Genomic DNA, 101860 nt, shown 5'->3' with positions numbered 1-101860 from the left:
CACAAACAGGCCGAACACATGGCTGCTCCGACCAATGCTGCAAGTGAAGATTCTTCTTGCCAACCCGGAGCCGTCCACACATGACCCATCTGGGGCATGGTCCGACCGGAGTTCAGGAATTCCGTTACTGGGGCCCAAGGAGGACATCCAGATGTCGGCTACGTGACACTCATCACATCCTGCAATCTCGGCGTCGGGTATCCCATCGGCTACGGGCTGAGGTTGGTCTTCATCGAGAGATTAAAGGGAACGACGATGCGCGATATTCGTGATCGGAATTCAATCAAACTGAATGACGAGAAGCGCGAGCTGACAATTGCAGAGCTCGACAGGATCGCTGGTGCTGGCGGCTACAGCGAGGCCGACCAAGCACTGTCCTCCCTGATAAAGAGCCTTCACGACGCCAGAAACTCCAATATCGGAAAGATCTGAGAAGAAGGGATTTCCGCGTTGAGACCGGCTCAGTTGGCCTCTCTCATTTCGAAATGTCGCTTATTGGCCCATCGGCGAAGGTTGCGGCGGGCACGTCAGCAGTTGAGGCAGGACCGCAAATGTCGGAGACAAGCCAAAAGCGACGCGACTGACCCTGAACGGACATCGAAGAAACCGTAGGGCTTCTAGGAGAGCCCCTTCGCAGATTTGCAGTAAACATAAACCCTCGAAGCGGGCGAGCGCTTGCATCGGTCCAAGACCTGCGCAGGATCCAGGACCGATGCTGTTCTGCGCGCTCGTTTTGAGGCGAGTCAGTTGGGCGGGTTGACGCTCCAGGTATGCGCCTTGATGCGCAGGGCGGAGCCTTCCTTCTCGGCAACGAGCAGGAAGTTGCCGCTGATGTCCATCGTCTCCTTCGCGTCGGGCACGTTGATGTTGCCGGTCCAGGTGCCCTGCTCCCAAACCACGTCTCCTTCGGTCGAGCAGCTTCCTCCGTCGTGAATCTCGAGGTGGTTCCAGATCTTCATCGCGCCCTCGGCCCATGTCTCGATGCCCGCGCGTCCGGTCACGCTCGGTTCTCCGGCGGGAATGAGAACGGCATCTTCGGAAAACAAGGCCGCCCAGCGATGGGGGTCATGGCCGTTGACGGTCTCGGTAAACCTGGCGTTCAAGTCGGTAAATGCTCCGGAAAAACTCATAGTCGCCTCCTGTGTTGAGATTTGCTGGTGATTAGGCGCGCGCGGCGATTGCCTCCGGAGGCGCGGTTTCGAACAGCGCCGCCTTGTCGAACGCGGCCAGGATCCGGTCGAAGCGGCCGGCGATGACGTCGCGCAATTCCGGATGCGTCAGGATGTAGAGGTCGTTATCCGCGATCCCGGCCAACACGCGCTCGGCCACGAAGGCCGGATCGATTCCGGCGGCGACAAGGATAGCCATCTGAGGGTTGGCCGGCTCGTCGGACGGTCCGCCGAAACGCGATGGCCGGTTGCGGACACTTGTGGCGATGCGGGTTTGCACGAACGCCGTACACAGCACGCTGACCCCGATCTTGGTGCCGGCGAGCTCGGCCGCGAGGGTCTCCGTCACGGAGATCACGCCGGCTTTGGTCGCATTGTGCGGGCCCGTGCCGGGTTGAGCAAGCAGGCCAGCCAAGGACGCGGTGTTCACGATGTGCCCCCCTTCGCCATGCGCCTTGATGTGTGGCAGGAACGCCTGGATGCCATGGACCGAGCCCATGAGGTTGACGGCCGTGAGCCAATTCCAGTCCGTCTCGACGATGGCCTCGATGGGACCGCCGATACCGGCACCGGCGTTGTTGCAGACGACGTGGACCTTGCCGAACGCGGCGAAGGTCTCATCCGCCGCCTTCATCACGGAGATGGGGTCGGACACGTCGCAGGCGACGGCCCGTGCATTTGCTCCGGAATCCCTGAGGTCGCGCAGGGCCGCGTCGAGCGCGCCTTCTTCGATGTCGGCGAGCATTACCTTCACGCCCTTCGAGGCAAGGGCGCGGGCCAAGGCGAGGCCGATGCCACTGGCGGCGCCGGTGACGAAAGCCGTTTTTCCGTCGAAGCTCTCGATCATTTCCCTTCTCCTCTCCGTGCTTGCTTTCTCCATCTGGTTCATCGGATTCAGGCGGACCACCACCATCCGCCGACCATGATGCGGTTCCTGAGCTCCACGGTTCGCGGAGCGCGCGGCGGAAGCGTCGCGACGAGTGCGAGCGCGCGTTTGAGGTGCGCCGCCGCCTCGACATTGTTACTGGCCGCGGTGGCACGGCCCGAGGCCGCGATGTAGAGCTCCGCCGCCTTCTCGGTCTGGCCCGCTTCGGCGCAATGACGGGCCAGCGTCTCCGGCTGGCGCTTCGGGACTTCCGGGAAGTCAGTTTCGAGCACCGCGGCGATGCGCCCATGCAACCGCTGACGCCGATCGCGCAGCATCGTGGCGTAGGCGGCGTCCTGCACCAGCGCATGCTTGAAAGTGTATTCGGCGTCGGGCGGCGCGCCGCGCCGGAAGATTAATTCGGCGCTCTCGAGCCGCTCCAGCGAGCGCTCTAGCAGCGCTGGCGGCAGTTCCGAGACGGCGGCGATCAGCTCATAGGAGAATTGCCGGCCGAGCGCCGCGCCCAGTTGGGCGAGATCGCGCGTCTCCGGCATTCGGTCGAGACGGGCGAGCAGCGAGGCGAGCAGCGTCTCCGGAATCGCCGTCCGTCCGATCAGGGCAGTCGCGATATAGGCGTTGCCGGCCTTCCTGACCAAGCCGCTCTTGAGAACGGTCTTGGTCAGTTCCTCGACGAACAACGGAACGCCGTCGGTGCGGTCCAGGATCTGGCCGGCGATCTCTCGTGGCAGCAGCCTACCGCCTGTGAGGTGGGATATGATCGCAACGCACTGGTCGGGCGCCAGCCGGCCGAGGCTGAGCAGATCCACGTGAGTGCGGTCGCGCCATGCCGGAACGAATTCCGGGCGGAACGTGATGACGAGGAGGACCCGCAGGACCGCGAGCCGGTCGACGAGGATGTCGAGCAGCGCACGCGTGGTCGGATCGCTCCAGTGAGCGTCCTCGAATATCATGAGCACGGGCCGCCGCGCGGCAAGTCCCTCGGCCAGCGTCAGCGGCGCTTCGAGAGTCTTCGCCCTACGCGCTGCGGGCGTCAGGTCGAGCGGCGGATAGCGGTCGCCGATGGGGATGCCCAAGAGATCGGCCAAGAGCGGAGCGGTCTCGGCGACCCGGTCGGTCGCCTCCGCGATGATGTCTTCGAGCTTGGCGAGGCGTTCGCCGTCGGTGTCGGTCCGGCGGATGCCGGCCGCATGATTCAACTGCGCTATCAGCGGGTGGAGCGCGCTGTCCTGATGATGCGGGGAGCAGAAGTAGCGCAATCGCGCATGCGGCTCCTGGGCGGAGCATTCAAGTAGTACCTGCGTCATGCGCGACTTGCCGACGCCGGCCTCTCCCGACAGCAGCACAACGCGGCCCTCTCCCGCTTTCGCCTGCTCCCAGCGGCCCAGGAGCAGCGCGGTCTCGTCGTCGCGACCGACGAGCGGCGTACTGGCGGCACGCAGTGCCTCGAAGCGGCTTTCGGCCGCGTCGCTGCTCAGCACCTGCCAGGCTCGCATGTCGCGGTCGAATCCCTTAAGCGCGACCGTGCCGAGATCACGGTATTCGAATAGCCCGCCGGTCAGGTCGCGAGTGCCGGACGCGATGACCACAGTGCCCGGCTTGGCCAGCGCCTGCAGCCTGGCGGCGAGGTTCGGGGTCTCGCCGACGACCGCCTGCTCCTGTGCCGCGCCAGTGCCGAGCAGGTCGCCGACGACCACCAGCCCGGTGGCGATCCCGACCCGGACCCCGAGCGGCGCGTTGGCGGGGGTCTCGAGACCCGGTACGGCCTCAACCAAGGCAAGGCCGGCCTGGACCGCGCGCTCGGCATCGTGCTCGCTCGCCTGCGGATAACCGAAATAGGCCAGCACGCCGTCGCCCATGTATTTGGCGATGAAGCCACCTTCGCCTTCGATGATCTCCGCGCAGCACCGGTGATAAGCGGCGACGACGGCACGCAGGTCCTCGACGTCCAGCCTGGTCGACAGCGCTGTCGATCCGACGAGATCGCAGAACATGATGGACAGATGACGGCGCTGGGCGTCGTCGCGCGGCGCTGGTGCCATCGTCTTCGGACGGGCGCTCGACGTGACCGGCAGTTCGGCAATGTTCGCCAGCAGCTTGCGCCGGTGACCGAGCGAGACGCCTAGCTCCTTCAGGTCGCGATCTGTGAGATGGCAGAGGACGGAGAGGTCGATGTCGTGATCGGCGAACCGCGTCGCGTATTCGGGCATCCCTATGGCCGTCAACCATTCGGCAATGGAAGCTGGTTGGGACATCTCGACCCCGCCCATGCGTGCCCGGTTAGCGCGTCAGTTTAACAAAACCCTCAAAAATAGCTACATGTCCGCCGGACGGTGCGTTCCCCCAACTACCGTTCGTGTACTTCTTGGCCGACTGGTTCGCCCAGCCAAGCTCTACCCGGTGATTGCTCGTCCCATCCACTTTACGAAGCCCGTTCTTGCGGCCGCGCTGTGGATGACCTTCACAGGGAGGTGTCACGATTAGATTGCACCAACTGAGACAGCAAGGATGACCATCCACGTCGGTCCCGCATTCGTTTCAATGTCGCCTTTTGACACCGGAACGGACTCGTTGCGCGCTTCTATTCCGGCAGGCCGGCCACACGAAGCGCTTCCGCCAAGGGCTCGGCGATCGAGGGATGGAAGCCGGCGGCGGCGCGCATGCCACTGATGGTATAGCCCGGCTCCAGCTCCAGAACGCGCGCGGCGGCCGCCCGGGCCGCGTCGACCCGCCCAAGCTTCGCGTGTGTCGCCGCCAGCAGCATGTGCGCGTAGCTCCAGTTGGGGTTGGCCTGGAAGCACCTGCGCGCCGCCTCCGCGGCCCCCTCATACTCTGCGCGCTGGAAATGGCCGAACGCGATGGCGAATAGCGGGCCGAAGCTCATGGGGTCGAACGGGCTCAGACGGAGCGCTTGCTCGCCCCATTCAATGCCCCGATCCGCATCGCCGCCCGTGGCCATCACCACGCTGCCGAAGCCGTAGGCGAGCGAGCATGACGGGCTCAGCGCCAGCGCCACCTCGAACGCTCGAGACGCGGCTTCGCGGTCGTGCGCGACGAGGCCGAGGGCGAAGCCTCCGAGCGCCAGCGCGGTGGCGTCGTCGCGTCCATTGGCAATGGCCGCGTGGGCATGGCTCGCGGCGCCGAGCCGGTTCTCTTCGTGCGCGCCGCCGCGTACGAAAAGAATTTCATGGCACCATGCGGCAAAGCCGTGCGCGGCAGCGTAGTCCGGCTCGAGGTTGAGCGCGCTTTCAAGCAACGGCAGCGCCTTCGCGGCGCGACCCGGCATGGCCGGATAGACGTCGGGAATGGCGCGGAGCAGCAGATCGTAGGCATCGAGGTTGTCGGGCCGCTTTCGCTTGACACGTTCGACCTCCGCTTGGCGGAGACTTGGCTCGATGGCAGCGACCACACTTGTCGTAAGTTCGTCCTGGAGCGCAAAGATGTCATCAAGGGTGCGGTCGTAACGCTCCGCCCAGACGTGCCGGCCCGTCTCGGCCTCGACCACCTGACCAGTGACGCGCACGCGGTTCGACGCCTTGCGCACGCTCCCCTCAAGGACGTAGCGCACGCCCAGATCGCGCCCCACCTGCTTCACGTCCACGGATTTTCCCTTGTAGACGAAGCTCGAATTTCGCGCGATGACGAACATCCACTTGAGGCGCGAAAGGCCGGTAATGATGTCCTCGACCATGCCGTCGCAGAAATAGTCTTGCTCGGCATCGCCGCTCATGTTGGCGAATGGCAGCACTGCGATTGAAGGCCGATCAGGAAGTGCGAGCATCGCAGGCCCCGGGTTGCCTGAGGAGGCCGCATTGCCTGAGGAGGCCGTCTTGGGCTCGGAGCGCGTCTCGATCCGATAGACATGGACCGGTCGCGCGATGTTCTTGACGCTGTGCTCGCCCAGGTCGGCGAACCCGATGGGAAGCTTCTCACCGACGTGTTCGCGCACCGTGGCGCTGACGCAGATCTCGCCGGGCTCAGCGAGCGTCTCCAGCCGCGCCGCGACATTGACGCCGTCTCCGAAGATGTCGCCGTCTTCGACTATCACGTCGCCGACATTGATGCCTACGCGAAAGCGGATGCAATGGCTGTCGTCGAGGTTTGCGTTGCGATCTTTCATGCCCTGCTGCATCACCACCGCAAAGCGCACCGCATCGACGATGGATGCAAATTCGATGAGAAGGCCGTCCCCCGTCGTCTTTACGATGCGGCCCTGATGCTGTGCGATCAGGGGATCGATGAGTTCCTTGCGATGGCCTTTGAGCGCGGCCAGCGTGCCTTCCTCGTCGGCGCCCATGAGGCGCGAATATCCCACCACATCCGCGGCAAGGATTGCGGCGAGCCGCCGCGCAGTATGCGACTCTTCGCTCATGCGCCTGTCTCCAGCGCGACCCGTCAGCACCCCGTGCCGTGGGCCTGAAGGAACTATGCCTTGACGCCCGAACTGGCGCAATAACAAGGAGTTCCTCAGGAACGAAATTCGTGAGGGACGACGAAACCGGGTGGGAGCGCTCGTTATTCGCCTTTCCGCGGTTCCAACCACATAGGTCCATGCGGTGACCAAAACAGGCATGCATGAGTCCACACATGGCCCATCTCGGAAGTCGGGCACCGTCCGCTCTTTCGTTGCTGTTGGAATAGAAGCGGTCATCGGTCGGGCAATCGCCTGGGTGAGTACAAGCCGCAGCCTGGATTGCCTCGTCGCATCAGCGCAATCGCGAGCTCCTCGCAATGACGTGGCGAGAGCCGGGTCAAAGAAAAACGGCGGGCTGTTGGCCCGCCGTTTTCGTTCTGATTGAAGTTCGGATCAATTATCCAAGAAGCTCCGCAGCTTTCTCGACCGTGACGGATGCTTCAGCTTGCGCAGCGCCTTGGCTTCGATCTGGCGGATGCGCTCGCGCGTCACCGAGAACTGCTGGCCGACTTCTTCCAGCGTGTGGTCGGTGTTCATGCCGATGCCGAAGCGCATGCGCAAGACGCGCTCTTCGCGCGGGGTGAGGGAGGCGAGCACGCGCGTGGTGGTCTCGCGCAGGTTCGACTGGATCGCGGCGTCGATGGGCAGGATCGCGTTCTTGTCCTCGATGAAATCGCCGAGATGTGAATCCTCTTCGTCACCGACGGGGGTTTCGAGCGACAAGGGCTCCTTGGCGATCTTGAGGACCTTGCGGACCTTCTCCAAGGGCATGCCGAGCTTTTCGGCGAGCTCTTCCGGGGTCGGCTCGCGGCCGATCTCGTTGAGCATCTGCCTGGAGGTGCGCACGATCTTGTTGATGGTCTCGATCATGTGCACGGGGATGCGGATGGTGCGGGCCTGGTCCGCGATCGAGCGCGTGATCGCCTGCCGGATCCACCAGGTGGCGTAGGTCGAGAACTTGTAGCCGCGGCGGTATTCGAACTTATCGACCGCCTTCATCAGGCCGATATTGCCTTCCTGGATCAGGTCGAGGAATTGCAGGCCGCGGTTGGTGTATTTCTTGGCGATCGAGATCACCAGGCGGAGGTTGGCTTCCACCATCTCCTTCTTGGCCTGGCGTGCCTCGCGCTCGCCCTTCTGCACGGAGTGCACGATCTTGCGGAATTCGACGATCTCGAGGCCCGTCAGCGCGGCGAGTTGATGCACCTCGTGACGGAGGTCCTTGATGCGATCCTTCTCGTGATGGACGAAATTCTTCCAGCCCTTGGCCGAGAGCTTCGAGACACGGTTGAGCCAGCGCGGATCGAGCTCCGAGCCGGTGTAGTTGCGCAGGAAGTCCTCGCGGGCGACGCCATGGCTGTCGGCGAGGCGCATCAGGCGGCCCTCATGCGAGACGAGGCGCTTGTTGATGTCGTAGAGCTGCTCGACGAGCGAGTCGATACGGGCCTGGTTGAGGCGCAGCGACTTCACCTCGACGATGATCTCGTCCTTCAGCTTCTTGTACTTGCGCTCCTGGTGCGGCGAGAGCGACTCGTTCTGGAGCTGGTTCTGGATGTCCTGCTCCTGAAGCTTGCGCAGCTTCTTGTAGCTGTCGGCGATCTTGTCGAAGATCTCGACCACCTTCGGCTTGAGCTCGGCCTCGATGGCCGCAAGCGACATCTGGTTCTCGAACTCGTCGTCGTCCATGTCGGACTCGGCCGCAGCCTCGGCCGGATCCTTCTCCTCGCCGGCCTCTGCGCCAGCGGCGGGAGCGGCGCGGAACGGGGTCGGTGCCGGGGGCGCCGCGGGCGGCGCGACATGCGCGGGTGCGCCGGCGACGCTAGCCGCCGCCTCGCCTTCGGCCGGCGCCTCGCCGTTCTCGCCGGTGGGACCTGCGATCATCGCGGTGTTCATGCCGCCCTTGGCCTCGGGGCCGGCATAGGTCGCTTCGAGATCGATGATGTCGCGAAGGAAGATCTTGCCTTCGTTCAATTCATCGCGCCAGATGATGATGGCCTGGAAGGTCAGCGGGCTTTCGCAGAGGCCCGCGATCATCGCCTCGCGGCCGGCCTCGATGCGCTTGGCAATGGCGATTTCGCCTTCGCGGGAGAGCAGCTCGACCGTGCCCATCTCGCGCAGATACATGCGCACGGGATCGTCGGTGCGCTCGCCCGGTTCGCTCTTCTTGACCTCGGTGACGGCCTTCTGGGTGACCTCGACGAGCTCGTTATCGGTCTCGTCGTCGGCCTCGTCCTTCTCTTCCTCGCCTTCGCTATCCTCGGCTTCGGTGACATTGATGCCCATGTCGGAGAGCATGGACATGATGTCCTCGATCTGCTCCGGCGAGGTCTGGTCGGACGGCAACACTTCATTGAGCTGATCGAAGGTCACGAAGCCGCGCTTCTTGGCCTGCTTGATCATCTTCTTCACTGCCGCGTCGGACAGATCGAGCAAGGGCGACGGCGCGTCCTGGGAATCCTTCTCGGGAGCGTCCGCTGCCTTGTCGTCTTTTTCCTTGTCCTTCGCCTGCAGCGTCTTTGCCTTGGTGGCCATCCATTGCTCCTAAACGCGTTTCATGCAGACGTGCGCTGCGCCTGCGTGAAATCACTTGAACCTGTTGCTCGACGCTCTCGCTTCGTCAGATCTCGACACGGAAAGGGCGGCGCGCACACATCTCGCCACCCCGACCTTTCTCTCGCCGGATTTGCCTAACGCTTCGTGAGCCTCTTTGTCGCGGCGGATGCAGGTGAAGTGCCAACAGCTGTTGCGCGGATTCATTCCTGACGCGTCTGTTCTGCCTGCGGCCGCGGGGGCCAAAGTGCTACAAGACCGTTAAGCCTCGATTAACCCTGTTTTTGCCGCCAAACCTTGGATTTGGCGAGTCTTTTAGCGACACCTAACCCGGCCGTCCGCATGAATCTTTCATCACACGCTCTTCTGGAACCTGCCCGACAGCTCGCCAAAACCCTCGATCAGGGCCTCGGTACCGTCGACCTCTCCTATCCGAGCCTTGACGTCACGCAGCCACGCCAAATTGGCCTCGCTGGGGTCCTCCCCCAAGGCCAGCTCGGCGTCTTTCAGCTCTCTAAGTAGTGAATGCCATTGCCGATGCAAGGCAACGAGCTGGTGCCAGGTCGAGAGAACGTCGTCCCGTGCCGCCCCCTCGCGGGCGCCCCACACCGCCGCGGTGGTGATGGCGCCCTCAACCCGTTGAAGAACCTGAGATAATCCACCTTTTTCGAGGTCGCCGCGCATCTTCTCGGCCTGCTCCTCGGGGTCGGGGGAGTGGTAATGATCGTTGACGAAGGCGCTGATAATGGCGGCCCGGAGCTTGTGGGCCTCGGGATGGGCGATCTCCAGGGCTGCCACCTCCTCGAGATGGTCATGCAGCAGCCAGGGGTGGTTGATCAGGCACTGCAGAATCAGCGCCTCCCGCCGGGAGATGGCGCTGCGCTGGCCGCGCATGATCGGGCTCGCCGCCAGCTGCGGGCTCGCCGCCTGGTAGGGGCCCGATGGCAGCGGGGCCGGCCCGGGCGGGCCGCCGCGGCGGCCTCCTCCAAAGCCCTGCCCACCGAATCGATTCGCCTGACCGCCGCGGAGCTGGAAGGGGCGGCCGCCGCCCCCTTGGCGGAAACCGCCCCTGTTGCCAAAGCCGCCGCGCCCGCCGTCCGGCGAGAAGGTGCGCTGCAGCCGCTCGATGAACTCGTCGCGATAATAGCGCCTGACAACCTCGTCGCGGATGCCGTTCGACAATTCCCTGATGCGCGCTTCCAGCGCGGCGCGGCGCTCGGGCGTGGCAAAGTTGCCGCCTTCGAGCTCGCGCGACCACAGCATGTCGGCGAGCGGACGCGCCGCGCCGATCACCTCTTCCATCGCGCCGCGGCCACTGGTGCGCACGAGATCGTCGGGGTCCTGCCCCTCGGGGAGCAGCGCGAAGCGAAGACTCTTGCCGGGTGCGAGGAATGGCAGCGCGAGATCGGCGGCACGATAAGCCGCCTTCTGTCCGGCGCGGTCGCCGTCGAAGCAGAGGATCGGCTCGTCCGCCATCTTCCAGAGCAGGGCGAGCTGGCTTTCCGTGAGCGCGGTGCCGAGCGGCGCCACCGCGCCTGTAAAGCCCGCGGTGACCATGGCGATGACGTCGACATAGCCTTCGACCACGATCAGCGGGCTACCATCATGGGTGGCTTTGCGCGCGGTCTGGTGATTGTAGAGATTGTCGCCCTTGTGGAAGAGCGGTGTCTCCGGCGAGTTCAGGTACTTGGCCGGAACGTCCTTCTCCAGCGCGCGTCCGCCGAAGGCGATGACGCGGCCGCGCAGATCGGTGATGGGAAACATCACGCGATCGCGAAAGCGATCATAGGGCACGGGAATGTCGTCGCCGGCAACGAGCAGGCCGGTCTCGACCATGTCCTCGACGGACACGCCGAGCTTGCCGAGATGCTCCTTCAGCGCGAAGCGATCGGGCGAGGCATAGCCGAGGCGGAATTGCAATTGCGTCGTCGGCGAGATGGCGCGGTCGGCGAGATAGCCGCGCGCCTTCGCACCCAAGCGCGAGGCCAGCGTTTCCGCAAAATACTTTGCGGCGAGATCCATGACGTCATGCAGCGTGCGGCGCCGCTCCTCGTGCCGCGCCGCATCCGGCGTCACCGCCGGCAGCGGCAGCCCGGCCATGCCGGCGAGCCGCTCGACCGCCTCGCCGAACGGCACACCGTCGGTCTCCATCACGAAGGTGATGATGTCGCCGTGCTTGCCGGAGGAGAAGTCGTGGTAAAAACCCTTCTGGTCGTTGACGTAGAAGGACGGCGTCTTCTCCTGCTGGAACGGCGACAGCCCCTTCCACTCCCGCCCCGCCTTCTTCAGCTTGACGCGCTTGCCCACGACCTCGGAGACCGAAAGCCGGGCACGAAGCTCGTCGAGGAATTGGGGCGTGAAGCGCATGGCCATGGTGTAGCGCGAACCGGGGTGAGTCGGGCGAAGGATCTGGGATATAGGTGCGGGGCGGCCAGAAGTCAGGTTTACGCGGGATTATCCGGGTTATCCGACATATGCACAGGGCCGATCCGTCACCCTGAGGTGGCCGCTTCTTCAGCGGCCCTCGAAGGGCGACGGCCCGGCTGGCGGCTATATACGGGCCGATTCATCCTTCGAGGCTCACACTGCTTTGCAGTGTGAGCGCCTCAGGATGACGGGTCTGGCTTGGGAGCCCCACTTGAACCCCGCCCGGTTCCACGCTTCCATAGGCCATGTTCAGGACCTTTCGGGGTGGCCAGAGCGGGGGCTGGCGCGTGACTTCGATGTCGCCCGTGACGGGCGAGCCCCTGCCCTTCATGCCGGCGCTGTCGGTGACCGACGGCGAGGCCGTCGCGCTGCCGCTGGTGCCCTCGCGGAATGCCTGGCGCCTGGTCGGCGTGCCGAGCAGCCTGCGCTACACCGAGCGGGCCGAGAAGCAGCAACTCGTCGCCGTGCAGGCCAGCCTCGGCCGGCTGGAAGCGACGAGCGCGGCGCTGATCCCGATCCGCAAATCGGCCGCTTGGTGGGAGCTGACGCAAGAGGAGCGGCGCAAGATCTTCGAAGACAAGTCGCACCATATCGCCAGCAGCATGCGTTTCCTGCCCGCAATCGCGCGCCAGCTGTATCACTGCCGCGACCTCGGCGAGCCCTTCGATTTCCTGACCTGGTTCGAATTCGCGCCCGCGCATGCCTCGCTGTTCGAGGAGCTGGTCGGCATGCTCAGGCACACCGAGGAATGGAGCTATGTCGAGCGCGAGGTCGATGTGCGCCTGGTGAAGGAAGTGCTGTCGGCTTAACGCGCGATGAAATCGCGCTTTAAGTTTTTGTTTGAGCATGATCTTGTCGGAAAACCGCTGCGCACTTTTCCGGATCAGGCTCAGTGGTCAAGAAAGCGGCCGGACGCTATGTGCGGCAGGTCCGTCACCGGCCAGTTGTAGACGTAAGTCCAGGCCTTCTCCGCAACGCCATCCGCGCCTGATACCTCGATCAGCTGGCGCAGATATTCGGTCGGCTCCGGAAAGCCTTCGCCGCAGGCCTCGTACATGTCGAGTTCGCGCAACAGCTCCTCGCCGGCGCGCAAGGCGAACAGCTCGCCATGCACGACATCCGATGACACCTCGGACAGCAGCAATCCCGGATAATGCTTCACCAGCACGAGCCGGCCGCGGCAGGTGGCTTCACCGAGGAAATCCGCATGCTGCGAGAGCAGCCGCGCCATCGGATGGTCGAAGCCGCGCATCAGGGTGCCGTAGACGAAAAGACGGTCGGAGGTCATGGGGGTGTCTATAGCTGGCAATCACGGCGAGTGACAGGGCCGCTACGTCGTCCTGGCGAAAGCCTACACAACCTCGGCTTCCAGCGCCTCGCCGCGCGCCTCGGCCGCGACCACCTTGACGCTGACATCCATGACGTCGAACGCATCCTGGGTGCCGATATAGATGCCGTGCAGCGGGATGGCCTGGCGCGGGTCACGGGCGACGGCGACGCGGATGAGGTCGCGGGTGCCGACGATGCCGTTGGTCGGATCGAACTCGATCCAGCCCGCGCTCGGCAAGTAGACCTGCACCCAGGCATGGGTCGAGCCGCCGCCGAAATGGTGCTGCGCGATATCCTCGGGCACGAAGACGTAGCCGGAGACGAAGCGCGCGGCGATGCCGAGCCGGCGCAGCGCCTCGATCATGAACAGCGCGTAGTCGCGGCAGGTGCCGGTGCCCCGCAGCAAAGTCTCGCACGGGCTCTGCGTGCCCGGCGCGTGACGCCTTTGGTATGTAAACTGGTTGCGGATGGCGTGGGTGATGCGGCTGAGGATGTCGAAGGTTGGCGACGGCGCAGTCTCGTCGAGAAAGCCGCGCGCCCATGCCGCGATCCTGCCCTCGGGATCGGGATATTGCGCCGTGATGTACTGGACGAGATCGGGCAATTCCGCATCGTCATAGGCGAAGGGATAGAAATAAGCGGGATCGTCGGGCGTCAGCGCGAACTCGTCCACCGGATTGTGCTCGACGGTGACGTGCCAGTCGAACACCAGCCTGTCCGCGCGCGCGTCGAAATCGGCGATCGCGACCGAATTGCCGAACACATCGTGAATCCAGCGCAGCGACATCGGGTTCGGCGAGATATCGAGCCTGGAATCGAGCACGCGCAGATCATGGCCGTCGCTCGGACGCAGCATGAATCTGTGCTCGCCGAAGGCCACGGGACGATAGTAGCGATATTCGGTCTTGTGATGAATCGTCAGCAGCGGCATCGTCGGGAGATCATGGTGATGTTGGGCAGGCCCATTTGTTAATGTTTGCCCAATGTCCGGGGCGACTGCTTTTTCCACAGGCAATCAGGAATGGCTTTCAACACAGCCGAGGCGACGGATCAACTGCTGGGCGACGGCGATATTCCGCCAGTGCATGAGGTGAATGCAGAGGGCACATCACCCTTTTTGCTCACATCGGACCATTACGGCCGCATTCTGCCGCGCGCGCTCGGCGATCTCGGTGTATCGGAAGACGAGCTAACGAGGCACATCGCCTGGGACATCGGCATCGCCGGCGTCTCCGAGCGGCTGGCAAACATGCTTAACGCGCATCTGATCGCACAGCGCTATTCGCGGCTGGTAATCGACTGCAACCGTCCACCCGCTGTCGCGAGCTCGATCCCCGTGATATCGGAGGCGACCGCGATCCCGCGCAACGAAGGCATCTCGGACGGTGAGCGCGCGGCACGGCGACGCGAGATTTTTCAGCCCTATCATGATCGCATCGATGCGGTGATCGACGGCCGGAGCCGCGCGAAGCGGCCGACGGTGCTGGTGTCCTTGCACAGCTTCACGCCCGTCTATGCCGGCGTCGCCCGGCCCTGGCACATCGGCGCGCTGTACAATCACGACAAGGTGCTGCCGCAGCTGCTGCTGAAACACTTACGCAGCGAGGGCGATCTCGTCGTCGGCGACAACGAGCCCTATGCGGTGAGCGATCTCAGCGACTACACCATTCCCGTTCATGGCGAGGCGCGCGGTCTCGTCAACACCGGCATCGAGATCCGCCAGGATCTGATCGCGGATCAATCCGGCCAGCGGCAATGGGCGGAGCGGCTGGCAAGGATCTTTGCGGAGATCGAGGCGGAGCTGAGACCGGCGCTGCTGGTCGGCTAGCATCCTCATTTGGCCCGTATCAGCGCCAGCCAGATGCCGCCGCCGATCATGAAGCCGCCGGAGACGCGCGACGCCAGGCGGGTGCGGCGCGCCGAGAAGAAGCCGCGGACCTGGCCGGCAAGCAGTGCGTAGATGCCGTCGGTCAAGCCGGCCAGCACCATGAAGGTGATGCCGAGCACCAGGACCTGCGACAAATGATCCTTGCTCATGTCCATGAATTGCGGAATGAACGCACCGAAAAATACCAGCAGCTTCGGGTTCGACAAGGCGACGACGAAGCCCTGCAAGAGGAAGCCGCCGCGCGGCGGAGGCGGCGGCGCGTCGGCGTTGACGCCCTCGACTGGCGAGCGGATCAGCTTGATGCCGAGCCAAACCAGATAGGCCGCGCCCGCAAAGCGCACCCAGTTGAACCAATAGCCCATCGTCGCCATCAAGGTGGTGAGGCCGACCGCAAGGATGCCGATCACGATCAGCAGCCCCATCTGCACGCCCAGAATGTTGGTCAGCGCCGAGCGTGTGCCGTACCGCAGGCCGTTGGCGATGACGAGGGTCACGATCGGCCCCGGCAGCAGCGCCAGCGCAATGCAGGCGGCGATAAAGGCGAGATAGGCTTGCATGGACATCATGGGGGGACTCTGCGCGATGGCGTTTGCAGCTATTAATGCATGAGAAGAGCAGGAACGGAAGTCATCACTGTGTGACACAGAGGCCCTGCAATCAGGGGTGTCATCACCCGCGAAGGCGGGTGATCCAGTACGCCGAGACCTTCATGAGATACGGAGAGGCTGCGGAGTACTGGATACCCCGCCTTCGCGGGGTATGACAGCAGAGGTGGTGGAAGCACCACGCCGTATCGTCAATTCTTCGGCAGGCCGGCAACGGCGCGCGCAGGGCCGGTCAATTCGAGGATGTGCAGGCCGGTGTTGGCGCGATCGACGATGTAGATGTAGCCGCGGTCGTCGGTTTCGACATTGTTGGTCTGGATCGCGACCTTGCAGCGCTCGCCGCCCTCCACAGGAATGCAGCGCTTGTCGGTCGCGCCCGTGATCGCCGGGATGAAATAGCCGACTTCCCTTGGATGATAGGGATCGCGGACGTCGAGCGCGCGAACGCCGGCATTGAAGAAGGCGATGAAGGCCATCTTCTTGTAATAGACCGGCGCCATGCTCTCGTTCGAGGAATGCGAGCCGAAGCGGCCACCGCGCTGGCAGAACTTTCCGCTCGCCTCCGGCACGGTGTAGCTCGAGATCATCATCGGCCGCGTCTCGGTGGTGACGTCGGCGAACCACACCATCTGCCTCGCCTCGCCGCATTCGTTGAGAATCGCCTCATCCACGATCATGACGATGTCGCGGGTCTTGCCGTCCTTGTCCTCGGCAAATTCCGCCACGGGCATGTCGAGCATCGGGAACGTGGTGTGCGCGCCGTTGAAGGCGGACATCGGCAGCCGCGAGATCTCCGGAAAGCGCAGATTGTCCGGCGTCGGCTCCTTCGGCCCCGTCAGCAGCTTCTCGCGATCGACGATCTGCAGGATGCCGCCCTTGTTGGTGCCGTAACCGAAATAGACGCGGTTGCCGTCGGGCCCGGTCGAGATCGGTCCGTGCAATTCGGTCGGCACCGCGCCGGTCGAGCCGGGCTCCTGGCCGGGCAGGCCGAAATCGCGGATCTTCTGCGGATGAGTGGGATCGGAGAGATCGTAGACCTGCGTCATGCGCCGCGTGCGCCAGTCCGGCGCGCCCGAGACGAGATAGGCAATGCCGGTGTCGCATTCCCACCAGCTCTTGTGCGTGTCCTTCAAGCCGCCAAGGCGCGTGATCATCACGGGATTGGCGGGGTCAGCGACGTTCCAGATCTCGTGTGCCTGGCCGCCGAAGGTGCGCAGCATGTAGACCGCGTTGGGATCGCCCTTCGGCAAGGTCTTGCCGTCGCACACGCGCACCATCTGCGCGCCGCCGGATTCATATTTGCCCGCCTGTCCCGGCAGGTGCCTGAGATATTTGGGATGCGCGGGATCGGTGACGTCGACGATCGAGGTCCCGTTCGGCTCGGCATTGCCGGTCATCGGATTGACCGGAGCCGGCACGTCGTCGGTGCCGCCGTGGTGCCCGATATAGGCGATCCAGCGGTGACCCTGATGATGGATGGTCGGCTGATAGGCGCTACGGGCCTGAAGATCGTTGCTGCCGACCAGCTTCATGTTCGATGCCTCGGGCGGCGCACCGATGGTCTGCTTCTGGGCGTGAACAGAAGCGCTGCCGGCGAAAAGGACGAGGGCGGCAGCAGTCAGGACGCAACGGAACATCAAAGTCCTCCCAGGAACCAATCTGCGTTGGCTGAGCTTCAACGCTAGCACGGCCGCTCACACGCGCCAAAGACACGATCGCTTGCAGGTCATTCCGGAAACCGCGCTGCGGTTATCCGGAATCTCGAGATTGAGGTGCGCAAGCGCGCATCGTAGTTCGACGCTAATACGTCCCGGAATGACGTCGCTCTTGACATGCAACCATTTAGTTGCCTATTATCGCCGCCATGGATGAGGTCTTCAAGGCGCTCGCCGATGCGTCGCGACGGTCGCTGCTGGACCGGCTCCACGCCAGGAACGGCCAATCGCTGAACGAGCTTTGCGAGGGCTTGGCGATGACGCGCCAGGCGGTGACGAAGCACCTGGTCATCCTGGAAGAGGCCAATCTGGTTACGACCATCAAGCATGGCCGCGAGAAGCTGCACTATCTCAACCCGATGCCGATCCACCAGATCGGCGACCGTTGGATCGGGAAATTCGAGCGCGGCAAGCTCGCCGCACTCAGCGAGTTGAAACGCCAGCTGGAGAAGCGTGATGAGTAAGCCGCAATTCGTCTATGTCACCTCTATCCCGCGTGCAGCCCTCAACAAGGGATTTGATGCGAAATGAGCCTCGACCAGTTCCACCCCCTGACGGTCTACTCGATCTACATCGCCTCCACGCCGGAGAAGGTGTGGGAGGCGCTGACCTCAGCCGAGTTCAGCAGGCAATATTTCTTCGGCAATACCGTGGAGGTCGAGCCGCGGCTCGGCGGCGCCTTCATCCTGCGGACGCCCAACGGCGCCCTGCATATCAGCGGCGAGGTGCTCGCCTACGATCCGCCGCGCAAGCTTGCGGTGACCTTCAACGTCAACTGGCCCGAGCTGATCGAGAAGCTGGGGCCGACCCTCGTCACTTACGACATCGAGCAGGTCGGCGACGCTGTCCGGCTGACCATGAGCGAAGGCCACGATCGTCCGCTCAGCGACGACATCCTGTCAGGCGGACGCTCCGGCTGGCCCGCGATCCTGTCCAGCCTCAAGAGCTTGCTCGAGACCGGCAAGCCACTCGTGGTCAAGCTCGGTCCGCCACAGCGGATGCTGGATGCGCTGAAGGCGATGGGGATCAAGACGCCGTCGGCCTGACCTAGTCATTCCGGGGCGCGCGGAGCGCGAGCTACGGTGCGCAATTGCGCACCTGAGAATCCATCGCGCAGCAGAGTTGGTGGAACAATGGATTCCGGGTTCGCCCTGCGGGCGCCCCGGAATGACGGCTAGCCTGGCACTGGCACCACCAGGCGCCGGTAAAGATGCCATGTCGCATGCCCGAGCACCGGCAGCGTTACCACCAGGCCGAGGAAATACGGCAGCGCCGACACGATCAGCAGCATCACGATGACAGCGGCCCAGCCGACCATCGGCAGCGGACTGGTCACCACCGCACGCACGCTCGTCACCATGGCGGTGACGAAATCGACCTCGCGATCGAGCAGCAGCGGAAACGACACCACGGTCAGTGAAAACAGAATCAACGACAACGCCGCGCCGACCGCATTGCCGATCGCGAGGAACAGCAAACCCTCATTGGTGGTCAGCACCACCGTCATGAATTCCTGCAAGCTCGAGAACGAGGCGTGCAGGCCCAGCAACAATGCGATCAACAGCCGCACCTGGTACATCCAGATCACGAACACGAACAGCGTGACGAAGGCCATCCAGCCGATTTCGCTGCGCGAGCGTATCGCCGACCAGATCGCACCGAAAGAGACCGGCTGGCCGCGCTCGCGGCGGCGGCTCACCTCGTAGAGGCCGATGGCCACGAACGGCCCGATCAGCGCGAAACCGGCGGCCAAGGGATAGATGAGATAGACCATGCCGAAGGCGGTGAGGCAGAGCATGATGGTGATGCCGCCGGCGGCGTAGAGCGCGCCGAAGCAGAGCCCGTAAAGCGGCAGCGCCTGGAAATCGCGCAGGCCCTCCGCCAGCGCCTCGGCGATATCGGTCGCCACAACGGGACGCACCACCGGATCGACCTTGCCCGAGATGGACATCAGCTTCCTCCGCGCATCGGCGCGATCTTTTGTCGCGCGCAGGCCGCGATATTAGCGCCACTGCGCCCGGGCGCAACTTGACGCCGGATGGCGGGGCGATTGTAGCGTCGCCGCGATGCACGCGTGACAAAATCTTTAGCCTTCCGGGCAAATTTCGCGCCGATGCCTATGGACGGGGCCGACGATCGTGCCGCAAATTGTACCTCCAAACATATACACGCGAACAGCGGACCGGCCAATCGATGAGCCTGCGTACCCGGTTACTGATCCTCGTCATCGCGGCCATGCTGGTACCGGCGAGCCTCGTCGGCTTGCGCTTCGTGCAGAACCGCTCCAGCGAGATCAACGCTGCGCTGGCCAATCTCGTTGCCTCGGCCGATGACATCGCGAGTGATCTCGGCGAGAAGATCCAGGGCACGGCTCAGCTTCACTATGGCCTTGCTCGCGCCCGCGACCTCGACACAAGCGACAAGGCGGCATGCTCTGCCTTCCTGTCCGATGTGCGCGAAGAATATCCGCAGTTCACGGGAATCCTGACCATCAATCCGGACGGCAGCCTGTTCTGCGACTCGCTCCGGACCAACCGCAGGCTCGATCTAAATGACCGTGCCTATTTCAAGCAGGCCAAGGTCTCGCAAGGAGCCGTCGCGGTGGAGCCGGTGTTCGGCCGCCTGACCGGACTATCGGTCCTCCAGATTGCCTATCCGGTGCGCTCGGACGCCGGCGCGCTGAAATTCATCCTGCTTGCCTCGTTCAACTTGAACAAGTTCGCGGAGTTTCACGACAGGCGCTTGCTCGCCGAAAAGGAGATCCTGTTCCTCGACAGCAAGGGTACGGTGCTGGTGGCCCCCACGCGCGGCGGCTGGAGCGATCCGATCGGCGCGTCGATCGCTGGCTCTGATTTGTTCCGCTTTGCGGCAGCGCCCGACGGTGAACCTTCTCGCGAACTCACCGATCGTGACGGCCGCGCGCAGGTCTGGGCCGTCGCCCGGTCGCCGTCGATCCGCAAGGCCGGCCTCTATATTCTGGTCGGGCGCTCCAAGGACGGGCTGGTCGCCGCCGCCAACCGCCGGCTCTACGAGGATTTGGCGATCCTCACTGTGGCCTCGCTGCTGCTGCTCGCCGGTGTCTGGATCCTGGCGACCGTCAGCGTCGGGCGCCAGGTCGGCCGCCTCGCGGCGATGGCCAAGCGGCTCGGGCTCGGCGATCTCAGCGCACGGATTCCGCCGCCGCATCCGCGCGGGGAGCTTGGCGGATTGATGATGCTGCTCAACGGCACCGCCGAGTCGCTCGAGCAGCAGCGCGCCGCCATCGCCGATCTCAGCCACAAGCTCAGCCAGTCCCAGAAGATGGAGGCGATGGGCCAGCTCACCGGCGGCGTGGCGCACGACTTCAACAATCTCCTGACCGTCATCCTGGGCAACTCCGAGCATCTCGCCGACCGGCTGGCGGACAACAAGGAATTGCAGCGGATCGCCGGCGATATCGCGACCGCGGCCGAGCGCGGCTCCGACCTGACGCGCAGCCTGCTTGCCTTCGCGCGCAAACAACCGTTGCGGCCGCGCGAGATCGACATCGCCGAGCAGGTCGTCGGCATGGAGCAGTTGTTGCGGCGATCACTCGGCGAGCACATCGAATGCGGCTTTGCCTTTGGAGCAGATCTGTGGCGGGCCAGCGTCGATGCCGGCCAGCTCGCAACCGCCCTGCTCAACCTCGTGCTCAACGCGCGCGACGCGATGCCTGAGGGCGGCAAACTGACGGTCGAGGTGCGCAACATTTCGCTCGGTCCATCCGATCTCGACGTCAACGGCGAGCCGCGGCCGGGCGACTACGTCATGGTGGCTGTGACCGATACCGGCTGCGGCATGGCCGATGACGTCGTGAGCCGCGCGTTCGAGCCGTTCTTCACCACCAAGGAGGTCGGCAAGGGCACAGGCCTCGGCCTCAGCATGGTCTACGGATTTGCGCAACAGTCAGGAGGTCTGGTGCAGCTACAATCCGAACCGAAGCAAGGCAGCGTCGTCAGGCTATTCTTCCCGCGCATCGTTGCAGCACAGGACGAAGCCTCGGCTCCGGCAGAACCGATCGCGGTCCCCGACGGACGCGAAACTATTCTCGTCGTCGAGGATGACGACATGGTGCGCGCCTATGTCGAGAATGAGCTGCGAACGCTCGGCTACCGCGTCATCACGACGTCGAACGGGCCCGCGGCGCTGGAAGTGCTGCAAAAGCCCGGCGACGTCCATCTGCTGTTCACCGACGTCGTGATGCCCGGCGGCATGTTCGGGCCGGAGCTTGCGCGGCAGGCGACGGCGCTGCGGCCCGGTCTCAAGGTGCTGTTCACCTCCGGCTACAGCCAGAATCCGGTCAAGATGCCCGACGGCGTCGACGCCCGCATTCTGACCAAGCCGTTCAAGCGGCAGGATCTTGCCGCGATGCTGCGGTCTACACTGTCGGCGCCGCCGCGCTAAAATACGCTCTAACCTCTCGCCCGCAATTCGCGCCGCAGCACCTTTCCTGTCGCCGTCATCGGCAAGGTCTCGGCGAACTCCACGTAGCGCGGATATTCGTGGGCGGCGAGCTGCACCTTGACGAACTGCTGGATTTCGCGTGCGAGCGCATCACCCGCCGCGAACCCCGGGCGCAGCACGATCCAGGCCTTGATCGATTCGGTGCGGATCGGATCGGGAATGCCGACCACGGCGGCCATCGCCACCGACGGATGCTTCATCAGCGTATGCTCGATCTCGGACGGTCCGACGCGATAGCCGGCCGTGGTGATGACATCGTCCTCGCGGCTGACATACCAGAAATAGCCGTCTTCATCCTGCACGCCGAGATCGCCGGTCAACAGAAATTCGCCGGCATATTTCTTCGCTGTCGCGTCCGGGTTGCGCCAGTATTCGAGCATGGTGACGGGACATGGCTGGCGCACGCCGATGATGCCGCGCTGGCCGCGTGGCTGCTCCTCGCCTTTGTCGTTGACGATGCGGACGTCGAACCCTGGCGTCGCCTTGCCCATCGAGCCGGGCCGGATCGGAAACAGATTGGAGTTGCTGCCGATCACCAGATTGCACTCGGTCTGGCCGAACACTTCGTGCGCATCGATGCCGAAGGTGTCCCGCACCCAGCCGAGCAGTTCGCCGCCGAGCGATTCACCGCCGGTAAAGATGCTGCGCAGCTTGACGCTCGCGTGTTTCACACCCGCCTGTCGCATCAGCTTCAGCGCGGTCGGCGGCAGGAAGACGTTGCGGACGCCGAGATCGGCCATCATCTGCATCGCCGCCTGCGGCTCGAATTTTCGCGCGCGATGTCCAACCAGCGGAATGCCGTGATACCAGAACGAGAGCAGGCCGTTGATGAGACCACCGATCCAGGCCCAGTCCGCCGGCGTCCACATCAGATCGCCAGGGCGCGGCAGAAAGTTATGACACATCTCGACATTGGGAAGATGGCCGAGCACGACGCGATGCGCGTGTAGCGCGCCCTTGGGATTACCCGTGGTGCCCGAGGTATAGATGATCAGCGCGGGATCATCGGCGGATGTGTCGACGTCAGTAAAATCTTCGGACGCGGTTTCGATTGCCAACCAGAACGGTTTCGCGCCGGCGTGGACGGCACCGCTCGTGATGTAGATGTCCTGCAGATAAGGCAGCCGATCGCGGATCTTGGTGAGCTTCTCCCAGCCAGCCTCATCGGTGACGATCGCCTTCGCTTGTGAATTCGACAGGCGGAATTCCAGCGCGTCCTCGCCGAACAGCGCGAACAGGGGGATCGATATCAGCCCGGAGCGAAATGCCGCCATATGCGCGATCGGCAATTCCAGCGACTGCGACAGGAATACCGCGACGCGGTCGCCACGCGAAAGCCCATCCGCCTTCAGCACATTGGCGAAACGGCGCGACATCTCGGCGACTTCGTCGAACGAGGTGCGCGTGGTGGCACCGTTTTCGTCGACATAAACAAGCGCAAGCCGGCCGGTTCCGTCGGCATGGCGATCGCAGCACGCATCCGCGATGTTGAAGCGCGCCGGGATGTCCCAGCGGAAGTTGCGGTAGAGCTCGTCGTAGGTTGCGGCTTCGGTGAGCATGGGCCTGGCGTTTTCCCGGTGTCTTGTTGTTATGGCGCAGTCTAGAGCCGGGAATATTCAGGACAAGCCCCGCGGCGTCATTCCGGGGCGTCCGAAGGACGAACCCGGAATCCATCCAGCCGCAGAGAATGTCGCGCGATGGATTCCGGGTTCGATGCTTCGCATCGCCCCGGAATGACAGCGGGGGCTTACCGCACCGTCGCGAAGAATTTCCTGACATCGCGCACGTACAGCTCGGGCTGCTCGAAAGCGGCGAAATGCCCGCCCTGCTCCATCTCGCTCCAATGAGTGATGTTGGTGAAGTTCGGCTCCATCCAGCGCCGCACCGGCGTGATGATCTCCTTTGGGAACACGGCCACACCCGTTGGCACTTTCACGGCCGGCGTGGCGCGGCGTTTGCCAAAACTCTCCCAGTAGAGCCGTGCCGACGAGGTCGCCGTTTCCGTCGCCCAGTAGAGCATGACGTTGTCGAGCAGCTCGTCCTTGTCGAAAATGTTCTCGGGGTGGCCGTTGCAATCGGTCCAGGCCCAGAATTTTTCCAGGATCCACGCCGCCTGCCCGCTTGGCGAATCCGTCAGCCCATAGCCGAGCGTCTGCGGCCGGGTCGATTGCTGCTTAGAATAACCGGAGTCGAGATCGACGTAGTGCTTGAGGCCGGCGAGTGCGCGCTTTTCTTCCGGTGTCGGCTCGCCCTCGACCCGCGGCGCGGCGTTGAAGGCGAGCGTGATGTGGATGCCGGCACAATGCTCCGAGTCCTGCGCGCCCAGCGAGCTCGTCACTGCCGAGCCCCAGTCACCGCCTTGCGCGCCGTAGCGCGCATAGCCCAGCCGGTCCATCAGCTTCGCCCAGGTCGCGGCGATGCGATCGACGCCCCAGCCGGTGGTCGTTGGCTTGGCCGAGAAGCCGAAACCCGGCAGCGAGGGACAGATCACGTGAAAGGCGTCCGCGGGATTGCCACCGTGACCGGCAGGATCAGTGAGCGGCGCGATCACCTTCTGGAATTCGACGATCGAGCCGGGCCAGCCGTGGGTGATGATCAGCGGCAGCGCCCCCGCTTGCTTCGAACGAACATGCAGGAAGTGGATGTCGAGCCCGTCGATCTCGGTGGTGAACTGGTCGAAGCGGTTGAGTTTTGCCTCACGGGCACGCCAGTCGTAACCGTTGGCCCAGTAGCTGCACATCTCCTGGATCCATTTCAGCGGCGCGCCCTGGCTCCAGTCGTCGACCAGCTCCGCCTCCGGCCAGCGGGTGCGGGCGAGGCGTGATTTGAGATCGGCGAGGATGTCGTCGCTGATGGCGATGCGGAATGGTTTTATGGCGGACATCGGCGGCCTCCCCATTTTTCTTGCTGTCATTCCGGGGCGCGCCTCTTGGCGCGAGCCCGGAATCCATTTCGCAACAGAGCCGGAGGCACGATGGATTCCGGGTTCGACGCTTCGCGTCGCCCCGGAGTGACGGCCTAGCCCGACAGCGCCGCCTTCACCAGACCAGACGCCTTGCCGAAATCCATCTGTCCCGCGAACTTGGCGCGCAATACCGCGATCACCTTGCCCATGTCCTTCATGCCGGCAGCGCCGGTCTCGGCGATGGCATCGGAGATCGCCTTCTTCACGTCGTCCTCGGCCATCTGCTTCGGCAAGTAAGCCGAGATCACCGCGATCTCCTCGCGCTCCTGTGCGGCAAGCTCGGCACGGCCGCCCTTGTCGTAGAGCTCGACCGCCTCCTGGCGCTGCTTGATCATCTTCTGCAGCACGGCGAGCAGGTCGGCATCGGACAGCGGCGGCTTGCCCTGGCCGCGGGCGTCGATGTCGGCGTTCTTGATGGTCGAGTTGACCATGCGCAGCGTGGAGAGCTTGCGCTCGTCCTTGGCCTTCATGGCCTCCTTGACCGCATTGTTGATGTCGTCGCGCAGCATAATCGTATCCTCTTGATCTGTCCCCTTGATCTAAGCCGTTCGCGGGAAAGAGGCCAGTGCGGGCCTGTCACCGGGGGTTCATTGTTTCCCGCCTGACGGCCAAAACGGCGCAAAATTTCAGGCCCCACCCCAAGACCCGCCCTAAGTCCCTGAAGAGGCCTGTCAAATATGCAAAAACGCATGTGAATCCGCCGTTTCCCGCTTTGACGGGCGGGCGTGGGGGGCTTATGAAGCGGGCTCATGACACAACATGACAACGATCCCGCCTGGCCGGACCATAAACCGACCGCGCTCCTCGTGCTTGCCGATGGCACGGTGCTCGAAGGCTTTGGTCTCGGCGCCGAAGGCCAAGCCGTCGGCGAAGTCTGCTTCAACACCGCGATGACCGGCTATGAGGAGATCCTCACCGATCCCTCCTATGCCGGCCAGCTCATCACCTTCACCTTCCCGCATATCGGCAATGTCGGTACCAACGAGGAAGACATCGAGACGGTGAACATGGCCGCGACGCCGGGCGCGCGCGGCGTGATCCTGCGCACCGCGATCACCAATCCTTCGAACTACCGCGCCACCAGGCACCTCGACGCCTGGCTGAAGGCGCGCGGCATCATCGGCCTGTCCGGCATCGACACCCGCGCGCTGACCGCGCTGATCCGCAGCAAGGGCATGCCCAATGCCGTGATCGCGCACGCCAAGGACGGCGAGTTCGACCTGCATGGCCTGAAGGAAGAAGCGCGCGAATGGCCCGGCCTCGAGGGCATGGACCTCGTGCCGATGGTCACGTCAGGCCAGCGCTTCACCTGGGACGAGACACCCTGGCTGTGGAACAAGGGTTTTGGCCGTCAGGACCAGCCCGAGTTCAACGTGGTCGCGATCGACTACGGCATCAAGCGCAACATTCTGCGCCTGCTCGCCGGCGTCGGCTGCAAGGTGACGGTGGTGCCGGCGACGACCTCGTCCGAAGACATTCTGGCGATGAAGCCCGACGGCGTGTTCCTGTCGAACGGGCCGGGCGATCCGGCCGCCACAGGCAAATACGCGGTGCCAGTGATCCAGGACGTCATCAAGTCGGGCACGCCGACCTTCGGCATTTGCCTCGGCCACCAGATGCTGGGCCTTGCCGTCGGCGCGAAGACCAAGAAGATGCATCAGGGCCATCACGGCGCCAATCATCCGGTCAAGGACGAGACCACCGGCAAGGTCGAGATCACCTCGATGAATCACGGCTTTGCCGTGGACGAAAAGACGCTGCCCAAGGGCGCGACGCAGACCCACATTTCCTTGTTTGATGGGTCCAACTGCGGCATCCAGCTCGACGGCAAGCCGGTGTTCTCGGTGCAGTACCACCCGGAAGCCTCGCCCGGTCCGCGCGACTCACACTATCTGTTCCAGCGCTTTGCCGATCTGATGCGGCAGAAGAAAAGCGCGTAAGGCGGCTCCTCGTCCTCGTCATTCCGGGGCGCGCGTAGCGCGAGCTATGATGCGCAATTGCGCATCTGAGAATCCATCGGGCAACAGACTCTGCAGCGCGATGGATTCCGGGCTCGACGCTGCGCGTCGCCCCGGAATGACGGAGGAACACGCGTTCGCGCTCATCGTTAATTCCTGTGACCGTCGTGCAGGAGTTCTGTCATGTCCGTCGTTCGCGACTATGCCGAGCCGCTCGCCATCGTGTTCGAGGATGACGGGCTCGTGCCGAACAACATCCTTCCCTTCCTCATTTACCAGGGCGCGGTGACGCTCGATCCGAAGCAGCCCGAACAGACCATCGAAAACCTGTTCGAAACCAACGGATGGGGCGGCACGTGGCGCAACGGCGTCTACGACTATCTGCATTACCACGCGACCGTGCATGAGGTGCTCGGCGTCGCGCGCGGCCATGCCCGCGTTCGCTTCGGCGGCGATCACGGCCAGGAGCTGGAGATCAAGGCCGGCGACGTCGCGATTTTGCCTGCTGGCACCGGGCATCAATGCCTCACGGCGAGCGATGATTTCTGCGTGATCGGCGCTTATCCGCCGGGATCGAAGATGGAGATCACGCGGGCAACGCCGGAGAACCACGCCAAGGCGTTGCAGACGATCCCGAAGGTGCCGCTGCCGCCAGCCGATCCGGTGACGGGGAAGCACGGCGCGTTGATGCGGTTGTGGCGGTAGCGACACGGGCGGTGCCGTAGGGTGGGCAAAGGCGCGCTTTCGCGCGCCGTGCCCACCACATCTGTCGATCGCGAAAAATGCGTGGGCACGCTTGCGCTTTGCCTACCCTACGGCAGTGTGCCCTTACGCCTCGTTCGCGCCTTCCTGCCGTGTTGCCTCGAACAGGAACCACGTTCGTCGCTCGGTCTCGTCGATGAAGACCTCCAAGATGCTGGCGCTGGCGACGTCGCCGGCGTCGTCGCAGACCTCGTGCGCCTTGCGCATGCTGGCAGCGACATGCTTGTTGTCCTGCATCAGCTCGCGCAGCATCTCGCGCGGCGGGACGTAGTCCTCGTTGTTGTCCTTGATGGTCTGGAGCTTGGCAACCTGGCCGATCGACTTCAACGTGGTGCCGCCGATCTTGCGGACGCGCTCGGCGAGCTGGTCGGTGGTGGCGAAGATCTGCTCGGACTGCTCGTCGAGCAGCAGGTGATAGTCGCGAAAATGCCGGCCGCTGATGTGCCAGTGGAAATTCTTGGTCTTGAGGTACAGCGCGAACGCGTCGGCCAGAAGCACGTTGAGCGCCTCGGAGACCTTGTTGACCGCCTGGGGCTGCAGATCGGTGGGGGTATCGAGATCGGGCGAGACCTTGTTGGGGGCTTTGCTCACGGGAAACCTTCCTGTTAGGACGCGCACATTGACGGCGCGCCGTCGCACCCCTAACGCAAGGGGGGCAACGCGGTTCCTGGCCAGGAACCACTGGGCGGGATCTCATGGACGATTGGATCGACTATTACGACTCGACGCATACGATCTATGTCAGCAAATTGCATCGCGATTTGCACTTCCAGATCATCGCGCGGGACATCATCGGCTACATCACCTCGCCTGACGCGATCGTGCTCGACTATGCCTGTGGCGAGGCGCTTTCGGCGAGCCAGGTGGCGACCGCCTGCGGCCAGCTGATCCTGGCCGAGCCCGCGCCCGGTGTGCGCGGCCGCCTGATCGCCCGGTTTGCGCCCGACACCAAGATCCGCGTCCGCTCGCTCGACGACGTGCGCAAGATGCCGGACCAATCCATCGACCTCGTCGTGATGAACTCGGTCGCGCAATATATGACATCCGAGGAGCTCGATGCCGCGCTGCTCAATATCAGGCGGATCCTGAAGCCATCAGGCAAGCTGGTGCTGGGCGATATCCTTCAGCCGCATGTCGGCATGCTCAGGGACGTGGCGGCACTGCTGTCCTTCGGACTGCGTCACGGCTTTCTGAAAGATGCGCTGATCGGGCTCATCAGCACCGCGCTGTCGGACTACCGTCATTTGCGCTCGCGCATCGGATTGCAGCGCTACAGTGAGGACGAGATCACCGCCAAGCTGAAGGCGGCGGGTTTCGCCGGCCAGCGCGCCAACACCAATATCGGCCACAACCGCTGGCGCATGACCTTCATCGCCCGGCCACCCCTGGTGCGTTAAGCATAACCACCACCTGAGGTGGCTTGTCGCAGCCCGATCGGGCAATGATCGCCGCGGCCCGGTGGCGGAAGCGTCTACGCGAGAGCGGTGCATCGCTCTTCATCCTGGTTCAAATCCAGGCCGGGTCTCCAGCCTTCGCTGGCTTCGCCAGCTTCGGCTAGGCGAGCCCTGTCGTAGCGAAGGCTGCCTCGGCGAAGCCGGGCGTGGCGCAGCGCGCTACTTCGCCTCAACCACATCGCACTCCGCAACGAGCTGAAGCCTGTCCGCGTCCTTGGCCGCCGACTTGAGCACGGCATCGAGCAGGCCCGGAAAGCGCGCCTCGAGATCCTCGCGGCGCAGCCGCATGAAGCGGTTCGTGCCTGCCAGGCGGGTCTGCATCAGCCCGCAATCGCGCAGCTTTGCGAAGTGATAGGTGAGGTTCGACTTGCCAGAGAGACCGTTGAAGTCGCCGCAGCAGAGCTCGCTGCTGACACGTTCCTGCTGTGCGAGCTGATACACGATCGCCAATCGGATCGGATCGCTCAGACAATCCAGGACCAGCGGCAGCTCGATCTGCTCTCGCGTGGGATGAGGAGGGGTGCGGCTCATGATGTGAGGAATCATAGCGAGGCGGGCGCAATGTTCAATAGTTCTTGAACCAATTGACTCCCAAATCGACTTATTCGATAGTTCAATAAACATTGAACATAGGAATTCGAGCAATGAGCGTGGTCTGGCTGGCCCTGGGGGCCTTTGCGATCGGTACCGAAGGCTTTGTCATTGCTGGGCTTTTGCCGGCAATCGCCGGCGACCTGTCGATTTCGGTCTCGGCCGCCGGCCAATTGGTCACCGCCTACGCCCTCACCTACGCGGTCGGCTCGCCGATCCTGGCCGTGGCGCTGAACAACATCGACCGCCGCACGGTGCTGGCGCTGGCGCTGTCGACGTTCATCGCCGGCAACCTCGCGGCGATGGTGGCCTCCAACTACGCGCTGCTGCTGGCCTCGCGCATGCTGATGGCTCTGGGCTCCGGGCTGTGCATGCCGACGGCGCTCGCCGTATCGGTTGCTGTCGCCTCGCCCGAACGGCGTGGCCGCGCGGTTGCGCTGGTGACCTCGGGCCTCACGGTCGCGACCGTCATCGGCGTGCCCCTGGGTAATCTCGTTGGCAGCCTGCTCGGCTGGCGCGCGACGTTTGCCATGGTCGCCATCATCAGCGCGGTCGCGCTGGCCGGCCTGCTGCTCGGCCTGCCCCGCGGTCTGCCGCGGAACACCGCTTCGCTCAGCGAACGGCTGGCGGTGGCGCGCCACAGCAATGTCGTGATTGCACTCGCCATCACGATTTTATGGGCGCTGGGCGGCTTCACCGTGTTCACCTATTTCGCGGTGCCGCTGCGCGGCCTCGGCTTCGATGCCTCGCAAATCAGCCTTGCCCTGCTGGTGTTCGGTGGCGCTGCCGCGATCGGGAACATGCTCGGGGGCATCCTTGCTGACCGGCTGGGCACGATGACCACCGCCGCGCTCGGGCTTGCCGGCATGGCGAGCGCGCTCATTCTGCATTCGCTGGTCCTGAAGCTGCTGCCCGGACAGGCGCATTACGCGGTGCTCGGCGCGATCTTCCTCTGGGGCCTGTCGGGCTGGGCGTTCTATCCGGCCCAGATCGCCAGCATCGTCAGGATCGATCCGCAGGCCTCGATGATTGCGCTCTCACTCAATGCCTCCGCGATGTATCTCGGCTTCGCCATCGGTGGTGCCTTGGGCGGCGCCGTGCTGGCCACCCTCGCGCCCGATGACCTCGGCTGGATCGGCGGAACGAGCGTTGCGGCCTCGCTTCTGGTGCACCTCGCCCGCGGCTGGCAGGCCCGGCCGAAACCGGTCAAAATTGCTGGTTGATGGGCGTTTTTCGGGGTTTCGCCGCCCCGAAAACTGGTCTAAGACCCACCCGCGCGCGAGGGAGACCCCCGCGCTCTCGGCTTAGGGGACGCGCGGCAAGCGCGCCCTTTTTTTGTGCCCAAAATCCAGCCCGCGAGCGGTGATGCCTAAACGAACCGACATCTCGACCATCCTGATCATCGGCGCCGGTCCCATCGTGATCGGCCAGGCCTGCGAGTTCGACTATTCGGGCACGCAAGCGGTGAAGACGCTGAAGGAAGAGGGCTATCGCATCGTCCTCGTCAATTCCAATCCGGCCACGATCATGACCGACCCGGAATTGGCCGATGCCACCTACATCGAACCGATCACGCCCGAGATCGTCGCCAAGATCATCGAGAAGGAACGCCATGTCGTTCCCGGCGGCTTTGCGCTGCTGCCGACCATGGGCGGCCAGACCGCGCTGAACTGCGCGCTGTCGCTGCGCCGGCAGGGCACGCTGGAGAAATTCGACGTCGAGATGATCGGCGCGACCGCCGACGCGATCGACAAGGCGGAGGACCGCCAGCTCTTTCGCGAGGCCATGACCAAGATCGGGCTGGAGACGCCGAAGTCGCGGCTTGCCAACGCCTCCGAGCTGAAGAAGGCGTTCCGCGACAAGTACCACGCCGAACGCGAGAAGCTGTCGGGCGCGGCCCTCGAGGAGCTCGACCGGCAGTGGACGCTCGGCGAGAGCGATCGCCGCAAGCGCTACCAGGAATATGCGTTCGGCCAGGCCATGATGGCGCTGTCCGAGATCGGCCTGCCCGCGATCATCCGCCCCTCCTTCACCATGGGCGGCACCGGCGGCGGCATCGCCTACAACAAGGAAGAGTTCCTCGACATCATCGAGCGCGGTCTTGACGCGTCCCCCACCAACGAAGTCCTGATCGAGGAATCCGTTCTCGGCTGGAAAGAGTTCGAGATGGAGGTGGTGCGCGACAAGAAGGACAATTGCATCATCGTCTGCTCGATCGAGAATTTCGATCCGATGGGCGTGCACACCGGCGACTCCATCACGGTGGCGCCGGCGCTGACGCTGACGGACAAGGAATATCAGATCATGCGCGACGCCTCGCTGGCGGTGCTGCGCGAGATCGGTGTCGAGACCGGCGGCTCCAACGTGCAGTTCGGCGTCAATCCGGAAGACGGCCGGATGGTCGTGATCGAGATGAATCCGCGCGTGTCGCGCTCCTCTGCGCTGGCCTCGAAGGCGACAGGCTTCCCGATCGCCAAGGTCGCGGCCAAGCTCGCCGTTGGCTACACGCTCGACGAGATCGCCAACGACATCACCGGCGGCGCGACGCCGGCCTCGTTCGAGCCGACGATCGACTACGTGGTGACCAAGATCCCGCGTTTCGCCTTCGAGAAATTCCCCGGCGCCTCCTCGACGCTGACGACCTCGATGAAGTCGGTCGGCGAGGTCATGGCGATCGGCCGCACCTTCCAGGAGAGCCTGCAGAAGGCGCTGCGCGGGCTCGAGACCGGCCTCACCGGTCTCGACGAGATCGAGATCGAAGGCCTCGGCCAGGACGACGACAAGAACGCCATCCGCGCAGCGCTCGGCACGCCGACGCCGAACCGCCTGCTCCAGGTCGCACAGGCCATGCGGCTCGGCTGGTCGAACGAGGATATCTTCAACTCCTGCAAGATCGATCCGTGGTTCCTCGGCGAGATGCGCGGCATCGTCGACATGGAAGAGAAGGTCAGGAGGCACGGCCTGCCAAGCAACGCGTTCGGCATGCGCACGCTCAAGGCCATGGGCTTCTCGGATGCGCGCCTTGCGGTGCTCGCCCAGACGACCGAAGCCGACGTCACCGCCAAGCGCCACGCGCTGGGCGTCCGTCCGGTCTACAAGCGCATCGACACCTGCGCGGCCGAATTCGCCTCGCCCACCGCCTATATGTACTCGACCTACGAGGCGCCGTTTGCCGGCAGCGCCGCCGACGAGAGCACGCCGTCGGACAAGAAGAAGGTCATCATCCTCGGCGGCGGCCCGAACCGCATCGGCCAGGGCATCGAGTTCGATTATTGCTGCTGCCATGCCTGCTTCGCGCTGCATGACGCCGGCTATGAATCCATCATGGTCAACTGCAACCCGGAAACGGTGTCGACCGACTATGACACCGCGGACCGGCTTTATTTCGAGCCGCTCACCGCCGAGGACGTGCTGGAGATCATCGCCAAGGAGCGCAGCAACGGCACGTTGCACGGCGTGATCGTCCAGTTCGGCGGCCAGACCCCGCTGAAACTTGCCCGCGCGCTGGAAGCCGCCGAAGTGCCGATCCTCGGCACCTCGCCCGACGCCATCGACCTCGCCGAAGACCGCGACCGCTTCAAGCGGGTGCTCGACAAGCTCCGCCTCAAGCAGCCGAAGAACGGCATCGCCTATTCGGTCGAGCAGGCTCGCCTGGTCTCCGCCGATCTCGGCCTGCCGCTGGTGGTGCGCCCGTCCTACGTGCTCGGTGGCCGGGCGATGCAGATCATCCGCGAGGAGAACCAGCTCAACGACTATCTGCTCGGCACGCTGCCGGAGCTGGTGCCCGCCGACGTCAAGGCGCGCTATCCGAACGACAAGACCGGGCAGATCAACACCGTTCTCGGCAAGAACCCGCTGCTGTTCGACCGCTATTTGTCCGACGCCACCGAGATCGACGTCGACTGCCTCAGCGACGGCAAGGACACGTTCATCGTCGGCATCATGGAGCACATCGAGGAAGCCGGCATCCATTCCGGCGATAGCGCTTGCTCGCTGCCGCCGCACTCGCTCGACGCGAAGATGATCGCGGAGCTGGAGCGGCAGACCCGCGAGCTCGCGCTCGGCCTCGACGTCGTCGGCCTGATGAACGTGCAATATGCCATCAAGGACGGCGAGATCTACGTGCTCGAAGTCAATCCGCGCGCCTCGCGCACGGTGCCTTTCGTCGCCAAGGTGATCGGCACGCCGGTCGCCAAGATCGCCGCGCGCATCATGGCCGGCGAGAAGCTCGCCGACTTCAAGCTGAAGAAGGCAGATTTCAGGCATGTCGGCGTGAAGGAATCGGTGTTTCCATTCGCCCGCTTCCCCGGCGTCGACACGGTGCTGGGTCCGGAGATGCGCTCGACCGGCGAGGTCATGGGCATCGATCGCTCTTTCGCGGTTGCCTTTGCCAAGAGCCAGCTTGGCGGCGGCACAAGAGTACCGCGCAAGGGCACGGTGTTCGTCTCGGTACGCGAGAGCGACAAGGTTCGTATCGCCGAAGCCGTGCGCCAGCTGCATTCGCTTGGCTTCAAGGTGCTGGCGACATCAGGGACGGCGCGCTTCCTGACCGATCAGGGCATCCCGGCGGAGAAGGTGAACAAGGTGCTGGAGGGACGGCCGCATATCGTCGACGCCATCACCAATGGCGATGTCCAGCTCGTTCTCAACACCACCGAAGGTCCGCAGGCGCTCGCCGACAGCCGCTCGCTGCGGCGCGCGGCCCTCTTGCATAAAGTGCCATATTACACCACTCTTTCCGGGGCCGTGGCGGCCGCGCAGGGCATCCGCGCCTATCTGGGCGGGGACCTTGAGGTTCGGACCCTGCAGAGCTACTTTTCGGAAACCTGATCGTTAGCGAAAGGCCCGGCCCTGAGGGTTAAGCCTTGCGCTAAGTGATTGGCAATCAAGCCATAATGGCCGGAGGAACCGTCTGGCCACGTGGTTGTTTTGTTCCGGCGCCAGCCCACTTAACGTTCCGGTGGCCGTGTGCTCGGATCTGGAAAGCACTGACGAATCAGGGTTGCCGCGCCCTCCGTTTTCGGTGGGCGCGCGACTGGAAGACGAGAGAAAAGATGGAAAAGGTTCCGATGACTGCGAGCGGCTTTGCCGCGCTCGGGGAAGAATTGAAGAAGCGCCAGTCCGAGGACCGTCCGCGCATCATCGAGCATATCGCGGAAGCGCGCTCCCACGGCGACCTCTCCGAAAACGCGGAATACCATGCCGCGAAGGAAGAGCAGTCCCATAATGAGGGCCGCATCGCCGAGCTCGAGGACAAGCTCGCGCGGGCCGACATCATCGACATTTCCAAGCTCTCCGGCGACACCATCAAGTTCGGTGCAACCGTGACGCTGGTCGACGAGGACACCGAGAAGAAGACGGTGTGGCAGATCGTCGGCGAGGTCGAGGCCGACGCCAAGAAAGGCCGGATCTCCATCACCTCGCCGCTGGCGCGCGCGCTGATCGGCAAGAAGAAAGGCTCGACCGTCGAGGTCAACGCCCCCGGCGGCGCCAAGGCCTACGAAATCACCAAGGTGGAGTGGCGGTAATCCAACCGACAAAGAGTGCCTGAAAGGCCGCGCGGGTTGCGCGGCTTTTCTGTTTCGCAATCTGTCCAGGGCGAGATTGTGAACCGCACCGTCCTCCGTCATGCTTGGCGCTGCCGTTCGAGCACGGGAGCACAAGATGGACATCGATCGCATCGCTGCGCAAAGCCAGCCCTATCTGCTCAGCCTCTTCCGCTTCATCACCGGGCTAGTGTTCTTTCACTATGGCGTAGCCAAGCTGTTCAAGTTTCCGCCGGTGGAAATGTTTGCCGACGTGACGCCGTTGTCGCTCTGGGGTATCGCCGGCATGCTCGAATTCGTGCTCGGCGGTCTCTTGATGATTGGCCTGTTCACGCGGCTGGCGGCCTTCATCCTGTCCGGTGAGATGGCCTTCGCCTATTTCATCGAGCACATGCCGCACAGCTTCTTTCCCGTCGTCAACGACGGCGCGCTTGCGATCGTGCTGTGCTTCGCGTGCCTGTTCCTCGCAGCCGCTGGAAGCGGTCCGATCAGCGTGGATGCGCTGCGGCGGTAACCCTGCTCCCCGCCGTCATTGCGAACGCGAATCCATCACCGTCACCCCGCGCAACGGCGAAGCCGTTGTCGCTGGAGGCGCTCGCCTGTTCGGCCAGCCTCGAGGGGCGACGGCCCAACTGCCAGCTGTTCCGTTCATCCTTCGAGGCTCCCGGCGCGATGCTTTGCATCGCGCCACTCGGGACCTCAGGATGACGGAACTGCTATGCCGTTTTGGAAGCTACCTTCTTCCCTTCACGTCGAGCGGCACCGCCGCCTCGTATTTCGAATTGTGCAGCACCAGCGAGGTGCGCACGTTGCGCACGTGCGGCGCCGCGGTCAGGTGCGTCACAAAGTCCTGGAAGGTCGCCATGTCAGGGGCGACACATTTGAGGATGAAATCGACCTCGCCGGACAGCATCCAGCATTCCCGCACCAAGGGCTCGGCGCGGACGAACTCCTCGAAGGCGCGCAGATCCGCCTCCGCCTGGCTGGAGAGGTGCACGGCGGCGAACACCGTGACGTCGAAACCGAGCTTTCGCGCGTCCAGCAGCCCGCGGTAGCCGTGGATATAGCCCTCCTCCTCCAGTGCTCGGACCCGGCGCAGGCAGGGTGGAGGCGAAATACCGACCCGTTTGGCGAGCTCGACATTGGTGATTCGACCGTCGGCCTGGATTTCGGACAGAATCTTGAGGTCGATCTCGTCTAGGTTCCGCGACACGTGATTGGAACTCCTGGCCTTATCGGCGGTATTCGGTGGGTCTGTCGCAATCCTCATAGCCAGTCTGCGCCAAATGAGCAATTTTATTGCGCGTGCAGCGCAATCGACTTTTGTTCCTTGGAAAAATCCGCCGAGAGGGAATGCAATTCTTGCATAGCTCACCAGAACGCTTAGATTAGCTCTGATATTTCAGCGCCTCCGCGAGGCCTCCCGGCACGTTCCGCGCCCGCGCTGCAAATCCCCCGTGAAAGGCGTCCATCGAAATGTCCGCTCCTGTTCATGCAAAGGTCATCATCATTGGCTCCGGCCCCGCCGGCTACACCGCCGCGATCTACGCCGCGCGCGCGATGCTCGAGCCGATCTTGATCCAGGGCATGCAGGCCGGCGGCCAGCTCACCATCACCACCGACGTCGAGAACTATCCGGGCTTCGCCGACGTGATCCAGGGCCCCTGGCTGATGGAACAGATGGAAAAGCAGGCAGTGCATGTCGGCACCAGGATCGTGACCGACCTGGTGATCAAGCTCGACACCTCGCAGCGGCCGTTCCGCCTCACCTGCGACTCCGGCGATGTCTATCTCGCCGACACCGTGATCCTCGCCACCGGCGCGCAGGCGCGCTGGCTCGGGCTGCCCTCTGAAACGAAATTCCAGGGTGGCGGCGTCTCGGCCTGCGCCACCTGCGACGGCTTCTTCTACCGCAACAAGGAGGTCGTGGTGGTCGGCGGCGGCAATACCGCGGTCGAGGAAGCGCTGTACCTGACCAACCACGCCTCGCAGGTCACCATCGTGCATCGCCGCGATCATTTCCGCGCCGAGCGCATCCTGCAGGAGCGCCTGTTCAAGCACCCGAAGATCAAGGTGATCTGGGACTGTGCGGTCGACGAGATCTGCGGCACTGAAAACCCGAACAAGGTCACCCATGTCCGCCTCAAGAACGTCAAGACCGGCGCGCTGACGGATGTGAAGACCGACGGCGTCTTCATCGCCATCGGCCACGCCCCGGCAACCGAGCTGGTGAAAGACAAGGTCAAGCTGAAACCGTCGGGCTATGTCGAGGTCGCCCCGAACTCGACCGCGACGTCCGTGCCCGGCTTGTTCGCCGCGGGTGACGTCGCCGACGAAACCTATCGCCAGGCCGTGACGGCCGCAGGCCTCGGCTGCATGGCAGCGCTCGAGGCCGAACGTTTCTTGGCCCTGCGCGCCAGCGAGCGCGCGGCAGCGGAATAACGATCATGCCCCGAACACGCGACGGATTCACGGATATGGACTGGGACAAGCTGAAGGTGTTTCACGCGGCGGCAGAAGCGGGCAGCTTCACGCATGCGGGGGAGCAGCTCGGCCTGTCGCAATCGGCGGTCTCGCGCCAGGTTTCGGCGCTGGAACAGGAGCTCTCGGTCTCGCTGTTCCACCGCCATGCCCGCGGCCTGATCCTCACCGAGCAGGGCGACCTGTTGTTCCGCACCGCGCATGACGTGTTCATGCAGCTGCAGGCGGCGCGCGCCAAACTGACCGACAGCCGCGAACGGCCGAGCGGCGATCTCAAGATCACCACCACGCCCGGCGTCGGCATCAATTGGTTGATCCCGCGGCTCGGCGAATTCACCGCGCTCTACCCGGAGATCCGGATCTCGCTGATCGTCACCGACGAGGAATTGGATCTGTCCATGCGCGAGGCCGACGTTGCGATCCGCACCCGCAAGCCGACGCAGCCGGATCTTATCCAGCGCAAGCTGTTCGCGATGGGCTTCCACGCCTATTGCTCGCCGGAATACATCAAGCGCTTCGGCACGCCGCGCACGCTGGAGGAGCTCGACTCCCACCGCATCATCACGCTCTCCGACGGCAACTTCGCGCCGCATCTGCAGAACCGCAACTGGCTGGTCGAAGCTGCGCGCAACGGCTCGGGTCCGCGCGAGGCCTATTTCAAGGTCAACAACATCCTCGGCCTGGTGCGCGCGTGCCAGCAGGGCCTCGGCATCGCCGCGCTGCCCGACTACCTTGTCGAAGACCAGAGCCGCCTCGTACAACTGTTCGGCGAATCGGATTCGATCCAGCTCGACACCTATTTCGTCTATCCGGAAGAGCTGAAGACGGTCGCGCGCGTGCAGGTGTTCCGCGACTTCGTGGTGAGCAAGGCGCAGCGCTGGCCGTCCTGATTTCCGCATGTCTGACATGCGACCTCGGCTGTTGCTGCATGGCGCTGGAGAAGCCCATAATGTTTGTACGCTGAGCCTTCGCGTTGCGCATTTGTCCCCCTCCTCCAGTGGCGCGGGAGTTCAGTAATCCCTCTTGGAAGGTGATTGTGTCGGCCTCACGTGGCCAATACCTAAGCCGGGCCCTCGGGTCCGGCTTTTTTTCTGCCCAATCAGGCTTTCGCCCTCCGCGTGTATTGACAGTTTTGGGCATAGCCCGCATCATTTCCCAATGATCACGAAGTCGTGCGCAATCGTTTCGAAAAAAGTCCCCCATCCGGGGACCTCGGATTTTTGCGCGCGCTAGCTGACTTCGTCATCGCTGCCAAATCCCGAAAACCCCGCCGCCTGGACGGGGTTTTTTCATGTGCCCTCCGTCTCAGGTCCATCACCGAGAAGGAGATAGGAACATGACTGATTTGCGAACCCACATGCATGGGCTGTGGCTGCCGCTGGTGACGCCGTTTCGGAACGGTCGTCTCGACCAGAACTCGCTGCGGCGACTGACGCGGCACTACGCCGCGCAAGCCATCGACGGCTTCATCCTGGGGGCGACCTCGGGCGAAGGCATGACGCTGCGCGAGGCCGAGCTCGAACGCCTCGTCGCCATCGTCCGCGACGAGATGGCGGCGGGATGCCGCAACGTTCCGATCGGCCTCGGGCTGTCCGGCGCGGACACCTCGCGGATGAAGGAGCGGCTGGATGAAACCGCGGACTGGCCGATCGACTTCTATCTGATCGCGAGCCCCTATTACGTGCGGCCGTCGCAGCGCGGGATCGTTGCGCATTTCGAGGCGCTGGCCGATCACGCCGCCTGGCCGCTCGCGCTCTACAACATCCCCTATCGCTGCGCGGTCGGGATCACCAACCAGACCATGCTGCGGCTCGCCGAGCATCCCAACATCGTGGGCTTGAAGGATTGCAGCGCGAGCCGCGAGCAGTCGGTCGCGCTGCTGCGCGACCGGCCGAAGGATTTCCGCGTGCTCACCGGCGAGGATGCCAATTATCTCGAGGCGCTCAGCGACGGTGCTGACGGCGGCATCCTGCTGTCCGCTCATCTCGAGACCGCGACGTTCGCGGCAGTCTATGGCGAGCTGAAGCAAGGCAATGCCGACGCGGCCGAGGCGCGCTGGCAAGAGGTCGCCGAGCTGACGCGGCTGTTGTTCACCGAACCGAGCCCGGCGCCGGCGAAGTACTGGCTGTGGCGGACGGGCCTGATCGACAGCCCCGAGGTGCGCCTGCCGATGGTGGAGGTCAGCAGCGAGCTCGCCGCCACGCTCGACCGCGAGATCGAACGGCGGATGAAGGTTGCGGCGTAACTCTTCGCTCGCCTCTCCCCGCGTGCGGGGAGAGGCGCCTTGGTTAACCCGGCACCAACGCGCTTCGCAGCTGCCGCATGGCGCATCCACGTCTCGTTTACGCAATGGCGCCTATCGTTCCCCAGCAACGTCTTTCAAAAGGGGGAAGGACCATGAGGCAACGCGTTCGCCCGACTGCGGCGGAAATATTCGCGCCTGCCGATCTTTTGCAGGGAATTTTGGTGGTGTCGTCGTTCGGCTTCTGGGCCGTGATGCTCGGCCTGATGCCGGTGCTGCTATTCCGGCTCTGGCTCGCCTGACGAGGCAAGGCCGCGGCGATGGTTAATCCGTGGTGGCAAATGCGCTCAAAATGCGAGCGTGGCGCTGGGCCGGAATTTTAAAACATCCCGCGTATCGTTCTCCCCATAAGCGAAGAAATCGCGGGGGCGATCTTGAACAATCAGAACGATATGGTGCCGCATTACGGCGCCACGCCAAGCTTCGACGACAGCGAGCAGCAGGGCTTTTCCACCGGAGACATTCTCTGGGCCGCCGGCGTCTGGTCGGTGATCCTGACGTTGTCGCCGGTGATCGTGTTCTACATGCTGATGGTGGCGTAACGTCACCATCAACCCCTGAAAACGCAAAACGCGCGGGATGCCGCGCGTTTGTCGTCCGGGGAAATGATTGATGAATTATGCCGCCTGCTTGTGCATTGCGCCGGATGCCGACGCCGTGCCGCGAATAGCTTTTACTGAACGCTCGATCGCTGCCCACAGTCTTGCAATTTCCTGGGCCGCACGGCTTTCGGCCTGATACTCACGCGCGCCTTCGCCGTGGCTGAGTGCCATCAACAAATCCGAACGATTGGTGATCTGACCGCCCCAAACAGGAGCGCGGAACTTGGCCAGCGCCTCGCGGGCGATGGTGACGATCGGGCTTTCGGCTTCGTCGCGGCGCGCCGGTGCGCCGTTGAGCACGACCGCGTAGGGCTTGCGCGCCGCGCGGCACATCTGGATGGTTTCCTGCACCGCGTTGACGTCGAACACGCCGGGCCGCGCCGGAATGATCACCATCGTCGCGTTGCGGATCGCATCATCGACCACGGCCGACAGGTTCGGCGGCGTGTCGATCAGCACCCACTCGTAACCGTCGCGCTTGGCCGCGGAGACGATGCCGCTGACCGAATTCACGGCCGCCTTGATCGGCGGCTCGTTGGTGCCCCGCAGCTTGTGCCACAGCGTCAGCGAACCCTGCGGGTCCGCATCCACCAGCATCACCTGCTTGCTCGCCTTGATCTGCGCAGCGAGATGTGCAGCCAGGGTACTCTTGCCCGAGCCGCCTTTGCGCGATGCGAAAACAATTACATTCATCCTCTGGCCTCCAGATTGACCCCAGGCCGAGAAAATGAATCACCGCGCTGATTCGGGAAAGAAAAATTTATCGGCTGTCGTGCCGGCGCCATGAAATAACAAGACATGTTGGCTTTTGAGTCACACTGCCTTGTGCGGCTGATGACATCAACCATCATGAACTGCAGACCACGCCGGCAATTCCAAATCTCTTCAAGCAGGACAACCTTGCCGCGCAAATTCTCGCGATGCTTTTTTTCAGCAGAGCGAAGCAGCGATGGCTGCAAGCCGGCGCGCTGACCTCGCGCGAACAAAACGAGTCCGGTGGCTGTCGCGTGGCTGGTGTCGCCCTTCACGTCACGATGGCGCGCGGGGCATGAGGAGGTTTCGCGAAGGAACGTGCCTAGCCGTCGTCGGTCTTTTTCTTCTTCGCCTTCGGCTTGGCCTTCTTGGCGGTCTTCGGCGCGATCCTGGTGGGCTGACCGGCAACCGGCTCCGGCCCGCGGCGGAAGAACACCGCGCATGGCGGCGACAGCTGCGCCTTCTTCTGGATCATGCAGGCGGTGATGGCATCGACGTTGGGCACGAACTCGCCGCACAGCCGCATCGCATCCGGCGTGCAGGCCTGCTGCTGCTCGGGCGTGTAGGCAAAGCCAGCGCCCGGCTGGAGCAGAACGGCGAGGGCAACCCCAAAGGTCGCAGCAGCCATGAACTTAGCAGCCATGGACGTCGTGACGCGAGATACCGGCATCGATCCCCCCAAATGTCGAACAGGACGGGAGTGTGGGTGAACGGGCGTTGGTTGGCAACGAGGGCCGAGGCGAAAACGGCGACCTGTGCGCTCCCGGCAACAGCGGCGGGGCGCCGTCTTCTCCGCTGTCGTCGTCCGGCTTTGTGCGCAGTTGCGCACCGGGGCGGGTGACCCAGTACGCCGAGACGGTTGTGATGGAGCCGAAGGGCTGCGGCGTACTGGATCCCCCGCCTGCGCGGGGGATGACAGCGGTGGTGTGGTGGTCGATCCCCAAACCGCGAAAACAACCCCATGCACAGTAGCCATGGCTCTGGGCCGCTTCACGGAATCCCGCCTCCTGCGGATTTTACGAATTTTCCTTTGACTTGTCGGGCAAAACACCGGCATGATGGCAGCATCGAGAGGCGCGTGGGGTGGTCGGCCGAAATCCCCGTGAGGGGAGGACCGCATGGCCACCATGTTGATCGTCGCGCCGGTGTTTGCGCTGATCGCGGCCGGCTATGCGGCGGTGCTGTTTCGCTTCGTCTCCGAGGGCGCGCACAAGGGCATCTCCGAATTCGCCTTCAGCATCGCGATCCCCGCGCTGCTGTTCCGCACCATCGTGGTGTCGGAATTCCCCGACGTCAGCCCGTGGCGCATGTGGGGCGCCTATTACGGCGCGCTCGCCATCACCTGGATCGCGGCGCTGCTGATCTCGGCGCTGCTCCGCCAGCGGCGCGAGGACCATGAGGACGGCGTCGTGTTCGCGATCGGCTCGGTCTACGGCAACATCGTCATGTTGGGGATTCCCCTGGTGCTCTCCGCGCTCGGCAATGAGGCGGCCGGCCCGATGTCGCTGATCCTGTCGGTGAACACGCCGCTGCTCTGGCTCTGCGGCATCCTGCAGATGGAGCTGGTCAGCCGCAAGCGCACCGGCTCGGTGCTCTCGGTGATCTGGCCCATCCTCGCAGACCTCGCCAAGAACCCGCTGATGCTGGGGATCGGCTTCGGCGTGATCTGGCGCTTCACCGGCCTTGGCCTTGCACCCGTCGTCGACAAGACCATCGAGCTGCTGGCGCAGGCGGGATCGCCGGCCGCGCTGATCGCGCTCGGCATCACCCTGTTCCGCTTCGAGGTGAAGGGCGAGATGACAAGCGTCGCCGCGATCAGCGCACTCAAGCTGCTGGCGATGCCGACGGTGGCCTTCGCGCTGGCCAAGCTCTTGAACCTGCCGCCTGTCGTGACCGGCGTCGTCGTGCTGTTCGCGGCGATGCCGACAGGCGCGAATGCCTACATCTTCGCGGTTCAGTATCAGCGGATGGTGAACCCGGTCTCGGGCGCGGTGGCGCTGTGCACGCTGCTGGCCGCAGTGACGCTGCCGGTGGTGGTGATGGTGGTGGCTGGGGTGAGGTAGCAGAGAGCCTTAAACAGCCGATACCCGCGCGGTGAGAGCCCCGCAGCGCCACGCGATAGCCATTTTGGTCCAGCTCAATTCGGCCGGAATAACGGTCGATGTGGTGGGCTTGAGTGATCACCCCGGGCAGATACTCCGTTTGGTTCAAGACGCCGGTCGGCGAAGGCGCCGGTGTGGTCGAGTTCGGTCCCGACGGAAAACTCGCCGGCGGCGATTCCACCTTTGCCTATGCGGGACACTGGACGCAGCAGGGCGAGCACTTCAAAGCTACTCTTTCCGCCCGACGCGTCGAACCGGGGCCGCCCGGCGTGTTCGGATTGGATGAGATCGACATCGTGGTGTCGGGGCGGTCGGTGGATGGCTCGTCGACGTTGTGCACGGGCTTTGCGAAGCAAGCGCCGGGCTTGAGGCTCGAGGTGGAGCTTGTGCGGATTCTCGGCGATCGCGACGAAGGCGCGTAAATCGGACTTAGCCGGCGTTTGCGCGTACTCGGGAGGATCGGGAGTTTAGGTTCTTGATCCGGCAATCACCCGTGAACCAGGACCGATCTGTCGTCGACAAATTGGCTGCATACGCGCGTTGCTGATGGCACGGCGCCCTTGCGCTCGGTCCGATGACTGATCCGAAGGAGACCGATCTTGCGCCTGCCATGGCCGCTTCTGTTCGGATATGCCGTCGTCAACAATTGGTTCGTGACCATACCGCTGGCGCTCGCGTTGGCATTTTCGGCCTGGTATGGCTCGCCCTGGATCGGCGGATTGCGCTTTGTATTGATCGCTTGCGCCGCCTTTCTGACCTTGCCATTTCCCGCGGCCGGCGCCCTCTATCTTTACCAGAGCTACGACGCAACCAAATATTGGCGCACGCTCGAGACCGCCGAGACCATCGCTGATTTGCCTTTGCCGGCCGGCAGCAAAATCCAGTTCGCCGACAAGGCGCATTCCATCGTCGTCTCGATCGAGCTGCCGCACGTGACCGAGATCCTCGGCATGCGGATCACGGGAACGCTCAAGCCGTGGAAGAGACAGGGCAATGACGTCACGCATTGGGGCGGCGATCTGCACGGCTATCAAATCATCGACGGATTGCCGTGCAAAGGTGGGTCCTACGCGAACGACCGGTTCGGCGGCGTTCTGTTCGATAAGGACGGTACGCTTCACCGCTTCACGCTCGGTGCGCCGCACGAGCTGCTCGGGCTGAAGCTGCCGGCCCAGACGACGATCCGACGCGGCAACGACGCGGAGCCCTGGAGCTTTCTTCTCTCGGCGAGCGAAGCCTACATCCCGATGCTGGACACGATGGCCCCGGTCGGAGTCACGTTGGACGTTGCCGGTGATGGGCGGCTGGTGCGCATCCGGTCGGGACACGGCCAGACGATCGTCCTTCGTGGCGTGCCGTTGAACAGCGGGAGCTTCGAAGTGCGGGGCAGGACCGTCGTCTCACAGCTTGCCGAACCATTCGCGGTCGCTGGAGACATGCGACCGGCCGGCACCTGGTTGCGGATCGGTTTGGATACGGGAGAGATCTCGCTCATGAGCGAGTGATGAGATCCGCCGGTGTTCGGGGTGCACGGCTGACGCATCGTTTCGCGCTCTATGGAGAGCGGCGGCGGCCAAGAAGAGATGGGTTTCGCAAGGGCTCACCCCATCCTACGCGCTGCAGGCGCGCAAGGGCGGTGGCAGTGCACGAAATCGCCCGGGAGTTTGGTGCACTGTCAGCCGATCTCGGCAAGCCGGGCATGATTTTGCCTCCGCACGCAAAAGTAGCTACTCTGAGCTGATATCACGGGGAGGCAGATATGGATCGCGAGGCAATGCTCGAAATCATCAGGCACGCTTACGCCGCGCGCGGCAAGGGTGACGTGAACGGCCTGGTAGCAGCTTTTCATCCCGAGGGTTGGTTCAACCTGGTGGGCGACAGCAGCGCGCTGCATCTGACGGGAAGCGTGCAGGGGCACCAGTCGCTGCTCGCGGCTTTCGGTCAATTCATCGCGCATTTCGACTTCCAGAAGCGCGAGATCCTGACCGAGGTGGTCGAGGGAGATCATGCGGCCGTCCGGTCCCGCCTTGTCATTCGACACAATCCAAGTGGAAAGGTCTTCAGCACCGAGGTGCTGGACCTCTTCAAGTTTCAGGATGGCAAGATCGTCGAGCTGATCGAGTACGCGGACACTGCGCTCGTCAAGGCTGTCATCTCCTGACACGCGATGGGCCGGCAGGATCTACCGTCGCAACTTCGTTCCGGGGTGGATGCTTCTTCACCGTCAAACTGGCGCCGCGGAAGCCCAGCTAGGCAGCCCAGTCCATGATCGCGTCAATGAATGTTTTGGCCTGGCGGATCGCATCCAGCCTCGTCGCGCAGACACCGACCGACACTGTCCGGCCCTTCCCCACGGTCCACTTCCAACCATAGGGGTAGCTCATTTCAACGATGGAAAAGCTGACGCCGCGATGTTCCACGGAGGACCTCCGCTGACATGTTGCTATGCGAAAAGGGTACGCCAAATGGCGAATCTGGTCCAGCGGGACAGCTCGGCCATCATGGGCCGAAACCGCTATTCACAGGCTGGCCCGCGCGCCAGGCCATCTCCCAGAAGTCGGCCTCGAGCCGGGTGGCTTCCTTGAAGATCGCGATCAGCTCGGCCTCGCGGGCCGGCGTGGCGTAGAGATCGGCAAGATGCTCCAGATGCGCCCGCGCCTTGGCCGCGACCTCCTGGTACGGCGCGCCGGCGTACTCGGCGATCCAGACGCGATAGGCGTTCGTCGTAGCCTCAGCATCGGGGCGCGAGGCGAGCCGCGTTGCGATCTCCGCGTAGCCGATTACGCAAGGCGCAAGCGCCACCTTGAGCGCCAGCAGATCGCCGCGCATTCCCGCATCGAGCACATAGCGTGTATAGGCCAGCATCTCGGCCGCCGGAGCGGCCTGTTCAAGGTCGACCGGGGACAGAGCCCAATCCGCACAGAGCTTCACATGCAGGTTCATCTCGACATCGAGGATGGCCGACAGGCCGGACGCTGCTTCACGCATGTCGGCAAGCCTGGGCGACTTGTAGACCGCGAGCGCGTAGGCGCGGGCAAACTCGATGAGAAACAGATAATCCTGAACGAGGTAGTGACGGAACGCCGCTTCGGGGAGCGAGCCGTCCGCCAATCCGCTCGTGAAGGGATGCTCGGCGTAGGCCCGCCACTCGGCGGATGCTGCTGTCTTGAGACGCTCGAAGAAGCTCACGATCTCTCCCGCCTGGCTCGCGATGCACGTCGTTGGACCGCTAGCGATAGCGCATTGCGTGGCGGGGAGCTACGGTGTGCTGTCACTGCAATTCTGCGGCCAGATCTCCGTTCAGGCGCGGCAGGCAGGCGAGCCGCCGCCCCCCGGGCATCCAGCGGGGGCTCGCTAGTTTTTTTGACCGGATTTATTGCAGCTCATGAAGTTCGTTGCGAGCTTTCTCGATATGTATTTTCTTTACCCTATCGCCTCATCGCGCACTTTGCGTACCTCCACAAAACCGCGCTCATCAAATTTGTCGGTACGCACAACGACTACGACAAGATAGATGCGGAGACGGTGTGATGATGGATGTTCGACCTCTCCATAACGAGGATGACTACAACTGGGCGATTGGCGAAGTGACTCGTTATTTCGAGGCTCAGCCCGCAATCGGCACGCCCGAGAGCGACAGGTTTGAGGTGCTCGCAACTCTCATCCGAGAGTACGAGGACGCCCACTTCGAAATTCCGCATGTCGATCCAGTGGAGGTCCTGGAATTCGCGATTCAATCCATGGGAAAAACTCAGGCTGGCCTCAGCGAACTCATCGGACGGAATCGCGCGTCTGAGATCCTGAATCGCGTCCGCCCGTTGACGCTCGATATGATCCGCACAATCAGCGCTGAATGGCACATCCCCATTGAGCTGCTCGCCTCCCAGTATGAATTGGCCAAGGCTCAGGCGTAGTCCTTTCTGCCTGGCCACCAGGGGTTTGTGCCGCGCGAGTAGCGACACAAGCTTCAGCTCAACAGCTTCGGAGATACAGCGCTGGTACAGTTGGGTGGGCTCGAACCACCGACCTCCTGTTCCACAGACAGAATAGTGCCTCCGCCGGATTTACGCCTCGCTACGCCGGACCACTAATATCACAACAATTTCAACATGATATCTCGCCGTAGCCACGCTGTCGTTCGCTCCGACTAGCGTTGTTGTGGTAGCTACGTGGTAGCTACGTGGTAGCTACGTCGTAGCTAGGAGCACGAAAGGGTTTCGCATGGCATCGGCAAGTATCACGATCAGAGCTGTGCAGGCGTTGGTCCCAGGGCAAGCGATCTGGGATGCGGGCCATAAGGAAGCGGTGCGGGGCTTTGGCGTGCGGCGCCAGCGCGATCAAGCGACCTACGTCCTCAAGTATCGGTTGTTTGGCCGCCAGCGCTTCTTCACGATCGGTCGGCACGGGTCACCCTGGACGCCAGAGAAGGCGCGCCGGGAAGCCAAGAGATTGCTGGGACTGGTCGCGGACGGGAAGGACCCGGCAGATACTAAAGCGGAGGCCAACCTTCAGGCGGCCGACACACTCCGCAAGATAACCGGCGAATACCTCAGCATCGCGAAGAAGAAGCAGCGGCCCCGGACGTATTCGGAGGTCGAACGCTACTTGCTCGTCGCCTGGAAGCCCCTGCACTCAGTCTCCGTGTTCAAGATTACAAGGCGCCATGTTGCGGCGCGAGTCGCCGATATCGCGGCGCAGCAAGGAGTCGTCTCAGCCGCACGCGCTCGCACCGCCCTATCCACGTTGTTCAATTGGGCCATTCGAGAGGGACTCGATATTCCGGCAAACCCTGTGCTCGGCACCAATCGTCCCGAGCAGCCGAAATCCCGAGAGCGGGTATTGTCCGATACAGAGCTGTCCGAGATTTGGAAGGCATGCGGCGATGACGACCACGGACGTATACTACGCTTGCTGATCCTCACCGCTCAGCGGCGCGACGAAGTCGGCGGCATGAGATGGCCAGAGCTAGATACCGTTGCCGGCCGTTGGACTCTGCCGAGCGCTCGGAGCAAGAACCATCGCGAGCACGTGCTGCCGTTCGTCCCAACTGCCTTGGCTCTGCTACCGCCTCGGCGAAATGATGGCGACTGCGTCTTCGGTAATGGTGCTCGCCGAAAAGGTGGTGAAAATCGAGGTTTCTCCGGCTGGTCCAAATCTAAGGCCGCGCTGGACGCACGCATTCTTTCGGCACGGAGGGGAGTGGACGAGGATGCCAAGCCCCAGCCCCACTGGACCGTGCATGATCTTCGTCGCACGGCCGCAACCATGATGGCGGATCGCTTGGGCGTCCTGCCGCATATCGTTGAAGCGATCTTGAACCACGTGAGCGGCCACCGCGCCGGCGTAGCTGGGGTGTATAATCGGGCCCGTTACGAAGCGGAAATACGAGACGCGCTGGAACGCTGGACTGAACATCTGACTCAGATCACAGCCCTTTGACCCAGGCCTCGATCGGCAGTTTTTGAACGAGCGTCGCGCCGGCCAGACTAGGAAGCGTTTGCTCCATACACCGGCTACATCGTCACGGAGATCACGTTCAGCATCGTCGAGATCACGTTCAGCATCGACATCGCCGACGGGCAGCGGAAATACTTCCGGGTCGACAACTTCTTCCACCAGGAGCCCGGCGTGATCTACACCGGCCTGCCGCCGGACCCGACGGTGTCCATGCGTACGAGATCAGCCCAATGCGAGAACCGGACGTCGCCGATACGTTGCAGGCAAGCCAAATAGACGGCGGCCGCCTTCTCAAAAAGTGCGCTTGAGTGGCATGATGCGTGGGCTGGCCCTCGGGAAGGTAACTCCTCAGGACAAATTGACGGACTTGGCACCTGATGTCGCAGCTCTCATCTGGTGGACCGATCGACCGCACGCCGTCAACTTGACTTGCGGTGGGACATAGGCCGTGCCCTGTGCCAGCTGCTGCAGCCATCAAGAACGCGGCGACTAAGTCAAAGCAAACTCTTCCACACGAACGGCGGGGCCGCAGTCTTGCGCATGTACTCGAATAGCTCCTGCCGAGGCAGTTCAGCGTCGAAATAGCCCTCGCAGAACGAACTTCGATCCTGAAGGCATCCCTGCCTGGTGAAATAGCCGAACAGATCAGTGTCGTTGAAGAGCGCGTGTATTCCGCCGCGCTCCAGCGCCTTGTCACGCAGGATGCCGCTCGGCGTGCTCACCTCGACCTGCCCTGACGCAACGCTTACTCGCCCGTGAAGGGAGGAACCGCGAACAGTGTGACCTGCTTGGCCTCGCTAGCGCTGAGTCCGTTCCGCGCCAGGTATTCGCGAAGAACGAATTCCGGATGGGCGCCCAACGTGTTGACCGCGACCTTCTTGCCGATCAGGTCGCGCGCCGTCTTGATAGGGCTGTTATCCCTGACGTAGTAGCCCTGATAGGTGTTGGCATCCGAGCCGTAGTAGCCGACCACGGCCTTGATAGGTGCCCGCGTCACTATCAGCTTCAGGATCGCGCCGTAGAAGACCGATGTCGATATCACCGGTCACGACGGTCTGGATGTCCTGCGGACCGCGGATGGTGTTGCCGCTTCAGTGGCGCGAGATAGGCGAGTTCGATGAACGTCACCTCCCCGGCCTAGCCCTAGTAGCGAATCTCGATCTTCTCCAGCGGCGGCTCAGCGAAGGCCTGCGCCGCCAGCCCCAAGGTCAACGCGCCTGCGAGCAGAAACTTTGCGACCCGGCGCGCGGCCCCCTGCCGAGCGAAGAAATTTGATCATTGCGTGCACCCTGGTCGTTGTTTCTGATGTGATCCAGATCATGCGGCCTTGCCGCCTACGGCTTCGAGACCTTGATGCGCGTCGCGCTGCGGCGAACATCGACGCTGAGCGGAACATCGCCATCGATAGTAGCCGACGCACGACACGGCGCTGATCGCCGTAGTCATTGACCGCGTAGCGCTGGGTGGCGCGATTGTCCCAGATCGCCACGTCGCCGATATTCCAGCTCCACCGCAACGTATTTTCCGGCACCGTGATATGCGACTGGAACAGGTCGAACAGCTTTTGTCCGTCGAATTTCGAAAGACCGACGAAGCGCTGAACGAAATTGCCGAGCACCAGGTGCGCTCGCCGGTCTCCGAATGGACCCTGACCACCGGATGCTCGGTCTCGAAGATCGTTCCGGTGAACACTTCCTCGAAATGCTTCCTATCCGCCTCGCTCGCGCGGGTCTTCACGGCGTAATCATAGGCATTACTGTGAACCGCCCAGAGCTCGTCCGCGAGCTTGCGCAAGGGTGCCGGCAAATCGAGATAGGCAGCCGAGGTGTTCGACACACGGTATCGCCGCCATAGGGCGGAATCACCACGCCCCGCAGCACCGAGATCTTGGGATAGACATTCACGAACGTGACGTCGGTCTGCCCTTGGTCGCAGCGACGGTCGGATGTGGCACCAGCTTTCCGAGCCTGCCGGCGAACCGCTCCTGTTCGGCGTCGTCCAGATGCTGCTGGTCGCGGAAAAAGATGACCTTGTGCTCGAGCATCACCTGGCTGATCGCGCGGACCACTTCGTCGGGAAGATCCCGCGACGCTTTAAGTTCCTGATCTCGGCTTCGAGCCGGGCCGCGCGCTTGACGATATCCGAGCTGGGGATGACGTTATGGATCGCTCTCATATTGCTCATGATCGTGTTCTCTCAATTGCGATTTTCTAGACAAAGCTCCGCCTTTCACTGGTCGCGCGAGCGACAGGGGAGAGCGAATGGAGGAATTTCTGGCTTCGGCCCTATCGGACCGCGATGCGCTCCGGCGGACAACGAACCAGCCGCCATGCGCGAAGCTCGGTGATATAGCTCTCCGCCGTCACCTCGGCGGAGCATAGCGCGTTCAGGCCGAAATCGGCCGAGACGCCTTGCGCATGACGTAGGTTAGATGTGAACGACCTCGCTTGGACACCGTGGATGGTAAATGCGATCGGGATTCAGTCAATGAAACGAAATCAGCTTTGTTTTTGATGCAAAGCAATGATCGCGTCGCTGACGGCGCAAGCGCTGAAAGATTTGCAATCGTCTCCGCTCAACTCAAGACTTCATGCGCTGCGCGGACGACAAAACCGGACCGAATGATGTCCGAAAAGCACCTGAATCTCTGCAGCGCTTCGTCCACACGCGCGCACTCGTCTGCGATCACCGACGATCGCAAGTTTCATGCGCGCCGGTCACGCAACAAAGCAAAACCATTTTACCGAAAGTTTTGCAAACGTCGACGTAGAGTTTCGTCCAGAGCGCTCCGACATCATCCAATTATTCGCGACCGTGCCAAAGGGGCGTCCGCCGTGTGGCCCGGGTGCAAGGTATTGACGGAGAGCGGGCCTCATCATACCGCTACTGCGTCTTTGGCAACCTTGAGCGGCGACGCTTTAACCGATTTGCTGGCCGGCCTGGCCGCGAACTCCATCGGCTCCTTCGTAAAAGGATTGATGCCGCTGCGGGCTTCCGTAGCGGGTTTGTTCACGACCGACATTTTGACGAACCCGGGAATGACGAACTCGCCGGACTGGTTTAACTCCTTGTAGCCTACCGTCGCCAGCTGCTCGATGGCGGACTTTACGTCAGTCTTGGAAACCCGCGTTCCTTCTGCAATCGCGTCAATTAGCTGGTTCTTGGTCATTTTGGCCATGATAGATTCCTTTGAGGAGCGCAGAAGGAATTAACGCGTGAACGACGCCGATTCCGTCACGTTAGTCGAGCAAGGCAAGACCGCACGAATGCTTGCCGTCCGCGCCGAGATCATCAAGCGAGGGGCTTGAAACCTATCGGAAGTCAAAACAAGGATCAGTTCGTTGTGATTCCGGGCGCTTCCGGACGACGACGGCGGCCATTTGTGTTAGCGCGAGTTGGTGCCCCGGCAGCAATTCGGAAGGCTTCGCAACCTGTCCATGGATGCCCGGCCCGGCTGAGCAGTTACCCCATTCTTCTATCGGGCCCAGGCCACGCATTTTGCTTATTGGCTGTACTGTCAGCGAGGCTTGCGGAACATCTCACCCAAGGATCATGATCGGATCCCCGCGAGAAAATCATCGGCTTCGACTTTGAGACGATGGCTGGTTTGGGCAAGCACGTTGGCAGATGTCAGCACCTGCGACGATGATGCACCTGTGACGGACGCCTTCTGCGCAACCTGCCGGATGCTGCCCGCGACCGCCGTCGACATCGCGGCCGCTCGCTGAATATTCTGGGTAATATCCTTCGTTACCGCGCACTGTTGATCGATCGCAACGGCAACCGCTGATGCGATTTGTGAGATTCTACCAATACTATTTCCGATGTCTGTGATGGCGCTGACCGACTCGAGTGTCGCTGCCTGAATGTCAGAAATTTGCTCTCCAATTTCGACGGTCGCGTTTGCCGTCTGAGTTGCTAACGACTTCACCTCGAGCGCCACAACTGCAAAGCCGCGGCCGGCACCGCCTGCACGCGCAGCTTCAATTGTTGCATTAAGCGCCAGGAGGTTGGTTTGCCTGGCGATCGTTGCAATTAGGTCAACCACGCCACCGACTTTGATTGCAGCGGCCGATAGCTGCTTCATCCGCCGATCCGTTTCTTTAGCCTGCCGCACGGCTCCCTTGGCGATCTCCGTCGATTGCTCGACCTGCCGACCGATCTCAGAAGCGGATGCCATCATCTCTTCCGTTGCGGCAGCAACCAGCTGAACATTGGCTGACGCCTCCTCCGACGCGGAAGCAACGTTATCAGAGATCTCCCGAGTAAGGTGAGCCGTATACGTCAGCTCGCGAGCGGAAGACTCCAGCTCGGTCGATGCCGAAGACATCGTATCGATGACGCCGCTCACGGCGCATTCAAATGTACTGGCCAGCTCTCCAAGCTCCGCCTTGCGCCGCTTCGCGGCCGCGCGATCTTGTTCCTGATTCGCCGCAAGCTCTTCTTGCAGTTTCTCCCTCGATCTGACCTTAAACCCTTCCATGGCTTGAGCCATGTCGCCGATCTCGTCTGAACGGCCAAGACCCGGCAGCGTGACATCGAATTGCCCAGCCGCGAGTTGACGCATTGCTGCGCTCATGCGGGTTATCAGTTTCGCCAGCTTCTGCCCAATAAGCACGGCGACGAAGCCGATTGCGAGAGTGGCTAACCCGATTGTCCAACCCAAAGTCGCTCTGAGGCGCGACGCATGCTCTTCCGCAGAGACAGCGCGAGCGTCCGCGGCTGCGATCGCCTTCAACAGAAGGGGACGATTCCGGCCGTAGATTTGGACGAGATCGTCAACTTGGTCATCCAGCGCCTGTTGCGATACAACAAGCGCCAGAAAGCTCGATCGATAAGAAGCAACAAGCTTCTTCAACTCAACTCTGGATTCCGGAGGAAGCTCTGAGGTAGCGAGCGCGGCCTCGAATTCGGCGACGCGCTTTTCCAGCTCATCACCGTACTTCTCCTCATGACGCAGCATGAAATCCTTTTCGTGCCGTCGCATCATCAACATCAATACCGCCAGGTGTGGCTCGTTGAAATGTGCGAGTCGCGCCTCTGCCTGATGCACGGCTTCGCGGAGCTTACCTTGGAGCCCATCATTCTCCGTAAGCCCGAGCACCCGCTGCGCAGAGACAACGTTGTTGAAACGAGTCGCGTAAAGGTTGATCCCGGCGCGAAGGAACGTCACGTCTCTCAGGGGATCGCCCTCGGGCAATGAAGCGGCCTGCTCCTCTATTTGGCTGAGGTCCGCCAGTGCGTTCTTAATGCCCTGGGCTTGTCGCGCGATCACGGCTTCATCACGCTTGCGCAGGAACTCCAGTGCCAGCTGCTGCGATTCAAGAAAGGCTTCGGAAAGGGATGTCAGGTGGGCGCGAAGATTGGCGCTCTCGCTCACGTCGCTCTGCGCCTTCGCGAGATAATTAAGTCCCGTAACGCAAGTCGCGGCAGTTACAAGCACACTCACGATTCCCAGCAAGCCAATCTGGGTGCGTAGGCTCGGTCGAAGCTGACGAAGAACTGTTGATACCAGCCGTTTCGCGATTTTGGGAGCGGGCATGAGATTTCCAATGAAATTCGAGATCGTTTCGCGAGACCCCTAGTTTGGATTGGTTACATAAGGTTGAACTCGATTGTCATCTGAATCATACATGCACGCACGATCCGAGATGCGCACGCGCTCTGCAGCGTAGCGGATCACAACCGGCGCATAAATTCTGCAGTTTCCTACTTATGCCGCAGGATTCGCGCGCGAACTCCCTGCACAGTTGCGCAAAGCGAATCATGCAGCGAGGCGCTGCGCCGAAAAAAATTTCTGCTCGGTCCTTCGATTGTGACGCCTGCGACGCATCGACCGAATATGAGGATGAAGCCGCGTCGCTCGCTGCCCGAGGGAGGGCTCAATCGCCACTTGAGTTTGTGCGTTGGTCCTTACCTGAAGGGAGTTCGCATTCGACCCTGTTGGAATCACCATGGAAACCGCTACGACGAGGAGTGCGGGCACTGCGGCGCCGGGCTAGTCGAAGATGGGCAGCCCACGTGGTGGCAACATCGCGGCTTCCTTAAGCAGGGCAGGATGGCCCAACAGGTCGACATCGGCGTGATCTGTCTCAATGACTGGATGCCGAACTACGAAGAAAAAAGGAACCGCATTACGTCCTTCAAAGCTGCTTTTCTCTACCAACCCTCGAAAGACGGTAAGTCCGACTATTGGGAATACGGCTATGCGCCGGTCGGAGCCGCGTTTTTTATTCTGGGCTTTCCGCTGGGATTGGCCCTGCGGGGACTCTCCCGATTTGGAAGCGTGGCTCCGGCGCTTCGGAGCCTCTGGTCAATCGCAGGCCAGATGCCGATCTTCTTTGGATTCGGCCACGCGTCACGGGATGTCTGGCTCGCCAGTGGTGCACTTCGGCATAGCACTGATCAATTCTCGAGGCTTACCTGCTCCTTCGCCGCAAGCATTTGTCGAACCATGGCTGATTGGCGTATATGCGGGCCGCCGCGGCTCCTCCCCCGAGGAACAGGAGATGTCACTCGGGAGGGTCTCCTCGCAGGCTGGAAAAAATCTTTATCGGCGGCAAAAGTCCCAAGATCTGGTGGCCCTTGTTCGTGCTCTGGCGGACCGCCGCGATACTCTGGTTCTCGGGGCAGTCCTTCGCGGCTCCTTGTCCTCAGCGAACGAGAGCTTCTCGATATTACTTCGCGCCTGCGTGAGCAGGACGAAGGCGCATTCTTGAGCCTGAACACCGATTTGTCGCGCATCGATCACCCTGTCGCAGGCACGTGATGCACGGTTTGCATGAACTGTGGCGCAAGCGCCGCGGAACGACGCCCTACGTTATACTTTGCGAGGCGATCGAACTGCTTCGCCTCACCCCCAGCGGTACGGGCCGGAGCCCGGATCCCTTCATTTGCATGTTCATTGATTTGTTCAATAGAACTTTGGGTCGCGCGTTAGTTGAAATTAGCGGTGGGCTCTTCAGTTTCGGCTAGAGACTATGGACACATGGTTGTAGAGTCAGTGCTATATCGCCTTTATGGCGCAGGAATCATCTGACAAGAAACCTATCCTCAATTTGTACATCGATGAGACCGGATCTCGACACCCGGACTCGCCGTCTGCGAAAGCGAAGCATGGTTCGATTGGTTCGGGATCGGTGGAATCCTAATCGATCAGGAGCAAGAAGAGACGGCCAAGCAGAAACTTAAGGTATTTCTGGCCAATTGGCCGCAAGTGAGAAAGCCTCTCCATTTCACAGATATGCGTGCTGAAAGACAGGGTTTTGCCAGGCTCGGACAAATTGGGGATGTTGAGCGGCCCGATTTTGGTCCCAATACAAGAACTTCCTTGGAAGCCTCGCCCTCGCCGGCACGGCGTGCATAGTTGATCGGCCCGGGTACACCGCGCGCGGCTACGGCAAGCGAGACCGACACCAAGCCCGCAGGCATCGCAAGGGTAAGGCCCTTGAGCGGCTTGTGCGGCTTGTGCGGCTTGATGAAGTTACGCCAGACGAATAAAGCGAGAGCGCGTGATAGTGGTACTCCACCTTCTTTGAGAAGGCGTTCGTGAGCCGGGTAACGCGGCGCATGGACAAGTGCCCACGAAGTAACGTTGTCGCCAACAGGTCAGTGCGGCCTAATATTCTCGCATTGCCCGAGAACTCGCGTGGTTACCCCCGATCCTGGAACGAATGAGTAACAAGACCCGAACTCTTTCTTTCTATCCGGGTCTTGGGCCAGTTTCCTCAGTTCAGATCTCCTTGCTGGGAGTTGGCTACGCGCCGTCCCTTCGAGGCTGAAGGTTTCGTTTCGCGCCTTCCCCTTGTAGGATTTAGGCACGCACCACCCGACCAGAGCAACGGTATCCGTGGTTTGGACCGCCGGAATCAGCTGATGCTCGATAACGTCATTGCAAGCGTCCCACGATTCAAACTGAGAGGATTGCGTTGACTGAAGCGCCCATGGCCTGTTGTCGCCGAGAGCGGGCGGCGTCACAAAGAACATTACGATCATTAAGAAGGTGTCCATGACGTCATCTTCTACGATTGATGGCCGTTTCGAGATTTACGATCGACTGCTGCAGCCCGAGGATGTCGAGCCGATTTTGAGTAGCAGGTGAGACGCCGGTTCCTGTACTTATGCTTGAATACGGCGTACCGCCCGGGAAGGTCCGAATGGGTCTCCGAGGGGGGTTATCCTCGGCGCTGAACAATATCGCGACAGACTCGTCGACCTTGTACGACCCCATCGCCCCGAGGAAGTCCGTTCCGAACGGTTGATTATAAGTGAACGAGCCGCTTCCGTCCCACGTGACAACGATCTGAGAATTGTAACTCGGTTTGTCGATCTTCGTCAGCTTGCTGATGTGTCCCTCGGCAGCCGCTGCCGTTCGAGATAACCAGTCATAGATACCAAGATTGCGAGCAAGCGCATGATAGCTAGCACTGTCGCGCCTACAAGGTAACGGATAAGTCCTGTCGTCCAGCAGTTGCCCGCTTTTCACGACATAGCTAACGCCTCCGTCAGTGTGCCCTTTCATGTCGTACTCAGCGCCAGGCGCCGCGCCAGCAACCCATGTATTGAAAAAGGGCACGGTCACACTGCTGCTCTTGCCAGTCAGACCGGCTCGGAGACTGACTTCAGAATCAATCTTTGGAGTGACGGAGATGCTGATCGCCCAGGGATGAGCCAAGAAAGAGGGATGATCGCGCTGAGCATCATGCATAGCGAACCGTAGCTCGCAGACGGCGTGAGCCACAATCTCCTGCACCGGCAACATGAAATCACCGGGCATCTTCGGCACTTGTGCACAACCGCCGATTGCTGTCGCAGCACAAAATAATGCCGCCTTGTAAGCGACGTGTGCGCTCGCCATCTCAAAGCCCCCACCCGCATAAATAGTATGGAGGTTCTAGTATCCTGTAAACTAGAATCGTACCTAAGTGCGTTCTCGAATAAGCTATCCCAGGCAGCGAAATGGCGCGGCCTGAAGCAGGGATAATTCCGTTAGGAGAGAGAATGACAAGGTCTGCAGCGGAACATCAGGCGTTGGCTCGCGCATTGCTCGCCGAAACCGAACCAGACGAATTGGAGTTTTTCGGCGAATACGTCAAAGCTGTGGGCCACAAAGGTCAGCGTGGACGACTTGGTCCAGAATGGGGGATTCCAGAACTGGCGAGCGCTGGTCCCGCCGTAGTGGCGATCGGGCTTTATCTTTTCGAACTGCTAAAGTCCTGGGTAGCCGACGTACCGAAGAAGACAGTTGAGGGCTTCCTGGTTGATGGCGCCAAAGAACGGCTGAAGACTTGGCTTGGAGACCCCAAAAAAGCAGAATTGAGTGGTATAGTGACCGCCAAGGGCAAGGCAGAGATCATGGCGATTGTCGGCCGGCTCGTTGTTGAAGCTAAGCTGTCGCCACGTGATGCCCAACGGCTAACCAAGAAAGTCGCGACCCGATTGTTCGGAGATGACACCGGAAAGAAATGACAGTGAGCGCGCCACGATTGTCGATGCGCTACGTGCTGAGAGCCGATACCGAGGCTGGTTCGCGACGATTTTCGTCACGACGATCGCGGTCGTTTACCTAGGCAGCTCTTTTCCGTTTTCTCTAGACCAATTCCCCGCGCTCCAACCAATCGGACATTTCGTCGTCGCCTTCATTCTGTTTGCCTTCTCTTTGACTGTGGTCGGCATGATGCTCTGCGTGGCAACATACGTCCGTCGGCGGTCATCCGGGATAACTTCCTTACGCACAGTCTCGGCCCGGCGGATGCTCCGGGACTTGAACCGCACTTTCGGGGCGCGCGTTGTGGCGGTAGCGCTCGGCGGAATGGGAGACTCTCGCATTCTTGCGATGCGGATAGGAACTCGCGACGTTGTCGGCGTCGGTCGGGGGGCCTTGCCATTTATAAGACGCGAACCTGAAGGGTTTCGCTACCGACTAGCTCATGAATACGCACATTTGGCCGCCGGTGACCCGCTTCATGAGAATTGGCTGTCCGTTGTCTACACCACCGCTACGCTTTTTCTGTCAATCGCTTACGGATCGGCCCTATTCAATATGTTGGTTGCATTGGCAGACATCGGCAATGTTGGAGGATGGCCTGAAGTGAGAAAGGCGCTCTTCGGCTGGATGGAATTTGGAATGGTCGCAAACTTAGTGCTGTTCGGAAGCATCTTCCTGGTGCTGATGCTGGAGCGGCGCTCCGCAGTGCGACTTCGGGAGTTTTATGCTGATGCCGCCGCGACAATAGCTGTTGGACCTATCGCCAACGTCTTTTCAGTGACCACGCGCGACACAACCGCACTGAGCAGGTTTTCGTCCCGCTTTCTCGGACTGCACCCGGCGCCAGCGACGCGCGCCATTGCCATGACTGATCACAGTGCGGTGTACCGTGCTGACATGATGCTTTTCGGTCTGCTAGGCTTCTTCAGTGCTTTCGTCCTCGAATTTGTACTTCAACTCCTGTTTACCTCGGCCAGCGCGACTCTTGCCACATTCGACGACAGACGTGCATCGCTTTGGCGATTTCTAACGATCAATTCAACAATTACATCCGGAACGATTGTTTTCGGCGCGCTGCTCCTCATAGCCGTCCACTTCCTCGTGTTGACGCGACTAGCCGCAACGGTGCGCTTAGCTACTAAGCGGCAACAGCGCATAAGCCTGCTCGCCGCAGTTCCGCCGTTCACTGCTGCGGGCGCTCTCGCTTTGCTCATGACCAGTGAGGGCGTTTTATGGGATCTCCAGCAAAGCGGGGTTGAACTTGTCACGCTACGTCATTGTGGGCTGGGATCGATTGACCTTACATGGTGTCGCGCTGCTGGCTCTTTGTGCTGTGATCATGACACTCTTCGTGCTGCAGCGTCAAAGTCGTGGATCAATTTTGGTGCTGGGGGCGATCCCGGTACTAACCACGCTACTCGTGGGGTACTTGCTATACCGATAGCTGGTCGAGACTTATATCTCTAGTTTCGAAGCGGTCGTCCTTTTTCTACGCTATAACATTCGATTCAACGCTCGAGCAAAAAGGCCCTGCCTTTTCTCAAGTTATCGTTGCATCCTACTCGGATGAAGCGCGCGAGATTGGTAGGAGTAGTCGATCGCGGACCAGGGCGCGCAACCTCAGGCGAACTAGATCCTGCTTTGGTCCGATTTGTTGAAGCACTTGCAATCGCCGATGCAAGGCGCGATCATCTTCTCGATAGCGAGCGCCTCATGAAGAATTATCTTGATGCCGCTGGCGACAAGCCCATCAGGACTGGTATTCGAGATGAAACCCGCGGCGATCTATGCTCGGTTCTCGACCGAGCTTCAAAACGAAAAATCGACTGAAGACCAGATTGCATTGTGCCGCGCTTATGCGGCTCGTCACCAACTCGATGTCGTTGCTACCTTTGAAGACAAGGCGCGTTCTGGGGCATCAGTATTTGGCCGCGATGGTTTGATGCAGCTTATGGACGCCGCACGTCAGCATCGCTTCACGGTGGTGATCGTAGAGGCATTGGACCGGCTCTCACGTGACATGGAGGATCTGGCCGGCATTCACAAAAGGTTGTCTTTCCAGGGGATCGAGATCCAGGCCGTCCACGATGGCACTGCGGACTCCATCTTGATTGGGATCCGCGGCCTCGTCGGACAGATGCAGCGCGAGGACGGCGCGAAGAAGGTCCGCCGCGGCATGGCCGGTGTGGTACGCGAAGGCCGACACGCAGGAGGGCGAGCTTACGGATATCGAGCGGCACCTGGCAAGCCCGGCGAGCTCGAAATCATCGAAGATGAAGCTACGATTGTCCGACGGATTTTTGCAGCATACGCAGCGGGGCGGGCACCACGAGAGATCGCGCAGGATCTTAATCGGGAAAATATCCATCCGCCGCGAGGCCGGCGATGGAATGCGTCGACGATCAATGGCAACGCCAAGCGCGGGACGGGACTCATCTTCAATGAGCTCTATGCTGGCCGTATCGTCTGGAACAAGGTCAGGATGGTGAAGGATCCCGATACGGGCAAGCGATTGTCTCGTCCGAACCCTCGTGAGGAGTGGCAGAGCATCGATGCGCCCCAACTGCGGATCGTCGAACAGTCAGTTTGGGAGCAGGCGCACGCCTTGAAGACTGAGAGGGGGCATTTGGCCAGCCACATGAAGCGACGAGCCCCACATCTCCTATCGGGTCTTCTTCGGTGCGGTTGTTGCGGATCGGGCCTGTCAGTTCACGACCGCGACAAGACCGGAAAGACAAGGATTCGTTGCTCAGCTGTGCGCGAGAGTGGCAGTTGCTCGAATCGCAGGATCATCTACTTGCGCGACATCGAAACACTTGTGCTCGGTGGGATGGTCGAGGAGTTGAAGGACCCACGGCTGATCGGGACCTACGTCCGCAACTACAATAGTGAACGAGAGCGGCTTGCGCGAAACGCTTCCGCGGAGCGCCTGCGGCTAGAGGCCAAACGTGACCGGATCGAAGGCGAGCGTCAGCGCAACATTGATCTCGTGATCAACTACGTGATTTCCGAGGAGGATGCCAAGCAACGGATCGCCGAGTTGAAGCAAGAACGGTTGCGCGTCGAGGCGGAAATAGCTGCCCTCGAGGAGGCCCCTGCCCCCATCTCTCTGCATCCGGCAACGCTGGACCGCTACATCGAGACAGTTAATGCGCTTGCCGACACGATAGCGAGACACGCAAGCGCAGAGGACGACCGCGGCCCGTTGGTCGCCGACTTCAGGTCGCTTGTGTACAGCGTCATCGTCCACCCGAAAGGCCCTGGGGAAGGGTTCGAGGTCGAGGTGAAGGGAAAGCTGGCCGCACTGGTCGGCGGAGGGGTCTTTCCGGACGCCCACCATCATAGTGGGGGATACGTGGTAGCGGGGGAGGGACTCGAACCCCCGACCCCAGGATTATGATTCCCGTGCTCTAACCAGCTGAGCTACCCCGCCACGAGCCGATCGCGGCGGCCGAAAAGGCCGATCTCGCGAACGCGCGGCATATAAGGAAGGGGGCGGTGGGAAGTCAATCCGAAAAGCTGCCGCCTTCGCCAAGGCTTCGGCGCGACAAGTCCGCGGGAAAGCTGGCCTTTCCGGCACTGGGCTCGTGGATGGGCCCCCTCACCCGGAATCCGCGCAAGCGCGGATTCCGGCCTCTCCCCGGCGGGGAGAGGCGAAGGGCGCCTGCGCGGAAACTCCCTTATTTCGGCTTCACATTGGGGTCGCCGCCGGGGCTGCCGGGGGGCGGGATGACGGGCATTTTGCCGTCGGTTGACGGCGCCGGGGCGTGCATTTCGGGGTCGACGCCGGCGGGCGGGCAGAGCACGCCGTCGGATTTGGCCAGCTTGTCGCCGAGCCGTTCCCGAGCCTGGCCCGTGGTGGTGCCGTCGGGCGCGGTGGCGCGGTTGGGGCGCTCCTGCGGGGCGCAGTCGGCGGCGGCGTGTTGCGGGGATGGCGGCGCGGTCGCTTGCGGCGGCGTCGCCGGGGCGGGCGGGGCCTGTGCGATCGCCGGCCCAAAGGCTGCGATCACGAGACCCGCAAAGATGATGTTTGATGTCGTGCGCATGGGAAGGAAACGCGCTAGGCGCGCGTGCTGTTCCCACCGCCGGACATTACGATTTGCGGTAGCGGATCAACGAAAAGTGCCCCATCGGCGGCATCGGGCGGCGTTCCGCCAGCGTGACGCCACCGTGCCTGGCGGCCCAGTTCACCAGGCGGGCCCACGGGAATTCCGGGCGCCAGCCGAGGCGGCGGGCGAGCGGCGCGAAGGCGAGTTCGGAGAGCTTGCGCAGACCCTTTTCCGCGCCGATGTGGTTGACCAGGATCAGTTCGCCGCCGGGCCTCAGCACGCGCACGAACTCGTCGAGCGTGCCTTCGGGATCGGGCACCGCGGTGATGACATATTGCGCGACCACCGCATCGAAGGAATTGTCGGGGAAGGCGAGATTCTTCGCGTCCATCACCGAGAGCACTTCGACATTGGAGAGACGCAGGCTCCGCACGCGCTGCTGCGCCTTGCGCAGCATCGGCTCGGAAATGTCGACGCCGCAGATTTTTGTGGTGCGCGAATAATCCGACAGCGAGAGGCCGGTGCCGACGCCGACGTCGAGGACGCGGCCGCCGATGCGGTCGGCCTCGGCGATGGTCGACTGCCTGCCAGCATCGAACACCTTGCCGAACACGAGATCATAGACCGGCGCCCAGCGGCCATAGGCCTTCTCGACCCCGGCCCGCGAGATGTCTGCTGCCATGCCCCTGCCCTTACTTCACCTCTCCCCGTCGGGGAGAGGTCGGATTGCGCAGCAATCCGGGTGAGGGGCCGCGGAGTACAGTGAGACCGTAACCCCTCACCCGGATCGCATCTGGCGATGCGATCCGACCTCTCCCTTCGGGAGAGGTGAACCCAGCCCGACCGGTTGCGCTAAATGTCGTCATGATTAGCCGCGAACCGCTTCCACCAGCGGCCTCGCCGTGTTGCTCGCGACCTTCGCGGCTGCGCTCTGGATGAAGCCGCCGCCGAGCACGCGCGCCTGCCCGCTGGCTGCGTCGTAGAACACGCAGGCTTGTCCCGGCGAGACGCCCTCTTCGCCGGCGACGAGCTCGACCTCGTAAGCACCATCGGCGCCGCGCAGCCAGGCCGGCTGCGGGCTGCGGGTCGAGCGCACGCGGACGAACAGCTCGAGCCCGCCCCCGATGGCGCTGTCGATATCGCCGCCGCCGATCCAGTTGACGTCACGCAAGGTGATGCGGTGCATCTTCAGCGCCTCGCGCGGGCCGACGACGACGCGGCGGTTGGCGGCGTCCAGCCGCACCACGTAAAACGGCGCGGCAGCGGCGATGCCGAGGCCGCGGCGCTGGCCGATGGTGAAGTTGGCAATGCCGTGATGCTGGCCGAGCACGCGGCCGTCGAGATCGACGATGTCGCCGGGGTCCATCGCGTTCGGACGCAGGCGGGTGATGATGTCGGTGTAGCGGCCCGTGGGCACGAAGCAGATGTCCTGGCTGTCGTGCTTGTCGGCAACCGAAAGACCGAAGCGGCGCGCGAGCTCGCGCGTCTCGGGCTTGGTCATGTCGCCGAGCGGAAAGCGCAGGAAGTCGAGCTGCTCTTGCGTGGTCGCAAACAGGAAGTAGCTCTGGTCGCGATCGGCATCTGCCGCGCAAACCAGCGCGCGCGAGCCGTCAACGCGGCGGCGCGAGGCGACGTAATGGCCGGTGGCGAGCGCCTGCGCCCCGAGCTCGCGCGCGGTCTTCAGGAGGTCGCGGAATTTGACTGATCGGTTGCACTCGATGCACGGCACCGGCGTCTCGCCGAGCGCGTAGCTATCGGCAAAGTTGTCGATGACGGACTCGCGAAAGCGGTCCTCGTAATCGAGCACGTAATGGGGAATGCCGAGCTTGGCCGCGACGTCGCGGGCGTCGTGGATGTCCTGGCCGGCGCAGCAGGCGCCCTTGCGATGGGTGGCCGCGCCATGGTCGTAGAGCTGCAGCGTGATGCCGACGACGTCGTAACCTTCCGCCTTCAACAGCGCAGCCGTCGTCGAGGAGTCGACGCCGCCCGACATGGCAACGACGACCCTGGTATCCTCAGGACGGCCTTCGAGATCCAGACTGTTGAGCATGGGCTTAAGCTGACGTGACGGCGGGCGGCGTTTCCCGCGATTCCTGTTGTGCTTCCGGGTCACTTGGGCCGGGACGTCAACGGTCCCCCGGAACCTCTGGTTCCCTTGGGGGCACTGGCTGGCCCGGTCGAAAGCGGCTGAGAGCACCCTTTAATATAGGCGGCATTCGGGTGAAGCAATCATGGCGGCCGCAAGCTTTCAGGCAATTCTTGCCGGGGCGGCAGAAATGACGGGGCGGCGGGCGGGCCGATGGCGGTTGCTCCAACCCGTCAAATAATTGATTTTGCTATATAAAACATCGAAACGGGGGATTGGCCCGCTCCTTGCTGACCTCCTCGTCCGAAGACGTTTTCAAGGGGTCGCCTGTGGTTGGTCACACATCAGACGTAGCGGCGAGTGCGCAGGTCTCGAGCGCGCAAGCGAAGCCTGCCCGGCCGCAGACCAAGGACCAGACGCCGAGTTCCTCCTTTGGCGACCTCGTCGACAGCAATACCCAGGCGATCAACAACGCCATCAGCAACAGCGCCCCGTCCTCGAACCAGGACAACGCACCGCGGCGCAGTAACGCCTCATCCAACTCATCGTCGTCCGCGTCGTCGGACCGGAGCAGCAACAGCGCCTCGACAGACCAGTCCTCGCAGAGCAAGGCGAGCGACGACACGAATTCCCAGACAACGACGCCCGCCAGCGACACGCCGGCCGCGCCAGCCAAGGCCGACGGGAAATCCAAGGACAAGGCCGACGCGTCCACCAACAAGGCGGGCGACGCCAAGGACGCCCGCAAGGACGCCAAGACCGACAGCACCGATGGCCTCGCTGCGGCGGTGGATGCCTCGGTCGCCGCGCAGACCGCGACGCCGGCCGCGACGCCCGATCCGACCACCGTTCCAATTGCCGCGCCTGTGGTGCCGGTCGATCCGAATGCCGTGGCAAACCAGGTCACCAGCGCGGCTTCGTCGCCGTTGACGATTGCAGCGGCCGGCATCGCCGCCAGCGCCTCGATCACGGCGCAGATATCAGGCACCAAAACCGATGCGGCCGGCAAGGCCGCCAAGACCGGGGATGGCAAGAGCACCGACGCGAAGGCCGCGCTGACCGAGGTGGCTGTCGCGAACTCGGACACCACTGCAACCGATGTCACGGCAAAGGCCGCGCAAGTCACCGCGGTCGACCAGGGCACGCCGAAGTCTTCGTTCAAGGCCGTTGTCACAACGCAAGGCCAGACCGACGTCTCCAATATTGGCCAGGACCCGGCGAAGACCGCGCAGACGGCGACACCAGCCCAAAATCCCGCAACGGCGACGGCCACCGCCGCCGCGCATCCGCAAGGCCCAAAGCCGCAGACTGACGCGGCCACGACCGATGCGAAGGTCGACGCAGCCAATCGCACCACAGACGTCACGCCGGCCGCGCCCGTCGCACACGCGCATGCCGACACGCCAGCCGTCGCCGCCGCGACCACCGACGTCAGCACCCAGGCCGCAAACGCCGTGCAGGCGCCGCTGACCACGACGACATCGACGGCCACCGCCTCCACCGCGACGCTCACCGCGACCGCAGCCAATCCGAATGCGGTGCCGATCAGCGGCATCCCGGTCGAGATCGCCGCTGCCGCGCGCGCCGGCAAGACCCGCTTCGACATCAGCCTCGATCCGGTCGATCTCGGCCGTATCGATGTCCGCATCAATGTCGACCGCAACGGCCAAGTCACCTCGCATCTCACCGTCGAGAAGCCGGAGACGCTGCAGATGCTGCGGCAGGACGCGCCGCAATTGCAGCGCGCCCTCGACGATGCCGGCCTCAAGACCGGCAGCAACGGCCTCTCCTTCAGCCTGCGCGACCAGAACTCATCGGGCCAGAACGCCGGCCAGAACAACGACAACGGCAGCAATTCGCGCCGGCTGATCATCAGCGAGGATGATCAGGCCGCAAGCCCGCCGGTCAGAAGCAGCTATGGCCGCATGCTCGGATCGAGCAGTGGCGTCGATATCAGAGTGTGAGGAGTATCAGCCCATGACCACCACGAATGCCGCCACCGCGCCATCGGTCGTCTCCGGCACCACCGACGTTCCTAAATCCTCTTCGTCCAGCTCGCTGAGCTCGACCACGGGCTCGACCCTCGCCGGCAATTTCCAGACCTTCCTGACGCTGCTGACCACGCAGCTCAAGAACCAGAACCCGCTCGATCCGCTCGACACCAACCAGTTCACCCAACAGCTGGTGCAGTTCGCCGGCGTCGAGCAGCAGCTCAAGACCAACGACTCGCTGTCCCAGCTCGTCACCCTGCAGCAGACCACGCAGGCGACGCAGGCGCTGGATTTCGTCGGCAAGACCGCGGTGGTCGACGGCACCACCGCGACCATGAAGAGCTCGTCGGCGACTTGGCACCTCAACGTGCCCACCAGCGCCACGGTCGATATTTCCATCGCCAATTCCAGCGGCCAGACCGTGTTCACCGGCAAATATACCGCCGGCGCCGGCAGCGACATTCCGTTCACCTGGAATGGCCAGGGCAATGACGGCACGCAATGGCCCGACGGCAAGTATACGATCACGGCGACAGGCAAGGACGCCTCGGGCAACAGCGTCGGCGTCGCAGCCCAGGTGCAGGGCACGGTGGATTCCGTCGACCTGACCCAGTCGCCGCCGCTGCTCTCCATCGACGGCAACAGCTACACGCTGAGCCAGGTGAAGAGCGTGGTGGCGAGCAGCAGCGGCAGCTGAAGCATATGGTGTCATCCCGGCGAAAGCCGGGATCCATAACCACAGGGCGAAGTTTGGCGAAGACCGGTAGTTAAAGAGTTTGCCTTGGTATTGCGATCTGCGTGTCATCGATAGATGACGCGGTATGGGTCCCGGCCTCCGCCGGGACGACGGCAAAAGTTAGTAAAGTATTTACGAAGACCCCGCTCGGCCGGCTGAAAGCGTGTTCTCAGCCCGCCGGGACGGTTTCGTTCCAGCCGGATTCAACGAGAATTGTATTGAAGCCTTAGGCTTAGCGGATTTTTAAGCCGACACGCGTAGGGTTACGGCGTGAGTTCAGTGGTTGAGAGTTTGTGAGTACGCCATGACAGAACCCCATCGCCCGAGGGTAAAATACGTCATCGGGCCGGACGGCAGTCCGCTGACGATTGCAGATCTGCCCGCACCCGGCACCAAACGCTGGGTCATCCGACGCAAGGCCGAAGTCGTTGCCGCAGTTCGTGGCGGACTTCTCTCGCTCGAGGAGGCCTGCAGCCGTTATACCCTGACGGTCGACGAATTCCTCTCCTGGCAGTTTTCCATCGACCAGCACGGTCTGGCGGGTCTTCGCACCACCCGCATCCAGCAATATCGCCAGTAAGCGATCCGGAAATCTGCTGCTTTTGACGAAAATCGGCCTCGCTCCGCGAGGCCGATTTTTTTCATGTTTGCTTTTGGGCCGACTTTTGTCCGGGCTGTTAACCGTCGTTAACCATATGGAAACCATCACCTAGGCAATAATTGCCCAGTCGGCCCTTCCAGTGAAAGCGGCCGAATCTGTCGGGGCGGTTGCTTGCAAGGTCTTGCGGACTTCTTAAAGGGTATCGGCGCCGCCCGGTTCGGGGCGATGATCGCGGTCACCGCCGCGCTCATCGGCTTCTTTGCCTTCGTCATCATGCGCGTCACCACGCCGCAGATGACGACGCTGTTCACCGACCTTAGCGTCGAGGATTCCTCCAGCATTATCAAGGACCTGGAACGCCAGGGCATTCAGTTCGAGCTGCGCAATGAGGGCAGCATCATCATGGTGCCCAAGGACAAGGTCACCCGCCTGCGCATGAAGCTCGCCGAGGGCGGCCTGCCCAAGGGCGGCGGCGTCGGCTACGAGGTGTTCGACAAGTCGGATGCGCTCGGCACCACCTCTTTCGTCCAGAACATCAATCATCTGCGCGCACTGGAGGGCGAGCTTGCCCGCACCATCCGCGCCATCGACCGGATCCAGGCCGCCCGCGTCCATCTGGTGCTGCCCGAGCGCCCGCTGTTCGCGCGCGATGCGCCGGAGCCGTCGGCCTCGATCGTGGTGCGGGTCCGCGGCTCGCTCGAAGCCCAGCAGATCCGCGCCATCCGCCACCTCGTCGCCTCCGCCGTCAACGGCTTGAAGCCGCAGCGGGTCTCGATCGTGGACGAGGCCGGCCAGCTGCTCGCCGACGGTGCCCAGGCCGATCCCGAGCAGGCCCTTGGCGACGAGCGCCGCACCGCCTTCGAGAAGCGGATGCGCAAGCAGGTCGAGGACATCGTCTCCTCCGTGGTCGGGTCGGGGCGCGCCCGCGTCCAGCTCTCCGCCGATTTCGACTTCAACAAGATCACCCAGACCTCGGACAAGTTCGATCCCGAAGGCCGCGTGCTGCGCTCGACCCAGACCCGCGAAGAGCAGAGCATGACCGCCGACAACAACGGCCAGGTCACGGTCAACAACGAGCTCCCCGGCCAGCAGCAGAACAGCGGCCCAGCGGCAAAGGACCAGAGCAAGAAGACCGAAGAGACCAACAATTACGAGATCTCCCGCACCACCAAGACCGAGGTGACCGAGGCCGGCCGGGTCAACCGCATCTCGGTCGCGGTGCTGGTCGACGGCATCTACACCAAGAACGACAAGGGCGAACTCACCTACACCGATCGTACCAAGGAGCAGCTCGACCGCATCGCCACCCTGGTGCGCTCGGCGATCGGCTTCGACCAGAAGCGCGGCGACCAGGTCGAGGTCGTCAATCTGCGCTTTGCCGACGCCCCCTCCACCACCCCGATCGCCGAACCGTCCGGCTTCCTCGGCATGCTGCAGTTCACCAAGGACGACATCATGTATTTCGTCGAGCTCGGCGTGATGATGCTGCTCGGCCTGGTCGTGATGTTCATGGTGATCCGTCCGCTGGTGAAGCGCATCCTCGCCTCCGACGAGGTCGCCGCCGCCATCAGCGGCGTCCTGTCGGGCCCCGCGGCATCCGACGAGGCCGCGCCGGCCGGCGGCCAGACGCTGCTGCCGAACGGTACCGCCAGCGCGATCGACGTCGCCACCGTCCAGGGGCAGGTCCACGCCCAGTCCGTTCACCGCGTCGGCGAGCTTGCCGAACGCAACCCCAACGAAACCGTCGCCATCATCCGTCAATGGCTTGCCGAACCCGCGAAATGATCGAGAAGTGAACTGACATGGCCGCTTCCCTGCAAAACGCCAATTCCAACGACATCACCAGCGTCATCTCGACGCTCGGCCAGCGTGCCGGCGACCGGGCCAGGGACGGCAGGAGCTCGGAGCAACTGACCGGACCGCGCCGCGCCGCAATCCTGATGCTGGCGCTCGGCGAGCAATATGGCGGCAAGATCTGGTCGCTGCTCGACGACGACGAGGTGCGCCAACTGTCGCTGGAAATGTCGACGCTCGGCACCGTCGAGGTCGGCACGGTCGAGGACATGCTGCTCGAATTCGTCTCGCGCATGTCGGCCTCGGGCGCGCTGATGGGCAATTTCGACGCCACCGAACGGCTGCTGCAGCAATACCTGCCACCGGAGCGCGTCAACGGCATCATGGACGAAATCCGTGGCCCCGCCGGCCGCAACATGTGGGAGAAGCTCTCCAACGTGCAGGAAGAGGTTTTGGCCAATTACCTCAAGAACGAATATCCGCAGACCATCGCGGTGGTGCTGTCGAAGCTGAAGCCGGAGCACGCCGCACGGGTGCTCGGCATCCTGCCCGAGGAGCTCGCGCTCGACGTCATCAACCGCATGCTGAAGATGGAAGCGGTGCAGAAGGAGGTGATCGAGAGCGTGGAGAAGACGCTGCGTACCGAATTCATGTCCAATCTGTCGCAGACCCGCCGCCGCGACGCGCACGAGGTGATGGCGGAAATCTTCAACAATTTCGACCGCCAGACCGAAACCCGCTTCATCACCTCGCTGGAAGAGGACAATCGCGAATCCGCCGAGCGCATCAAGGCGCTGATGTTCACCTTCGACGACCTGGTGAAGCTGGATTCCGGTTCGGCCCAGACCCTGATGCGCAACGTCGACAAGGACAAGCTCGGCGTGGCGCTGAAGAGCGCCAACGAGGATGTCCGCAACTTCTTCTTCGGCAACATGTCCTCCCGCGCGGCCAAGATGCTGCAGGACGACATGGCGGCGATGGGGCCGGTCCGCCTGCGCGACGTCGACGAGGCCCAGGCGCTGCTGGTCAATCTCGCCAAGGACCTCGCCGCCAAGGGCGAGATCATGCTGACCAAGAACCGCGCTGACGACGAGCTGGTGTATTGATGGCCGCTCCGGCAAAATTCCTGTTCGATACCGACTTCGCCGCGCCCGATCGGACGCGCGAGAAGGCCGCGACCGCAGCCGAGATCGCGCAGAAGGTCGCGGAAGCCGAAGCACGCGCCTATCAGGACGGTTTCGCGGCTGGCCAGCGCGAGGCCAAGGCGGAGAGCGACCGCCGCGTCGCCCTCGCCATGGAAGAGATCAACATCGCGATCCGCGGCATTGCCGCAGGGATCGGCAATATCGAGAGCAAGATGGAGACCGAGGCGGTCGACGTCGCGGTCGCGGTGGCGCGCAAACTGTGCGCGGACCTGGTCGCCGCCGAGCCGCTCGGCGAGATCATGGCGCTGGTCAAGGACTGCTTCTCGCACCTGGTCGCGACGCCGCATCTGGTCGTCCGCATCAACGACGCGCTCTACGACAGCGCGCGCGAGAAGATGGAGCGGCTGGCCAAGCAGAGCGGCTTCGAAGGCCGGCTGGTGATCCTGGCCGAGCCCGAAATTGCCACCGGCGACTGCCGGATCGAGTGGGCCGACGGCGGCGTTGTGCTGGAGCGCAGCGCCATCGCGGCCAAGATCGACGACATGGTTGGACGCTATATCGCGTCCCGCAAGGGGAACTAAGCCATGAGCGACACCGACGGACAGGTCCCGCTGCCCGATCTCAACGGCCCGCTGCCGCCTGCCGGCACCGATGTCAGCTACAGCGAGGATGAATATGCGGCGCGCGTCGCCGCCGACCTCGAAGCCGTCTTCGACGTGCCGGTGCAGGTCTCGGCAGTGCTCGGCCGCTCCAAGATGGATGTCGGCGAGCTCTTGAAGCTTGGACCCGGCACGGTGCTGGAGCTCGACCGCCGGGTCGGCGAGGCCATCGACATCTACGTCAACAACAAGCTGGTCGCCCGCGGCGAGGTCGTCCTCGTCGAGGACAAGCTCGGCGTGACCATGACGGAAATCATCAAGACCGAACGCGCGTAAAGCGAACAAAGGGAATGACGCGCGACCGCGCGACCAGACGGACAGGAGACTGATATGCGGCTTCTCATCGTTGGCACATTGAAGGGCCAGCTCACCACCGCCACCAAGATCGCGATGGACAACGGCGCCACAGTGACCCATGCCGAGGATCACGAGCAGGCGATGCGCGTGCTGCGCGGCGGCAAGGGCGCGGACCTCCTGCTGGTCGACGTTGCCCTCGACATCCGCGACCTCGTGATGCGGCTCGAAGCCGAGCATATCCACGCGCCGATCGTCGCCTGCGGCATCACCAACGACGCCCGCGCCGCGGTTGCCGCGATCCACGCCGGCGCCAAGGAATACATCCCGCTGCCGCCGGATCCGGAGCTGATCGCCGCGGTGCTGGCCGCCGTCGCCAACGATTCCCGCGAGCTGGTCTATCGCGACGACGCCATGGCACGGGTCATCAAGCTCGCTCAGCAGATCGCAGGCTCCGATGCATCGGTGATGATCACCGGCGAATCCGGAACGGGCAAGGAGGTGCTGGCCCGTTATGTCCACACCCGCTCGGCCCGCGCCAAGCGTCCGTTCATCTCGATCAACTGCGCCGCGATCCCCGAGCATCTCTTGGAATCCGAGCTGTTCGGCCACGAGAAGGGCGCCTTTACCGGCGCGATTGCCCGCCGCATCGGCAAGTTCGAGGAGGCCACCGGCGGCACGCTGCTGCTGGACGAAATTTCGGAGATGGACGTCCGCCTGCAATCGAAGCTGCTCCGCGCCATCCAGGAGCGCGTGATCGATCGCGTCGGCGGCACCAAGCCGGTCCCCGTCGATATCCGCATCATCGCGACCTCGAACCGCAATCTGGCGGATGCCGTGCGCGAAGGCACGTTCCGCGAGGACTTGCTGTTCCGCCTCAACGTCGTGAATCTGAAGATCCCGCCGCTGCGCGAGCGTCCGGCCGACATCATGGAGCTTGCCCAGCATTTCGTGAAGAAATACGCCGAGGCCAACGGCGTGCCGATGCGCCCCATTTCGGCCGAGGCCAAGCGCGTGCTCTCCACCAACCGCTGGCAGGGCAACGTTCGCGAGCTGGAAAACACCATGCACCGTGCGGTGCTGATGGCACAGGGCGACGAGATCGGCCCCGATGCGATCCTCACCCCGGACGGCGACCGCCTCGACCTCGCCAAGACCCCGCCCGCCGTGGTGCATGCCACCATGGCCGCCGAGCAGGTAACGCGCGCGCTGGTGGGCCGCACCGTTGCCGACGTCGAGCGCGATCTGATCCTGGAGACGCTCAAGCACTGCCTCGGCAACCGTACCCATGCCGCCAACATCCTGGGCATCTCGATCCGCACGCTGCGCAACAAGCTGAACGAATATGCCGACGGCGGCATCCCGATCACGCCGGCCGGCACGCCCGGTGAATATCCGCGGATGCCGATGATCGGGGCGTAGGGCTTCGCCCAGATCGAGAGGATGCGAATGCCCGTGCTTAGTCCCGGGCATTTTGTTTTTTGGGGCCACGATGCCAGCCTCGTCATTGCGAGCGCAGCGAAGCAATCCAAAATCCCTCTGCGGTGACAGACTGAATTGCTTCGCTGCGCTCGCAATGACGGTGTTGACAGCATTCCTCGCATAACGGGACCGCGTTACGTGACTAGGCCATCCGCTCGCCAAGCCCTATAACCTCGCCCGAGAACCAACCGAGGAACCACATGTCTGAAGCTCAAATCACCGATTGGCTGGCGTCGCAGCGGCAGGCGATGATCGACCTGTTGCGCGACGTCGTGAACATCGATTCCGGATCCTATGACAAGGAAGGCGTCGATGCGGTCGGTGCGCGGTTCGAGCGGCATTTTGCCGAGCACGGCATTCCGTTCCGGCGCGAGAGCCATGGCACCTTTGGCGATGCCATCCACGCCGAGGTCGCAAAACCCGGCAGCAACGAAAAGCCGGTGCTGTTGATGGGGCATCGCGACACCGTGTTCGGCAAGGGCGAGGCCGGGAAGCGCCCGTTCACGATTCGCGACAACCGCGCCTATGGGCCCGGCGTTGCCGACATGAAGGCCGGCGTCGTCATGAACATCTTCGTCGCCACCGCCTTCCACAAATTCGGCGGCAACCCGCATCCGATCAAGCTGCTGATCACCTCCGACGAGGAGATCGGCTCGCCCTCCTCGCGCCCCGTCATCGAGCGCGAGGGACGCTCTGCGCGCGCCGTGTTCAACTCCGAGCCGGGCCGCCCCACCGGCAACGTCGTCACCAGCCGCAAGGGCGGCATCTTCATGCATATGGCCATATCAGGCAAGGCAGCGCATTCCGGCGCCAATTTCGCTGCCGGCGTCAGCGCGATCGGCGAGCTCGCGCACAAGATCACGCAAATCCACGCGCTGACCGACCTCACCAGGGGCATCACGCTCAATGTCGGTCTCATCTCGGGCGGCCAGTCGGTCAATACGACGGCGCCTTATGCCGAGGGCCAGATCGACATGCGCTATGTCGATCCCAGGGATCGCGCCACCGTCATGGCCGAGATCGAACGGATCATCGCGACGCCTTACGTGCCGGGCACCACCGCGACGCTGACGATCAAGGGGGAGTTCGTGCCTGTCGTGCAGAGCGAAAGCTCGAAGGCGCTGTTCGAAAGCTATCAGGCCGCGGCGAGGCAAGCCGGCCTCACCACATTGCAGGGCGAGTTCTCCGGCGGCTGCGCGGATTCCGGCTTCACCGCCGCAGTGGGGACGCCGACGATTTGCGGCGTCGGACCTGTCGGCGGCCTCGCGCATTCGCCGGAGGAATATCTCGAGCTCGACAGCATCGTGCCGCGCGCGCAGACGCTGGCGCTGGCGATTTTAAGGGGCTGATTCAGGTGCCGTAGGGTGGGCAAAGCGAAGCGTGCCCACGAGCTTTTTCGGTCGTAGAGAGACGGTGGGCACGGCGCAAGGGCGCCTTTGCCCACCCTACGAGACCAAGCAAGGCTTACGAATAACTCGGCGCGTCGGGCTTGCGAAAAATGTGGATGGGATCGCCAGGCACGAACGGCTGGCCGCGAAACATCGCATAGGCATACAGCGCGAGATAGGCGATCGCCAACGCGCCGATGGCGTAGAAGGCCCAGGTCCCGACGCGCTTCATAGCTCCGCTCCGCGGCCGTCCCGGATGGGAAGGCTCAGGGCGCTTCTAGAGCGATGAGGCGGAAAAGGCCAGCCCGCGTCCGGCGATCAAACGCGGCGGAGGCGCGCGGGAACGCTGACCTCGGCCAGTCTCGCCGCATCCTCGTCCTGATCCACCGCCACATACTGGCCGTGCCAATAGGCGAGCGCGGCGTTGCGTGCCGAATTCCTGACATCCCTGACCCGGCCGATGACGATACCGTGCGAATGGCGCTCGATGATGTCCTCGACCTCGCAATCGACTGCCGACAATGCGCCGACCAGCAGCGGCACGCCAGATACGGCCGTGACCCATCGGGCGCCGACGAAGCGATCGGCCCCCTTCAATCCGCCCTTGCCGGCAAAGCGCTCGGCGATTTCGAGCTGGTCGGCCGCGAGGATGTTCACGCCGAAGGCGCCGTAGCGGCGGATCAGCGGAAAGGACGAGGCATCGCGATTGATGCTGACCAGCAGCGTCGGCGGGTCGACCGAGAGCGAGGTCACCGAGGTCACTGTCATGCCGGTGATGTCCTTGCCCCGCCCGGCGGTGATGACGCTGACACCGCCGGTGAGGTGACGCATGGCGCCGCGGAAATCGGCGGACGAGACGGGAATTTCGGTCATGAGATCGCGGGGCACTACATTCATGGCATGGTCCCCGAAGCGGGGTTCCCTCTATTTAGGTACGATCGTCCCCCGACAACAGGTGGTTCAGGATCGAGCCTTCGAGGCCGGCAAGCTCGGCCGAGCCGCGCTGGCGGGGCCGGCCTGCGTTAACCACGACGTCATGGGCGATCCGGCCCTCCTCGATCACCAACACCCGGTCGGCGAGCGCCACCGCTTCGGCGACGTCGTGGGTCACCAGGATTGCGGTAAAGCCCTGGTCGCGCCAGACGCGCTCCAGGAGGCGCTGCATCGAGATGCGGGTCAGCGCATCGAGCGCGCCGAGCGGCTCGTCGAAGGCGAGCACGCGCGGACGGGAGACCAGCGCTCGGGCGAGCGCGACGCGCTGCTTCTGGCCGCCGGACAGCACCGACGGCCACTGGTCGCGCTTGTCGGCGAGGCCGACCTCGGCAAGCGCCTTCTCCGCGCGCACATGCGCATCGGTCGACGAACGATCGCGGCCGAGGCCAACCTCGACATTGGACAGCACGCGGGCCCAGGGCAACAGTCGCGGCTCCTGGAACATCACGCGGATGTCTTCGGCCTGAATCTCGTCGCCAAAGCTGACGCTGCCGGTATCGCTCTTTTCCAAGCCCGCGATGAGGCGCAGCAGCGTGCTCTTGCCGCAGCCGCTCTTGCCCACGATCGCTACGAACTGTCCGGCCGGGATGTGCAGATCGATCCCGCGCAGCACCTCGTTGTCGCCGTAGGATTTGCGCAAGCCGCGGATGCTGAGCGGCAGGCCGCTGATCTGTGTCGGCCGCTCCTCGCGCGCGACGCGGGCGTGAGGCGCGAAATTGGCGCGGCTGCCGAACTCGGTTTCGGGAAGGATCGTACGAAGCGCTGTCTGCATGTGATTCCCAGTATTTCTGCTCAATTTTTCTGGAAGGCGGGGTGCCAGGAGAGCGTCGCCCGCTCCAGCACGCGGGAGGCGCTGTCGGCGAGCTTGCCGAGCAGGGCATAGATCAGGATCGAGAGCACGACGACGTCGATCAGCATGAACTCGCGCGCCTGCATCGCCATGTAGCCCAGCCCTGAGGACGCTGCGATGGTTTCGGCGACGATCAGGGTCAGCCACATGATGCCGAGCGCGAAGCGGATGCCGACGAAGATCGAAGGCAGCGCGCCCGGGAAGATCACGCGGCGGAACAGCTCGCTATCGGTCATGCCATAGATGCGGCCCATCTCGATCAGCTGCGGATCGACGGTGCGGATGCCGTGCAGCGTGTTGAGATAGATCGGGAAGAACACGCCGAGCGCGACCAGGAACAGCTTGGCGCTCTCGTCGATGCCGAACCACAGGATGACCAGCGGGATCAGCGCCAGATGCGGCACGTTGCGCACCATCTGCAGCGTGGTGTCGGTGAGCTTTGCCGAGAGCTGCGACAGCCCGTTGGCGAGCCCGAACGCGAAGCCGATGCTGCCGCCGATCAGAAAGCCGATCGAGGCGCGCCAGAACGACACCCAGATGTTGCGGACGAGCTCGCCGGACAGCAGCAGCTTCCAGCCGGCCAGCGCGACATCGCTGGGCGCCGGCAGCACGCGGGTCGGCACCAAGCCGGTGACACAAGCAATCTGCCAAAGCGCGACGATGGCGAGCGGCACGATCCATTGGACCAGGCCATCGACCCGCGGCAGGCGGAAATTGCGCGGAAGTGAAACGCTGTCGATCGCGCTCATGATTGCGACACCCGGTGCTGCGGACGGTAATCGCTGCCGACCGTCTCGCCGAACGGACCGCCGTTGAAGTGCAGCTTCGTGACGTTGCTCGGCTGCTCCAGCGAGAGCAGCGGGAATACCAGCTCGGCAAAGCGATAGGCTTCCTCCAGATGCGGATAGCCCGACATGATGAAGGTATCGATGCCGATGTCCTGATACTCCTTGATGCGTGCGGCGACCGTCTCGGCATCGCCGACCAGCGCCGTGCCGGCGCCGCCGCGCACCAGGCCGACACCGGCCCAGAGATTCGGCGCGATCTCGAGCTTGTCGCGCTTGCCGCCATGCAGCTGCGCCATGCGCTGCTGGCCCACCGAATCCATCCGGGCAAAGTTCTTCTGCGCGGTCGCGATGGTCTCGTCGCTGACATGCTTGATCAGCTCGTTTGCCGCGCGCCAGGCTTCTTCGTTGGTCTCGCGCACGATCACATGAAGGCGGATGCCGAAGGACAGCTTGCGGCCGCGCGCGCCGGCGACATCCCTCACCTTCGCGATCTTCTCGGCAACCTGGGCCGGCGGCTCGCCCCAGGTGAGATATTTGTCGACCGTGTCGACGGCGACATCGATGCCGGCATCCGACGAGCCGCCGAAATAGAGCTGAGGCCGCGGTGACTGCACCGGATGGAACAGCAGCTTGCCGTCCTCGATGCGGATATGCTTGCCCTCGACATTGACGGTCTTGCCGGCAAGCAGGTCGCTATAGACGTTGAGGAACTCGCGGGTGACCTCGTAGCGCTCGTCATGGCCGAGGAAGATGCCGTCGCCCTTGTTCTCGACCGGATCGCCGCCGGTGACGACGTTGATCAGCAAACGGCCGCCCGTGACACGGTCGAGCGTCGCGGTCATGCGCGCGGCGACCGTCGGCGATTGCAGGCCCGGACGGACGGCGACGAGATAGCGCAGCCGCTCGGTGAAGGGGGCAACGCTGGATGCGACGATCCAGGAATCCTCGCAGGACCGGCCGGTCGGCAGCAGCACGCCGTAATAGCCGAGCTGGTCGGCGGCCTGCGCGACCTGGCGCAGATAGTTGAAATTGACCTCGCGGCCGCCGATGCCGGTGCCGAGATAGCGGCCGTCGCCGTGGGTCGGCAGGAACCAGAGGATGTTGCTCTTGCTCATGGATGGGCTCCTAGCCGTAGGTCGTGCCGACGGCGGCGGCGACAAGGCCGACCGACTGCACGATGGCGGCGATCACGCGTTGAACGATGCGTCTCATGTTGGGACCTCTTGAAAGGGGAAGACCGGTCGGCGCGATCAAGCTGCCGTTTCGAGGATGATGGTGCGGAGCGGGAAGAGTGTCGAGACATCGGGAAAAATAGCGATGCGAGCACTGCGCGCGAGGCGAAGCGCGTGATTAATCTTTCGAACAGCAAAGCGAATGAAGATGGAAATTTTCTGCACGCGGATGTGATGGCGGCGCGCGTTCGGCCTCGAACCTCGCGGGCCGGAACAGAAAACGAGAAAACAACCCCATGCACAGTAGCCGGGGCGTGCGAATGGGATCAACTACGACTTATCCGAAAATCCTTTGACCCGTCGGGCAAAACAGGAGTAGGATGGCATCATGGCGACATGGGTCTGCTGAGGCGCGAAGCTCCTCCCATCACCACCGCCGTCATTCCCCGCGCAGGCGGGGAATCCAGTACGCCGCGGCCTATCGAGGAATCACTGCCGTCTCTGGAATACTGCGCCTTCGCGGGCGATGACACCGAATGTGTGACGGCATGCGTGCCACGATCCCGTGCAGGCCCGGCCCTGCCCGACTACTGCAGCCACCGCACCGGCAAATTCTGCAAGCCCCGGAACGCCCAGCCGCCGATCCGCACCGGCTCGTCATCGGCAAGCTCGATATTCCTGGCGCGTGCGAACACTGTCGGCAGCGCGACGTCGGCGATCATGGCGCGCGAGGCGAAGGCGCCGGCGCAGAAATGTGGACCGGCGCCGAAGGCAACGCTCTTCGAGGTGTCGCGCCGCACGTCGAACGCGTCGGCGCGCTCAAAATGCTTCTCGTCGCGATTGGCGGAGCCGAACATCAGGAACACGCGCTCGTCGGTCTCGAACGACACGTCGCGGATGCTCCACGGCTTTGCGATGCGCCGCGGCGACATGCCGATCGGCGATATCCAGCGGGCATATTCCTCGAATGCCTGCAGCCATGACACCTCGCCTTTGCGTACGAGGTCGAGCTGCTCGGGATGCGTCAGCAGCGCCCACACCGCGCCTGATATCGCCTTGCGCGGCTCGTTCTGGCCGCCCGATATCGCAAGTTTTACATTCGCGCGCACGCTCTCCATGTTCATGCCGGATGCAAGGAGCACGCCCAGAATGCTCTGGTCGGGGTTCTTGCGCATCACCGGCAGGATATCATCGATCGCCGCATCGATGCCTGATGTCGCAGCGTGGCAGCGCGCCTCGACCGCGGGATCGCCGCTGTAATTGGCGATGCCCTCGATCATGCCTTGCGACCAGGCATCCATGTCGGCAAAGCCGATATTGGTGAGGCCGGTGATCGACTTCAGGCATTCGCCGGAGAACGGCAGTGCGAAGTCGGCCATGAAATCGATCCGGCTGCCGGGTTCGAGGGAATCGAGAATGCGATCGGCATGGGCCTGGAACAGCACGGTCCAGTGCACCTTCACCGTCTTCGGCGACACCGTCGGGAACATCGCGCGCCGCTCGATTTGGTGCGCTTCGCCATCCTTGCGCATCATGTTGAGGCCCATCAGCCGGTTCATCAGGCCGGCGGGCTGGTGCGAGGAGAACACGTCGATCTGCTTCTCCGAGATCGAGATGTCGTCGCGGCTGGTCAGCAATGTCGAGCCGAGCTGCGGCACGAAGGCGATCGGCGCCTCTTTCCGCATTCTTGCCAGCATCGGATAGGGATCGGCCCAGAACGCTGTGAGGTCGATATCGACGCGCGGCGCGGTGCTCAAGGCGGGCTCCCTGGATTTTCTCCGGCCAGACTAGCGAACTCCGCTGCCCACGTCTGTCCCTGGCGACAGGGATGGGCTCGCCGCCGCAGCGGCGGTCGCCACATATTTGGTGTAAAATTCAGCGACCCGGCCGCGCCACATACCGACGAACGCTTCCGACGTCACGTTGTCCACCGATTTCCAGCTGCGCTTGAACGCCGGCAGTGCATTGCCCCAGATCGCGCGCTTGCACCACCTCTCGCCCTTCTCCTTGCCTTCGCTGGTGGCGCACATGGATTTCCAGGCGGTGCGAGCGGGCCGGCTGATGTGCTCGGCGGCGCCTTCCCAGCCTTGCTGATGGATCAGGTAGAGATCGCTCATGTCCGGCTTGCGGTGCGTGATCCACTCGAACTGGACGCCTTCGGTAATGATCTTGTAGGCGGCCGCAACGGCATTGTCCCGGGGATTGCGAATCTGCCCGAAGCCGAACTTGCCGAACTCATATTGGCTCAGTTGAAACAGGCCGATATACGACCCGGTGCGTTGATTGGGATTAAAACCGGATTCGATCTTGGCAACCGCCATCATGAAATTGAAATCGAGACCAAAGGCATCGGCAGCGCGCTTGATCTCTTCGGCCGGCGTTCCAACCGGGATGTCCTTGAACGCACGCAAGACAGTCTCCGCCGGCTTCTCTGCGGGCGGCACCTCGGACCAGACGTAGTAGATCAGATAACGGAAATCCGGCGTCGACGCCGCTTTCGGAGCATCCTCGGATGCACCGCGTGCTGCCGGCAGCGGCTGCACGATATCCTGTTCCAACGACGCCAGTTTCGGCCCGACGGGTTCGTCGGCGGTTTCGGCTCCGGTGCTCAACGGCCCGGGGGCTGCCGACGTCACCGACGACGTCACCGAGCCAAGCTCTTCTTTTTCTGCCCGAAGCGCTGCTGCAAGTCTGGCGGATGCTTCTGCGTAGAGCGCCGGCGTCACCACGTTCGCTGGGGCCGGCACGTTCGCTGCCGCTTGCGGAATGACATCAGGCATCGTCGCGGCCGGTCTGTTTGCGCCGGCCAGATAGAACCCCACGGCTGCGATCACAGCCACGATGCAGCTGGTCTGCCAAACCTTCATTGCCCGAAGTCTACGGATGGCTTCTGTCCGAAGGTTCTTTGCATGTTCCTGCGGCCCGTGGGTTTAAGTCTCTTTCGTAGAATCTTAAGGTTTAAATGTGGTGAACGGAGCTACTTTCGGCCCCGTCAATCCCCCGAGGTGTCCCGCTTTGGGTCAAAAGCGGGGCAGCCGGTCTATCCGCCGCCTCCTCAGTTCAGGGCGCGCAGTCCCGCGAAGAACCGCAGCACGATCCCGGACAGTTCGTTCTGCCCAGCCGCTCATGGACGTTCACTCACCCTGTTCCTGCCACCCAGGAAGCAAACGCGGGGCGCTCTGAGCCAGGGTCAGCCAAGAGCCAAAGCAGAATGAATCCGTCGACGCATCTTACGGTTGTTTTTGCGTCAGTTCCATACATAATCGTCGGACGGAAGGTGGCGATACGCCGATGGCTGCATCGCGACTGAACCGAGGAGCATCCGCCGTACTGCAGTGAGCTGACGTCATTTTGGTCGAGCCCTTCAGCTGCGCACCAATTTCCGACATGGCCGCATTGAGCGCGGTGTTCAGACCGCGAAGATTCTGAACGTCAATCAGGAAAATCGTCATGCTCTTCAGGATTGTCACGGCGGCCGTTGCGGCGCTGTATCTTGCAACACCTGCTGTCCTCAGTGCCCAATCGGCCTCGTCCTCCGCGACATCAAGTCATGGGCCCGCGGAGCGGGCCGTCGATCAGCTGTTCGCTCGATGGGCTGAACCGAACTCACCCGGCGCCGTCATCGCCGTGCTTCAAGACGGCAAGATCATCTACAGTCAGGGCTATGGCGCGGCCAATCTGGAATATGGCGTGCCCAACACGCCATCATCAGTGTTTCACCTCGCATCGGTCTCCAAGCAGTTCACCGCCTTCGCGATCCATCTCCTTGCTCACGACGGAAAACTGTCCCTGGACGACGATGTTCGCAAATATGTTCCGAAGTTGCACGACTTCGGCAAGCCGATCACGATTCGCCAACTGCTTCACCACACCAGCGGCGTTCGCGACCAGTGGAATCTTCTGGCGCTCGCAGGATGGCGGCTGGACGACGAGATCACGGACGACGACGTTGCGCGCCTGCTGTTTCAACAAACCGAGTTGAACTTCACGCCCGGCGACCAGTTCCTCTACAGCAACAGCGGCTACACGTTGCTCGCGATGGTCGTGAAGCAGGTGTCTGGCCAAGCGCTGCCGGAGTTCGTCAAGGAGCGCATCTTCGAACCTCTCGGCATGTCTCACACCCACTTCCAGGACAAATACGGCACGATCGTCAAGGACCGGGCCTATTCCTACGCCCGGCAGCCGGACGGCCAATACCAATACATTGCGCTGACCTATTCGACCGTCGGACCGTCAAGCCTGTTCTCCACGGTCGGTGACCTCGCGCGCTGGGATGAGAACTTCTACACCGGAGACGTCGGCGGCCTGACGCTTCTCGCCGAGATGCAGCAGAAGGGCAAGCTCAACGACGGCAAGGAGATCAATTACGCATCGGGCTTATCAGTCGGAAAGTATCGCGGGCTCAGAACGGTCGAGCATGCCGGCGGCGATGCCGCCTACCGGACCAACATTCTCAGATTCCCGGACCAGCATTTCTCGGTCGTGATCCTGGCAAATGCGGGAGATCTGAATCCAACGGCGCTCTCGTTCCGGATCGCCGATATCTATCTCAAGGAGTTGCTCAAGCCTGCGCGTGCCAAGCCGGAGCTTGAAGACAAGCCGGAAGTCACTATCGACCCCAAGATCCTCGATGCCTATGTCGGCGACTATGAACTCCGACCGGGGTTCATCATTTCCATCAGCAAGGACAATGACCACCTCGTCGAACGCGCGACAGGCCAGTCATCGTTTCCGATGTACGCGGTCTCCAGCACCACCTTCCGCCTGAGGGTCGTTCCCGCCGAAATCGTCTTCGACGACGTCGCGCAAGGGGGAAAGGCTCAAAACGCAGTTTTGCACCAGAACGGCGCCAACCTGCCCCTGAAGCGGATCACCATCGAGAAGCCGGCAGCAGAACGTCTCAAAGCGTACGAGGGCCACTACTACAGTGCAGAACTCGGCGTCGTCTACGACGTGTTCATTCGCGAGGGCGTGTTGATGGTGCACTATCCGCGGGGAGACCTCGACCTGCAACCTGTCGGGCTTGACGCGTTCTCGACGGGCTTTCCGATCGGAAACCTGAAGTTTGCGTGCGCAGACGATGGCAAATGCAATGCGATGCTGATCGACGACGGCCGCGTCAAGCAGCTGCGCTTCGACAAGACCCTGCTCGATCCGATCGGTCCGAGGTCATCGCAATGAGACTGGTCATCCTGACAGGGGCATCGGGCTCGGGCAAGACGACGATTGCGGAAAGGATCGAGCGGCAGCGCAAGGGGCTGGCGCGCGTGTTCCGGTTCGACAGCATTGGCGTTCCGTCTGCGGAGGAACGCATTGCGAGATGGGGGGCCGAATCGGAACCGGGAGGCGGATGGCAGCGCGCGATGACGATCGAGTGGTTGGCCCGGATTGCGAGAGAACGTGGTGCTCTCCCCGTTCTATTTGAAGGCCAGATGCGGCTGTCGTTCATCGCGGAGGGGTTGGCTGCGGCTGGAATTGCAAGGGCACGCATCGTTCTGGTGCATTGTGACGATGAAAGTCGAACGCATCGCCTCGTTAACGAGCGCAAGCAGCCGGATTTAGCCAATCCCGATATGATGAACTGGGCAAGATTTCTTCGCGGCGAGGCCGAAGCGGGCGGATTCGAGTTGCTGGACACGTCGACAATTTCGATCGACGACAGCGTTGAATATGTCTGCGAGCGTCTCGGCATCGGGCGATCTGGCGGGCCAGGCCAGTAAGGCGCCGGCGCCTCCTCTCCCCGCTGGGGAGCGGTGAACCACGGACCGCCGATCAAACCTAATTTCACCGCGCTTTAGCCGTAGGCCCAAAACGCAACTCTCGCCGATCACAACTCTCTGACCAGCTTGGGAAGCATTCTGCCTGGTATCGAGCCGGATGCGGCGAGGCCACAGTCCCTGGCGCCCATTCGTCGATAGAATGGTGCGGCGTCCGGGTCGGCTTCGATCAACATGCGCGCGGCGCCCATGCGAGCCGCTTCGCTGACAGCCCAGTGGAACAGCTTCGTCCCCACACCTGCGCGGAGCATGGTCGGTTCCACGAACAGCTTCAACAAGTCTGCTTCGTCGCCGGTCACCTTCATTTGGGCAGCACCGACAAGCCTGCCGTTCTCTTCCGCCACGGCAATCGCACTTGACCGCATGTCACAGGGTTCAATGATGAGTTCGCGGCGGCAAGCTTCGATGAAGTCCCTGTCGTAGCCCCACACGGCTTTTGACCGGAGGCACAAAGCAGAGAGGGCCGGCAGCTCTTCAATCCGGGGCGGTCTGAGAACACACGACACGAGGCTCGCTCCGGTGGGTTGAATATCTTTTGATGAAATTCGACAAACGACCGCGAAATTGGAAAATACCGGCGTCCAAGAAACATGAATGCTGCGGTTGCACGAATGTCTCGTGATCGGGGCAACGTCACTGATAAGCAGCGGAGAGTATCATGATTGATCAAGAAATTGTGGACAGCCAGATCAAGGCGGATCGTTTCCCTTTTCCCAGCGAGGGCGAGATAACGCTGGCAGTGCGCAACGCGAACTACACGCTGGGACCCGTAATGTTGCACCTTACCATGAAGCCCGGTGCGATCATTCCGTCGCATTTGCACAAGAATGTCGCCGAAGTGCTCTACATCATCGACGGCGACTTCATCAACGAAGGCAAGCAATACAGAGCCGGCACGACGCTGCATATCAAGGCCGGTATGCCACACGGGCCGCACAGCACTCAGGATGGATGCAAGTTGCTCGTGCTCTGGACAGAACGTACCTCGCACGAGGCCGCCGATCTCGACGACTTCATCGTCGCCACCAAAACGGTCGCCTAGGCGGCAATTAGAGCCGTGCAATTCGGTCTCTCTCGGCTTGGCGTCTCAAGTCCTGACTTGGCGTCGCCAGGCGCCGGGGGAAACGCCGACAATTTTGCTGAAGACGCGGGTAAAATGGCTCTGGTCGGCAAAGCCGCAGGCGAGCGCTATGTCCGTTAACGACGAATTGGTGTTCCGCATAGCTTGCTTTGCCGTCTCCACGCGCCGCTGCAATAGCCATTGGTGAGGGGCCATACCAGTTGCTTGACGAAAGGCGCGCGCGAAATGGCTGGCCGACAGGCCGCATTCTTGCGCCAGTGACGTGGGAGAGACTCCGCCGTCGAGATTTGCGTCAAGGACTTCGATGGCGCGCCGCTCTTGCCACGGCGCGAGGCCGCCACGCATGGGGCGTTGCTCCGGTTTCATGCCGCCATAGGTGCATGCGGCGTGAACGCCAACCGATAGCGTGACCTGCTCTACAAAGAGCCGGTTGGCTTGTTCCGGATGTTCGAAAGCCGGCAGGAGCGCCTGCGTCAGGCCGCGCATGACCCGATCGTCGATGCCCGCACCCGGCTGGTATCGTAATTCATCGACATGAGTCGCCTGCGCATTATCTGCAATGGCAACCAATGCCGCTCGCGGGAAGTAGAAGTGAACCGAATGAAATGGGTTGTTGATATGGAACACCGGATCGCGCTTGATGTCATACATGGTCGTTTCACCCGCCCTGAGAACTGCGACGGGAGCGGGTCGTCCATCCTCCCAATATTCGTGAACCGGATAGTCTCGGAGCTGTACAGCGACTAAGAACGCGTCTTCGCGGACAAGCGACGAGGAGAGGCCGCGTTGAGGATCGTCAGATCTTATTTCGGTAACGGCAAGCAGAGAGTTCTGCAGGGAGCGTGAAACGATAGAGGTTGCTCGCGCACGCAAGCGCCCTCCAAATGCTTCGCCATAACTGCTGCTGTCTGGCATTCCGGCTTCCCGCTGGACCGGCCCGTTCAATGCGATCCGGTCTTGGTGTCACTGAGCCAAGAGGGCGCAGTGCTTTAGGCTAATGTCTCGAGGTCTTCCACTTGATCCACAATATTTGGCGGCGGCCTCGTCGATCACAAACGTGGCTTTCTCCCTACGCGCAAGCTCGCGCGCCTCGCAGCAGGTGCGACGCGGCAACCAGATCCTGGGTTTGGAAGCCCTCGGTGAACTCTTCGTAGAGCGGCCGAAGCAACCGGATAGCCTTCGGCCTGCGGCCGGTCGCGATCCAGCGCGCGGCAAGATCGGTGGCGATGCGCAGCTCGAATGTCTTCGCTCCTATCGCACGGGCTTCAGTGAGCGCCTGAAGCAACATGCTTTCGGCGAGCTGCGGTTCACCTTCATGAAAGAGGACGGACGCCTCGACCCGCCAAAGCTCCGAGCGGCACCAGCGCTCTCCCTGATCCTCCTGATGGCGGATAGCTCTTGCGATCGCCTTGCGGGCCTCCACAATCCGCCCTTGTCGCAGATAGGCGCGGGCGAGGGTAGCGAGATAGCTGCCGATCCGCATCAGAAAACGACAGTCGATCAGTTCCTCGATCGCGGCACGGATGTCCTCCACCGCCTCGCGATCACCGCGCAGATCGCGCAGGCAGGCCGAGAAATAGCGTTCGACCGCAATCCAGCGCGAGATGCGCTCCCGCTCCAGATTGCGACGAAGCCGCTCGGTGTAATGCGCGAGCGCCGCCAAATTGCCTGACTCGAGCGAGACCGGAAGCGCGGCGAGGCCAAGCGCATTCGACTGCGACACCCAATGACCGCCGCGATCGGCGGCCTCGACGGCATCGTCGGCCAGCTTCGCCGCATACTCGGCTTGCCCCTGCATCCACGCCACGAAAGGCAGATTGAAGCGAACCGTGATAAACCGATAGACCTCGTTCGCATCTTTCCGCGAACGGCCCTCGGCCAGTGAATAGGTGGCCGCGAGACGATCCAGAACCAGGCGGCTCTTGCTCAATTCGCCGGCGAAGGCGTGGGCCCAGGCCCACGCCCGATCGGCTTCGGATGTCGCCGTCAGGTCGCGGTCCCGATCGGCTAGCGCCGTGGCTTCGTCAAGGTAGGTCAGCGCACGCGGGATCTGGCCGATCTGCAGCAGGTAAAAGGCAAACCCGACCAATGCACGTTGCTGATACTCGACGTTTCCGGCGCTTCTTGAGAAGGCAATGGCATCGAGCCATGCAAGCTGGTTTTCGTTCGAGAGCTTGCGCGCGTAGAACAGGCTCCATCCCAGCGCGCAAGCGAGCTTTGCCCGCAGCAGATCGTCACAGGCAATGGACTTGGCCAGGCCAAGCGCGAACTCCAACCGCGATTGCGCCTCGGAGAGGATCGAGGTCTCCGACCACAAGGTGATGCCGGCAACCGTCAGCCTGATCCCGAGAACGGCATCGCCCTCCTTCCCAAACGCCCATGACAAGGCGGCCCTCAAATCGGCGATGCGGCCAAGATAGCGCTGCGTCCAATCGGCCGGTTCGCGCCAGTTCCACTCCTCCTCGGACTGTTCGAACACCGCAAGAACGCGCTGTGCATGACGGTGCAGAGCCTGCCGACAAGCCGGATCAGCCAAAAGGCGCTCCGCTGCGTAACGTCTTGTGCTGTCGAGCAGCCGATAGCGGAGGCTGGCTCCCTGCGCCTGTGCGTTCAGCAGCGATTTGGCCGCCAGGCTGCCGAGGCCGGTGACGACGTCGACCGGCGTGAGCCCCGCCGCCTCGGCGACGAAAACCGCATCCTCGGCCTCGAACGCGTCACTGAACACCGACAGCAGGCCGAACAACCTGGCTTCCCTCGGCGACAGCAGCTTGAAGCTCCAGTCGATCGTCGCCATCAGCGTCTCATGTCGCGGAGTCGCGTCGTCGGTGACGGGGGCGCGGAAGCCCAGGGTCTGATCGAGCTGCGCCACCAGTTGGCGAGGCGTGAACCTGCCGATCTGGGCTGCCGCCAATGCGATGGCCAGAGGAAGGCCGTCGAGGGCGTGGCAGATCCGGGCGATCGCTTCGCAGTCGTCATCGACGAACTGGTAGTCCGACCATTCTGCGGCGCGGCGGACAAACAGCTGCACGCCGGGGAATTTGATGGCCTGATCAGTCGCCAGGGCACAACCAGGCCCCGGCAAGCCAAGCGGACCCAGCCGCACCAGATGCTCGGTGGGAGTGCCGAGCGGCTCCCGGCTGGTGGCCAGCAGCCTGGACGACGATGTGTCCGTCATGAACCGGCCGGCGAACATTGTGGCGGCAGGTAACACATGTTCGCAATTGTCCAGAACGACCAGCATCTGCCGCGACCTCAAATAATCCATGACGGCAGTCGTGGCGTTGTCCGAATTGCCCCTGATGCCGAGCGCCGTGACCAGCGCGGTGCCGAACAGCATCGGATCGGAAATCGTCGCGAGGTCGACGAAGCACACGCCGTCGCGGCAGCTGGATGCGAAGACCCGGGCCGCTGCGGTGGCGACCGTCGTCTTGCCGACCCCGCCTGGCCCCGCCAGGGTGACATGCCTGGTTTCGATCAACGTCCGGGCAAGATCGGCGATTTCGGCCTCGCGGCCAACGATGTCGCGCAACAAAGGCGGCCTGGACACACAGGCCGGCTCCGTGCTGACAGGATCACCCTCGATCTCGCCGATGCTGGCTTGCACCTCCGCGATAAATTTGTAACCGCGCCGCGCCACCGTCGCGATGTAGGCGGGCTCAACCTGCGTGTCGCCGAGCGAGCGCCTCAGGCTCCACATATTGACCTTGAGATTGCTGTCGTGGAGGAAGGTGCCGGGCCAGGCGGCCTCCATCAGCTCATCCTTGCTGACGAGCTCGCCGGAGCGCTGCACCAGCGCCTGGAGCAACTCGAAGGCGCGGCCGCCCATTTTGACCGGCTGGCCATCGAAAAGAAGAAGCTGGCGGCGCGGCACCAACCGGAATGGCCCGAAGGAAAACGTCAGTTCCTCCCGACGTCGGCCGCTTTGCAATGTCTCAGTGGTCGTCCGCATTCTCACTGCCAACCGATGGCACAGTTCCGTAAACTATCATGCGTCACAACCCTGCTGAACAGGGCGATTTTGAAAAAGCACGATTGCAGCGAGCAAGATGTCGCGGAGTCGAAAGCACTGCTTTTGCTCCGGCGCTGCCGTCAACGGCGGATTTACCTGATTTAACCGGCTCGCTCCGCCCACGGGCCTATAGTCGTCGGGCCGGAGAAACGACGCGAGGCCAATCGGCTCGGCGTGGAGTCTCCACACTCAAGTCAGGAATCAGCACAATGTCCAAAGGAAAAGTCCTTGTGGCCGGGTCCAATGCCAACAGGATCGAGATCAGAGGCGGCGGCACCGGCCCGACCGGCCAGTATCTCAACGAACTCGTCGTGCCGGTGATGGCGCTGGTCGATGCCGGGTACGACATCGCCTTCGCGACGCCTGATGGCAGCAAGCCGCACATCGATCCCGCTTCCGACAAGGTCGTGCATTTCGACGATGAAAAGGCGTATCGCCGGGCGCGGGAGTTCTACGACACCAGCCCGGTCCTGAACAAGGTCTCGACCCTGCGCGCCCTGATCGACGGCGGGCTCGACCAATATGACGGGTTCTTCACGCCGGGCGGACAGGCGCCGGTGGTCGATCTCATGCAGGACGGCGATCTCGGCGAGATCCTGCGCTTCTTTCATGCGCAGGCGCGGCCGACGGCATTCCTCTGCCACGGTCCGATCGCATCCATGGCCGCCCTGCCGCGCGCGAAGGAGTTTCGTGCCGCACTGATCGCCGGCGATACTGCGGGAGCGGCCGAGCTCGGCCGTGGCTGGCAATATACCGGCTACAGAATGACGGTCTATTCACGCAGCGAGGAGAAGCCGATCGAGGAGCAGATCTTGCATGGTCAGCTCTATTTCGACATGCCCTCCGCACTGACGATCGCGGGCGCAGAGGTCAACACCGGTCCGGACTTCGCGCCCCATGTCGTCGAAGATCGCGAGATGATCACCGGCCAGAATCCGCGCTCCGACCATCCGCTGGCGAGTGCGCTGATTGCTGCGCTGGACCGCCGCCGCGTCAACACGAAAGCTTCGAACGTTCCGTCAGCCGAAAAGGTATCGCCATGAAACACCTGATAAAACACCTGATCCTTGGAGCACTCCTCGCCATGTCCGTCAGCCTTCCCTCCTCCGCGCAGACGCGCGCCGGCAAGCCCGTCTCGATCGTGCTGGTGCACGGGGCCTTCGTCGATGCCTCCGGCTGGAAGCCAGTCTATGACAAGCTGACCGGCGACGGCTACGAAGTGCTCCTCGTGCAAAATCCCACCATCACGCTCGATGGCGATGTCTTCGCGACCAAGCAGGTGATCGCCAGAGCCACCAAGCCGGTGCTGCTGGTCGGACACTCCTATGGCGGCGCTGTCATCACCGAGGCCGGAGTCGATCCCAAGGTCGCGGCCCTGGTTTACCTGGCGGCATACGCTCCTGACGCAGGCGAGTCCGCGTTCGATGTGGCCTCGAAACCCCACCCCGGCGAGTCAAGCGCGCCGCTGCTGCCACCACAAGACGGCTTCCTGCTCGTCGACCAAGCCAAGTTTCCGACCGCCTTTGCGGCGGATGTCGATCCTTCGCTGACGACCTTCATGGCTGCGGCGCAGGTGCCCTGGGGGCTTGCCGCGGTGCAGACCAAGATCACCGATCCGGCCTGGAAGCAGAAGCCGACTTATTTCATGCTGACGACGCAGGATCACATGATCCCGCCCAGCCTGCAGCGCGCAGGGGCCAAGAGGGCGGGCGCTCAGCTTCGCGAAATCCAGAGCAGTCACGCGGTGATGTTGTCGCATCCGGACGATGTGGTCGGCTTTATCGAGCAGGCCGCCGAGGCGATCAAATAGCGGGGTGTCGATGCGGCGCCGGGCGGTCGGCGCCGCATCGGCATGTCCTGGACCAGCGCAGCTGTCCGCTTACCGCACGCGCGCGCCGCTTTCGGCATCGAAAACGAACGTGCGTGACGGCGTCAGCGAGACACCGATGCGCTCGCCTTGCCTGCCGGCAAACTGCTTGGGGGCCTTCACGGCGATGAAGTCGCTTTCGACCTTGACCGTCACCAGCGTATGGTCGCCGATCAGCTCGTTGGCGTAGATCTCGCCCTTCAGATCGCCCTTGTCGGGCTCGACGATGGTGCAGTCCTCGGGGCGCACGCCGAGGACGGCCCTGGCGATCCTGCCTGACACCGGTGACGTCAGCCGGGCGCCGTGGCCCATGAAGGCTGTGCCGTCCAGAGCCCCATGGATGATATTCATCGGCGGCGAACCGATGAACTGCGCGACGAACAGATTGGCGGGATCGTTGTAGGTGTTCGCCGGCGTGTCGAGCTGCTGCAAGACGCCCTTTTCCAGGATCGCGACCCTGTGGGCCAGGGTCATGGCTTCGATCTGGTCGTGCGTCACATAGATCGTCGTGATGCCGAGCGACTGCTGCATGTGCTTCAGCTCGGCGCGCATGTGACCGCGAAGCTTGGCATCGAGATTTGAAAGCGGCTCATCCATCAGAAACACCGAGGGGCGGCGGATGATGGCGCGGGCAAGCGCGACCCGCTGACGCTGACCTCCGGATAGCTCACGGGGATAGCGATCGAGCAGGCTCTGGAGTTGAACCTGGGCGGCAGCCTCCTTGATCGCGGCGGCACGCTCGGCTTCGGGAACGCGGCGAACCTTGAGCGGAAAGCCGATATTCTCGGCCACGGTCTTGTGCGGGTAAAGCGCGTAGGATTGAAACACCATGGAGATGTCGCGGTATTTCGGCAAAATGTCGGTGACATCGCGGTCGCCGATCAAGACGCGACCGGCGCTGGCCGTCTCGAGCCCGGAGAGAATGCGCAGCGCAGTGGTCTTGCCCGAGCCGGACGCGCCGAGCAGCACCAGGAATTCGCCCGGCGCGACCTCCAGATCGAATTCCTCGAGCACCTTCACGCTCCCGAAAGATTTCCGCACCTTGTCGAAACGGACCGGGACTTGACGGACCGGGAATTGGCGAGCGGCGGCTGACATCGCTTTGTTCATCCGCTCATCCCTTGACCGCGCCAAGCAGGACGCCCTTGGCGATATAGCGTTGCAGCACGATGGCCATGATGATCACCGGAAGGATCATGATCATGATGATGGCGCACATCTCCCACCAGAGAATGCCCCGCTCGCCCGTGTTCTTGGCGGCAACCATGATCGGCATGGTCAGGGCCCGCGCGGTGGTGAGGAAGATCGCAAAGAGATACTCGTTCCAATTGAGGATCAGTGTCAGCAGGGTGGTTGCAGCGAGCCCCGGACGGGTCAAGGGCAACACGATGTCCCAAAAGATCTCGAAGCGTGACGAGCCGTCGAGTTGTGCCGATTCCTCCAGCTCAACGGGAAGATTGGCGAAAAAGTCGTGCATCAGCCAGACCACGATCGGCAGATTGGCGACCGCATAGACGATGATCAGCGCGAAGTGCGTGTCGATCATGCGGACCGACTGAAACATCATGTAGACGGGAATGATGACGACGATCGGCGGCAAGATGCGCTGGGATACGATCCAGAACAGGATGTCGTTGTTTCCGAGCGTGGTCTTGAAACGACGCCCCAGGCTGCGGGCCAGAAGGAAAAACAAGGCGAGGCCAGTGGCGCCTGAAATCGCCCAGTGAACGTCGAAATAATTGGACGCGACGATGGCTGACAGGGCCAGCAGCACGAACATCACGATATTCCCGAACTTCGGCTTGTAGCTGATGCGCGCCAGCGCGTAGGCGGCCATGGATCCGACCGCAATGCAAAGCGCAGTGGCGCCGAAACTGATCACAAAGGAATTGGTGTAGGCGAGGTAAACCTTGCAAATCTGCGGCTCCATCCTTTCGATCTTGATGACGGGCGAAACAACGAAGGCGAACAGATTGTTGAGCAGCAGGACAAGCTGGCGGCCGATCGAATAGGCATCGCAATAGGGGTCCGTTGCGAATTGCGCCGTCCAACCCTTCAGCGTCGGCTGGAAATCGACAAAGGGAATGAAGAACGGCCCGTTATTGACGGTCCAGGCATCCTTGAAGGCGGTAATGACCACCCAATAGATCGGAAACAGCACGAACAGCGACCAGAACAACAGGATGCCCCCGGCCACGAGGTTGGCCACAGGGGACATCTTGCCCACCGCAGGCGGCTCGAACAGCCGTTGCCTGAGGGACCGCTGCGGCTTGGACATCCTGTCAGTCGCCCCGCTCATGCCCGCGCCCTGCGCAACCGTTTGACGACCACATAGTTGAAGAACGAGGAGCAGACGACCACGGTCAATATCAGGAGAAGATATGCCACGGCGGCAGAATCACCCATGTTGTTGGAACGCCAGAGAAACAGCGAATGCAGCGTCATCGACTCGGTCGCGATCCCGGGCCCTCCCGCCGTCATGATGTTCGGCAGATCGACGATCTTGAACGCCTCGATCATGCGGATGAGCATGACGGTTGCCGCGACCGGAAGGATCTGCGGCCAGGTGATTTCGCGGAAGATCTGGAAGCTGGAGGCACCATCGACCTGAGCGGCCTCGACATGATCCTTGGGCACGTTCTCCAGTGCCGCCAGCAAGACGATGAAGATGAAGGGGATCCACTGCCAGGAGTCGCCCAGGATGACAAACCAGCGCGCGGCCCAGGCGTCGGTCGACCAGGCCCAATTCCCAAGACCGACCAATTGCCAGAACGGCTGGAACGGACCCTTGGTCACATCGAGAATCATCTTGAAGGCATAGCCGACCCCGAGGGGGGTGATCATGAGCGGGATGAAGAACAGCACCCGGAAGAAATTCTTGCCGCTCACGGGCTGCGAACACAGGAAGGCCAGCATCAGGCCGATGACGAACTGGATGGAGCAGCCGACGACGACATAGAACAAGGTATTGAGCAGCGTGCCCCATTGATTGCCTGACAGCAGCGTGGCGGCGAAGAGAAGCGCGATGAACATGGCCATGGCGGCGCTGATCAACCGCCCGGCGAGGCCAACCCAGCTGACGCCGCTGACGACAGCGCGATAGAGCCACCACAACAGAGCGCCGGCAATCAGGAGGCTGAAGACCCAGCCGGCGATGCTCATGGTCGTGAAGCGGCCGAGGAAGTGAACCTGCTGGTTGCCGGCAAACTGGGCCGCGAAGTTCTCGAACCAGACCGTCCGGAATTTGAGACCGGTGGCGGAGAACCTGACATGACTGATCGCGAAGACGATCGTGTAGAAGGTCGGGAAAATCGCAAAGAGCAGGACGAGTGTCACGGCTGGCGCGATGAAAAACGTTCTCGAATGGCGGTCAAACCATTCGCCCCAGCTTTCGCCCCGAGAGAGTCCAGCCGGGGAAATCCCCGGCTGGCTCGTAACTGTAACCTCAGACATCAGGCTCGCTCACTTCGCAGGACCGACAGCGAGCGCCATCTGCTTGATCTGCTCGTCGCGGCCGAAGTCCTTGGTGATTTTCTCCCAGCCGGCCTCGATGTTCTTCAAGGCCTCGTCTACCGTGATCTCGCCGGCCATATAGCGCGCCAGCTCCGTGTCGAGCACGACGCCGGTGTACTGCTGCGCACCGGGAATCTTGAGGTCCGACGCCATGTTGGGGTTGTTGAGGGCATTGTTGATGGCGCCCATGTAGTTCTTGGCGAGGCCCTCATCCATGCCCGATTTCACCCAAAGGTCCGTGCTCTTGAGCTGGCTGAGGCGGTAAGGGTTGAAGCCTGTCCAGCCCATGGTCACGTCGACGTTGGATTGCTCTTTCTGGCTGATGTACGACAGGAAGTCGTAGGCCGCCTGCTTGACCTTGGGATCCGACTTGGCGTTGACGGCGCCGCCCCAGCCGCCAAAGGCCGAGAACGGTGCATAGTTGACGCCGTCGATCGCATGGGGTGCAGACTCCTTGCTGACCGGAACAAGCTTGCCGGTCTTGCGGTCAAGAACTTCCTTCGAACCGACATTGGTGGCGTAGAGCTTGTTCTTGATCCCCTTTGCGTCGTCTTCGAGCTGGAGCGGACCCGGATCGCCCCATTCGATCAGAAGGCCGCAGCGGCCCGACTTGAACAACGCCCTTGTGTCGCCGATGTCCATGTTCAGCTCTTCCGGCGGTCCGTATTTGCTTGTCTCCTTGTAGAGCTCGAACGCCTTTTTCCAGCCCTCATTGTTGACCAGGGGCTTCATCGTGGCGTTGTCGAACTGGAAGCCCTGGGCCGTACCCTGGGTCTGAACGATCGTCGAAGCGATCGTCTGCACGGCGAAATAGCTCTGCGCGTTCCGTTTCTTGAAGATGCAGGAGCCGTAGCCGGGCTTGCCGTCACCGCTCATGTCCTGGCCGTTGATCGCCTTGGCAATGGCGAGATAGTCGTCCCAGGTCTTGGGCGGCTGCAGATTGTTCTTTTCCAGGATGTCCTTGCGATAATAGACCATCTGGAAGTCGCCATCGACCTGGATCACCATCGTATGCCCGCCGATCTTCTGGGCAAACTCGCGGAAATAGGGAGCGATGTCCTGGAGATCGATCTTGCTGTCCTTCGCAATGTAGGGATCGAGGTTTTCGAGGAGCCCTGCCGCCGCGAGCTCGACGCCCCAGCCGGCGGCGAAGACCGCAACATCAATGGAATTGGTTCCCGAGGACCAGTCTTGCTGAACCTTCGGGAAGATCTCGGCATAAGGCACTTCATTGACGATGATCTTGGCGCCCGTCAGCTTCTCGAACTCCTTGCCGCGCTGGGACACTGCGCCGGCGATGACAGGCCCCGGACGCGTCAGGATGTTGATCGTAACGCCGTCATACGGGCCGGCACTGGCGATGCCCGACCAGGCGCACAAGGCGACGGCCGACGCAGCAGCTGTCGCAAGCTTCCGAATCTCCATAGGTCCCTCCCGTGTACATTTTTATTGAAGTGGCGGGCCTGAGCCCGCACAACTCGCAGCCTACAGCATTTCGCCGCCCGGAAAAGCCGGAGCGTTGCGAATTTGCTTGATGGCGCGCCGTCCTTCCAGCCTGGACCCGGTGTGCAAGCGCAGCAAGACCGCGTGCTGGCATGGCCCATCAGCACCACGCCGGCCGCGAAATGGCCTTCCGCCGCGCCGCCCACCTCGGCCTACCGAGTTCGGCGATGGGTCATAAATGCGAAGACTTCAATCTGAGTTGGTCCGCCTTGCCACATGAAGCGAAGGTTGCCGATGCGCTCCACGACCTCGCTGATCGGCCAACTGCAGAATCTTCTCGTTTACGCGGTCGGGCTAAGCTAAGGTCGATTGCTATAATGGAAGCAACCGATGATTGTGCCGCGATTACGCCTGTTGGCCGCATTGCTATGCGTCGCCGGACTATGCTTTCAACCAGAAGAGATCGTGGCTCAGACGATGCCCTCGCCAGAAATCCAACGTCGTATCAATGATGTCGCCACGTGCCTCAAGACGAAGGTCGTGGAGAAGGACGATCCTCATGCGTGTCAAGCGCTCCACGACCGCATGGCCGCTTATCGAGTGCCCGGCGTCAGCATTGCCGTGATCCATAATGGCGCCATCGAATGGGCGCAGGGATTTGGCGTCGCACAAGTCGGAGGCGGCCCCGTCACGGCCGATACCCTGTTCCAGGCCGGCAGCATCAGCAAGCCGGTCGCGGCGATGGCTGCGCTTCATCTCGTCGAGCAAGGCAAGCTGGCGCTCGACTCGGACGTCAATCAGGCACTGACCTCGTGGAGGATTCCCGCAAGCGCGGCTGCGCCAGGAGCCGTGGTTACGCTACGTGAGTTGCTCAGTGACACCGCCGGGCTCACTGTGCACGGGTTTCCCGGCTACGCGGCAGGTGCTCCGATTCCCACGCTCGTCCAAGTCCTGGAAGGAGAGAAGCCAGCCAACACCGCCCCCGTTCGCCTGGAGGCTGCTCCGGGAAGCCGTTGGAAATACTCCGGCGGCGGCTACGCGCCGCTTGCCGGTGACTGTCCCGCTAAGCCTTGAAAAATTTCATGAATAGTTCGCGGGTTTGCAGGAGCCGTCCGCCACCGAGTTGAACCACCCTTTGTTCGGAAACTGAAGGATCGCCACCGAATCCAGTTTCGAAGGATCTACCGTATCTCGCCGAAAACCGATAGCGTTCCGACGAAAACTTAGGGTTGCGTTAAATTACTACCCTAATACTACATGCATATTTTGATTCTTGGAGGACAACGGTGTCCAAAGTAGTCGATTTCCCGCGCGTTCGAGGGTTTTCTGCATTTCATCCCGCTGTTCGTCGGCTTCATGGACTCACAAACGTATTGTCTGATCTGCATGAAGTAGATCTTCAGAGCCAAAGAGACATGCGTCGCGCTCTATGGATCCTCGATCTTACCAACAGGTGCGTTCAGATCATTCTGTCTGACTTCAAGGATGATCCGTGTATCCTTGCATTCACTCAGCAAGCGGAACACCTGATCGATGACATCGCCCGTGCCCGTCAGATGGTTGATCAACTGAGCTGAGCTTCGCGTGAAGCTACTCCAAGTAGGTTTCAGCCATGAAGCTTATTGCAACGCACGTATATCCGTATCTTGACGTTCAATCTTTAGATGAGCGTCAAGCGCGCGACACGTTATTTCGATGCGGCGAAAACTGCTTCCTGTCGCACATGACTCCGGGCGAAGGAGAGGAAGACCAATATTGTGGCTGGATAGCCGGGCGGCACTGCTCTGGATCAATCAGACGGTTGACGAATACGGATCAATTTGGGGACTGCTGTAGCGGTTAGACCGATGGTTGAGACACGTAATGCACCGCGTGTTCGCACGGCTATGCCGGCGCACATCGAGAGAGCTGGAAAGAAGATCACCTGCATGATCCGTGATATCTCGACTTCGGGTGCGGCGCTGCAATTCTTTGACGGGACCGACCGAATACCCGCCAGCTTCGATTTGATCATCCCAGAGCACGGTCTGAAGTTGTCCTGTCGGGTGGCCTGGCGCGCACCCTTCCGGATGGGTGTGATGTTTCTCTGAAGGTGATGCCAACCTCCACGTTTTGTAAGTCAGTATTGACAGAATTGGTACACGGCGTCGGTCACCGTTCGCGTAGAAACAACCCCTGCCAGCACAGATTTGAGAACGGCCAACAAGTCCGCTTCGGGGCAATCGCGAAAGGTTTAGCCCAGTTAAGTTAGGCCCGATCTAACCCTGATAGCCGACATATCCTCAGCCGTGGGATGCGGCAGCGAAGGGCCACAAGTGGGCGTCAGGTTGGGTGCGCGTCTGTCAAAACGTGTTTGGCACTACCGTCTGATCCGTCGTACAGTGTACTATCGTTGGATGGCGAGCCATGGTGCAGGAGCGGCCAGTCCGGGTAGAGCGGCGGTTGTCGGCGATATTGGCTGCTGACGTAGCTGATCACTACGCTCCTTGACGGCAGCGTCGCGCCCGCGATCTCCAAGCCGAACCCGCTTGCTGCGCCTCATCTTTCCATCGTTGTGCTGCCCTTCGCCAACCTCAGCGGCGATCCCCTGCAGGACTACTTCGTCGATGGAGTGACCGAGAGTTTGACCACCGACTTATCGCGCATCTCGGGTTCATTCGTGATCGGCCGACACAGTGCATTCACTTACAAGGGCAAGACGGTCGACCTAAAGAAGATCGGGCGCGAGTTGAACGTCCGGTACGTTCTCCAAGGTTCGGTCCAGCGAAGCAGCACCCGGCTTCGGGTGAACGTGCAGCTTGTCGATGCCGAAAGTGGCAATCACCTTTGGGCCGAACGGTTTGATAAGCCCGTCGCCGATCTGTTCAATATGCAGGACGAGATTATTGCGCGGCTCGCCGACGCGCTAGATGCTGAACTCATTGCAGCCGAGGCGCGGCGAGCCGAGCACTCTGTAAACCCCGACGTGATGGACCTTTATTTTCAAGGCAAACGCATGGACGGGGAGGTCGCAAGCACGAGGGGGCGGCCCGGCGCACGTTCACGCTAAAGAAGCCAGATGAGGGTGATGTGACGCACCTAATTGATCTGGTCCAATGGAAGCCGTAATGCGGCCGCGCGCTCCTCGCGATCCTTCTTGCGAAATTCGCTCTCTTGCCGCTCAAACCGCGCCATCTCACGGCTCGCGGCTTCCAATAAACGGCTGCGTCGATCTTCCTGCAATTGCGTATTTTCCGTCATGTCGCACTCCCATACTGGCGACGATGCCACAACAGACAAGGCCGTCACCCACGAGAAGCTCTGTGCCCTAACATTACGGATTTATGACGGCTGCACTGAAGAATACTTTTCCTGCCGCATGTGTGCCGCTTCACATCTTTTACGTAAAACGACGCTAGCCTCCAACTGAACGTGCTTTTACGGACGTCAGTATTTTTCAGCAGTTGCAGCTCTTGGGGCTTATAATGAGTCGTCGTGGGCGGATTTGCGACCGTATGGTCATCTTGAACCAACGGCTCTGGCTTCTCAACTATCAACTTGCAGAACTTCGGAATCTCCGCGCCCGGGTATTGGAGACTGTCGAGAGAAGCAGCCGCNTCCGGACAAAGGGCTATACGACTTTTCGCGAAAAAAGCAGTCATGTTGACCCTTATTCGAGTGCACGATCCGATGAACCTTTGCAGGATTTTCCCGACCCATAGTGAACAGCGTCACACAGGGCATCCGGGGCCGGGGCTAGGCTGAGTATGGAATTTGCATTGGGAATACCTCTAATTCAAAAGGGTGAGTCCCATGAAAAATCTGTTTCTAATGGTAACCGCCATTGCCGCCTTCGGTGCAACCAATCGCGCCGACGCTTGCGCATTACGCCTTCCAACTTTCGAACTTGCGGGCGTTCCGATCTCCCAGCATCAAGTAGCCGTGCTGGGCTCGGCCCAAGTGGAGGAGAGCACGGTTAGGCCGACGCTAATGTTGGACGGTATGCCGGCCTCTCCCCATCAGATCGCGGTTCTGACGCCACGTGCGAAAACACTGAAAATTGCTGAGGCTTCACTGGATCTCAGTCAACTCTCCGTTGGTCTGACGAGGTCTGGCTCGCAGAGAAGCGCTGGACAGGCGTTGTGTGCCTCTGAGTAATCTTCACAGCGTGAAGCAGAAAATCCTGCGCGTCGAAACGCCTTTCCGATTGTCAGGAAGCAGGACCAATTCACTCTTGATGGAAACTTTCGGAATTGATGACTGATTCAACTGATTCCAAGGAGCTTTTCCATGGATTATTTTAGTGAGGATTCCGCCCACATTACCAATGGTCTTTCGCTAAACGAACCTGCTGCAAGCACTCACGAAGACAGGATGACCCACAAGCGTTGGACTAAAGCCGTCCTGGGCTTCTATGCCTGCTTGTTCTTGGCTGGCGGGACGGCGATTGGTGTCCACCAGCGCATGACCACGTCAAGCGGCATAGAACAGCATGCCACCTTGCGCACCGACATTCGATCTAACCACTAACATCTGCCGCAGTTCACAAGTGAGGAGCCACTCGCCGCCATCTCGGCGCGCTTTATGGAGCGCCAAACTCGAAGGAGTTAGGTCATGGCAACCACCGAATATACTCACACCGCGTCGTCAGCGCAGGCGACACGAGACCACGACGGATGGATCACTGCTGGTTATGGCATTCTGGGAGTGATCGCGCTCGTTGCGCTCTACTTTGCGTCGGGCGGTCCGGGAAATGGCGAGGCTGCCCTTGCCATGATGGTGGCAATGCCTTGATATGAGGCGCTCGATGCGGGGGCTTCTCATTCTCTTTGTAGCTTTCTCGCTTATGTTGGCCGCACGAGGCCAGCATCAAACGAATTTCGTACCGCGCCCGACCGCGTCTATGCCACCAGTCAACATGCCCTAGCCAAGTCGGGTTGCAGGTTGCGCTGCCTGCGCGATTCGTACCGACGTTTCATGAAAGCAATTTTTGGCGGGAGGGCATCATGCCGGAGATACTGGAAGCAATCCTATGGTGCGCCGCGCTCGCGACATGGCTGATGATGTTCTTCGCATTCATCACGGCGGGTCTGAAGCCATTTGCAAAGAGTATTCGGCGATTGGCGGCAGTGGTCTTCCGGGTCAGGCTAAGGTAGTTTTTCGCCGAGCTGGCACGCCGACGATTGTTTCATAGCATTGGGCCGCGCCCGTACGGCAACAGCGACGAGAATTGGACAATTCCGGGCTGAAATGAAAGAGGCCGCCAACCGAGGCGGCCTCTTTGTTCGGGAGAGAAATTAGTGAGAAGCTAGCGGCGGCTAGAGACAGCAAGGTTATCGCGATCTCTCTTGGCATGTGGTTCTAACTGTACGCGGCCTCATAGGTCCTCCCGCCAATTAGCTTGCGCCTCCGGATCAGGTGATCGGGGGGTATTTACCAGCGATGATGCGCCCAGCCATAGTGATGACCGCGCCCTCTGCCCCATCCGTAGTGATGACCCCGGCCGCCATGATGGCCCCAGCCGTGTCCGCCGCCATGACCATGGCCGCCCTTAACTTCAATGACCGCGCTGTCCGAGAGCAGCGCACTCGGCGAAGCCATGGGCATCGCTGACGCTGTCAGGATCGAAGACAGAAGTAGAGCGCAGGCAGCAAACCCACCGAGCGATAGTCGGTTCATCTCGCATTTCCCTCCGAAGTGACGCCACACCGGCGACTTGAAGCCAATCCGAAAGGAAGTTTGAAGTTCCGGGTAAAAGTGGCAAATAATGCCGTCTAATGCGGCTCACTTCTTGTACAGCAGTATCCCCAATTGCCGAGCTTGGCGACCAACCGACCCGACTCGCCGGTCCAAGAGCCTGGCTGCTTCTGCCGCAGTTGCCTTGCTTTCAGTAACCGAACAAGCCGGTCCAACTCCCGATCGGTACCAGTCGGGAAGTTGCGGTTGCGGGCTGCTCAAGCTGTCCATAAACCCGAGCCTAGCAACAAGCGTTTAATCAAATACTAACCATGCTTAAGGATGCTCACGGTGGGGTGAGCGTCGGGCAAGTTCGCGTAGTTGGGCCATCAGCTCTGCCTTCAATTCTGGCAAGTTTCGGGGACTGATCCCATCCGAGAATATTTTTGCCAGCTCGCGACAGACGGCGCTGATTGCCAGATTTTCCTGATCGATGGTCATGCTTTTTGAACGCGCAGACCGAAGACTTGTTGGGCTGAGAGAGAGATAGGCCGTGGACCGCTTT

The 101860-nt window shown here is 62.3% G+C and carries 97 protein-coding genes, 1 tRNA gene and 5 pseudogenes; 50 read left to right on the top strand and 53 right to left on the bottom strand.

Features of this window, described 5'->3' with window-relative positions; translation table 11 throughout:
• Positions 1 to 162: 162 nt before the first annotated feature.
• On the top strand, positions 163 to 432 hold the full coding sequence (locus XH80_RS00520; protein WP_220004626.1) for a hypothetical protein: 270 nt from the start codon (positions 163 to 165) through the stop codon (positions 430 to 432).
• 311 nt (positions 433 to 743) lie between these two features.
• On the opposite strand, the gene XH80_RS00515 is transcribed toward XH80_RS00520, so the two are convergent.
• From XH80_RS00515 to dnaG, 6 genes are all read right to left on the bottom strand, one after another.
• Positions 744 to 1130, bottom strand: a complete 387-nt coding sequence (locus tag XH80_RS00515; protein ID WP_057753135.1) for a YybH family protein — start codon at positions 1128 to 1130, stop codon at positions 744 to 746.
• Between the two features lie 31 nt (positions 1131 to 1161).
• Positions 1162 to 2016, bottom strand: coding sequence for an SDR family NAD(P)-dependent oxidoreductase (locus tag XH80_RS00510; protein WP_057753134.1), 855 nt, complete (start codon positions 2014 to 2016; stop codon positions 1162 to 1164).
• Between the two features lie 47 nt (positions 2017 to 2063).
• Positions 2064 to 4307, bottom strand: coding sequence for an AAA family ATPase (locus XH80_RS00505; RefSeq protein WP_271596903.1), 2244 nt, complete (start codon positions 4305 to 4307; stop codon positions 2064 to 2066).
• 326 nt (positions 4308 to 4633) lie between these two features.
• Positions 4634 to 6616: an adenylate/guanylate cyclase domain-containing protein gene (locus tag XH80_RS00500; RefSeq protein ID WP_271596902.1), complete on the bottom strand. Its 1983-nt coding sequence runs from the start codon at positions 6614 to 6616 to the stop codon at positions 4634 to 4636.
• Positions 6617 to 6859: 243 nt separating this feature from the next.
• Positions 6860 to 8998, bottom strand: a complete 2139-nt coding sequence (gene rpoD / locus XH80_RS00495; protein ID WP_057753130.1) for an RNA polymerase sigma factor RpoD — start codon at positions 8996 to 8998, stop codon at positions 6860 to 6862.
• 372 nt (positions 8999 to 9370) lie between these two features.
• The gene (gene dnaG / locus XH80_RS00490; RefSeq protein ID WP_271596906.1) at positions 9371 to 11383 is read right to left on the bottom strand and encodes a DNA primase; all 2013 of its coding nucleotides are present in this window, start codon (positions 11381 to 11383) and stop codon (positions 9371 to 9373) included.
• Positions 11384 to 11688: 305 nt separating this feature from the next.
• Between dnaG and XH80_RS00485 the strand changes: the two genes are divergently transcribed.
• Complete coding sequence (locus XH80_RS00485; RefSeq protein WP_271596901.1) at positions 11689 to 12252, top strand: chlorite dismutase family protein; 564 nt, start codon at positions 11689 to 11691, stop codon at positions 12250 to 12252.
• A gap of 80 nt (positions 12253 to 12332) precedes the next feature.
• Here XH80_RS00485 and XH80_RS00480 read toward each other — a convergent pair whose 3' ends face one another.
• Both XH80_RS00480 and XH80_RS00475 read right to left on the bottom strand, forming a co-directional pair.
• Complete coding sequence (locus XH80_RS00480; protein WP_271596900.1) at positions 12333 to 12731, bottom strand: gamma-glutamylcyclotransferase family protein; 399 nt, start codon at positions 12729 to 12731, stop codon at positions 12333 to 12335.
• A 63-nt stretch (positions 12732 to 12794) separates the two neighbouring features.
• Positions 12795 to 13703: a transglutaminase family protein gene (locus tag XH80_RS00475; RefSeq protein WP_271596899.1), complete on the bottom strand. Its 909-nt coding sequence runs from the start codon at positions 13701 to 13703 to the stop codon at positions 12795 to 12797.
• 90 nt (positions 13704 to 13793) lie between these two features.
• Here XH80_RS00475 and XH80_RS00470 point away from each other — a divergent pair, with 90 nt between their 5' ends.
• The gene (locus XH80_RS00470) at positions 13794 to 14600 is read left to right on the top strand and encodes an N-formylglutamate amidohydrolase (protein WP_271596898.1); all 807 of its coding nucleotides are present in this window, start codon (positions 13794 to 13796) and stop codon (positions 14598 to 14600) included.
• Between the two features lie 5 nt (positions 14601 to 14605).
• Here the strand turns inward: XH80_RS00470 and XH80_RS00465 are convergent, their stop codons facing one another.
• Both XH80_RS00465 and XH80_RS00460 read right to left on the bottom strand, forming a co-directional pair.
• Positions 14606 to 15223, bottom strand: coding sequence for a LysE family translocator (locus XH80_RS00465; protein WP_271596905.1), 618 nt, complete (start codon positions 15221 to 15223; stop codon positions 14606 to 14608).
• Between the two features lie 233 nt (positions 15224 to 15456).
• On the bottom strand, positions 15457 to 16902 hold the full coding sequence (locus XH80_RS00460; RefSeq protein ID WP_271596897.1) for an LVIVD repeat-containing protein: 1446 nt from the start codon (positions 16900 to 16902) through the stop codon (positions 15457 to 15459).
• A 227-nt stretch (positions 16903 to 17129) separates the two neighbouring features.
• Between XH80_RS00460 and XH80_RS00455 the strand changes: the two genes are divergently transcribed.
• Both XH80_RS00455 and XH80_RS00450 read left to right on the top strand, forming a co-directional pair.
• Positions 17130 to 17444 (top strand): ArsR/SmtB family transcription factor, encoded by a 315-nt coding sequence (locus tag XH80_RS00455; protein WP_271596904.1) that lies wholly within the window; start codon positions 17130 to 17132, stop codon positions 17442 to 17444.
• Positions 17445 to 17507: 63 nt separating this feature from the next.
• Positions 17508 to 18026 (top strand): SRPBCC family protein, encoded by a 519-nt coding sequence (locus XH80_RS00450; protein WP_271596896.1) that lies wholly within the window; start codon positions 17508 to 17510, stop codon positions 18024 to 18026.
• 128 nt (positions 18027 to 18154) lie between these two features.
• On the opposite strand, the gene XH80_RS00445 is transcribed toward XH80_RS00450, so the two are convergent.
• Complete coding sequence (locus XH80_RS00445; protein WP_271596895.1) at positions 18155 to 18931, bottom strand: DUF2189 domain-containing protein; 777 nt, start codon at positions 18929 to 18931, stop codon at positions 18155 to 18157.
• Positions 18932 to 19173: 242 nt separating this feature from the next.
• On the opposite strand from XH80_RS00445, the gene XH80_RS00440 reads away from it, so the two are divergent.
• The gene (locus XH80_RS00440) at positions 19174 to 21402 is read left to right on the top strand and encodes an ATP-binding protein (RefSeq protein WP_271596894.1); all 2229 of its coding nucleotides are present in this window, start codon (positions 19174 to 19176) and stop codon (positions 21400 to 21402) included.
• A gap of 8 nt (positions 21403 to 21410) precedes the next feature.
• Here XH80_RS00440 and XH80_RS00435 read toward each other — a convergent pair whose 3' ends face one another.
• From XH80_RS00435 to XH80_RS00425, 3 genes are all read right to left on the bottom strand, one after another.
• Positions 21411 to 23021 carry an acyl-CoA synthetase gene (locus XH80_RS00435; protein ID WP_271596893.1) on the bottom strand — a complete coding sequence of 537 codons (1611 nt, stop codon included), beginning with the start codon at positions 23019 to 23021 and terminating at the stop codon, positions 21411 to 21413.
• Positions 23022 to 23209: 188 nt separating this feature from the next.
• The gene (locus XH80_RS00430; protein ID WP_271596892.1) at positions 23210 to 24346 is read right to left on the bottom strand and encodes an epoxide hydrolase family protein; all 1137 of its coding nucleotides are present in this window, start codon (positions 24344 to 24346) and stop codon (positions 23210 to 23212) included.
• Positions 24347 to 24480: 134 nt separating this feature from the next.
• Complete coding sequence (locus XH80_RS00425) at positions 24481 to 24936, bottom strand: GatB/YqeY domain-containing protein (RefSeq protein WP_271596891.1); 456 nt, start codon at positions 24934 to 24936, stop codon at positions 24481 to 24483.
• Positions 24937 to 25176: 240 nt separating this feature from the next.
• On the opposite strand from XH80_RS00425, the gene carA reads away from it, so the two are divergent.
• Complete coding sequence (gene carA / locus XH80_RS00420; RefSeq protein ID WP_271596890.1) at positions 25177 to 26367, top strand: glutamine-hydrolyzing carbamoyl-phosphate synthase small subunit; 1191 nt, start codon at positions 25177 to 25179, stop codon at positions 26365 to 26367.
• 201 nt (positions 26368 to 26568) lie between these two features.
• Entirely contained in the window at positions 26569 to 27090 is a 522-nt protein-coding gene (locus tag XH80_RS00415) for a cupin domain-containing protein (protein WP_271596889.1), read from the top strand.
• Between the two features lie 123 nt (positions 27091 to 27213).
• On the opposite strand, the gene XH80_RS00410 is transcribed toward XH80_RS00415, so the two are convergent.
• Positions 27214 to 27738, bottom strand: coding sequence for a Dps family protein (locus XH80_RS00410; RefSeq protein WP_271596888.1), 525 nt, complete (start codon positions 27736 to 27738; stop codon positions 27214 to 27216).
• 104 nt (positions 27739 to 27842) lie between these two features.
• Between XH80_RS00410 and XH80_RS00405 the strand changes: the two genes are divergently transcribed.
• Entirely contained in the window at positions 27843 to 28544 is a 702-nt protein-coding gene (locus XH80_RS00405; RefSeq protein ID WP_271596887.1) for a class I SAM-dependent methyltransferase, read from the top strand.
• 216 nt (positions 28545 to 28760) lie between these two features.
• On the opposite strand, the gene XH80_RS00400 is transcribed toward XH80_RS00405, so the two are convergent.
• Positions 28761 to 29132 (bottom strand): ArsR/SmtB family transcription factor, encoded by a 372-nt coding sequence (locus tag XH80_RS00400; protein ID WP_271596886.1) that lies wholly within the window; start codon positions 29130 to 29132, stop codon positions 28761 to 28763.
• A gap of 113 nt (positions 29133 to 29245) precedes the next feature.
• On the opposite strand from XH80_RS00400, the gene XH80_RS00395 reads away from it, so the two are divergent.
• The 4 genes from XH80_RS00395 (at position 29246) to XH80_RS00380 (ending at position 35252) form a co-directional block, all read left to right on the top strand.
• Positions 29246 to 30415, top strand: a complete 1170-nt coding sequence (locus XH80_RS00395; protein WP_271596885.1) for an MFS transporter — start codon at positions 29246 to 29248, stop codon at positions 30413 to 30415.
• A gap of 142 nt (positions 30416 to 30557) precedes the next feature.
• Complete coding sequence (gene carB / locus XH80_RS00390) at positions 30558 to 34022, top strand: carbamoyl-phosphate synthase large subunit (RefSeq protein ID WP_271596884.1); 3465 nt, start codon at positions 30558 to 30560, stop codon at positions 34020 to 34022.
• A 224-nt stretch (positions 34023 to 34246) separates the two neighbouring features.
• Complete coding sequence (gene greA, locus XH80_RS00385; RefSeq protein WP_018318257.1) at positions 34247 to 34720, top strand: transcription elongation factor GreA; 474 nt, start codon at positions 34247 to 34249, stop codon at positions 34718 to 34720.
• Between the two features lie 136 nt (positions 34721 to 34856).
• Positions 34857 to 35252, top strand: coding sequence for a DoxX family protein (locus tag XH80_RS00380; protein ID WP_271596883.1), 396 nt, complete (start codon positions 34857 to 34859; stop codon positions 35250 to 35252).
• A gap of 219 nt (positions 35253 to 35471) precedes the next feature.
• On the opposite strand, the gene XH80_RS00375 is transcribed toward XH80_RS00380, so the two are convergent.
• Entirely contained in the window at positions 35472 to 35951 is a 480-nt protein-coding gene (locus XH80_RS00375; RefSeq protein ID WP_057741909.1) for an Lrp/AsnC family transcriptional regulator, read from the bottom strand.
• Positions 35952 to 36214: 263 nt separating this feature from the next.
• Between XH80_RS00375 and trxB the strand changes: the two genes are divergently transcribed.
• The 5 genes from trxB to XH80_RS00350 all read left to right on the top strand — a co-directional run bounded on the left by trxB (position 36215) and on the right by XH80_RS00350 (position 40063).
• Positions 36215 to 37180 carry a thioredoxin-disulfide reductase gene (gene trxB / locus XH80_RS00370; RefSeq protein WP_271596882.1) on the top strand — a complete coding sequence of 322 codons (966 nt, stop codon included), beginning with the start codon at positions 36215 to 36217 and terminating at the stop codon, positions 37178 to 37180.
• Positions 37181 to 37185: 5 nt separating this feature from the next.
• Positions 37186 to 38109, top strand: a complete 924-nt coding sequence (locus XH80_RS00365; RefSeq protein ID WP_057741302.1) for a LysR family transcriptional regulator — start codon at positions 37186 to 37188, stop codon at positions 38107 to 38109.
• 446 nt (positions 38110 to 38555) lie between these two features.
• Positions 38556 to 39464 carry a 4-hydroxy-tetrahydrodipicolinate synthase family protein gene (locus tag XH80_RS00360; protein WP_271596881.1) on the top strand — a complete coding sequence of 303 codons (909 nt, stop codon included), beginning with the start codon at positions 38556 to 38558 and terminating at the stop codon, positions 39462 to 39464.
• Positions 39465 to 39616: 152 nt separating this feature from the next.
• A complete protein-coding gene (locus tag XH80_RS00355) occupies positions 39617 to 39763 on the top strand; it encodes a hypothetical protein (protein ID WP_271596880.1) in 147 nt (48 codons plus the stop codon).
• Positions 39764 to 39895: 132 nt separating this feature from the next.
• Entirely contained in the window at positions 39896 to 40063 is a 168-nt protein-coding gene (locus XH80_RS00350) for a hypothetical protein (RefSeq protein WP_157083341.1), read from the top strand.
• 75 nt (positions 40064 to 40138) lie between these two features.
• Here XH80_RS00350 and XH80_RS00345 read toward each other — a convergent pair whose 3' ends face one another.
• Genes XH80_RS00345 through XH80_RS00335 form a run of 3 tightly spaced genes read right to left on the bottom strand, consistent with a single transcriptional unit; the run spans position 40139 to position 41546 of the window.
• Positions 40139 to 40816: a ParA family protein gene (locus tag XH80_RS00345; protein WP_027575286.1), complete on the bottom strand. Its 678-nt coding sequence runs from the start codon at positions 40814 to 40816 to the stop codon at positions 40139 to 40141.
• Positions 40813 to 41151: a hypothetical protein gene (locus XH80_RS00340; RefSeq protein ID WP_271596879.1), complete on the bottom strand. Its 339-nt coding sequence runs from the start codon at positions 41149 to 41151 to the stop codon at positions 40813 to 40815. Before XH80_RS00340 ends, XH80_RS00345 begins: the two co-directional genes overlap by 4 nt.
• A 47-nt stretch (positions 41152 to 41198) precedes the next feature.
• Positions 41199 to 41546 carry a hypothetical protein gene (locus XH80_RS00335; RefSeq protein ID WP_271596878.1) on the bottom strand — a complete coding sequence of 116 codons (348 nt, stop codon included), beginning with the start codon at positions 41544 to 41546 and terminating at the stop codon, positions 41199 to 41201.
• Positions 41547 to 41994: 448 nt separating this feature from the next.
• On the opposite strand from XH80_RS00335, the gene XH80_RS00330 reads away from it, so the two are divergent.
• The 4 genes from XH80_RS00330 to XH80_RS00315 all read left to right on the top strand — a co-directional run bounded on the left by XH80_RS00330 (position 41995) and on the right by XH80_RS00315 (position 45139).
• Positions 41995 to 42939 carry an AEC family transporter gene (locus XH80_RS00330; protein ID WP_271596877.1) on the top strand — a complete coding sequence of 315 codons (945 nt, stop codon included), beginning with the start codon at positions 41995 to 41997 and terminating at the stop codon, positions 42937 to 42939.
• A 113-nt stretch (positions 42940 to 43052) separates the two neighbouring features.
• Positions 43053 to 43400 carry a hypothetical protein gene (locus tag XH80_RS00325; protein WP_271596876.1) on the top strand — a complete coding sequence of 116 codons (348 nt, stop codon included), beginning with the start codon at positions 43053 to 43055 and terminating at the stop codon, positions 43398 to 43400.
• Positions 43401 to 43577: 177 nt separating this feature from the next.
• Positions 43578 to 44483 (top strand): hypothetical protein, encoded by a 906-nt coding sequence (locus tag XH80_RS00320; RefSeq protein WP_271596875.1) that lies wholly within the window; start codon positions 43578 to 43580, stop codon positions 44481 to 44483.
• Positions 44484 to 44737: 254 nt separating this feature from the next.
• The gene (locus tag XH80_RS00315) at positions 44738 to 45139 is read left to right on the top strand and encodes a nuclear transport factor 2 family protein (protein ID WP_271596874.1); all 402 of its coding nucleotides are present in this window, start codon (positions 44738 to 44740) and stop codon (positions 45137 to 45139) included.
• An 88-nt stretch (positions 45140 to 45227) separates the two neighbouring features.
• Here the strand turns inward: XH80_RS00315 and XH80_RS00310 are convergent, their stop codons facing one another.
• Positions 45228 to 45398 (bottom strand): hypothetical protein, encoded by a 171-nt coding sequence (locus XH80_RS00310; protein ID WP_220004600.1) that lies wholly within the window; start codon positions 45396 to 45398, stop codon positions 45228 to 45230.
• Between the two features lie 79 nt (positions 45399 to 45477).
• Positions 45478 to 46167, bottom strand: a complete 690-nt coding sequence (gene tenA / locus XH80_RS00305; RefSeq protein WP_271596873.1) for a thiaminase II — start codon at positions 46165 to 46167, stop codon at positions 45478 to 45480.
• On the opposite strand from tenA, the gene XH80_RS00300 reads away from it, so the two are divergent.
• The 3 genes from XH80_RS00300 to XH80_RS00290 all read left to right on the top strand — a co-directional run bounded on the left by XH80_RS00300 (position 46105) and on the right by XH80_RS00290 (position 48417).
• A complete protein-coding gene (locus XH80_RS00300) occupies positions 46105 to 46509 on the top strand; it encodes a type II toxin-antitoxin system HigB family toxin (RefSeq protein ID WP_271596872.1) in 405 nt (134 codons plus the stop codon). The genes tenA and XH80_RS00300 overlap by 63 nt on opposite strands.
• Positions 46509 to 46892 carry a helix-turn-helix domain-containing protein gene (locus XH80_RS00295; RefSeq protein ID WP_271596871.1) on the top strand — a complete coding sequence of 128 codons (384 nt, stop codon included), beginning with the start codon at positions 46509 to 46511 and terminating at the stop codon, positions 46890 to 46892. The genes XH80_RS00300 and XH80_RS00295 overlap by 1 nt, the downstream gene beginning before the upstream one ends.
• Positions 46893 to 47199: 307 nt before the next feature.
• Positions 47200 to 48417, top strand: coding sequence for a tyrosine-type recombinase/integrase (locus XH80_RS00290; protein ID WP_271596870.1), 1218 nt, complete (start codon positions 47200 to 47202; stop codon positions 48415 to 48417).
• A 512-nt stretch (positions 48418 to 48929) separates the two neighbouring features.
• Here XH80_RS00290 and XH80_RS00285 read toward each other — a convergent pair.
• From XH80_RS00285 to XH80_RS00265, 5 genes and pseudogenes are all read right to left on the bottom strand, one after another.
• On the bottom strand, positions 48930 to 49157 hold the full coding sequence (locus XH80_RS00285) for a hypothetical protein (protein ID WP_271596869.1): 228 nt from the start codon (positions 49155 to 49157) through the stop codon (positions 48930 to 48932).
• Positions 49158 to 49180: 23 nt separating this feature from the next.
• The gene (locus XH80_RS00280; protein ID WP_271596868.1) at positions 49181 to 49432 is read right to left on the bottom strand and encodes an ABC transporter substrate-binding protein; all 252 of its coding nucleotides are present in this window, start codon (positions 49430 to 49432) and stop codon (positions 49181 to 49183) included.
• 337 nt (positions 49433 to 49769) lie between these two features.
• Positions 49770 to 50619, bottom strand: a pseudogene (locus XH80_RS00275) (TauD/TfdA dioxygenase family protein).
• 691 nt (positions 50620 to 51310) lie between these two features.
• Complete coding sequence (locus XH80_RS00270; RefSeq protein WP_271596867.1) at positions 51311 to 51613, bottom strand: HU family DNA-binding protein; 303 nt, start codon at positions 51611 to 51613, stop codon at positions 51311 to 51313.
• A gap of 372 nt (positions 51614 to 51985) precedes the next feature.
• Positions 51986 to 53977 (bottom strand): methyl-accepting chemotaxis protein, encoded by a 1992-nt coding sequence (locus XH80_RS00265; RefSeq protein ID WP_271596866.1) that lies wholly within the window; start codon positions 53975 to 53977, stop codon positions 51986 to 51988.
• 516 nt (positions 53978 to 54493) lie between these two features.
• Here XH80_RS00265 and XH80_RS00260 point away from each other — a divergent pair.
• Positions 54494 to 55204, top strand: coding sequence for a hypothetical protein (locus tag XH80_RS00260; RefSeq protein WP_271596865.1), 711 nt, complete (start codon positions 54494 to 54496; stop codon positions 55202 to 55204).
• A gap of 623 nt (positions 55205 to 55827) precedes the next feature.
• Here the strand turns inward: XH80_RS00260 and XH80_RS43795 are convergent.
• Both XH80_RS43795 and XH80_RS00255 read right to left on the bottom strand, forming a co-directional pair.
• Positions 55828 to 56012: pseudogene (locus XH80_RS43795) on the bottom strand (IS1 family transposase); the annotation flags it as partial.
• A 437-nt stretch (positions 56013 to 56449) separates the two neighbouring features.
• The gene (locus tag XH80_RS00255) at positions 56450 to 57292 is read right to left on the bottom strand and encodes a hypothetical protein (RefSeq protein ID WP_271596864.1); all 843 of its coding nucleotides are present in this window, start codon (positions 57290 to 57292) and stop codon (positions 56450 to 56452) included.
• A gap of 143 nt (positions 57293 to 57435) precedes the next feature.
• On the opposite strand from XH80_RS00255, the gene XH80_RS00250 reads away from it, so the two are divergent.
• The 3 genes and pseudogenes from XH80_RS00250 to XH80_RS00240 form a co-directional block, all read left to right on the top strand.
• Positions 57436 to 57903 (top strand): hypothetical protein, encoded by a 468-nt coding sequence (locus tag XH80_RS00250; RefSeq protein WP_271596863.1) that lies wholly within the window; start codon positions 57436 to 57438, stop codon positions 57901 to 57903.
• 295 nt (positions 57904 to 58198) lie between these two features.
• Entirely contained in the window at positions 58199 to 59389 is a 1191-nt protein-coding gene (locus XH80_RS00245; RefSeq protein WP_271596862.1) for a hypothetical protein, read from the top strand.
• A 316-nt stretch (positions 59390 to 59705) separates the two neighbouring features.
• Positions 59706 to 60734, top strand: a pseudogene (locus XH80_RS00240) (recombinase family protein); the annotation flags it as partial.
• A 123-nt stretch (positions 60735 to 60857) separates the two neighbouring features.
• On the opposite strand, the gene XH80_RS00235 reads toward XH80_RS00240, so the two are convergent.
• The 5 genes from XH80_RS00235 to mnmA form a co-directional block, all read right to left on the bottom strand.
• On the bottom strand, positions 60858 to 61265 hold the full coding sequence (locus XH80_RS00235) for a hypothetical protein (protein WP_271596861.1): 408 nt from the start codon (positions 61263 to 61265) through the stop codon (positions 60858 to 60860).
• Positions 61266 to 61278: 13 nt separating this feature from the next.
• Positions 61279 to 61355, bottom strand: a tRNA-Met gene (locus XH80_RS00230).
• Between the two features lie 247 nt (positions 61356 to 61602).
• A complete protein-coding gene (locus tag XH80_RS00225; RefSeq protein ID WP_271596860.1) occupies positions 61603 to 61968 on the bottom strand; it encodes a hypothetical protein in 366 nt (121 codons plus the stop codon).
• 46 nt (positions 61969 to 62014) lie between these two features.
• On the bottom strand, positions 62015 to 62653 hold the full coding sequence (locus tag XH80_RS00220) for a class I SAM-dependent methyltransferase (protein WP_271596859.1): 639 nt from the start codon (positions 62651 to 62653) through the stop codon (positions 62015 to 62017).
• A gap of 186 nt (positions 62654 to 62839) precedes the next feature.
• A complete protein-coding gene (gene mnmA, locus XH80_RS00215) occupies positions 62840 to 64021 on the bottom strand; it encodes a tRNA 2-thiouridine(34) synthase MnmA (RefSeq protein WP_271596858.1) in 1182 nt (393 codons plus the stop codon).
• A 365-nt stretch (positions 64022 to 64386) separates the two neighbouring features.
• Between mnmA and XH80_RS00210 the strand changes: the two genes are divergently transcribed.
• The 9 genes from XH80_RS00210 to XH80_RS00170 all read left to right on the top strand — a co-directional run bounded on the left by XH80_RS00210 (position 64387) and on the right by XH80_RS00170 (position 74108).
• Positions 64387 to 66021: a flagellar hook-length control protein FliK gene (locus XH80_RS00210; protein ID WP_271596857.1), complete on the top strand. Its 1635-nt coding sequence runs from the start codon at positions 64387 to 64389 to the stop codon at positions 66019 to 66021.
• Between the two features lie 13 nt (positions 66022 to 66034).
• Complete coding sequence (locus XH80_RS00205; protein ID WP_271596856.1) at positions 66035 to 66745, top strand: flagellar hook assembly protein FlgD; 711 nt, start codon at positions 66035 to 66037, stop codon at positions 66743 to 66745.
• A gap of 343 nt (positions 66746 to 67088) precedes the next feature.
• Complete coding sequence (gene sciP / locus XH80_RS00200) at positions 67089 to 67364, top strand: CtrA inhibitor SciP (RefSeq protein WP_002714638.1); 276 nt, start codon at positions 67089 to 67091, stop codon at positions 67362 to 67364.
• A 192-nt stretch (positions 67365 to 67556) separates the two neighbouring features.
• Positions 67557 to 69170, top strand: a complete 1614-nt coding sequence (fliF, locus tag XH80_RS00195) for a flagellar basal-body MS-ring/collar protein FliF (RefSeq protein ID WP_271596855.1) — start codon at positions 67557 to 67559, stop codon at positions 69168 to 69170.
• A 17-nt stretch (positions 69171 to 69187) separates the two neighbouring features.
• On the top strand, positions 69188 to 70285 hold the full coding sequence (gene fliG, locus XH80_RS00190) for a flagellar motor switch protein FliG (RefSeq protein WP_271596854.1): 1098 nt from the start codon (positions 69188 to 69190) through the stop codon (positions 70283 to 70285).
• The gene (locus XH80_RS00185) at positions 70285 to 70905 is read left to right on the top strand and encodes a FliH/SctL family protein (protein WP_220003201.1); all 621 of its coding nucleotides are present in this window, start codon (positions 70285 to 70287) and stop codon (positions 70903 to 70905) included. The genes fliG and XH80_RS00185 overlap by 1 nt, the downstream gene beginning before the upstream one ends.
• Before the next feature lie 3 nt (positions 70906 to 70908).
• Positions 70909 to 71259, top strand: coding sequence for a flagellar motor switch protein FliN (fliN, locus tag XH80_RS00180; protein WP_271596853.1), 351 nt, complete (start codon positions 70909 to 70911; stop codon positions 71257 to 71259).
• Positions 71260 to 71313: 54 nt separating this feature from the next.
• Positions 71314 to 72699: a sigma-54-dependent transcriptional regulator FlbD gene (gene flbD, locus XH80_RS00175; RefSeq protein WP_220003202.1), complete on the top strand. Its 1386-nt coding sequence runs from the start codon at positions 71314 to 71316 to the stop codon at positions 72697 to 72699.
• Between the two features lie 260 nt (positions 72700 to 72959).
• The gene (locus tag XH80_RS00170) at positions 72960 to 74108 is read left to right on the top strand and encodes a M20 family metallopeptidase (protein WP_271596852.1); all 1149 of its coding nucleotides are present in this window, start codon (positions 72960 to 72962) and stop codon (positions 74106 to 74108) included.
• Between the two features lie 115 nt (positions 74109 to 74223).
• On the opposite strand, the gene XH80_RS00165 is transcribed toward XH80_RS00170, so the two are convergent.
• From XH80_RS00165 to XH80_RS00125, 9 genes are all read right to left on the bottom strand, one after another.
• Positions 74224 to 74379, bottom strand: coding sequence for a hypothetical protein (locus XH80_RS00165; RefSeq protein WP_167354015.1), 156 nt, complete (start codon positions 74377 to 74379; stop codon positions 74224 to 74226).
• 86 nt (positions 74380 to 74465) lie between these two features.
• Positions 74466 to 75044 carry a flavin reductase family protein gene (locus XH80_RS00160; RefSeq protein WP_271596851.1) on the bottom strand — a complete coding sequence of 193 codons (579 nt, stop codon included), beginning with the start codon at positions 75042 to 75044 and terminating at the stop codon, positions 74466 to 74468.
• Between the two features lie 31 nt (positions 75045 to 75075).
• Positions 75076 to 75912, bottom strand: a complete 837-nt coding sequence (locus XH80_RS00155) for an ATP-binding cassette domain-containing protein (RefSeq protein WP_271596850.1) — start codon at positions 75910 to 75912, stop codon at positions 75076 to 75078.
• A gap of 20 nt (positions 75913 to 75932) precedes the next feature.
• Entirely contained in the window at positions 75933 to 76739 is an 807-nt protein-coding gene (locus XH80_RS00150) for an ABC transporter permease subunit (protein ID WP_271596849.1), read from the bottom strand.
• On the bottom strand, positions 76736 to 77893 hold the full coding sequence (gene ssuD / locus XH80_RS00145) for an FMNH2-dependent alkanesulfonate monooxygenase (RefSeq protein ID WP_271596848.1): 1158 nt from the start codon (positions 77891 to 77893) through the stop codon (positions 76736 to 76738). The genes XH80_RS00150 and ssuD overlap by 4 nt, the downstream gene beginning before the upstream one ends.
• A 10-nt stretch (positions 77894 to 77903) precedes the next feature.
• Complete coding sequence (locus XH80_RS00140; RefSeq protein WP_271596847.1) at positions 77904 to 78032, bottom strand: hypothetical protein; 129 nt, start codon at positions 78030 to 78032, stop codon at positions 77904 to 77906.
• 505 nt (positions 78033 to 78537) lie between these two features.
• A complete protein-coding gene (locus XH80_RS00135) occupies positions 78538 to 79707 on the bottom strand; it encodes a cytochrome P450 (protein ID WP_271596846.1) in 1170 nt (389 codons plus the stop codon).
• Positions 79708 to 79737: 30 nt separating this feature from the next.
• Positions 79738 to 80817 carry a transglycosylase SLT domain-containing protein gene (locus XH80_RS00130; RefSeq protein WP_271596845.1) on the bottom strand — a complete coding sequence of 360 codons (1080 nt, stop codon included), beginning with the start codon at positions 80815 to 80817 and terminating at the stop codon, positions 79738 to 79740.
• A 363-nt stretch (positions 80818 to 81180) separates the two neighbouring features.
• Positions 81181 to 81402 (bottom strand): hypothetical protein, encoded by a 222-nt coding sequence (locus XH80_RS00125; protein ID WP_271596844.1) that lies wholly within the window; start codon positions 81400 to 81402, stop codon positions 81181 to 81183.
• On the opposite strand from XH80_RS00125, the gene XH80_RS00120 reads away from it, so the two are divergent.
• Complete coding sequence (locus XH80_RS00120; RefSeq protein WP_271596843.1) at positions 81401 to 83131, top strand: serine hydrolase; 1731 nt, start codon at positions 81401 to 81403, stop codon at positions 83129 to 83131. The two genes, XH80_RS00125 and XH80_RS00120, sit on opposite strands and share 2 nt — an antisense overlap.
• Complete coding sequence (locus XH80_RS00115) at positions 83128 to 83670, top strand: hypothetical protein (RefSeq protein ID WP_271596842.1); 543 nt, start codon at positions 83128 to 83130, stop codon at positions 83668 to 83670. The genes XH80_RS00120 and XH80_RS00115 overlap by 4 nt, the downstream gene beginning before the upstream one ends.
• A 107-nt stretch (positions 83671 to 83777) precedes the next feature.
• Here XH80_RS00115 and XH80_RS00110 read toward each other — a convergent pair whose 3' ends face one another.
• Complete coding sequence (locus XH80_RS00110; protein WP_271596841.1) at positions 83778 to 84158, bottom strand: GNAT family N-acetyltransferase; 381 nt, start codon at positions 84156 to 84158, stop codon at positions 83778 to 83780.
• Between the two features lie 227 nt (positions 84159 to 84385).
• On the opposite strand from XH80_RS00110, the gene XH80_RS00105 reads away from it, so the two are divergent.
• Positions 84386 to 84769, top strand: a complete 384-nt coding sequence (locus XH80_RS00105; protein WP_271596840.1) for a cupin domain-containing protein — start codon at positions 84386 to 84388, stop codon at positions 84767 to 84769.
• Positions 84770 to 84814: 45 nt separating this feature from the next.
• Here the strand turns inward: XH80_RS00105 and XH80_RS00100 are convergent, their stop codons facing one another.
• The 3 genes and pseudogenes from XH80_RS00100 to XH80_RS00090 all read right to left on the bottom strand — a co-directional run.
• Complete coding sequence (locus XH80_RS00100) at positions 84815 to 85459, bottom strand: AraC family transcriptional regulator (RefSeq protein WP_271596839.1); 645 nt, start codon at positions 85457 to 85459, stop codon at positions 84815 to 84817.
• A gap of 418 nt (positions 85460 to 85877) precedes the next feature.
• Positions 85878 to 88049: an ATP-binding protein gene (locus XH80_RS00095; RefSeq protein ID WP_271596907.1), complete on the bottom strand. Its 2172-nt coding sequence runs from the start codon at positions 88047 to 88049 to the stop codon at positions 85878 to 85880.
• Positions 88050 to 88481: 432 nt separating this feature from the next.
• Positions 88482 to 88634 (bottom strand): annotated as a pseudogene (locus XH80_RS00090) (winged helix-turn-helix domain-containing protein); the annotation flags it as partial.
• A gap of 392 nt (positions 88635 to 89026) precedes the next feature.
• Here XH80_RS00090 and XH80_RS00085 point away from each other — a divergent pair.
• On the top strand, positions 89027 to 89860 hold the full coding sequence (locus XH80_RS00085) for a type 1 glutamine amidotransferase domain-containing protein (protein WP_271596838.1): 834 nt from the start codon (positions 89027 to 89029) through the stop codon (positions 89858 to 89860).
• A gap of 41 nt (positions 89861 to 89901) precedes the next feature.
• Entirely contained in the window at positions 89902 to 90627 is a 726-nt protein-coding gene (locus XH80_RS00080; protein ID WP_271596837.1) for an alpha/beta hydrolase, read from the top strand.
• Positions 90628 to 90696: 69 nt separating this feature from the next.
• Here XH80_RS00080 and XH80_RS00075 read toward each other — a convergent pair whose 3' ends face one another.
• The 4 genes from XH80_RS00075 to XH80_RS00060 all read right to left on the bottom strand — a co-directional run bounded on the left by XH80_RS00075 (position 90697) and on the right by XH80_RS00060 (position 95622).
• On the bottom strand, positions 90697 to 91794 hold the full coding sequence (locus tag XH80_RS00075) for an ABC transporter ATP-binding protein (RefSeq protein WP_245317337.1): 1098 nt from the start codon (positions 91792 to 91794) through the stop codon (positions 90697 to 90699).
• Positions 91795 to 91798: 4 nt separating this feature from the next.
• On the bottom strand, positions 91799 to 92962 hold the full coding sequence (locus XH80_RS00070) for a carbohydrate ABC transporter permease (protein ID WP_271596836.1): 1164 nt from the start codon (positions 92960 to 92962) through the stop codon (positions 91799 to 91801).
• A 17-nt stretch (positions 92963 to 92979) separates the two neighbouring features.
• Positions 92980 to 94020 carry a carbohydrate ABC transporter permease gene (locus XH80_RS00065; RefSeq protein WP_271596835.1) on the bottom strand — a complete coding sequence of 347 codons (1041 nt, stop codon included), beginning with the start codon at positions 94018 to 94020 and terminating at the stop codon, positions 92980 to 92982.
• A 126-nt stretch (positions 94021 to 94146) separates the two neighbouring features.
• Positions 94147 to 95622: an ABC transporter substrate-binding protein gene (locus XH80_RS00060; protein WP_271596834.1), complete on the bottom strand. Its 1476-nt coding sequence runs from the start codon at positions 95620 to 95622 to the stop codon at positions 94147 to 94149.
• A 408-nt stretch (positions 95623 to 96030) separates the two neighbouring features.
• Between XH80_RS00060 and XH80_RS00055 the strand changes: the two genes are divergently transcribed.
• From XH80_RS00055 to XH80_RS00040, 4 genes and pseudogenes are all read left to right on the top strand, one after another.
• Complete coding sequence (locus tag XH80_RS00055; protein ID WP_271596833.1) at positions 96031 to 96714, top strand: serine hydrolase domain-containing protein; 684 nt, start codon at positions 96031 to 96033, stop codon at positions 96712 to 96714.
• Positions 96715 to 96926: 212 nt separating this feature from the next.
• A complete protein-coding gene (locus XH80_RS00050; protein WP_271596832.1) occupies positions 96927 to 97217 on the top strand; it encodes a hypothetical protein in 291 nt (96 codons plus the stop codon).
• A gap of 270 nt (positions 97218 to 97487) precedes the next feature.
• The gene (locus XH80_RS00045; RefSeq protein ID WP_063958337.1) at positions 97488 to 97730 is read left to right on the top strand and encodes a PilZ domain-containing protein; all 243 of its coding nucleotides are present in this window, start codon (positions 97488 to 97490) and stop codon (positions 97728 to 97730) included.
• A 419-nt stretch (positions 97731 to 98149) separates the two neighbouring features.
• Positions 98150 to 98629, top strand: a pseudogene (locus tag XH80_RS00040) (adenylate/guanylate cyclase domain-containing protein); the annotation flags it as partial.
• An 89-nt stretch (positions 98630 to 98718) separates the two neighbouring features.
• Here XH80_RS00040 and XH80_RS00035 read toward each other — a convergent pair.
• Positions 98719 to 98880, bottom strand: coding sequence for a hypothetical protein (locus XH80_RS00035; RefSeq protein WP_083514745.1), 162 nt, complete (start codon positions 98878 to 98880; stop codon positions 98719 to 98721).
• A gap of 552 nt (positions 98881 to 99432) precedes the next feature.
• Between XH80_RS00035 and XH80_RS00030 the strand changes: the two genes are divergently transcribed.
• From XH80_RS00030 to XH80_RS00020, 3 genes are all read left to right on the top strand, one after another.
• Complete coding sequence (locus tag XH80_RS00030) at positions 99433 to 99777, top strand: hypothetical protein (protein WP_271596831.1); 345 nt, start codon at positions 99433 to 99435, stop codon at positions 99775 to 99777.
• 132 nt (positions 99778 to 99909) lie between these two features.
• Positions 99910 to 100149, top strand: a complete 240-nt coding sequence (locus tag XH80_RS00025) for a hypothetical protein (protein ID WP_271596830.1) — start codon at positions 99910 to 99912, stop codon at positions 100147 to 100149.
• An 84-nt stretch (positions 100150 to 100233) separates the two neighbouring features.
• Positions 100234 to 100413: a hypothetical protein gene (locus XH80_RS00020; protein ID WP_271596829.1), complete on the top strand. Its 180-nt coding sequence runs from the start codon at positions 100234 to 100236 to the stop codon at positions 100411 to 100413.
• Between the two features lie 1218 nt (positions 100414 to 101631).
• Here XH80_RS00020 and XH80_RS00015 read toward each other — a convergent pair.
• The coding region (locus tag XH80_RS00015) for a hypothetical protein (RefSeq protein ID WP_271596828.1) at positions 101632 to 101860 on the bottom strand (229 nt) is incomplete at its 5' end.

The organism is Bradyrhizobium sp. CCBAU 45384 (genome assembly GCF_028128665.1).
GTDB classification, from domain to species: Bacteria; Pseudomonadota; Alphaproteobacteria; order Rhizobiales; family Xanthobacteraceae; genus Bradyrhizobium; species Bradyrhizobium manausense.
Note: the sequence above shows the minus strand (reverse complement) of the source record. Positions and strands in the feature narration are given on the sequence as shown.

What these genes read in the sequence shown, in the direction of transcription:
- XH80_RS00515 (WP_057753135.1), bottom strand. Translation starts at nt 1,130, where the DNA reads ATGAGTTTTTCCGGAGCATTTACCGACTTGAACGCCAGGTTTACCGAG.
- XH80_RS00510 (WP_057753134.1), bottom strand. Translation starts at nt 2,016, where the DNA reads ATGATCGAGAGCTTCGACGGAAAAACGGCTTTCGTCACCGGCGCCGCC.
- XH80_RS00505 (WP_271596903.1), bottom strand. Translation starts at nt 4,307, where the DNA reads ATGTCCCAACCAGCTTCCATTGCCGAATGGTTGACGGCCATAGGGATG.
- rpoD (WP_057753130.1), bottom strand. Translation starts at nt 8,998, where the DNA reads ATGGCCACCAAGGCAAAGACGCTGCAGGCGAAGGACAAGGAAAAAGAC.
- dnaG (WP_271596906.1), bottom strand. Translation starts at nt 11,383, where the DNA reads ATGCGCTTCACGCCCCAATTCCTCGACGAGCTTCGTGCCCGGCTTTCG.
- XH80_RS00485 (WP_271596901.1), top strand. Translation starts at nt 11,689, where the DNA reads ATGTTCAGGACCTTTCGGGGTGGCCAGAGCGGGGGCTGGCGCGTGACT.
- XH80_RS00480 (WP_271596900.1), bottom strand. Translation starts at nt 12,731, where the DNA reads ATGACCTCCGACCGTCTTTTCGTCTACGGCACCCTGATGCGCGGCTTC.
- XH80_RS00475 (WP_271596899.1), bottom strand. Translation starts at nt 13,703, where the DNA reads ATGCCGCTGCTGACGATTCATCACAAGACCGAATATCGCTACTATCGT.
- XH80_RS00470 (WP_271596898.1), top strand. Translation starts at nt 13,794, where the DNA reads ATGGCTTTCAACACAGCCGAGGCGACGGATCAACTGCTGGGCGACGGC.
- XH80_RS00465 (WP_271596905.1), bottom strand. Translation starts at nt 15,223, where the DNA reads ATGTCCATGCAAGCCTATCTCGCCTTTATCGCCGCCTGCATTGCGCTG.
- XH80_RS00460 (WP_271596897.1), bottom strand. Translation starts at nt 16,902, where the DNA reads ATGTTCCGTTGCGTCCTGACTGCTGCCGCCCTCGTCCTTTTCGCCGGC.
- XH80_RS00455 (WP_271596904.1), top strand. Translation starts at nt 17,130, where the DNA reads ATGGATGAGGTCTTCAAGGCGCTCGCCGATGCGTCGCGACGGTCGCTG.
- XH80_RS00450 (WP_271596896.1), top strand. Translation starts at nt 17,508, where the DNA reads ATGAGCCTCGACCAGTTCCACCCCCTGACGGTCTACTCGATCTACATC.
- XH80_RS00445 (WP_271596895.1), bottom strand. Translation starts at nt 18,931, where the DNA reads ATGTCCATCTCGGGCAAGGTCGATCCGGTGGTGCGTCCCGTTGTGGCG.
- XH80_RS00440 (WP_271596894.1), top strand. Translation starts at nt 19,174, where the DNA reads ATGAGCCTGCGTACCCGGTTACTGATCCTCGTCATCGCGGCCATGCTG.
- XH80_RS00435 (WP_271596893.1), bottom strand. Translation starts at nt 23,021, where the DNA reads ATGCTCACCGAAGCCGCAACCTACGACGAGCTCTACCGCAACTTCCGC.
- XH80_RS00430 (WP_271596892.1), bottom strand. Translation starts at nt 24,346, where the DNA reads ATGTCCGCCATAAAACCATTCCGCATCGCCATCAGCGACGACATCCTC.
- XH80_RS00425 (WP_271596891.1), bottom strand. Translation starts at nt 24,936, where the DNA reads ATGCTGCGCGACGACATCAACAATGCGGTCAAGGAGGCCATGAAGGCC.
- carA (WP_271596890.1), top strand. Translation starts at nt 25,177, where the DNA reads ATGACACAACATGACAACGATCCCGCCTGGCCGGACCATAAACCGACC.
- XH80_RS00415 (WP_271596889.1), top strand. Translation starts at nt 26,569, where the DNA reads ATGTCCGTCGTTCGCGACTATGCCGAGCCGCTCGCCATCGTGTTCGAG.
- XH80_RS00405 (WP_271596887.1), top strand. Translation starts at nt 27,843, where the DNA reads ATGGACGATTGGATCGACTATTACGACTCGACGCATACGATCTATGTC.
- XH80_RS00400 (WP_271596886.1), bottom strand. Translation starts at nt 29,132, where the DNA reads ATGAGCCGCACCCCTCCTCATCCCACGCGAGAGCAGATCGAGCTGCCG.
- XH80_RS00395 (WP_271596885.1), top strand. Translation starts at nt 29,246, where the DNA reads ATGAGCGTGGTCTGGCTGGCCCTGGGGGCCTTTGCGATCGGTACCGAA.
- carB (WP_271596884.1), top strand. Translation starts at nt 30,558, where the DNA reads ATGCCTAAACGAACCGACATCTCGACCATCCTGATCATCGGCGCCGGT.
- greA (WP_018318257.1), top strand. Translation starts at nt 34,247, where the DNA reads ATGGAAAAGGTTCCGATGACTGCGAGCGGCTTTGCCGCGCTCGGGGAA.
- XH80_RS00380 (WP_271596883.1), top strand. Translation starts at nt 34,857, where the DNA reads ATGGACATCGATCGCATCGCTGCGCAAAGCCAGCCCTATCTGCTCAGC.
- trxB (WP_271596882.1), top strand. Translation starts at nt 36,215, where the DNA reads ATGTCCGCTCCTGTTCATGCAAAGGTCATCATCATTGGCTCCGGCCCC.
- XH80_RS00365 (WP_057741302.1), top strand. Translation starts at nt 37,186, where the DNA reads ATGCCCCGAACACGCGACGGATTCACGGATATGGACTGGGACAAGCTG.
- XH80_RS00360 (WP_271596881.1), top strand. Translation starts at nt 38,556, where the DNA reads ATGACTGATTTGCGAACCCACATGCATGGGCTGTGGCTGCCGCTGGTG.
- XH80_RS00355 (WP_271596880.1), top strand. Translation starts at nt 39,617, where the DNA reads ATGAGGCAACGCGTTCGCCCGACTGCGGCGGAAATATTCGCGCCTGCC.
- XH80_RS00345 (WP_027575286.1), bottom strand. Translation starts at nt 40,816, where the DNA reads ATGAATGTAATTGTTTTCGCATCGCGCAAAGGCGGCTCGGGCAAGAGT.
- XH80_RS00335 (WP_271596878.1), bottom strand. Translation starts at nt 41,546, where the DNA reads ATGCCGGTATCTCGCGTCACGACGTCCATGGCTGCTAAGTTCATGGCT.
- XH80_RS00330 (WP_271596877.1), top strand. Translation starts at nt 41,995, where the DNA reads ATGGCCACCATGTTGATCGTCGCGCCGGTGTTTGCGCTGATCGCGGCC.
- XH80_RS00315 (WP_271596874.1), top strand. Translation starts at nt 44,738, where the DNA reads ATGGATCGCGAGGCAATGCTCGAAATCATCAGGCACGCTTACGCCGCG.
- XH80_RS00300 (WP_271596872.1), top strand. Translation starts at nt 46,105, where the DNA reads ATGCTCGGCGTAGGCCCGCCACTCGGCGGATGCTGCTGTCTTGAGACG.
- XH80_RS00295 (WP_271596871.1), top strand. Translation starts at nt 46,509, where the DNA reads ATGATGGATGTTCGACCTCTCCATAACGAGGATGACTACAACTGGGCG.
- XH80_RS00290 (WP_271596870.1), top strand. Translation starts at nt 47,200, where the DNA reads ATGGCATCGGCAAGTATCACGATCAGAGCTGTGCAGGCGTTGGTCCCA.
- XH80_RS00270 (WP_271596867.1), bottom strand. Translation starts at nt 51,613, where the DNA reads ATGGCCAAAATGACCAAGAACCAGCTAATTGACGCGATTGCAGAAGGA.
- XH80_RS00265 (WP_271596866.1), bottom strand. Translation starts at nt 53,977, where the DNA reads ATGCCCGCTCCCAAAATCGCGAAACGGCTGGTATCAACAGTTCTTCGT.
- XH80_RS00260 (WP_271596865.1), top strand. Translation starts at nt 54,494, where the DNA reads ATGGCCCAACAGGTCGACATCGGCGTGATCTGTCTCAATGACTGGATG.
- XH80_RS00255 (WP_271596864.1), bottom strand. Translation starts at nt 57,292, where the DNA reads ATGGCGAGCGCACACGTCGCTTACAAGGCGGCATTATTTTGTGCTGCG.
- XH80_RS00250 (WP_271596863.1), top strand. Translation starts at nt 57,436, where the DNA reads ATGACAAGGTCTGCAGCGGAACATCAGGCGTTGGCTCGCGCATTGCTC.
- XH80_RS00235 (WP_271596861.1), bottom strand. Translation starts at nt 61,265, where the DNA reads ATGATGGTGGGCGTCCGGAAAGACCCCTCCGCCGACCAGTGCGGCCAG.
- XH80_RS00225 (WP_271596860.1), bottom strand. Translation starts at nt 61,968, where the DNA reads ATGCGCACGACATCAAACATCATCTTTGCGGGTCTCGTGATCGCAGCC.
- XH80_RS00220 (WP_271596859.1), bottom strand. Translation starts at nt 62,653, where the DNA reads ATGGCAGCAGACATCTCGCGGGCCGGGGTCGAGAAGGCCTATGGCCGC.
- mnmA (WP_271596858.1), bottom strand. Translation starts at nt 64,021, where the DNA reads ATGCTCAACAGTCTGGATCTCGAAGGCCGTCCTGAGGATACCAGGGTC.
- XH80_RS00205 (WP_271596856.1), top strand. Translation starts at nt 66,035, where the DNA reads ATGACCACCACGAATGCCGCCACCGCGCCATCGGTCGTCTCCGGCACC.
- sciP (WP_002714638.1), top strand. Translation starts at nt 67,089, where the DNA reads ATGACAGAACCCCATCGCCCGAGGGTAAAATACGTCATCGGGCCGGAC.
- fliG (WP_271596854.1), top strand. Translation starts at nt 69,188, where the DNA reads ATGGCCGCTTCCCTGCAAAACGCCAATTCCAACGACATCACCAGCGTC.
- XH80_RS00185 (WP_220003201.1), top strand. Translation starts at nt 70,285, where the DNA reads ATGGCCGCTCCGGCAAAATTCCTGTTCGATACCGACTTCGCCGCGCCC.
- fliN (WP_271596853.1), top strand. Translation starts at nt 70,909, where the DNA reads ATGAGCGACACCGACGGACAGGTCCCGCTGCCCGATCTCAACGGCCCG.
- flbD (WP_220003202.1), top strand. Translation starts at nt 71,314, where the DNA reads ATGCGGCTTCTCATCGTTGGCACATTGAAGGGCCAGCTCACCACCGCC.
- XH80_RS00170 (WP_271596852.1), top strand. Translation starts at nt 72,960, where the DNA reads ATGTCTGAAGCTCAAATCACCGATTGGCTGGCGTCGCAGCGGCAGGCG.
- XH80_RS00165 (WP_167354015.1), bottom strand. Translation starts at nt 74,379, where the DNA reads ATGAAGCGCGTCGGGACCTGGGCCTTCTACGCCATCGGCGCGTTGGCG.
- XH80_RS00160 (WP_271596851.1), bottom strand. Translation starts at nt 75,044, where the DNA reads ATGAATGTAGTGCCCCGCGATCTCATGACCGAAATTCCCGTCTCGTCC.
- XH80_RS00155 (WP_271596850.1), bottom strand. Translation starts at nt 75,912, where the DNA reads ATGCAGACAGCGCTTCGTACGATCCTTCCCGAAACCGAGTTCGGCAGC.
- XH80_RS00150 (WP_271596849.1), bottom strand. Translation starts at nt 76,739, where the DNA reads ATGAGCGCGATCGACAGCGTTTCACTTCCGCGCAATTTCCGCCTGCCG.
- ssuD (WP_271596848.1), bottom strand. Translation starts at nt 77,893, where the DNA reads ATGAGCAAGAGCAACATCCTCTGGTTCCTGCCGACCCACGGCGACGGC.
- XH80_RS00130 (WP_271596845.1), bottom strand. Translation starts at nt 80,817, where the DNA reads ATGAAGGTTTGGCAGACCAGCTGCATCGTGGCTGTGATCGCAGCCGTG.
- XH80_RS00120 (WP_271596843.1), top strand. Translation starts at nt 81,401, where the DNA reads ATGCTCTTCAGGATTGTCACGGCGGCCGTTGCGGCGCTGTATCTTGCA.
- XH80_RS00125 (WP_271596844.1), bottom strand. Translation starts at nt 81,402, where the DNA reads ATGACGATTTTCCTGATTGACGTTCAGAATCTTCGCGGTCTGAACACC.
- XH80_RS00115 (WP_271596842.1), top strand. Translation starts at nt 83,128, where the DNA reads ATGAGACTGGTCATCCTGACAGGGGCATCGGGCTCGGGCAAGACGACG.
- XH80_RS00105 (WP_271596840.1), top strand. Translation starts at nt 84,386, where the DNA reads ATGATTGATCAAGAAATTGTGGACAGCCAGATCAAGGCGGATCGTTTC.
- XH80_RS00100 (WP_271596839.1), bottom strand. Translation starts at nt 85,459, where the DNA reads ATGTATGACATCAAGCGCGATCCGGTGTTCCATATCAACAACCCATTT.
- XH80_RS00095 (WP_271596907.1), bottom strand. Translation starts at nt 88,049, where the DNA reads ATGCTGGTCGTTCTGGACAATTGCGAACATGTGTTACCTGCCGCCACA.
- XH80_RS00085 (WP_271596838.1), top strand. Translation starts at nt 89,027, where the DNA reads ATGTCCAAAGGAAAAGTCCTTGTGGCCGGGTCCAATGCCAACAGGATC.
- XH80_RS00080 (WP_271596837.1), top strand. Translation starts at nt 89,902, where the DNA reads ATGTCCGTCAGCCTTCCCTCCTCCGCGCAGACGCGCGCCGGCAAGCCC.
- XH80_RS00075 (WP_245317337.1), bottom strand. Translation starts at nt 91,794, where the DNA reads ATGAACAAAGCGATGTCAGCCGCCGCTCGCCAATTCCCGGTCCGTCAA.
- XH80_RS00070 (WP_271596836.1), bottom strand. Translation starts at nt 92,962, where the DNA reads ATGTCCAAGCCGCAGCGGTCCCTCAGGCAACGGCTGTTCGAGCCGCCT.
- XH80_RS00060 (WP_271596834.1), bottom strand. Translation starts at nt 95,622, where the DNA reads ATGGAGATTCGGAAGCTTGCGACAGCTGCTGCGTCGGCCGTCGCCTTG.
- XH80_RS00055 (WP_271596833.1), top strand. Translation starts at nt 96,031, where the DNA reads ATGATTGTGCCGCGATTACGCCTGTTGGCCGCATTGCTATGCGTCGCC.
- XH80_RS00045 (WP_063958337.1), top strand. Translation starts at nt 97,488, where the DNA reads ATGGTTGAGACACGTAATGCACCGCGTGTTCGCACGGCTATGCCGGCG.
- XH80_RS00035 (WP_083514745.1), bottom strand. Translation starts at nt 98,880, where the DNA reads ATGACGGAAAATACGCAATTGCAGGAAGATCGACGCAGCCGTTTATTG.
- XH80_RS00030 (WP_271596831.1), top strand. Translation starts at nt 99,433, where the DNA reads ATGAAAAATCTGTTTCTAATGGTAACCGCCATTGCCGCCTTCGGTGCA.
- XH80_RS00025 (WP_271596830.1), top strand. Translation starts at nt 99,910, where the DNA reads ATGGATTATTTTAGTGAGGATTCCGCCCACATTACCAATGGTCTTTCG.
- XH80_RS00020 (WP_271596829.1), top strand. Translation starts at nt 100,234, where the DNA reads ATGGCAACCACCGAATATACTCACACCGCGTCGTCAGCGCAGGCGACA.